Annotated in this window: 117 protein-coding genes, 4 tRNA genes, 1 pseudogene and 1 riboswitch (2 of these 123 cut by a window edge); of the genes and pseudogenes, 54 read left to right on the plus strand and 68 right to left on the minus strand. The window is 67.3% G+C overall.

All coding sequences use genetic code 11. The features are described 5' to 3' along the window. Both FBY28_RS09170 and FBY28_RS09175 read left to right on the plus strand, forming a co-directional pair. Window positions 1-750: the 3' portion of an MFS transporter gene (locus tag FBY28_RS09170; protein ID WP_216847594.1), read on the plus strand. The gene continues 894 nt to the left of window position 1, outside the view; 750 of the gene's 1,644 nt are visible here — the last part of the coding sequence; its start codon lies off the left edge, out of view; the stop codon is at window positions 748-750. Beyond that, window positions 747-1,280: a DUF2771 domain-containing protein gene (locus FBY28_RS09175; protein ID WP_019510262.1), complete on the plus strand. Its 534-nt coding sequence runs from the start codon at window positions 747-749 to the stop codon at window positions 1,278-1,280. Before FBY28_RS09170 ends, FBY28_RS09175 begins: the two co-directional genes overlap by 4 nt. Here the strand turns inward: FBY28_RS09175 and FBY28_RS09180 are convergent. Together FBY28_RS09180 and FBY28_RS09185 are read right to left on the minus strand one after the other, a co-directional pair. Further along, window positions 1,274-2,281 (minus strand): glutathione S-transferase family protein, encoded by a 1,008-nt coding sequence (locus FBY28_RS09180; RefSeq protein WP_141866096.1) that lies wholly within the window; start codon window positions 2,279-2,281, stop codon window positions 1,274-1,276. The two genes, FBY28_RS09175 and FBY28_RS09180, sit on opposite strands and share 7 nt — an antisense overlap. Before the next feature lie 86 nt (window positions 2,282-2,367). After that, complete coding sequence (locus tag FBY28_RS09185) at window positions 2,368-2,787, minus strand: cold-shock protein (protein ID WP_353618510.1); 420 nt, start codon at window positions 2,785-2,787, stop codon at window positions 2,368-2,370. A gap of 101 nt (window positions 2,788-2,888) precedes the next feature. On the opposite strand from FBY28_RS09185, the gene FBY28_RS09190 reads away from it, so the two are divergent. From FBY28_RS09190 to FBY28_RS26400, 4 genes are all read left to right on the plus strand, one after another. Then, window positions 2,889-3,287, plus strand: a complete 399-nt coding sequence (locus tag FBY28_RS09190) for a YccF domain-containing protein (RefSeq protein WP_141866098.1) — start codon at window positions 2,889-2,891, stop codon at window positions 3,285-3,287. Continuing rightward, the gene (gene moaA / locus FBY28_RS09195; protein WP_141866100.1) at window positions 3,284-4,339 is read left to right on the plus strand and encodes a GTP 3',8-cyclase MoaA; all 1,056 of its coding nucleotides are present in this window, start codon (window positions 3,284-3,286) and stop codon (window positions 4,337-4,339) included. Before FBY28_RS09190 ends, moaA begins: the two co-directional genes overlap by 4 nt. Before the next feature lie 23 nt (window positions 4,340-4,362). Beyond that, window positions 4,363-4,605, plus strand: a complete 243-nt coding sequence (locus FBY28_RS09200) for a MoaD/ThiS family protein (protein WP_216848048.1) — start codon at window positions 4,363-4,365, stop codon at window positions 4,603-4,605. 245 nt (window positions 4,606-4,850) lie between these two features. Next, window positions 4,851-5,024: riboswitch (cyclic di-AMP (ydaO/yuaA leader) on the plus strand. Between the two features lie 9 nt (window positions 5,025-5,033). Next, window positions 5,034-6,434, plus strand: coding sequence for a transglycosylase family protein (locus tag FBY28_RS26400; RefSeq protein ID WP_141866104.1), 1,401 nt, complete (start codon window positions 5,034-5,036; stop codon window positions 6,432-6,434). A gap of 68 nt (window positions 6,435-6,502) precedes the next feature. On the opposite strand, the gene FBY28_RS09210 is transcribed toward FBY28_RS26400, so the two are convergent. The 4 genes from FBY28_RS09210 to FBY28_RS09225 are packed head-to-tail and all read right to left on the minus strand — an operon-like array spanning window position 6,503 to window position 8,046. After that, entirely contained in the window at window positions 6,503-6,931 is a 429-nt protein-coding gene (locus tag FBY28_RS09210) for a molybdenum cofactor biosynthesis protein MoaE (RefSeq protein WP_141866106.1), read from the minus strand. After that, window positions 6,921-7,397 carry a MogA/MoaB family molybdenum cofactor biosynthesis protein gene (locus FBY28_RS09215; RefSeq protein WP_141866108.1) on the minus strand — a complete coding sequence of 159 codons (477 nt, stop codon included), beginning with the start codon at window positions 7,395-7,397 and terminating at the stop codon, window positions 6,921-6,923. Before FBY28_RS09215 ends, FBY28_RS09210 begins: the two co-directional genes overlap by 11 nt. Next, on the minus strand, window positions 7,394-7,861 hold the full coding sequence (gene moaC / locus FBY28_RS09220) for a cyclic pyranopterin monophosphate synthase MoaC (protein WP_141866110.1): 468 nt from the start codon (window positions 7,859-7,861) through the stop codon (window positions 7,394-7,396). Before moaC ends, FBY28_RS09215 begins: the two co-directional genes overlap by 4 nt. Before the next feature lie 2 nt (window positions 7,862-7,863). Next, window positions 7,864-8,046 carry a hypothetical protein gene (locus FBY28_RS09225; protein ID WP_216847595.1) on the minus strand — a complete coding sequence of 61 codons (183 nt, stop codon included), beginning with the start codon at window positions 8,044-8,046 and terminating at the stop codon, window positions 7,864-7,866. A 66-nt stretch (window positions 8,047-8,112) separates the two neighbouring features. Between FBY28_RS09225 and FBY28_RS09230 the strand changes: the two genes are divergently transcribed. From FBY28_RS09230 to FBY28_RS09240, 3 genes are read left to right on the plus strand one after another with little or no spacing between them, the layout of a single operon-like run. Continuing rightward, entirely contained in the window at window positions 8,113-10,386 is a 2,274-nt protein-coding gene (locus FBY28_RS09230) for a helicase-associated domain-containing protein (protein ID WP_141866112.1), read from the plus strand. A gap of 55 nt (window positions 10,387-10,441) precedes the next feature. Beyond that, complete coding sequence (locus FBY28_RS09235) at window positions 10,442-12,094, plus strand: DNA repair helicase XPB (protein WP_141866114.1); 1,653 nt, start codon at window positions 10,442-10,444, stop codon at window positions 12,092-12,094. After that, window positions 12,091-12,441 (plus strand): VOC family protein, encoded by a 351-nt coding sequence (locus FBY28_RS09240; RefSeq protein ID WP_141866116.1) that lies wholly within the window; start codon window positions 12,091-12,093, stop codon window positions 12,439-12,441. The genes FBY28_RS09235 and FBY28_RS09240 overlap by 4 nt, the downstream gene beginning before the upstream one ends. Here FBY28_RS09240 and FBY28_RS09245 read toward each other — a convergent pair. Further along, window positions 12,438-12,920 (minus strand): MarR family winged helix-turn-helix transcriptional regulator, encoded by a 483-nt coding sequence (locus tag FBY28_RS09245; RefSeq protein WP_141866118.1) that lies wholly within the window; start codon window positions 12,918-12,920, stop codon window positions 12,438-12,440. The two genes, FBY28_RS09240 and FBY28_RS09245, sit on opposite strands and share 4 nt — an antisense overlap. 51 nt (window positions 12,921-12,971) lie before the next feature. Between FBY28_RS09245 and FBY28_RS09250 the strand changes: the two genes are divergently transcribed. Beyond that, a complete protein-coding gene (locus FBY28_RS09250) occupies window positions 12,972-13,385 on the plus strand; it encodes a DUF5313 domain-containing protein (protein ID WP_019511172.1) in 414 nt (137 codons plus the stop codon). Here the strand turns inward: FBY28_RS09250 and FBY28_RS09255 are convergent. Then, window positions 13,382-13,726, minus strand: coding sequence for a cupin domain-containing protein (locus FBY28_RS09255; protein WP_019511171.1), 345 nt, complete (start codon window positions 13,724-13,726; stop codon window positions 13,382-13,384). The two genes, FBY28_RS09250 and FBY28_RS09255, sit on opposite strands and share 4 nt — an antisense overlap. A 106-nt stretch (window positions 13,727-13,832) precedes the next feature. Further along, window positions 13,833-14,831, minus strand: a complete 999-nt coding sequence (locus FBY28_RS09260) for an LLM class F420-dependent oxidoreductase (RefSeq protein ID WP_141866120.1) — start codon at window positions 14,829-14,831, stop codon at window positions 13,833-13,835. 104 nt (window positions 14,832-14,935) lie between these two features. Between FBY28_RS09260 and FBY28_RS25745 the strand changes: the two genes are divergently transcribed. Next, entirely contained in the window at window positions 14,936-15,664 is a 729-nt protein-coding gene (locus tag FBY28_RS25745) for a hypothetical protein (RefSeq protein ID WP_160145470.1), read from the plus strand. Window positions 15,665-15,730: 66 nt separating this feature from the next. Here the strand turns inward: FBY28_RS25745 and FBY28_RS09270 are convergent, their stop codons facing one another. From FBY28_RS09270 to FBY28_RS09295, 6 genes are all read right to left on the minus strand, one after another. After that, a complete protein-coding gene (locus FBY28_RS09270) occupies window positions 15,731-16,708 on the minus strand; it encodes a GGDEF domain-containing protein (protein WP_141866124.1) in 978 nt (325 codons plus the stop codon). A 43-nt stretch (window positions 16,709-16,751) separates the two neighbouring features. Further along, window positions 16,752-17,714, minus strand: coding sequence for a helix-turn-helix domain-containing protein (locus FBY28_RS09275; RefSeq protein ID WP_141866125.1), 963 nt, complete (start codon window positions 17,712-17,714; stop codon window positions 16,752-16,754). A gap of 275 nt (window positions 17,715-17,989) precedes the next feature. Next, entirely contained in the window at window positions 17,990-20,137 is a 2,148-nt protein-coding gene (locus FBY28_RS09280; RefSeq protein WP_141866127.1) for a 3-hydroxyacyl-CoA dehydrogenase NAD-binding domain-containing protein, read from the minus strand. A 15-nt stretch (window positions 20,138-20,152) separates the two neighbouring features. Continuing rightward, window positions 20,153-21,364 (minus strand): acetyl-CoA C-acetyltransferase, encoded by a 1,212-nt coding sequence (locus FBY28_RS09285; RefSeq protein ID WP_019511165.1) that lies wholly within the window; start codon window positions 21,362-21,364, stop codon window positions 20,153-20,155. A 164-nt stretch (window positions 21,365-21,528) separates the two neighbouring features. Continuing rightward, window positions 21,529-22,641: an alkene reductase gene (locus FBY28_RS09290; protein ID WP_141866129.1), complete on the minus strand. Its 1,113-nt coding sequence runs from the start codon at window positions 22,639-22,641 to the stop codon at window positions 21,529-21,531. Between the two features lie 6 nt (window positions 22,642-22,647). Next, window positions 22,648-23,658, minus strand: a complete 1,011-nt coding sequence (locus FBY28_RS09295; RefSeq protein ID WP_141866131.1) for a helix-turn-helix transcriptional regulator — start codon at window positions 23,656-23,658, stop codon at window positions 22,648-22,650. A 180-nt stretch (window positions 23,659-23,838) separates the two neighbouring features. Here FBY28_RS09295 and urtA point away from each other — a divergent pair, with 180 nt between their 5' ends. Genes urtA through FBY28_RS09330 form a run of 7 tightly spaced genes read left to right on the plus strand, consistent with a single transcriptional unit; the run spans window position 23,839 to window position 30,096 of the window. After that, window positions 23,839-25,077 (plus strand): urea ABC transporter substrate-binding protein, encoded by a 1,239-nt coding sequence (gene urtA, locus FBY28_RS09300; RefSeq protein ID WP_141866133.1) that lies wholly within the window; start codon window positions 23,839-23,841, stop codon window positions 25,075-25,077. A gap of 3 nt (window positions 25,078-25,080) precedes the next feature. After that, window positions 25,081-25,800: an urease subunit beta gene (locus FBY28_RS09305; protein WP_141866135.1), complete on the plus strand. Its 720-nt coding sequence runs from the start codon at window positions 25,081-25,083 to the stop codon at window positions 25,798-25,800. Then, entirely contained in the window at window positions 25,797-27,512 is a 1,716-nt protein-coding gene (gene ureC / locus FBY28_RS09310) for an urease subunit alpha (RefSeq protein WP_141866137.1), read from the plus strand. The genes FBY28_RS09305 and ureC overlap by 4 nt, the downstream gene beginning before the upstream one ends. Window positions 27,513-27,523: 11 nt before the next feature. Then, window positions 27,524-28,141 carry an urease accessory protein UreG gene (gene ureG, locus FBY28_RS09315; RefSeq protein WP_141866139.1) on the plus strand — a complete coding sequence of 206 codons (618 nt, stop codon included), beginning with the start codon at window positions 27,524-27,526 and terminating at the stop codon, window positions 28,139-28,141. Continuing rightward, window positions 28,138-28,944 carry an urease accessory protein UreD gene (locus FBY28_RS09320; protein ID WP_141866140.1) on the plus strand — a complete coding sequence of 269 codons (807 nt, stop codon included), beginning with the start codon at window positions 28,138-28,140 and terminating at the stop codon, window positions 28,942-28,944. Before ureG ends, FBY28_RS09320 begins: the two co-directional genes overlap by 4 nt. Beyond that, on the plus strand, window positions 28,941-29,420 hold the full coding sequence (locus FBY28_RS09325; protein ID WP_141866143.1) for an urease accessory protein UreE: 480 nt from the start codon (window positions 28,941-28,943) through the stop codon (window positions 29,418-29,420). The genes FBY28_RS09320 and FBY28_RS09325 overlap by 4 nt, the downstream gene beginning before the upstream one ends. Beyond that, the gene (locus FBY28_RS09330; RefSeq protein ID WP_216847596.1) at window positions 29,395-30,096 is read left to right on the plus strand and encodes an urease accessory protein UreF; all 702 of its coding nucleotides are present in this window, start codon (window positions 29,395-29,397) and stop codon (window positions 30,094-30,096) included. Before FBY28_RS09325 ends, FBY28_RS09330 begins: the two co-directional genes overlap by 26 nt. An 8-nt stretch (window positions 30,097-30,104) precedes the next feature. Here FBY28_RS09330 and FBY28_RS09335 read toward each other — a convergent pair whose 3' ends face one another. Both FBY28_RS09335 and FBY28_RS09340 read right to left on the minus strand, forming a co-directional pair. Then, window positions 30,105-30,509, minus strand: coding sequence for a RidA family protein (locus FBY28_RS09335; protein ID WP_141866145.1), 405 nt, complete (start codon window positions 30,507-30,509; stop codon window positions 30,105-30,107). A gap of 72 nt (window positions 30,510-30,581) precedes the next feature. After that, window positions 30,582-32,036 carry a PucR family transcriptional regulator gene (locus FBY28_RS09340; protein WP_141866147.1) on the minus strand — a complete coding sequence of 485 codons (1,455 nt, stop codon included), beginning with the start codon at window positions 32,034-32,036 and terminating at the stop codon, window positions 30,582-30,584. A gap of 114 nt (window positions 32,037-32,150) precedes the next feature. On the opposite strand from FBY28_RS09340, the gene FBY28_RS09345 reads away from it, so the two are divergent. Genes FBY28_RS09345 through FBY28_RS09360 form a run of 4 tightly spaced genes read left to right on the plus strand, consistent with a single transcriptional unit; the run spans window position 32,151 to window position 36,789 of the window. Next, window positions 32,151-33,248 (plus strand): alcohol dehydrogenase catalytic domain-containing protein, encoded by a 1,098-nt coding sequence (locus tag FBY28_RS09345; RefSeq protein ID WP_141866149.1) that lies wholly within the window; start codon window positions 32,151-32,153, stop codon window positions 33,246-33,248. A 40-nt stretch (window positions 33,249-33,288) separates the two neighbouring features. Then, window positions 33,289-34,710, plus strand: a complete 1,422-nt coding sequence (locus FBY28_RS09350; RefSeq protein WP_141866151.1) for an APC family permease — start codon at window positions 33,289-33,291, stop codon at window positions 34,708-34,710. Window positions 34,711-34,726: 16 nt separating this feature from the next. Continuing rightward, window positions 34,727-35,578, plus strand: a complete 852-nt coding sequence (locus tag FBY28_RS09355; protein WP_141866153.1) for an NmrA/HSCARG family protein — start codon at window positions 34,727-34,729, stop codon at window positions 35,576-35,578. Between the two features lie 38 nt (window positions 35,579-35,616). Next, on the plus strand, window positions 35,617-36,789 hold the full coding sequence (locus FBY28_RS09360) for a pyridoxal phosphate-dependent aminotransferase (RefSeq protein ID WP_141866155.1): 1,173 nt from the start codon (window positions 35,617-35,619) through the stop codon (window positions 36,787-36,789). Window positions 36,790-36,840: 51 nt separating this feature from the next. Here the strand turns inward: FBY28_RS09360 and FBY28_RS09365 are convergent, their stop codons facing one another. From FBY28_RS09365 to FBY28_RS09430, 14 genes are all read right to left on the minus strand, one after another. After that, window positions 36,841-38,388: an NCS1 family nucleobase:cation symporter-1 gene (locus tag FBY28_RS09365; RefSeq protein WP_141866157.1), complete on the minus strand. Its 1,548-nt coding sequence runs from the start codon at window positions 38,386-38,388 to the stop codon at window positions 36,841-36,843. A gap of 79 nt (window positions 38,389-38,467) precedes the next feature. Further along, on the minus strand, window positions 38,468-39,169 hold the full coding sequence (locus FBY28_RS09370) for a GntR family transcriptional regulator (protein WP_141866159.1): 702 nt from the start codon (window positions 39,167-39,169) through the stop codon (window positions 38,468-38,470). A 49-nt stretch (window positions 39,170-39,218) separates the two neighbouring features. Then, complete coding sequence (locus FBY28_RS09375) at window positions 39,219-40,133, minus strand: LLM class F420-dependent oxidoreductase (protein ID WP_141866161.1); 915 nt, start codon at window positions 40,131-40,133, stop codon at window positions 39,219-39,221. Between the two features lie 54 nt (window positions 40,134-40,187). Further along, the gene (locus tag FBY28_RS09380; RefSeq protein ID WP_019511147.1) at window positions 40,188-40,625 is read right to left on the minus strand and encodes an SRPBCC family protein; all 438 of its coding nucleotides are present in this window, start codon (window positions 40,623-40,625) and stop codon (window positions 40,188-40,190) included. An 89-nt stretch (window positions 40,626-40,714) separates the two neighbouring features. Then, a complete protein-coding gene (locus tag FBY28_RS09385) occupies window positions 40,715-41,830 on the minus strand; it encodes a CaiB/BaiF CoA transferase family protein (protein WP_141866163.1) in 1,116 nt (371 codons plus the stop codon). Next, window positions 41,827-42,267 carry an SRPBCC family protein gene (locus FBY28_RS09390; RefSeq protein WP_141866165.1) on the minus strand — a complete coding sequence of 147 codons (441 nt, stop codon included), beginning with the start codon at window positions 42,265-42,267 and terminating at the stop codon, window positions 41,827-41,829. Before FBY28_RS09390 ends, FBY28_RS09385 begins: the two co-directional genes overlap by 4 nt. 38 nt (window positions 42,268-42,305) lie before the next feature. After that, window positions 42,306-43,835, minus strand: a complete 1,530-nt coding sequence (locus FBY28_RS09395) for an MCE family protein (protein WP_141866167.1) — start codon at window positions 43,833-43,835, stop codon at window positions 42,306-42,308. 1 nt (window position 43,836) lies between these two features. After that, window positions 43,837-44,967, minus strand: a complete 1,131-nt coding sequence (locus FBY28_RS09400) for a virulence factor Mce family protein (RefSeq protein WP_141866170.1) — start codon at window positions 44,965-44,967, stop codon at window positions 43,837-43,839. Next, window positions 44,964-46,250: a virulence factor Mce family protein gene (locus FBY28_RS09405; protein WP_141866172.1), complete on the minus strand. Its 1,287-nt coding sequence runs from the start codon at window positions 46,248-46,250 to the stop codon at window positions 44,964-44,966. Before FBY28_RS09405 ends, FBY28_RS09400 begins: the two co-directional genes overlap by 4 nt. Further along, on the minus strand, window positions 46,247-47,554 hold the full coding sequence (locus FBY28_RS09410; RefSeq protein ID WP_216847597.1) for an MCE family protein: 1,308 nt from the start codon (window positions 47,552-47,554) through the stop codon (window positions 46,247-46,249). Before FBY28_RS09410 ends, FBY28_RS09405 begins: the two co-directional genes overlap by 4 nt. Then, window positions 47,536-48,570 carry an MCE family protein gene (locus tag FBY28_RS09415; protein ID WP_141866174.1) on the minus strand — a complete coding sequence of 345 codons (1,035 nt, stop codon included), beginning with the start codon at window positions 48,568-48,570 and terminating at the stop codon, window positions 47,536-47,538. Before FBY28_RS09415 ends, FBY28_RS09410 begins: the two co-directional genes overlap by 19 nt. Window positions 48,571-48,582: 12 nt before the next feature. After that, window positions 48,583-49,908, minus strand: a complete 1,326-nt coding sequence (locus FBY28_RS09420; protein WP_141866176.1) for an MCE family protein — start codon at window positions 49,906-49,908, stop codon at window positions 48,583-48,585. 3 nt (window positions 49,909-49,911) lie between these two features. After that, the gene (locus FBY28_RS09425) at window positions 49,912-50,730 is read right to left on the minus strand and encodes an ABC transporter permease (protein WP_019511138.1); all 819 of its coding nucleotides are present in this window, start codon (window positions 50,728-50,730) and stop codon (window positions 49,912-49,914) included. Continuing rightward, complete coding sequence (locus FBY28_RS09430; RefSeq protein ID WP_141866179.1) at window positions 50,730-51,497, minus strand: MlaE family ABC transporter permease; 768 nt, start codon at window positions 51,495-51,497, stop codon at window positions 50,730-50,732. Before FBY28_RS09430 ends, FBY28_RS09425 begins: the two co-directional genes overlap by 1 nt. 163 nt (window positions 51,498-51,660) lie before the next feature. On the opposite strand from FBY28_RS09430, the gene FBY28_RS09435 reads away from it, so the two are divergent. Beyond that, window positions 51,661-52,008, plus strand: a complete 348-nt coding sequence (locus tag FBY28_RS09435) for a UBP-type zinc finger domain-containing protein (protein WP_141866181.1) — start codon at window positions 51,661-51,663, stop codon at window positions 52,006-52,008. 40 nt (window positions 52,009-52,048) lie between these two features. After that, the gene (locus FBY28_RS25870) at window positions 52,049-52,195 is read left to right on the plus strand and encodes a hypothetical protein (protein WP_019511135.1); all 147 of its coding nucleotides are present in this window, start codon (window positions 52,049-52,051) and stop codon (window positions 52,193-52,195) included. Here the strand turns inward: FBY28_RS25870 and FBY28_RS09440 are convergent. Together FBY28_RS09440 and FBY28_RS09445 are read right to left on the minus strand one after the other, a co-directional pair. Beyond that, window positions 52,192-53,760: a phytoene desaturase family protein gene (locus FBY28_RS09440; RefSeq protein ID WP_141866183.1), complete on the minus strand. Its 1,569-nt coding sequence runs from the start codon at window positions 53,758-53,760 to the stop codon at window positions 52,192-52,194. The genes FBY28_RS25870 and FBY28_RS09440 overlap by 4 nt on opposite strands. A gap of 49 nt (window positions 53,761-53,809) precedes the next feature. After that, on the minus strand, window positions 53,810-54,415 hold the full coding sequence (locus FBY28_RS09445) for a TetR/AcrR family transcriptional regulator (RefSeq protein ID WP_141866185.1): 606 nt from the start codon (window positions 54,413-54,415) through the stop codon (window positions 53,810-53,812). 123 nt (window positions 54,416-54,538) lie between these two features. Between FBY28_RS09445 and FBY28_RS09450 the strand changes: the two genes are divergently transcribed. Then, window positions 54,539-55,279 (plus strand): MBL fold metallo-hydrolase, encoded by a 741-nt coding sequence (locus tag FBY28_RS09450; protein WP_216847598.1) that lies wholly within the window; start codon window positions 54,539-54,541, stop codon window positions 55,277-55,279. Here the strand turns inward: FBY28_RS09450 and FBY28_RS09455 are convergent, their stop codons facing one another. The 6 genes from FBY28_RS09455 to FBY28_RS09480 form a co-directional block, all read right to left on the minus strand. Next, window positions 55,280-55,864 carry a TetR/AcrR family transcriptional regulator gene (locus tag FBY28_RS09455; protein ID WP_141866189.1) on the minus strand — a complete coding sequence of 195 codons (585 nt, stop codon included), beginning with the start codon at window positions 55,862-55,864 and terminating at the stop codon, window positions 55,280-55,282. 4 nt (window positions 55,865-55,868) lie between these two features. After that, complete coding sequence (locus FBY28_RS09460; RefSeq protein ID WP_141866192.1) at window positions 55,869-56,222, minus strand: Fe-S protein; 354 nt, start codon at window positions 56,220-56,222, stop codon at window positions 55,869-55,871. 18 nt (window positions 56,223-56,240) lie between these two features. After that, complete coding sequence (locus FBY28_RS09465) at window positions 56,241-56,837, minus strand: YdcF family protein (RefSeq protein WP_141866194.1); 597 nt, start codon at window positions 56,835-56,837, stop codon at window positions 56,241-56,243. Between the two features lie 57 nt (window positions 56,838-56,894). Beyond that, a tRNA-Phe gene (locus FBY28_RS09470) sits at window positions 56,895-56,968 on the minus strand. A 39-nt stretch (window positions 56,969-57,007) separates the two neighbouring features. After that, window positions 57,008-57,084, minus strand: a tRNA-Asp gene (locus FBY28_RS09475). Window positions 57,085-57,129: 45 nt separating this feature from the next. Beyond that, window positions 57,130-57,202 (minus strand) — tRNA-Glu (locus tag FBY28_RS09480). Window positions 57,203-57,340: 138 nt separating this feature from the next. On the opposite strand from FBY28_RS09480, the gene FBY28_RS09485 reads away from it, so the two are divergent. Next, window positions 57,341-57,413 (plus strand) — tRNA-Lys (locus FBY28_RS09485). Between the two features lie 239 nt (window positions 57,414-57,652). Here the strand turns inward: FBY28_RS09485 and FBY28_RS09490 are convergent. Further along, complete coding sequence (locus FBY28_RS09490; protein WP_141866196.1) at window positions 57,653-58,774, minus strand: serine/threonine-protein kinase; 1,122 nt, start codon at window positions 58,772-58,774, stop codon at window positions 57,653-57,655. Between the two features lie 26 nt (window positions 58,775-58,800). Then, a complete protein-coding gene (locus FBY28_RS09495; RefSeq protein WP_216847599.1) occupies window positions 58,801-59,730 on the minus strand; it encodes an oxygenase MpaB family protein in 930 nt (309 codons plus the stop codon). Window positions 59,731-59,868: 138 nt separating this feature from the next. On the opposite strand from FBY28_RS09495, the gene FBY28_RS09500 reads away from it, so the two are divergent. From FBY28_RS09500 to phoU, 5 genes are all read left to right on the plus strand, one after another. Further along, complete coding sequence (locus FBY28_RS09500) at window positions 59,869-60,456, plus strand: TetR/AcrR family transcriptional regulator (RefSeq protein ID WP_141866200.1); 588 nt, start codon at window positions 59,869-59,871, stop codon at window positions 60,454-60,456. A 121-nt stretch (window positions 60,457-60,577) separates the two neighbouring features. Further along, window positions 60,578-61,588, plus strand: a complete 1,011-nt coding sequence (locus FBY28_RS09505; RefSeq protein WP_019511125.1) for an acyl-ACP desaturase — start codon at window positions 60,578-60,580, stop codon at window positions 61,586-61,588. Further along, complete coding sequence (gene dusB, locus FBY28_RS09510) at window positions 61,585-62,757, plus strand: tRNA dihydrouridine synthase DusB (protein ID WP_141866202.1); 1,173 nt, start codon at window positions 61,585-61,587, stop codon at window positions 62,755-62,757. The genes FBY28_RS09505 and dusB overlap by 4 nt, the downstream gene beginning before the upstream one ends. Before the next feature lie 221 nt (window positions 62,758-62,978). After that, a complete protein-coding gene (locus FBY28_RS09515) occupies window positions 62,979-65,054 on the plus strand; it encodes an LCP family protein (protein ID WP_141866204.1) in 2,076 nt (691 codons plus the stop codon). A gap of 96 nt (window positions 65,055-65,150) precedes the next feature. Continuing rightward, window positions 65,151-65,816 carry a phosphate signaling complex protein PhoU gene (gene phoU / locus FBY28_RS09520; protein ID WP_141866206.1) on the plus strand — a complete coding sequence of 222 codons (666 nt, stop codon included), beginning with the start codon at window positions 65,151-65,153 and terminating at the stop codon, window positions 65,814-65,816. A gap of 10 nt (window positions 65,817-65,826) precedes the next feature. On the opposite strand, the gene FBY28_RS09525 is transcribed toward phoU, so the two are convergent. After that, window positions 65,827-66,339, minus strand: a complete 513-nt coding sequence (locus FBY28_RS09525; RefSeq protein ID WP_141866208.1) for a MarR family winged helix-turn-helix transcriptional regulator — start codon at window positions 66,337-66,339, stop codon at window positions 65,827-65,829. Between the two features lie 80 nt (window positions 66,340-66,419). Between FBY28_RS09525 and FBY28_RS09530 the strand changes: the two genes are divergently transcribed. Then, complete coding sequence (locus FBY28_RS09530) at window positions 66,420-67,391, plus strand: quinone oxidoreductase family protein (protein ID WP_141866210.1); 972 nt, start codon at window positions 66,420-66,422, stop codon at window positions 67,389-67,391. Between the two features lie 9 nt (window positions 67,392-67,400). Here the strand turns inward: FBY28_RS09530 and pstB are convergent, their stop codons facing one another. From pstB to FBY28_RS09560, 6 genes are all read right to left on the minus strand, one after another. Continuing rightward, window positions 67,401-68,177, minus strand: a complete 777-nt coding sequence (gene pstB / locus FBY28_RS09535) for a phosphate ABC transporter ATP-binding protein PstB (protein WP_141866212.1) — start codon at window positions 68,175-68,177, stop codon at window positions 67,401-67,403. Between the two features lie 11 nt (window positions 68,178-68,188). Beyond that, complete coding sequence (gene pstA, locus FBY28_RS09540; protein WP_141866214.1) at window positions 68,189-69,103, minus strand: phosphate ABC transporter permease PstA; 915 nt, start codon at window positions 69,101-69,103, stop codon at window positions 68,189-68,191. Beyond that, window positions 69,100-70,131 carry a phosphate ABC transporter permease subunit PstC gene (pstC, locus tag FBY28_RS09545; RefSeq protein WP_286177889.1) on the minus strand — a complete coding sequence of 344 codons (1,032 nt, stop codon included), beginning with the start codon at window positions 70,129-70,131 and terminating at the stop codon, window positions 69,100-69,102. Before pstC ends, pstA begins: the two co-directional genes overlap by 4 nt. A gap of 92 nt (window positions 70,132-70,223) precedes the next feature. After that, entirely contained in the window at window positions 70,224-71,345 is a 1,122-nt protein-coding gene (pstS, locus tag FBY28_RS09550) for a phosphate ABC transporter substrate-binding protein PstS (protein ID WP_286177891.1), read from the minus strand. A 105-nt stretch (window positions 71,346-71,450) separates the two neighbouring features. After that, on the minus strand, window positions 71,451-72,326 hold the full coding sequence (mshD, locus tag FBY28_RS09555) for a mycothiol synthase (protein ID WP_141866218.1): 876 nt from the start codon (window positions 72,324-72,326) through the stop codon (window positions 71,451-71,453). Then, window positions 72,323-73,120: a winged helix-turn-helix transcriptional regulator gene (locus FBY28_RS09560; RefSeq protein WP_141866220.1), complete on the minus strand. Its 798-nt coding sequence runs from the start codon at window positions 73,118-73,120 to the stop codon at window positions 72,323-72,325. The genes mshD and FBY28_RS09560 overlap by 4 nt, the downstream gene beginning before the upstream one ends. Before the next feature lie 206 nt (window positions 73,121-73,326). On the opposite strand from FBY28_RS09560, the gene lmeA reads away from it, so the two are divergent. From lmeA to FBY28_RS09595, 7 genes are all read left to right on the plus strand, one after another. Next, entirely contained in the window at window positions 73,327-74,109 is a 783-nt protein-coding gene (lmeA, locus tag FBY28_RS09565) for a mannan chain length control protein LmeA (RefSeq protein ID WP_286178490.1), read from the plus strand. After that, window positions 74,106-74,540, plus strand: coding sequence for a thioredoxin family protein (locus tag FBY28_RS09570; protein ID WP_141866225.1), 435 nt, complete (start codon window positions 74,106-74,108; stop codon window positions 74,538-74,540). The genes lmeA and FBY28_RS09570 overlap by 4 nt, the downstream gene beginning before the upstream one ends. Window positions 74,541-74,560: 20 nt before the next feature. After that, entirely contained in the window at window positions 74,561-74,662 is a 102-nt protein-coding gene (locus tag FBY28_RS26405) for an Ms5788A family Cys-rich leader peptide (RefSeq protein WP_353618511.1), read from the plus strand. Between the two features lie 92 nt (window positions 74,663-74,754). After that, window positions 74,755-75,213, plus strand: coding sequence for a DUF4395 domain-containing protein (locus FBY28_RS09575; protein ID WP_141866227.1), 459 nt, complete (start codon window positions 74,755-74,757; stop codon window positions 75,211-75,213). Between the two features lie 41 nt (window positions 75,214-75,254). Further along, on the plus strand, window positions 75,255-76,088 hold the full coding sequence (locus FBY28_RS09580) for a sulfurtransferase (RefSeq protein WP_141866229.1): 834 nt from the start codon (window positions 75,255-75,257) through the stop codon (window positions 76,086-76,088). Between the two features lies 1 nt (window position 76,089). Further along, entirely contained in the window at window positions 76,090-76,392 is a 303-nt protein-coding gene (locus tag FBY28_RS09585) for a DUF1416 domain-containing protein (protein WP_023986283.1), read from the plus strand. Window positions 76,393-76,572: 180 nt separating this feature from the next. Then, on the plus strand, window positions 76,573-77,241 hold the full coding sequence (locus FBY28_RS09595) for a heme-binding beta-barrel domain-containing protein (RefSeq protein WP_141866231.1): 669 nt from the start codon (window positions 76,573-76,575) through the stop codon (window positions 77,239-77,241). Window positions 77,242-77,530: 289 nt separating this feature from the next. On the opposite strand, the gene FBY28_RS09600 is transcribed toward FBY28_RS09595, so the two are convergent. Beyond that, complete coding sequence (locus FBY28_RS09600; protein ID WP_141866233.1) at window positions 77,531-78,325, minus strand: aminodeoxychorismate lyase; 795 nt, start codon at window positions 78,323-78,325, stop codon at window positions 77,531-77,533. A 31-nt stretch (window positions 78,326-78,356) separates the two neighbouring features. Here FBY28_RS09600 and ygfZ point away from each other — a divergent pair, with 31 nt between their 5' ends. Next, on the plus strand, window positions 78,357-79,427 hold the full coding sequence (gene ygfZ / locus FBY28_RS09605; RefSeq protein ID WP_141866235.1) for a CAF17-like 4Fe-4S cluster assembly/insertion protein YgfZ: 1,071 nt from the start codon (window positions 78,357-78,359) through the stop codon (window positions 79,425-79,427). 142 nt (window positions 79,428-79,569) lie between these two features. Further along, window positions 79,570-79,776 (plus strand): DUF3073 domain-containing protein, encoded by a 207-nt coding sequence (locus tag FBY28_RS09610; RefSeq protein WP_141866237.1) that lies wholly within the window; start codon window positions 79,570-79,572, stop codon window positions 79,774-79,776. A 42-nt stretch (window positions 79,777-79,818) separates the two neighbouring features. Here FBY28_RS09610 and purM read toward each other — a convergent pair whose 3' ends face one another. Next, window positions 79,819-80,895 carry a phosphoribosylformylglycinamidine cyclo-ligase gene (gene purM / locus FBY28_RS09615; RefSeq protein WP_019511103.1) on the minus strand — a complete coding sequence of 359 codons (1,077 nt, stop codon included), beginning with the start codon at window positions 80,893-80,895 and terminating at the stop codon, window positions 79,819-79,821. A gap of 119 nt (window positions 80,896-81,014) precedes the next feature. Between purM and FBY28_RS09620 the strand changes: the two genes are divergently transcribed. Then, entirely contained in the window at window positions 81,015-81,437 is a 423-nt protein-coding gene (locus tag FBY28_RS09620; protein WP_216847601.1) for a cupin domain-containing protein, read from the plus strand. Between the two features lie 21 nt (window positions 81,438-81,458). Here FBY28_RS09620 and purF read toward each other — a convergent pair whose 3' ends face one another. After that, window positions 81,459-83,009 carry an amidophosphoribosyltransferase gene (gene purF, locus FBY28_RS09625; protein WP_141866239.1) on the minus strand — a complete coding sequence of 517 codons (1,551 nt, stop codon included), beginning with the start codon at window positions 83,007-83,009 and terminating at the stop codon, window positions 81,459-81,461. A gap of 159 nt (window positions 83,010-83,168) precedes the next feature. On the opposite strand from purF, the gene FBY28_RS09630 reads away from it, so the two are divergent. Next, the gene (locus FBY28_RS09630) at window positions 83,169-84,473 is read left to right on the plus strand and encodes a DoxX family protein (RefSeq protein ID WP_141870143.1); all 1,305 of its coding nucleotides are present in this window, start codon (window positions 83,169-83,171) and stop codon (window positions 84,471-84,473) included. Here the strand turns inward: FBY28_RS09630 and FBY28_RS09635 are convergent. Further along, a complete protein-coding gene (locus FBY28_RS09635; RefSeq protein WP_019511099.1) occupies window positions 84,470-84,850 on the minus strand; it encodes a sterol carrier family protein in 381 nt (126 codons plus the stop codon). The two genes, FBY28_RS09630 and FBY28_RS09635, sit on opposite strands and share 4 nt — an antisense overlap. Before the next feature lie 17 nt (window positions 84,851-84,867). Between FBY28_RS09635 and FBY28_RS09640 the strand changes: the two genes are divergently transcribed. Next, window positions 84,868-86,076, plus strand: a complete 1,209-nt coding sequence (locus FBY28_RS09640; RefSeq protein WP_141866241.1) for an MCE family protein — start codon at window positions 84,868-84,870, stop codon at window positions 86,074-86,076. Here FBY28_RS09640 and FBY28_RS09645 read toward each other — a convergent pair. From FBY28_RS09645 to FBY28_RS09655, 3 genes are all read right to left on the minus strand, one after another. Then, entirely contained in the window at window positions 86,066-87,799 is a 1,734-nt protein-coding gene (locus FBY28_RS09645; protein WP_141866243.1) for an alpha/beta hydrolase, read from the minus strand. The genes FBY28_RS09640 and FBY28_RS09645 overlap by 11 nt on opposite strands. Continuing rightward, a complete protein-coding gene (purL, locus tag FBY28_RS09650; RefSeq protein WP_141866244.1) occupies window positions 87,796-90,093 on the minus strand; it encodes a phosphoribosylformylglycinamidine synthase subunit PurL in 2,298 nt (765 codons plus the stop codon). Before purL ends, FBY28_RS09645 begins: the two co-directional genes overlap by 4 nt. A 70-nt stretch (window positions 90,094-90,163) precedes the next feature. Next, window positions 90,164-90,514, minus strand: a complete 351-nt coding sequence (locus FBY28_RS09655) for a VOC family protein (RefSeq protein ID WP_141866246.1) — start codon at window positions 90,512-90,514, stop codon at window positions 90,164-90,166. 300 nt (window positions 90,515-90,814) lie between these two features. Between FBY28_RS09655 and FBY28_RS26180 the strand changes: the two genes are divergently transcribed. Together FBY28_RS26180 and FBY28_RS26185 are read left to right on the plus strand one after the other, a co-directional pair. Next, window positions 90,815-91,081 (plus strand): hypothetical protein, encoded by a 267-nt coding sequence (locus FBY28_RS26180; protein ID WP_286177894.1) that lies wholly within the window; start codon window positions 90,815-90,817, stop codon window positions 91,079-91,081. Between the two features lie 158 nt (window positions 91,082-91,239). Continuing rightward, a pseudogene (locus FBY28_RS26185) lies at window positions 91,240-91,602 on the plus strand (transposase family protein); the annotation flags it as partial. A gap of 325 nt (window positions 91,603-91,927) precedes the next feature. Here the strand turns inward: FBY28_RS26185 and FBY28_RS09665 are convergent. Together FBY28_RS09665 and FBY28_RS09670 are read right to left on the minus strand one after the other, a co-directional pair. Further along, complete coding sequence (locus FBY28_RS09665; RefSeq protein WP_141866248.1) at window positions 91,928-94,474, minus strand: P-loop NTPase; 2,547 nt, start codon at window positions 94,472-94,474, stop codon at window positions 91,928-91,930. Between the two features lie 147 nt (window positions 94,475-94,621). Continuing rightward, the gene (locus FBY28_RS09670; RefSeq protein ID WP_141866250.1) at window positions 94,622-95,872 is read right to left on the minus strand and encodes a M18 family aminopeptidase; all 1,251 of its coding nucleotides are present in this window, start codon (window positions 95,870-95,872) and stop codon (window positions 94,622-94,624) included. 51 nt (window positions 95,873-95,923) lie between these two features. Between FBY28_RS09670 and FBY28_RS09675 the strand changes: the two genes are divergently transcribed. Both FBY28_RS09675 and FBY28_RS09680 read left to right on the plus strand, forming a co-directional pair. Then, the gene (locus FBY28_RS09675; protein WP_141866252.1) at window positions 95,924-96,949 is read left to right on the plus strand and encodes a Dyp-type peroxidase; all 1,026 of its coding nucleotides are present in this window, start codon (window positions 95,924-95,926) and stop codon (window positions 96,947-96,949) included. Then, complete coding sequence (locus tag FBY28_RS09680; RefSeq protein ID WP_141866254.1) at window positions 96,946-97,743, plus strand: family 1 encapsulin nanocompartment shell protein; 798 nt, start codon at window positions 96,946-96,948, stop codon at window positions 97,741-97,743. The genes FBY28_RS09675 and FBY28_RS09680 overlap by 4 nt, the downstream gene beginning before the upstream one ends. Window positions 97,744-97,758: 15 nt before the next feature. Here the strand turns inward: FBY28_RS09680 and FBY28_RS09685 are convergent, their stop codons facing one another. From FBY28_RS09685 to purS, 3 genes are read right to left on the minus strand one after another with little or no spacing between them, the layout of a single operon-like run. Then, a complete protein-coding gene (locus FBY28_RS09685; protein ID WP_141866256.1) occupies window positions 97,759-98,607 on the minus strand; it encodes a DUF4436 domain-containing protein in 849 nt (282 codons plus the stop codon). Window positions 98,608-98,633: 26 nt separating this feature from the next. Further along, complete coding sequence (gene purQ / locus FBY28_RS09690) at window positions 98,634-99,320, minus strand: phosphoribosylformylglycinamidine synthase subunit PurQ (protein ID WP_141866258.1); 687 nt, start codon at window positions 99,318-99,320, stop codon at window positions 98,634-98,636. Further along, on the minus strand, window positions 99,317-99,556 hold the full coding sequence (purS, locus tag FBY28_RS09695) for a phosphoribosylformylglycinamidine synthase subunit PurS (protein WP_174241582.1): 240 nt from the start codon (window positions 99,554-99,556) through the stop codon (window positions 99,317-99,319). Before purS ends, purQ begins: the two co-directional genes overlap by 4 nt. Before the next feature lie 78 nt (window positions 99,557-99,634). On the opposite strand from purS, the gene FBY28_RS09700 reads away from it, so the two are divergent. Together FBY28_RS09700 and FBY28_RS09705 are read left to right on the plus strand one after the other, a co-directional pair. Further along, complete coding sequence (locus FBY28_RS09700; protein ID WP_141866261.1) at window positions 99,635-100,288, plus strand: MBL fold metallo-hydrolase; 654 nt, start codon at window positions 99,635-99,637, stop codon at window positions 100,286-100,288. A 32-nt stretch (window positions 100,289-100,320) separates the two neighbouring features. Next, entirely contained in the window at window positions 100,321-100,917 is a 597-nt protein-coding gene (locus FBY28_RS09705; RefSeq protein ID WP_216847602.1) for a phosphatase PAP2 family protein, read from the plus strand. Here FBY28_RS09705 and FBY28_RS09710 read toward each other — a convergent pair. From FBY28_RS09710 to FBY28_RS09730, 5 genes are read right to left on the minus strand one after another with little or no spacing between them, the layout of a single operon-like run. Next, entirely contained in the window at window positions 100,830-102,473 is a 1,644-nt protein-coding gene (locus tag FBY28_RS09710) for an FAD-binding dehydrogenase (RefSeq protein ID WP_141866262.1), read from the minus strand. The genes FBY28_RS09705 and FBY28_RS09710 overlap by 88 nt on opposite strands. Window positions 102,474-102,489: 16 nt before the next feature. After that, window positions 102,490-103,194: a DUF2334 domain-containing protein gene (locus FBY28_RS09715; RefSeq protein ID WP_141866264.1), complete on the minus strand. Its 705-nt coding sequence runs from the start codon at window positions 103,192-103,194 to the stop codon at window positions 102,490-102,492. Window positions 103,195-103,253: 59 nt separating this feature from the next. Beyond that, the gene (locus FBY28_RS09720) at window positions 103,254-103,745 is read right to left on the minus strand and encodes a glutathione peroxidase (RefSeq protein WP_216847603.1); all 492 of its coding nucleotides are present in this window, start codon (window positions 103,743-103,745) and stop codon (window positions 103,254-103,256) included. A gap of 30 nt (window positions 103,746-103,775) precedes the next feature. Further along, on the minus strand, window positions 103,776-105,980 hold the full coding sequence (locus tag FBY28_RS09725) for a S9 family peptidase (protein ID WP_216847604.1): 2,205 nt from the start codon (window positions 105,978-105,980) through the stop codon (window positions 103,776-103,778). A gap of 29 nt (window positions 105,981-106,009) precedes the next feature. Continuing rightward, entirely contained in the window at window positions 106,010-106,909 is a 900-nt protein-coding gene (locus tag FBY28_RS09730) for a phosphoribosylaminoimidazolesuccinocarboxamide synthase (RefSeq protein ID WP_141866267.1), read from the minus strand. A gap of 30 nt (window positions 106,910-106,939) precedes the next feature. Here FBY28_RS09730 and FBY28_RS09735 point away from each other — a divergent pair, with 30 nt between their 5' ends. The 4 genes from FBY28_RS09735 to FBY28_RS09750 are packed head-to-tail and all read left to right on the plus strand — an operon-like array spanning window position 106,940 to window position 110,468. After that, a complete protein-coding gene (locus FBY28_RS09735; protein WP_141866269.1) occupies window positions 106,940-107,551 on the plus strand; it encodes a hypothetical protein in 612 nt (203 codons plus the stop codon). 46 nt (window positions 107,552-107,597) lie between these two features. Then, window positions 107,598-108,617: an iron chelate uptake ABC transporter family permease subunit gene (locus FBY28_RS09740; RefSeq protein WP_141866271.1), complete on the plus strand. Its 1,020-nt coding sequence runs from the start codon at window positions 107,598-107,600 to the stop codon at window positions 108,615-108,617. Then, a complete protein-coding gene (locus FBY28_RS09745) occupies window positions 108,614-109,657 on the plus strand; it encodes a FecCD family ABC transporter permease (protein ID WP_141866274.1) in 1,044 nt (347 codons plus the stop codon). Before FBY28_RS09740 ends, FBY28_RS09745 begins: the two co-directional genes overlap by 4 nt. Window positions 109,658-109,664: 7 nt before the next feature. Beyond that, complete coding sequence (locus tag FBY28_RS09750; RefSeq protein ID WP_141866275.1) at window positions 109,665-110,468, plus strand: ABC transporter ATP-binding protein; 804 nt, start codon at window positions 109,665-109,667, stop codon at window positions 110,466-110,468. Here the strand turns inward: FBY28_RS09750 and FBY28_RS09755 are convergent. The 3 genes in view from FBY28_RS09755 to FBY28_RS09765 are tightly spaced (at most 23 nt apart) and all read right to left on the minus strand, a layout consistent with a single transcriptional unit that may run on beyond the window. Further along, complete coding sequence (locus tag FBY28_RS09755; RefSeq protein ID WP_141866277.1) at window positions 110,465-111,430, minus strand: ABC transporter substrate-binding protein; 966 nt, start codon at window positions 111,428-111,430, stop codon at window positions 110,465-110,467. The genes FBY28_RS09750 and FBY28_RS09755 overlap by 4 nt on opposite strands. 23 nt (window positions 111,431-111,453) lie before the next feature. Beyond that, window positions 111,454-112,044, minus strand: a complete 591-nt coding sequence (locus FBY28_RS09760) for a DUF1707 SHOCT-like domain-containing protein (protein ID WP_141866279.1) — start codon at window positions 112,042-112,044, stop codon at window positions 111,454-111,456. 17 nt (window positions 112,045-112,061) lie between these two features. Beyond that, a protein-coding gene (locus FBY28_RS09765; protein ID WP_174241583.1) for a cytochrome P450 crosses the window boundary here: on the minus strand, window positions 112,062-112,413 show its end. The gene runs 866 nt beyond the window's last position; only the last 352 of its 1,218 coding nucleotides appear in the window; its start codon lies off the right edge, out of view; the stop codon is at window positions 112,062-112,064.

Consider the following 112,413-nt stretch of genomic DNA (forward strand, 5'->3'; position numbering starts at 1 on the left):
AAGTGGGTGGAGGTCACCACCGGTGAGGTGCCCGCCACACTGAGCTATCACGGCGGCACCGACCAGCTGCGCAGGCGCCCGGATCGCAGCGCCGCCCGGCAACCGCTGGGCCGCAACATCATCACCAGCCTCTGGGGAAACTGCACGATCAAGGTGATGGTCGGGTTCCTGTTCCTGTATCCGGCCTTCGTGGCCAAGGCCCACGGCGCCGGCGGTTGGGAACAGCTGCGCATCCTCGGCCTCATCGGCGCCGCCGCGGCCATCGGCAACTTCGCCGGAAACTTCACCGCCGCGCGGCTCAAGCTCGGCAGGCCTGCCCTGCTGGTGGTCCGCGCGGCCATCATCGTGACGGCGGCGGCGTTGGCGGCGGCGGTCACCGGCAACCTGCTGGTCGCTGCCGCGGCGACGCTGATCACCTCCGGCTCCAGCGCCATCGCGAAGGCATCGCTGGACGCATCGCTGCAGGACGACCTGCCCGAGGAATCGCGGGCCTCCGCATTCGGCCGCTCCGAATCGGTGTTGCAGCTGGCCTGGGTGCTCGGCGGGGCGACCGGCGTTCTCATCTACACCGAACTGTGGGCGGGCTTCACGACCGTCACCGCGATACTGATTCTGGGCCTGGCGCAGACCTTGGTCAGTTACAACGGCGCATCACTCATCCCGGGATTGGGCGGCAACCGTCCCGTCCTGGCCGAAACCGAAGGCGGCATCCTGAACTCCCCCGATCCCACCGTCCGGACCCACCGATGAAGCGCGGCCTGGCAGCGCTGGCCATCGTCGCCCTGTTGGCCACCGCGGGCACCGTCGCGTTGGTGATGCAGCTGCGCAAGCAGCCGCACAGCCCCTTCCCGCAGATCAGCGCCTACTCACACGGGGAAACCGTCCGCATCGGACCGTACTTCTACTGCAGTGTGGAAAATCTCGATGATTGCGAGAACCCGGAGACGACGGGCGAGCTCACCCTCACCTCGCGTAGTGCGCTGCAGCTTTCCGTCGAGCCTGCGATCGCCAGGGCGCCCTGGTGGCTGGCACGCACCTACGAGGGCGCCGACGCCGCGATCGTGCAGGAGTTCCGCCCGAATACCAGGACGGCGGTGACGATCCCGCCGATCGACGCGCGGTACGGCAGGCTGACCGGAGTGGTGGTACAGCTGCCGACCCTGGTACGTGACGAGTTCGGCAACGAGTTCCCGCTACCGCACGCCGAATGGTCGGTGCGCACCGTCTGGGAGCCCTCCGCGCAGTACCCGGAGTCGGTGTCGGACTACCCCGGTCACTGACCGGCGGTGTGCCCGGCCGGTACCCGCTCGCCCTCGCGCGTGGGCCCGGGCGGCGTGCCGTCGCCGAATGGCCTGCCGCCCAGGGATTCCCGACCGTGCGGTGTCAGCCAGCCGGCCAGCTCCGGCCCCTTCGGGACGACCCGGGTGGGGTTGATGTCGGTGTGCACGATGTAGTAGTGCTGCTTGATCTGCACGAAGTCGGTCGTGTCGCCGAAGCCCGGGGTCTGGAACAGATCACGCGCATAGGCCCACAGCACCGGCATCTCGGAGAGCTTTGACCGGTTGCACTTGAAGTGTCCGTGGTAGACGGGGTCGAACCGCGCCAGGGTGGTGAACAGCCGCACATCGGCCTCGGTGATGGTGTCGCCGACCAGATACCTTTGCGCGGAGAGCCTTTCGGTCAGCCAGTCCAGCGCGGTGAACAGCCGGTCGTAGGCGGCGTCGTAGGCGTCCTGGGATCCGGCGAATCCGCAGCGGTAGACCCCGTTGTTGACCTCGGTGTAGATGCGCTGGGCCACCTCGTCGATCTCATCGCGCAGCGGTTCGGGATAGAGCTGCGGGGCGCCGTCGCGGTGATACTGCGTCCACTCGGTGGAGAAGTCCAAGGTGATCTGGGCGAAGTCGTTGGTGACCACCTGCCCGGTGGGCACGTCGACGATGGCGGGCACCGTGACGCCCTTGGGATAGTCCGGGATGCGCTTGTTGTAGGCATCGCGCAGGTAGTGGATGCCCAGCACCGGATCGACCCCGTCGGGATCGAGGTCGAAGGTCCAGCTGCGCTCGTCGTGGGTGGGTCCGCAGAATCCGATGGACATCGCGTCCTCCAGGCCCAGCAGCCGGCGCACGATGATCGCGCGGTTGGCCCATGGGCACGCCCGTGCCACCACCAACCGGTAGCGGCCGGGCTCGACGGGATAACCGTCGGCACCGTCGGCGGTGATGCGGGTGTCGATGTACTTGGTGTCGCGGCTGAACTCACCCTCGGGGTTCACATAGCTCATGACACCAGTGTTCCCACCGAACGTCGCAAAGATGTCGACAAAGACCGGAAATCTCGAACACGAGCCGACACTCGGCGCCTACGGTCTCAGGCGTCGAGCTCGCGCGCCACTGCCTTGACCACCTCGGATACCCGCCGGGCGACCTTGCGGTCGGGGTACTTTCCGTTGCGCAGCTCGGGCTGGATCGTGCTCTCCAGCAGCGTGATCAGGTCACCGATCATGCCGTGCAGCTCATCGGGGGTGTGCTTGCGCTCGACGGTGGCCGCCTCGCGGCGCGTACGCGACAGGCTCGGCGGCGGATCGATCAGCTTGACCTGCAGCGCCTGCGGGCCGCGGCGGCCGGCGGCAATGCCGAACTCGACCCTCTGGCCGGCCTTGAGCCCCTCGACACCCGAGGGCAGCGCCGAGGAGCGCACGTAGACGTCCTCGCCCTCCTCCTGGGAGAGAAAGCCGAAGCCCTTCTCGGAGTCGTACCACTTCACCTTGCCGGTCGGCACTGCTGTCACCCGTTCACTCGGTAGATCACACAATTAATGCGTCCCGCCTGCGCAGGACGCAATGGCGTTGATCCTAACAAGTAGGCTGGGCGGACAGCCCGGAGGAGACCATGCGCCTGATCCTGAACGTCATCTGGTTGATCTTCGGCGGGCTCTGGCTGGCACTCGGCTACTTCCTCGCCGGGATCATCTGCTTCATCTTGATCGTCACCATCCCGTTCGGGTTTGCCGCCTTCCGCATCGGCGTCTACGCCCTGTGGCCGTTCGGCTACAAGGTCGTCGACAAGCCCGGGGTGCGGCCCGGCGCGGCGATCGGCAACGTCATCTGGTTGATCGTCGCCGGGATCTGGCTGGCAATCGGTCATGTGCTGTCCGCAATCGCCTTCGCCATCACCATCATCGGCCTCCCGCTGGCCATCGCGACGCTCAAGCTGATCCCGGTCTCGCTGATGCCGCTTGGCAAGGAGATCGTGCCGACCGACGAACCGTTCGCCGGAGTCGCGCGGTGACGGTGACCAATCTCGGGCTGCCCGTGCCGACGCGACCGAACACCACCGGCATGCCCACCAGCGGACCGTTGGTGGACACTTTCGGCCGCGTCGCCACCGATCTGCGCGTCTCGTTGACCGACCGCTGCAATCTGCGCTGCACCTACTGCATGCCCGCCGAGGGACTGGACTGGTTGCCGGACAACGAGCTGCTGCGCGCCGACGAACTGGCCAGACTGCTGTGTATCGCCGTGACGCGGCTCGGCATCACCAGCATCCGGTTCACCGGCGGGGAGCCACTGGTGTCCCGCAATCTCGAAGCCACCATCGCCGCTGCGGCGGCATTACATCCCCGTCCCGAGATCGCCGTGACCACAAACGGCCTCGGTCTCAAGCGGCGCGCCAAGGGACTCAAGGAAGCCGGCCTGAACCGGGTGAACGTCTCACTGGACACCGTCAACGCCGAACATTTCGCCCAGATCACCCGTCGCGACCGGCTCGATGACGTGTTGGAAGGTCTGGCGGCGGCCGCCGACGCCGGCCTGGGACCGGTCAAGGTCAATGCGGTCCTGGATCCGCGCACCGGCCTCGATGACGTGGTGCCGCTGCTGCGCTTCTGCCTGGACCACGGCTACCAACTCCGGGTGATCGAACAGATGCCGCTGGACGCCGGCCACGAATGGTCGCGCGCCAAGACCGTCGACGGCCAGACGGTCCTTGACACCCTGCGCCGACACTTCGACCTGCGGCCCGACCCCGGCCCGCGGGGTTCGGCACCGGCCCAGTTGTGGCGGGTGGACGGTGGCACCGGGACCGTCGGCGTCATCGCCTCGGTCTCGGAGTCGTTCTGCGGGGCGTGTGACCGGACCCGGCTGACCGCCGACGGCCAGATCCGCAACTGCCTGTTCGCGACGACGGAGACCGACCTGCGCCGGCTGCTGCGCGACGGCGCCGGCGACGACGACATCGAGACCGCCTGGCGGTCGGCGATGTGGGCGAAGGCGGCCGGACACGGCATCAACGATCCCGACTTCATCCAGCCCGCACGACCGATGAGCGCCATCGGGGGCTAGCTGTGAGCGAGATAGAGATAGAGATAGAGGTCCGGTACTTCGCGGCCGCACGGGCGGCGGCGGGGGCCGAGACCGAGACGTTGCGACTACCGGGCGGGACCACCGTGCTCGCCGTCATCGACGAACTGGCCGGGCGCGGGCCCGAGTTGGCGAAAGTGCTCGCACGCTGCTCGTACCTGGTCGACGGAGTGGCGGTACGCGATAAAAACGTCCCGCTCTCAACGTCCGAGACGCTCGACGTGTTACCCCCTTTCGCCGGCGGATAGCCGTGATTTGCGTCACATAGCGAACCGGCCACCAGCCGTATACCTGCGGTTTGCGCCCGGAAAACACCTGCGGAAACGCCCGAGCTCCCTGCGCCTTTAATGTCCTCTCATAGTTCTTAAGCACGGGAAACGCCGAGAGTCGCCGGAGATGACGCTCCAAGGTTCACGGGCTACCGTCTTGCCAAGCCTTTCGACCCAAATCGGTTGGCCCGCCTTGACTGATTGCGCCGAGCTCCATCCATCAGCCAAGGGACACACCAACAAATTGGATGGAGGCGGGGGACCCACCGGTCCGCCGAACAAGCAGACCAGGGACCGCAAGGTTCCTTGGGGTGAAGCTCTGGTCACGACGACAGAGCCGGGCAACCTCTCCAGCCCGAACCCGACAGCTGACCTCGTGGGCGCTGATGAGAGGACCTTTTAGCTACATGAGTGGACGGCACCGTAAGCCCACGTCATCGTCAATAAGCGTCGCGAAAATCGCCTTCACGGGTGCAGTGATCGGCGGCGGCAGCATCGCACTCGCCGGGCACGCCGGCGCCGCCACCGACGCCGAGTGGGACACCGTCGCGAACTGCGAGTCCAGCGGTAACTGGGCGATCAACACCGGTAACGGCTACCACGGTGGCTTGCAGTTCTCGCCGAGCACGTGGGCCGGTCACGGTGGTGGCGAGTTCGCCCCGGCCGCCTATCTGGCCACCAAGGAAGAGCAGATCGCCGTCGCCGAACGGGTGCTCGCCAGCCAGGGCAAGGGCGCCTGGCCCACCTGCGGTCGTGGCCTGTCGGGCCCGACGCCGCGCAACGTGCTGCCCGAGCCTGCTCCGCTGGACAACCCGCTGGTGAATCCGCAGCTGCCACCCCCGCCGCCCGCTCCCCTTCCGCCGGCCCCCCTGCCCCCGGCCCCGGTCGATGCGCTTGCCGCTCCCCTGCCGCCGGCCCCGCTGCCGCCCCCGCCCGCTCCGCTGCCCCCGGCACCTGTGGACGCCGTCCCGCTGGCCGCCCCGGCACCCCTGCCGCCGGCACCTGCTCCGGCTCCCGCCCCGGCACCTGTGGACGCCGTCGCCCTCGGCGCCCCGGCTCCCCTGCCGCCCGCACCGATCGACCCCGCTGCGCCGCTGCCACCGGCTCCCGTAGACGCCGTCCCGCTGGCCGCCCCGGCACCCCTGCCGCCCGCACCGGCACCTCTGCCTCCGGCCCCGGCCCCGGTGGACGCCGTCGCACTCTCCGCTCCTGCCCCGCAGGCTCCGGTGGACCCCGCCGTGCCGCTGCCCGGCGCCCCGGTCGACGCCCTGCCACTGGATGCGCCGCTGCCGCCGGCCCCGGCCGTCAACGCCGCGAACTGGGATACCGCCGAGTCCGCGCCCAACCAGCCGCAGCTGTGGTCGCTGGAGGCCCCGCTGCCGATGGAGCCCGCCCCGGTGATCCCGGCACCCGTGCCTGCCCCGGCGCCGGTGCCCGGCGCGCCTGTCGCACCGCCCGCCTCGGATCCGGCCGCCCAGCCCGTCTCCGCTGATCAAGCCGTCCCGGCCGAGGGTGTGCCGCACCTGGTCAGCCCGGAGAACCTGCCGCCGGGAACCACCCTCAATCCGACTGCGCTTCCCAACGAGGGCCCCAACGTCAGCTACCTGCGCCAGATCTGGAACGCGGTGCAGCAGCAGCAGATCACCGGCCGCGACGCCCTGCTCGCGATCACCACGCAGCGCTCGCTGGCCGGCGAGGCCCCCGGACCGCAGGTGCCGATGGCTCCGCCCGCGCCCGGCGCTCCGCTGCCGCCGCCGGCCCCCGGCGCACCGGTCCTCACGCCGGTCCCGCCCGCGCCGCTGCCCTGACACAGCACGTCGAGAAGCCCGCATCCGAAAGGATGCGGGCTTCTTCGGTTCTGGGTGTCGGGCCGAGCCTAGGCCGAATTGACCCATTCATCGGTGCCGTCGCCGAAGTGCTGGTGCTTCCAGACCGGCAACCGCTCCTTGACGATGTCGACCATCCGCGCGCACGTCGCGAATGCCGCGCCGCGATGATCGGCGGCCACCGCCACCACCAGGGCGGCATCGCCGATGCTCAGATTGCCGATGCGGTGACTCACGGCCACGGCACGCACGCCCTCTGCGCCCCCCGCGACCTCGTGCACGACATCGGCGAGGGTCTCCAGGGCCGACGGGTGCGCCGAGTACTCCAGCCGCGTGACCGGGCGCCCGCCGTCGTGGTCGCGGACGACGCCGGCGAACCCGACCACCGCGCCCGCTGCGGCGTGCGCCACCAGGTTTTCGTGTTCGGTCAGTGAGATCGGTTCCTCGGACAGTCCGACCCGCAGGACGTCAGCGCCCATGGTCACCCCCGGCCAGTTGATCGAGTGCGTGCTCCAGCACATCGGCAAGGACGCCGAGACCGTCCTTCACCCCGCCCGACGATCCGGGCAGGTTGACGATCAGCGTCGACCCGCTGACCCCGCAGACGCCGCGGGACAGCACCGATGTCGGCACCGCGGGCAGTCCCGAGCGGCGGATCGCATCGGCAAGCCCGGGAATCTGATGATCCACGACGGCGGCGGTGATATCGGCGGTGCGGTCCGTCGGCGAGATACCGGTACCGCCCGAGGTGATGATGACCGACACCCGTTCGGCGACGGCCCGGCGCAGTGCGGTCTCGACGTCGTCGCCGTCGGCCACCACGATCGGCGCGGGAACGTCGAATCCACGCTCACCGAGCCAGTCCACGATCACCGGGCCGGTCCGGTCGGCATAGATGCCGGCAGCTGCCCGGGTGGAAGCGATGATGACCCGCGCGGTCCTCATGGGGTCCAGGTGCCCGTTTTGCCGCCCTCTTTGCGCAGCACGTGGACGTCGTCGATGCGGGCGGCAGGATCGACGGCCTTGATCATGTCGTAGACGGTGAGCGCCGCGATGCTGACCGCCGTGAGCGCCTCCATCTCCACGCCGGTGCGGTCAGTGGTGCGGACGGTCGCGGTGATGGTCACTTCCGTTGCCTCGATGCCGAATTCGACATCGACGCCGGTCAGCGCCAATTGATGACAGAGCGGGATGAGATCGCTGGTGCGTTTGGCCGCCATGATCCCGGCGACCCGCGCGGTGGGCAGCGCATCACCCTTGGGCAGCCCGCCCGTGGCGATCAATTCGATGACATCGGCCCGGGTGCGCACGCTGCCCCGAGCGACGGCGATGCGCTTGGTGGCGGACTTGGCCGTCACGTCGACCATGTGGGCCGCGCCGGCCTCGTCGAGGTGCGAAAGGCCGCTCACCGCTACTTGTTGACGACGGTGACCGGGTGCACGTACGGCAGTTCCTCGGCCGGCAGCGGGAAGGTGACGTCACCGAACGGGGACAATGATCCGGTGCGGTCGCTGACGAGCTCGCTGACCGCGTGGTCACCCTCGGCAACCTCGGGCCAGCCGTTGTCTACGTATTGGTTCTTCTTGTCTGCCACACCCGACATTGTGGCAGGTACTACGCGCGGTGGCGAGACCGGGACGCTGCTTTACGCTGGTCAGCAATGACCCGGGGAATCAAGAGCGTGCCGCTGGGCGTCTGGCTGGCAGACCTGCCCGATGAGCGCCTGGTACGGCTGCTCGAGCTGCGGCCCGACCTCACCGCGCCGCCGCCGAGCACGATCGCGGCCTTGGCCGCGCGGGCGCAGGCCCGCCAGTCGGTGAAGGCTGCCACGGATGCACTGACCTTCCTGCACCTGGCCGTCCTGGACACGCTGTTGGTGTTGCACGCCGACGCCGCCGCGGTGCCCCGGGACGCGGTCGCCGAATTCATCGGCGCGCGCGCCGACCGCGCGGACGTGGAGGAAGCCCTCCAGGATCTGCAGGACCGGGCGCTGGTGTGGGGTGACGAGAGCCTGCGCGTGGTCGCCGAGGCGAGCGCGGGCGTGCCCTGGTACCCGGGGCAGGCCGTGCCCGACGGGCCCACGCCGACCGCCGACGAAATCCGCCGACTGATCGACGCGCTCGACGAACCCAGCAGGGAGCTGCTGACCAGGCTGGTCGAGGGCTCCCCGGTCGGGCGCACCCGGGACGCCATCCCCGGGGCGCCTGCCGACCGGCCCGCCCAGCGACTGCTCGCCGAGGGGCTGCTGCACCGCATCCCCAGCGATACCGACGACACCGTGATCCTGCCGAGGGTGGTGGGCCAGGTGTTGCGCGGTGACCTGCCGGGGCCGACCGGTCTGCGCAAACCCGATCCCGCGGTGCACACCACCACCCAGGCCGAGGTGGATTCGGTGGCCGCCGGCGCCGCCATCGACCTGCTGCGCGAGATCGACCTGGTGATCCAGACACTGTCCGATGCTCCGGTCTCGGAGCTGCGCAGCGGCGGTCTCGGCGTTCGCGATGTCAAGAAATTGACCAAGCTCACCGGTATCGACGAACAGCGCCTGGCGCTGATCCTGGAGTTGTCCGCGGCGGCGGGCCTGCTCGCACCGGGAACCCCCGACCCGGAGCCCGCGGCGGGCAACTCGCCGTACTGGGCACCGACCGTCGGTGCGGACCGATTCATCGAGATCTCGACCGCCGCGCGCTGGCAGCTGATCGCATGGACCTGGTTGAATCTGCCGGCCCGACCCAGCCTGGTCGGCCAGCGCGGCCCCGATGGCAAGCCCTACGGCGTGCTGTCCGATGCGCTGTATTCGACGGCGGCCCCCCTTGATCGCCGGCTGCTGTTGACGGTGCTGGCCGGATTGCCCGCCGGCGCCGGGGTCGATGCGGAGTCGGCGGCACTGGCGATGATCTGGCAGCGCCCCCGTTGGGCGGCTCGCCTGCAACTGGGCCCGGTGACCGATCTGCTGCGCGAGGCCCATGCCGTCGGATTGGTGGGACGCGGCGCCATCGCGACACCGGCGCGGGCCACGCTGGCCCAGCAGTCCGATGACGCCGCGGACGCCACCGTCGCCGCGATGGACAAGGTGCTGCCCGCTCCGCTGGATCATTTCCTGCTGCAGGGCGACCTGACCGTGGTCGTGCCCGGCCCGCTGTTGCGCGAGCTCGCCGAACAGCTCGACGTCGTCGCGACCGTCGAGTCGGCGGGGGCGGCGATGGTCTACCGCATCAGCGAGGCATCCATCCGCCGCGCCCTCGATGCCGGTCGTACCGCGGGCGGGTTGCACGCGTTTTTCGAGAAGCACTCGAAAACGCCTGTCCCGCAAGGTCTGACCTACCTCATCGATGATGTGGCACGACGGCACGGCCAGCTGCGGGTCGGGATGGCGGCGTCATTCGTGCGCTGTGAGGACCCGGCGCTCTTGGCCCAGGCCGTGGCGACCCCGGCGGCCGAACCGCTGGAGCTGCGCATCCTGGCGCCCACCGTCGCGGTGTCGCAGGCCCAGATCGGCGACGTGCTGGCAGCACTGCGCGCAGGCGGGTTCGTCCCGGCCGCCGAGGATGCTTCCGGGGCGGTGGTGGACATCCGCGCGCGGGGGGCCAGGGTGCCCACCCTGAGCCGGCGGCGGGTCTTCCGGCCGCTGACGGCGCCGACGAACCAGACCCTCGGCGCAATCGTCGCGGTGATGCGCAGCGTGGCCGCCACGCCGCGGTCGCACGAGCGGCTGGATCCGGCGGTGCTGATCGCACTGTTGCAACAGGCGGCGGTCGAGCAGACCACGGTGGTGATGGGTTACGTCGATCCGGCGGGGGTGGCCACCCAGCGGGTGGTGGCCCCGATCAACATCCGCGGCGGCCAGTTGACGGCGTTCGATCCCGCCGCCGGACGGGTCCGGGAGTTCGCGATCCACCGCGTGACATCCGTGGTGTCGGCCGACTCTGGATAATGGATGGGATGAGTAGTCGAGCGCGTAGCGCGTTGCAGACCGAGGAGCATCGCGCATGAGCACCGAGGGCCCGCTGATCGTCCAGTCCGATAAGACCGTGCTGCTCGAAACCGATCACGAACTCGCCGGCGCCGCGCGCGCCGCGATAGCGCCGTTCGCCGAACTGGAACGCGCACCCGAACACATCCACACCTATCGGATCACCCCGCTGGCGCTCTGGAACGCCCGCGCCGCCGGGCATGACGCCGAGCAGGTCGTCGATGCGCTGGTCAGCTTCTCCCGCTACGCGGTCCCGCAGCCGCTGCTGGTCGACATCGTCGACACCATGGCGCGCTACGGGCGCCTGCAGCTGGTCAAGCACCCCGCGCACGGGCTGACGTTGGTCAGCCTGGATCGCGCGGTGCTCGAAGAGGTGCTGCGCAACAAGAAGATCACCCCGATGCTCGGTGCCCGCATCGACGACGACACCGTCATTGTGCACGGCAGCGAGCGTGGGCGGATCAAACAGATGTTGCTCAAGATCGGCTGGCCCGCCGAGGATCTGGCCGGTTACGTCGACGGTGAGGCGCACCGGATCGACCTCGCCCAGGACGGCTGGGCGCTGCGCGACTACCAGGAGCTGGCGGCCGAATCGTTCTGGGCGGGCGGCTCGGGTGTGGTCGTGCTGCCGTGCGGCGCCGGGAAGACGATCGTCGGCGCTGCCGCCATGGCCAAGGCCGGCGCCACCACCCTGATCCTCGTCACCAACACGGTGGCGGGCAGGCAGTGGAAGCGCGAGCTGATCGCACGGACCTCGCTCACCGAGGAGGAGATCGGTGAGTACTCGGGCGAACGCAAGGAGATCCGCCCGGTCACCATCGCGACCTATCAGGTGATCACCCGGCGCACCAAGGGCGAATACAAGCATCTCGAGCTCTTCGACAGCCGCGACTGGGGCCTGATCATCTACGACGAGGTGCATCTGCTGCCCGCGCCGGTGTTCCGGATGACCGCCGATCTGCAGTCGCGCCGCCGGCTCGGGTTGACCGCCACCCTCATTCGCGAGGACGGTCGCGAGGGTGATGTGTTCTCACTGATCGGGCCGAAGCGCTACGACGCGCCGTGGAAGGACATCGAGGCCCAGGGCTGGATCGCACCGGCCGAGTGCATCGAGGTCCGGGTCACCATGACCGACAACGAGCGGATGATCTACGCGACCGCCGAACCGGAGGAACGCTACAAGCTGTGCTCGACGGCGCACACCAAGATCGCGGTGGTGAAGTCGATCCTGGAGAAGCACAAGAACGAGCCGACACTGGTGATCGGCGCCTACCTCGACCAGCTCGACGAACTCGGTCAGGAGCTCGGTGCGCCGGTGATCCAGGGGTCGACCAAGAACGCCGAGCGCGAGGAGCTCTTCGACCAGTTCCGGCGCGGCGAGATCCGCACGCTGGTGGTCTCCAAGGTCGCCAACTTCTCCATCGACCTGCCCGAAGCCTCGGTCGCCGTCCAGGTTTCGGGAACCTTCGGGTCACGTCAGGAGGAGGCGCAGCGGTTGGGCCGGTTGCTGCGGCCCAAGGCCGACGGCGGTGGCGCGATCTTCTATTCGGTGGTCAGCCGCGACAGCCTGGATGCGGAGTACGCCGCCCACCGGCAGCGGTTCCTCGCCGAGCAGGGCTACGGCTACCTCATCAAGGACGCCGACGACCTGCTGGGCCCGGCGATATGACCGTCGGCCGAGTGGTGCCGATCTTGACCGTGCCCGATATCGACGCCGCCCGCGCCGCCTACATCGCGACGCTCGGGCTGACCGAGGTGATGAATCACGGTTGGATCGTCACACTCGCCGATGCCGAACACCGTCATCAGCTGAGCCTGATGACAAGGGATCAGACCGCGCCGGTCAATCCCACCGTGTCGGTCGAGGTCGACGATGTCGATGCCGCGTACCGGGCAGCGATCGCGGCGGGACTGACCATCGTGCACCCGCTCTCCGATGAGCCGTGGGGTGTGCGGAGATTCTTCTTCGCCGACGGTGCGGGCAACACCGTCAACGTGTTGTCACACCGCGGCTAGGAATCGAGCGCACCGGCCGCCACCGCGGCCAGGTTGATCCGGGTGAGCACGGAGTGCAGCTGCTCCAGTTCGGCCATGTCGACCCCGAGCCGGGCCACCACAGCCGGCGGGATGGCCAGCGCCTGCCGTCGCAGTGCGGAACCCCCCTTGGTCAGGGTGATCAGTGTGGTGCGCTCGTCGGAGACGCTGCGGGTGCGGCTGATGAATCCGAGCGCCTCGAGGCGTTTGAGCATCGGTGAGACGGTCGCCGAGTCCATCTGCAGCAACCCGGCGATCTGCTTGACCGACAGCGCATCACCGCCCGCCTTGTCGTTGTCCCACAGCGCCAGCATCACGAGGTACTGGGGATGGGTCAGGCCCAGCGGTTCCAGGAGTGGGCGGTACACCGCCAGCACTGCGCGGTTGGTGACCGCCAGCGCGAAACACACCTGACGTTCCAGGGCGAGGGGGTCGAGGTCTTCGGTCACAGCGGCCACCATCACACTGTACTACTTGCTTTGCCTACTAATGATTAGGGTACTATCTAAAACATGGCCGCAACACCGAGCTTCTTCCAGCGGGTGCTCTACGCATACGGACGCCGCCTGCCCGACTCCATGCGCGATTGGGTGACGGCCGACCTGACGGGCAAGGGCGCGGTGCGCAGGCACATGCTGCGCTACGCGATCCCGCCGGCCGTCATCCTTGCTCCGCTGTGGCTGTTGCCGGCATCACTGTACGTCCACCTGGAGATGACCGTGCCCATTTACACCTGGGCGTTGATCATGGCCTTCGTGCTGAACAAGGTGTGGCGTCGGCACCGGCTTTCCCAGCACGGGCTGGACCCCAAACTGATCGACACCATGAACCGGGAGAAGAACGCCCGCCTGCACGAGGACTACGCCCGCCGCTACGGCGCCCGGCCACAGGATGCCGAGTGGCAGTCCAACCCGAGCCCGTTCTAGACGTGCGGGCCGACGGCCTTCACGACGGTCAACAGCACCACCGAGTCCTCTAGCGCCGACAGCCCGTGCCGAACCTTCGGCACCACCAGATGATCGCCGGCCGAGCCCTCCCAATTCGCCTCGGCCGTCGTGAGCCGGACCCGGCCCTGCAGCACCTGCAGCGTCGCCTCCCCCGGGCTCTCGTGATCGTCGAGCCCGTTTCCCGCCGACAGCGCCAACAGCGTCTGCCGCAAGCTGTGTTCGTGTCCGCCGTAGACGGTGTGCGCACTGCGACCACTGCTGGCCGAACGTGCGGTCTCCAGATGCTCGCGAGCCAGCGCGGTCAATGAGATCTTTTCCATACCTGCCACTATCGCAGCAACCGCAAGGCCGGCGATCGGCGTCAGACGCTGACCCCGTCCACCAAAAAAGTTTCACCATGGCATTTCGGCTCAGGGCGCCACGCCACTAGCTCAGCGCGGGAATGACCTCACGCTCGAAGAGTTCGATCCCGGAGCGGTCGTAGGCCGCCTCGGGGAAGTACATGATGGCGTACTCGCACCCGAGATCGCGCAGCCGCGAGAGGCGTTCGATGACCTGCTCGGGGGTACCGGTGGCCGAGTCCGGCGAGGCGACGTTGGCGAGCATGGCATCGATGGCGGGTGCGGCATCCTCGCCGACGGCGCCGACCTGGCGGTCCCGGATGCGCTGCAGGCGCCGGCTCACCTCGTCTTCGGAACTTGCCAGGACGCAGTTGAAGTTCGCCGAGCGGACGATGGCGTCGAAGTCGGTGCCCACCGCGCGACAGTGCTCGGCCAGCACATCGGACTTGTGCCGGAAATCCTCCGGCGCGCTGCTGAAGTTCGTGTAGCGGGCGTACTTGGCCGCGATCTTCAGTGTCACCTTCTCGCCGCCGCCTGCGATCCACAGCGGCGGCCCGCCCTCCTGCAGCGGCTTGGGCGCGACGATGGCGTCGTTCACCTGATAATGCTTGCCCTCGAGGGTGACCCGGCCGTCGCGCCAGGCGTCCAGCATGATCTGCACACCCTCGTCGAGACGACCCAGCCGCTCGCCCGCCGAGGGGAAGCCGTAGCCGTAGGCGCGCCACTCGTGTTCGTACCAGCCGCCCCCGATACCCATCTGGACGCGGCCGCCGGAGATGATGTCGGTGGTGGCGGCAACCTTTGCCAGGTAGGCCGGGTTGCGATAGCTCATGGCGGTGCACATCTGGCCCAATTTCACCCGTTCGGTGACCGCTGCGAGTGCCGCCATCAGCGACCAGGCCTCATGGGTGGCCTCGTCGGTGGGCAGCGGAACCGTGTGGAAGTGGTCGTACACCCACACCGAGTCCCACGTGCTGTTATCGGCGTGACGAGCCAGTTCATTCATCACTGACCAGTGGTTTTCGGTGGGGATGTCGACGAGATCGAGTCGCCAACCCTGCGGGATGAACAGTCCGAAGCGCATAGCCATCGACTTTAGGCCCACGCGCCACTTTCTCACATCGTCTACACTGTGACGGGATCGTTGCTGTACCTAAATCGTTGCTGCACCAAATGAAGGACATGGTCATGACTGCCACCCGACGTCGCATCGCGAATGCCGCGCTGGCGGCCGCGCTGCCGCTGACCGCCATGACCGTGGCCTTCGCACCCCCGGCGCTCGCCGAGCAGTGCTCGCGCGGTCAGGTCTCCTACAACGGCAACTGCGTCGACACCTGCAATGACTCGCAGGTCCGCAACTCCGACACCGGCGAATGCCAGTCGTTGATCTCGGCCGCGGTCCAGAAGGCCCGGACGCCTGCTGTCGCCAAACTGACCCCGGATCAGCTCGGTGGCGTGGTCCAGTTGGCCCGCAACGTGGGCGCTCTGCCCGAGATCAACTCGACCATCGGTACGTCCTTCGGCATCGCCAACACCATCGTCGGCTGGCCCGCGGTGCTCGCCGGCGCCGCCGCCGACACCGCCGCCACCCTGGCGCTGTTCGGTCTGCTGCCCGGCCAGGTCAGCCCGTTGGGCGGCACCTTGGGCGCCGTGCAGGCGACCGGGCAGACGTTCTCGGCGGTCTCCGACGTGGCGCGGATGTCGACTGCGCTTCCTGCGCTGGGTCTGCCGAGCCTTCCCCCGCCGCCCGCCGGACTGCCGGGCTTGCCGCCGCCCCCGCCGATCGGTCTGCCCGGTCCCCCGCAGCTCCCGCCGCCGCCGCCGATCGGTCTGCCGGGACTGCCGCCGCCTCCGGGATTGCCGGGGCCGCTGCTCGGTTGTGGCCCGCGCCTGCTGTTCTTCACCCCCTGCATCTGATCGATAACCCTGGGCCGTCGGCCGCGTGAAGAGCGTGCGGCATTCCGCGCCGTCGCCCCTCGCCGGCTAGCCGGGGTCGGACACCTCGCGCAACGGCCGGCCGCGTCCGCGGTACAGATCGGCGTCCGCGCGGGCATAGAGCTCACCGATACCGTCGGGTGCCACCGCATCGGTGGCGGTGCCAATACTGACCCCCGGTGTCCTCGATCGGATGGCATCGATCAAACGCTCGCGATCAGCGGCGTCCGCACCGGCGAGACAGATCGCGAACTCGTCGCCACCCAAGCGCGCCAGGACCGCCCCGCGCGGTATCAACCTCGACCACAACTGTGCGCAGTCGGTGATGCGCCGGTCACCCGCCGAATGGCCCTGGGTGTCGTTGATCGCCTTGAGCCCGTCGATATCCAGCGCGATCACCGTGACCGGTCGCGCACCCGACCGGCCGATCAGATCCGCGGTAGCCATCTCCCAGCCCGCGCGGTTCGCCAGTCCGGTGAGCGGATCGGTGCACGCGGCGGTGAACATCGCACGCATCAGCAGTCCGAAGGATTCCGCCGCACCGGTGATCGCGACCGCGATGATGAGGAAGGTGATCACCCCGACATGCGGTGCCGGGGCCACCGCGACCGCGCCGACACAGCACATGACCAGTATCGCGATCCACGTCCACGCGCGGCGGGCCGGATAGAAGGCGCGTAGGTACATCGCCAGGAACATCGGCGCGATGAGGCACATGTATTCGGCGGTCAGGGTGACGTGGAAGGCCATCACCGTCGGGGTGGCGGCGACCGCGGCAACGGTGGCGGGCAGCGTGTGGTCCGGGCGGACGGCCAGCTGGATCAGCGCCGCTGCGCTGAGTGCAACCGCGATGATGCCGCCGACGGGATTGGCGAACTCAAGGTCGGTACGCACCGGAAAGATCGTGAACACGACACCATAGGTGTAGAGAAACCCGGTGGCGCACAGGTAGATGCGCAGTAGCCGGACCGACTGGTCGGCGATGGCCGGGAACTTCGCTGCCGAACGCGAGGCGAAGTGGGTCATCCGGTCAGCCTGCTCTACCGGGTCGGCAGATACAACGTGACCACTATCCCGAGAAGCACCCGCGGTACTCGCGCGGTGTGGTGCGCATCTGCCGAACGAAGTGATGGCGGAAGGTCACCGGTGACTCGAAGCCGACCCGCGTGGCGATCTGTTCGACGCCGAGGTCCGAGGATTCCAGCAGCGCCAGGCTGGCCTGGATGCGTTGCTCGATAAGCCATTTGATCGGCGTGGTCCCGGTGGCCTTGGCGAACTGGCGCAGGTAGCTGCGCCGGGACAGCGACGACCGCTCGGCGAGCTCGTCGAGGGTGATGGGTCGGTCCAGATGTTCCAGGGCCCACGCCATCCCGGCGGCGATCCGGCCGTCGACCGTCGGTTCGGGGACCGGCGTTTCGATGTACTGTGCCTGCCCGCCTGCGCGGTGCGGTGCGATGACGAGGCGACGCGCAACATCATTGGCCACCCGCACGCCGTGGTCGGCACGCACGATGTGCAGGCACAGATCCAGCCCGGCCGCGCAGCCCGCGCTGGTGAACACCCGCCCGTTGTCGACGTAGAGCGGCGTCGGATCCACATCGATCGCCGGATAGCGCTGCGCCAACAGGTCGGCGTAGATCCAGTGTGTCGTCGCGGTGCGCCCGTCGAGCACGCCGGCCGCAGCCAGCGCGAAGGCACCGGAGCAGATGGAGACCAACCGGGCACCCCGGGCATCGGCCGCGCGGATGGCGTCGAGCAGATCAGCCGAGGGTGCCTGCTCGACATCGCGCACGCTGGGTATCAGCACCGTATCGGCGCTCGCCAGATCCTCGATGCCGTAGGAGGTGCGCACCACGGCCCCGCCCAGCATGCGGATCTCGGGTTGTTCGGAGCACAGCTTGACCGCGTATCCGGCGGGGGCGACCCCGGCGGAGAACCGTCCTGGCAGCTCGGCCATTCCGAAGATCTCGGCGGCCAGACCGGATTCGAATCCGGTCATCCCGTCATAGGCCAGGATGGCGACAGCGTGCATGTCACTATGTTATCGCTAGTCGGCATCAGTGACAGTGTGCTCACGGTGCCGGAGCCGGCATCGTCGTCGATATGACGCCTCGACGCCCCGTTTTCCGCTTCTGGTCCGCTGTGGCGGCCTTCGCCGCCGGGATCCACGCCGCCAACGGGCTGGCCCATGGCGTCACACCCGCCGAGGGATCGGCGGCGCGCACGAGAAACCCCCGGGCTCGCCGTTTCGAGGACAGCGGGCCCGGGGGCTTCTGGTCTTAACGCGCACCCAGAGGCGCGCCGATATCAGCCCTCCAGCGAGGCGGGCGGGTTGAAGCGGTCACCGTAGCGGGCGGCCAGTTCCTTGGCGCGGGCCACGAAAGCGGCCTTGCCGACACCGTGCGGTCCTTCGTAGCCGACGATGAACTGCGCCGACCCACCGGTGTACGGCGGGTAGCCAATACCCATGATCGAGCCGATGTTGGCATCGGCGGTCGAGGTCAGCACACCCTCGTCGAGGCACTTCTGGGTCTCCAGAGCCTCGGCGAACAGCATGCGGTCGATCGCATCCTGCAGCTCGATGGTGGCGCTACCGGAGTTGAAGGTCTCCTTGAGCCCCGACCACAGACCGACCCGCTTGCCATCGGCATACTCGTAGAACCCGGCACCCTTCAGACGCGACGGGCGACCGATCTCGATCATCTTCTCCACGACGGCCTCGGCCGGGTGCGGCACGTAGGTCTCACCTGTCGCCTCGGCCGCCTTGCGGGTCTCGCCGGCGATCTTGTGCATCAGCTCCAGGTTCAACTCATCGGAGAGCTGCAGCGGCGCGGCCGGGTAACCGGCCTGGGCTCCGGCCTGCTCGATGGTGGCAGCCTCGATACCCTCGCCGAGCATCGCCAGCGCCTCGTTGACGAAGGTGCCGATGACACGGCTGGTGAAGAAGCCACGGCTGTCGTTGACCACGATCGGCGTCTTCTTGATGGCCAGGGTGTAGTCGAACACCCGGGCCAGCGCCTCGTCGGAGGTCTTCTCGCCCTTGATGATCTCGACCAGCGGCATCTTGTCCACGGGGCTGAAGAAGTGGATCCCGATGAAGTCCTCCTGGCGCTTCACACCGGTGGCCAGACCGGTGATCGGCAGGGTGGAGGTGTTCGAGCCCAGCAGCGCGTTGGGCTCGACGATGTCCTCGATCTCCTGGAACACCTTGTGCTTGAGTTCCTGGTTCTCGAAGACGGCCTCGACCACGAAGTCCACACCCGCCAGATCGGCCGGGTCGGCGGTCGGGGTGATCTTGGCCAACAGTGCGTCGGAGCGCTCCTGCGTGGTCTTGCCACGCTTGAGTGCCTTGGCTTCCAGCCCCTCGGAGTAGGCCTTACCCTTCTGCGCCGCCTCGATGGTGACGTCCTTGAGCACCACGTCGTACCCGGCCTTGGCCGACACGTAGGCGATACCGGCGCCCATCATGCCCGCGCCCAGCACACCGATCTTCTTGATCGGCACCGGCGCGATGCCCTCGGGACGCGAAGCGCCGCCGTTGATGGCCTGCAGGTCCAGGAAGAACGCCTGGATCATGTTCTTGGCGACCTGGCCGGTGACCAGCTGGGTGAAGTAGCGGCTCTCGATGCGGGTGGCACCCTCGAAGTCCACCTGGGCGCCCTCGACGGCCGCACTCAGGATCGCCCGCGGGGCCGGCATGGGCGCGCCCTTGAGCTGCTTCTTGAGCAGCGCCGGGAACGACGGCAGGATCGCGGCGAGGCCAGGGCTGCTCGGGGTGCCCCCGGGCATCTTGTAGCCCTTGACATCCCACGGCTGCACGCCGCCCTCGGGGTTGTCCTTGATCCACTTCTTGGCCGCCGGGATCAGCTCGTCCACGCTGCCGACCAGCTCGTCGACCAGACCGATCTCCTTGGCCTTGGTCGGGTTGAACCGGGTGCCCTGGCTCAGCACCTCCATGAAGGCCTTCTGGATGCCGAACATCCGCACGGTGCGGGCAACGCCGCCACCGCCGGGCAGCAGGCCCAGGGTCACCTCGGGCAGACCGATGACGACACCCTTGACGTCGGCGGCGATGCGGTGATGGGTGGCCAGCGCGATCTCAAGACCGCCACCGAGCGCGGCGCCGTTGATGGCGGTCACGACGGGCTTGCCCAGGGTCTCCAGCTTGCGCAGGTCGGACTTGATGAACTCGACCTCGTCGAATGCCTGCTGGGCATCGTCTGGGCCGATGTTGATCATGCCCTTGAGGTCACCGCCGGCGAAGAAGGTCTTCTTCGCGCTGGCGATCACCACACCGGTGATCGAATCCTTCTCGGCGACAAGGCGTTCCACCGCGTCGTGCATGGATTGCTTGTAGTGCTCGTTCATCACGTTGGCCGAACCGGTCGGGTCGTCCAGCGTCAGGGTGACGATGCCGTCGGCATCCTGTTCCCACTTGATGGTGTTCTCAGCCATGGTTGTTCAGTCTCCCTAGACGCGCTCGATGATGGTGGCCACGCCCATGCCGCCGCCGACGCACAGCGTGATCAGTGCACGCTTGGCACCGCGACGCTCGAGCTCGTCGACCATGGTTCCGGTGATCATGGCGCCGGTGGCACCAAGGGGGTGGCCCATCGCGATGGCGCCGCCGTTGACGTTGAGCTTCTCGTCCGGGATGTTCAGATCCTTCTGGAACTTCATCACCACCGAGGCGAACGCCTCGTTGAGCTCGAACAGGTCGATATCGTCGACGGTCAGTCCGGCGCGGTCGAGCACCTTCTTGGTCGCCGGGGTGGGGCCGGTGAGCATGATCACCGGGTCGGCGCCGCTGGTGGCGGTGGCCACCACGCGCGCCCGCGGGGTCAGCCCCTGGGCCTTGCCGGCCGCCTCGGAACCGATGAGCACCAGCGCGGCGCCGTCGACGATGCCCGAGCTGTTACCGCCGGTGTGGACGTGGTTGATCTTCTCCACGTAGTGGTACTTCTGCAGCGCCACATCGTCGAAGCCGCCCATTGCACCCAGGTCCGCGAAGGCGGGCTTGAGCTTGCCCAGGCTCTCCACGGTGGTGCCGGGACGCATGTGCTCGTCGTGATCGAGCACGACGAGGCCATTCTGATCCTTCACCGGCACCACGGACTTCGCGAAGTAGCCGCCCGACCATGCCGCCGCGGCCCGGTCCTGCGAGCGCGCGGCGTACGCGTCGACATCCTCGCGCGAGAAGCCCTCGATGGTGGCGATCAGATCGGCGCCGATGCCCTGCGGGACGAAACCGACGCGGTAGTTGGTCTCGGGGTCGCCGGCCCAGGCGCCACCGTCGGAGCCCATCGGTACGCGGCTCATCGACTCGACACCGCCGACGAGGACCAGGTCGTCCCAGCCCGAGGACACCTTCTGGGCGCCGAGGTTGACGGCCTCCAGGCCCGAGGCGCAGAACCGGTTGAGCTGGAAGCCACCGGTGGTCTCGGGCAGACCCGACACCAGCACCGCGGTACGGGCGATATCGCCGCCCTGATCGCCGACCGGGGACACGACACCCAGGATGACGTCGCTGATCAGGTTCTCGTCGAGGTCGGGGTAGCGCGCCCGGATCTCGTCGATCAGGCCGACGACGAGGTTGACCGGCTTGATCTCGTTGAGGGCGCCACCGCGCTGCTTACCGCGCGGGGTGCGGATGGCCTCATAGATGAAGGCACCTTCGGACATATGTTGTTCCCTTTCGGGTGGGTGACAGGGCACTGATCGCGCACCCTAACAAAATCGTAAACCAACCTGTTGGTTGGTCCAATTTCCACCCATCCGCCAGTGGCCACTTGTCGCACGCCATCGGGGGAAAAGCGTGCGACAAGTGGCCACTGGGCCTGCCGGGATCAGGCCGACTGCGGTTCGGCCTCCGCGAGCGTCGGATAGTCGACGTACCCGGCGGGGCCGGAGGCGTAGAAGGTCGCCACGTCGGGCTCGTTGAGCTCGGCGCCGAGCAGCAGCCGGTCGATCAGGTCCGGGTTGGCCAGCCAGCTGCGACCCACCGCGACCGCGCTCGCCGCACCCCAGTCCACCAGGGACTCCAGCTGGCAGAAATCGGTTCCGGTGTCGCGGCCGGTGTTGAGCACCAGGGTGTCCGGCCACAGCGCCCGCAGCGCCCCGAACGTCTGGGTGCTGGGATCGATCAGGACGTGCAGATAGGCCATGCCCAGCGGACGGATGCGGTTCAGCAACGCCTCGTAGGCGCCGATCAGGTCGTTCTCGCGCATATCGCCCGCCCCGTTTCCCGGGGATATCCGCAACCCGACGCGGTCCGCACCGATCTCGTCGGCGACCGCCTCCACGACCTCGGCGGTCAGCCGGGCGCGATTCTCCGCAGATCCGCCGTAGGCGTCGGTGCGCAGGTTCACCACATCGGAAAGGAACTCGTGCAACAGGTAGCCGTTGGCCGAGTGGATCTCCACCCCGTCCATACCGGCGTCGACGGCGCGGCGGGCGGCGCCGCGGAACTGGCCGATGATGGTGCCGATCTCACGCTCGGTGAGCTCACGCGGCACCGGCAACGGCTGCTTGCCCGACGGGGTGTGGGTGAGCATGTCCGCGGCGACCGCCGAGGGACCCACCGTCTCGAATCCGCTGATGTCCGGATGGGCCATCCGCCCCACATGCCAGAGCTGCACGAACATCTTTCCGCCCCTGGCGTGCACGGCACCGGCGATATCGGACCAGGCCTGCTGGTGCCGGTCGGTGTAGATGCCGGGGGTGTTCATGTAGGCGCCGTTGGCCTGCTCGCAGATCGCGGTGGCCTCACTGATGATCAGCCCGGCCCCCGCCCGCTGGGAGTAATACAGCGCCGCGAGATCCGACGGCGTGGCATCGGACTGGGCGCGCGAGCGCGTCAGGGGTGCCATGAACACCCGGTTGGCCGCCTCAATGGCTCCGACCCGCACCGGCGTGAGCAGGGTGGCATCGGGAGCGAGACGGAAGGTCTGGTCGGTCATGCCCGTCTAAGCGCTGTCGGCGGCCCAAACATTCCCCGCCAGCAGCCGCCCCGACAGCAGACCCCAGGTCACCGCGTGCGAGACACACGCCGCCCGGTTACTCGCGCCGAGCTTGACCATCGCACTCTCCAGGTGGTGGCCCGCGGTCCGGACGCTGATGAACAGGCGAGCGGCAATCTGATTGTTCGTCAGACCCTGCGCCGCCAGGGTCAGAGCATCGAGCTCACGGGCGGTGATACCGAACGGCAGCGGGTCGCGGGTCACCAACAGCACACCGGAAAGACTGTCCCGCTCGAAGCGGCGGGCGGTGTCGATGATCCTGCTGTGCAACCAGGTGGCGCCGTCGAACCACCGGGTGGCCTCGGGTCGCAATCCCAAACCCGTTGTGCGGGAGGCCATCACCATTTCGGCCACCAGCATGCGATCCAGCGGGGCGGCGAAGGTGTCACCGTGGATAAGCAGATGCGCCTGTCCGTCACCGTCGATCGCCCAGGCCTGCGCCTCGGGCGCCATCAGCTCGGCGACCATGCGCGGTCGCGCGGAGAAGTCGAGCTGCGCGGCCATCTGTGCGCGCAGCGAATTGATCTCGGCCACATCGTCATCGGTGGGATGGCGGGCGTCGTCACAGTTGACGTGGATGGTTCCGGCATAGCTGCCGTCCGCGGTCACCAGGCGCGCGGAAAGCCCCTCGTCGAAACCCGCCGGGGCGAAAACGCCCTGCACGGAGTAGGTATCGCGATATTCGGGGAAGTCGCGCCAACGCAACGCGCCGAGGCCGCGTACCCGCATCGAGTCGAACAGCGGGTCGTGGTCGATGAACCAGGTGTTCAGGTGCTCCATCACATGATCGGGGTAACCGTGGTTGGCGACGGCCACATGGCGGCGACGGATCGGATCCCAGAGGCTGATCGCGGATGCCGACGAGGCCGCCCGCGCGCTCAGCGCCTCGAGCATCTCGTGGGCGCGCGTTTCGATACTCGCGCTGCTACCCAGCACCTCCGCGTATGCGCCTGCCATCAGTTCCTTCTTGTCACGTCCCCGAAAGCATGATGGGCAGGCCATGTTTCGCCGATGTTTCGCCTGCGCGGCGGACAGGCAACACCCACCACAGAAATGGGAGATTCCTCCCATAGCCCCGCAAATCCGGTCGTTCCTACGCTGATCGCCAACGATCCATGACCAGCGAAGGCGACTCACATGAACAGAATCAGCGCGGGAGTGGCACTGCTCGCCACCACGACCATGCTCGCGGTCGGTTGCGGCAGTCGGGCCGGCGACGACGCCGGCGCGGCGGCGCAGGGCTGCGCGGACACATCGGGCTCCGAGGTCACCATCGGTTCGATCAACTCACTGTCCGGCGGTCTGGCCGTCAGCGAGTCGGTCATCCATGACGCGATCGCGATGGCCGTCGACGAGATCAACGCCGGCGGCGGGGTGCTGGGCAAGCAACTCGACCTCTTGTCCGAGGACGGCGCCTCGGATCCCACCGTGTTCGCCGAGAAGGCCAACAAGCTGGTCAACAGTGACTGTGTCGCAGCGGTGTTCGGTGGATACACCTCGGCAAGCCGTAAGGCGATGCTGCCGGTGTTCGAGGATTCCAACGCGCTGCTCTACTACGGCCAGCAGTACGAGGGTCTGGAATCGTCGAAGAACATCTTCTACTCGGGCGCCACCACCAACCAGCAGATCATCCCGGCCCTGGACTACCTCAAGCAGCAGGGCGTCACCTCGCTCTACCTGGTGGGCAGTGATTATGTCTTCCCGCGCACCTCCAATGCCATCGTCAAGGCCTACGCCGCGGCCAACGGTATCGAAATCAAGGGCGAAGACTATGTGCCACTGGACAGTACGAACTTCGCGACGATCGTCAACAAGATCCGCAGCGCGGATGCCGACGCCATCTTCAACGTCGTGGTGGGCGGTTCGCTGACGGCATTCTTCCGGGAATACAACAGCGCCGGGCTGACCGCCCAGACCATGCCGGTGATGTCGATGTGCGTCGGCGAGGAGGAGGTCAAGAGCATCGGCGCCGACACCCTGGTCGGACAGCTGTCGTCGTGGAACTACTACGAGACCCTCGACACTCCGGCCAACAAGAAGTTTGTCGCCGACTTCAAGGCCAAGTACGGCCCCGGCCGGGTCACCTCGGATCCCATGGAATCGGCCTACACCGCGGTGTATCTGTGGAAGGCCACCGTGGAGAAGGCCGACTCGTTCGCGGTGGCAGACATCCAGTCCGTGGCCGGCGGCGTCACCGTCGACGCCCCGGAAGGGGCGGTCACCATCGACGGCGAGAACCACCACGTCACCAAGACCGCACGCGTCGGCAAGGTCGTCCCCAGCGGTCTGATCGACCAGGTCTGGCAGTCACCGGAACCCATCACCCCCGACCCGTTCCTCAAGAACTATCCGTGGGCCGAGGGAATCACGGGCTGACACATGCATCTGACACCCAAGGATGAAGACCGACTGTTGGTGTTCCTCGCCGCCGAACTGGCCCGCAAGCACCGGGCGGCGGGCCTGGCGTTGACCTACGCCGAAGCCCGGGCACTGATCGCCGACGAGGTCATCGAGGCCGCCCGATCCGGCGCCGGGGTGGCCGAGGCCGCCGCCATCGGCGCCGATCTGCTCACCGATGACGATGTCATGCCCGGTGTGCGCACCCTGTTGGGTTCGGTTCAGGTCGAGGCATTCTTCGACGACGGACAGAAGCTCGTCACCGTGCACGATGCGATCGGACCCGGCACCCGCACCGCCGACGAGATCACCTTCACGCCGGGTGAGATCCTGGCCGCCGACGGCGAGCTCGAGTTGAACGCCGGCCGAGCGACCGTCTCGGTGAGCGTGCAGAACACCGGGGACCGTCCCATCCAGGTCGGTTCGCACTTTCACTTCTTCGAATGCAACCGGGCGCTGCGGTTCGACCGGCGATCGGCATTCGGCATGCGGTTGGACATACCGTCCGGGCTGGCGGTGCGCTTCGAACCCGGTGAGACGCAGGAGGTATCGCTGACCAGCTACGGGGGTGACCGCGTGGTGATCGGTCAGAACGATGTCACCAACGGACCCACCGACATCCCGGCCGATGCGACGCTGATGAGCGATGTGCGCGCCCGCGGATTCCTCGACACCGTTCCGGAATCGAAAGAGCCGAGATGACATACCGCATCAGCCGTGCCCGCTACGCCGAACTGTACGGACCGACCACCGGGGACCGGGTGCGCCTCGCCGACACCGAGCTGCTGGCCCGCGTCGAGGCCGATGCATGCGTCTACGGTGACGAGGCCGTCTTCGGTGGCGGCAAGACCATGCGCGAGGGCATGGCGGTGCACGGTGACATGACCAATGCCGAAGGGGCGCTGGACTTCGTCATCACCAACGCCCTCATCATCGACGCCGTGTCGGGGATCCGCAAAGCCGATATCGGCATCCGGGACGGACGCATCGTCGGGATCGGCAAGGCGGGTAACCCGCGGACCATGGACGGTGTGGACCCCGATCTGATCATCGGCGCGGGCACCGATATCCGTTCGGGTGAGGGCATGATCGCCACCGCGGGCGCCATCGACGTTCACGTGCACTTCGACAGCGCCGGCCTCGTCGAGGAGGCCATCTCCAGCGGCATCACCACCATGATCGGTGGCGGCCTCGGCCCGGTGACCGTCGGCATCACCTCGTCGGGGCCGACGAACCTGGCACGCATGCTGCGGGCCGCCGAGGCCTTCCCGATGAACTTCGGCTTCATCGGCAACGGCAGCGCCTCGAGCACCGCACCGCTGATCGAGCAGGGACTGGCCGGCGCCATCGGATTCAAGATCCACGAGGACTGGGGCGCCACCCCGGCGGCCATCCGGGCCTCACTGGACGCCGGCGACGAACTGGACCTGCAGGTGCAGATCCACACCGACACCCTCAACGAGTCCGGCTTCTACGAGGACACCATGGCCGCGATCGGTGGCCGGGTGATCCATACCTATCATGCCGAGGGGGCCGGCGGCGGTCACGCGCCGGACATCATGCAGGTCGTCGGCCAACCGTACTGCCTGCCGTCCTCGACCAATCCGACGAACCCGTACACGCTCAACACCTTCGACGAGCACCTCGACATGGTGATGGTGTGCCACCATCTCAACCCCCGTATCCCCGAAGATGTGGCCTTCGCCGAATCGCGCATCCGGCGCGAGACGATCGCCGCCGAGGATGTGTTGCACGACATGGGCGCCATCTCGGCCATGGGTTCGGACTCCCAGGGGATGGGGCGCATCGGGGAGACCATCGCCCGCACATGGCAATTGGCCTCACACATGCGAGCTACCCGCGGCCCCCTGCCCGCCGACGAGGGCACCGGCGCCGACAATGCCCGGATCCTACGTTACATCGCCAAGCTGACCATCAACCCGGCCCGCCTCTTCGGGATCGATCACGAGGTCGGCTCGCTGGAACCGGGCAAGCTCGCCGATATCGTGCTGTGGGAACCGAAGTTCTTCGGGATCCGGCCCGAGGTCGTGTTCAAGGGCGGTTTCCCGGCATGGTCGGTGATGGGCGAGGCCAATGCCTCGCTGATGACGTGCGAGCCGTTGAAGTACCGCCCACAGTGGGCGGCCTACGGGCAGGCACCGGCCGATGTGTCGGTGAATTTCGTGGCAGCCGCGGCGATCGACGCCGGACTGGGTGCGCGGCTCGGATTGCAGACCCGGCTGGTGGCCTGTCGGGGCTCCCGCGGACTCACCAAAGCCGATCTGCTGCATAACGATTACCTGCCCGATATCCGGATCGAACCCGACACCTACCGGGTGATCGTGGACGGCCAGTTGTGCCAGAGCGTGCCGATGACGACGGTGCCGCTCGGCCGTCGGTACACGTTGAAGTAGAGGAGAACGCGATGGGCGAGGTACTTCGCATCGGTATCGGCGGTCCGGTCGGATCGGGTAAGACCCGGCTGGTGGAGACGCTGGTGCCCGAACTGATCGGCAGGGGTCTCGGCGTTGCGGTGATCACCAACGACCTGGTGACCGACGAGGATGCCCAACGGGTGCGCCGCAGCGGGGTCATCGACCCGAACCGGGTGCTGGCCGTCGAGACCGGCGCCTGCCCGCACACCGCCATCCGTGAGGACCCGTCGGCGAATCTGGCCGCCGCCCGCCGGCTGGCGGCCGAATTCGACGACCTGGACCTGATTCTCATCGAGTCCGGTGGCGACAACCTGGCCGCCACCTTCACCTCCGACCTGGTGGACTACTGGATCTTCGTCATCGACACCGCCGGTGGGGACGATATCCCGCGCAAGAAGGGCATCGGGCTGCTGCAGGCGGATCTGCTGGTGGTCAACAAGATCGACCTGGCCGATCTGGTGGGTGCCGATCTGGACGGGATGCGCCGCGACTGCGCGGTGGCTCGCCCCACCAAGCCGACCGTGTTCACCGATCTGCGCTCCGGTTCCGGCGTGGACGCCCTGACCGAGGAGTTGCTGCGCGGTGTGATGCTCACGGCGCGAGCATGATCGCCCCCGGTGTGCTGAGCCTGCACACCCGCTCCGATGCCAGCGGCGCGACGCGGATCACCGGGCTGCGGCAGCGATACCCGCAGCGGGTGACCACCGCACTGCACAGCGATCCGGCCTATCCCCACGCAGCCAACCTCTGTGTGCAGAGTCCCAGCGGCGGAACGTTCTCCGATGACGATCTGCACACCACCGTACGGTGCGCGTCCGGCACACATCTGCACCTGACCTCCCAGGCCGCCACCCAGGTGTTCGCCGGCGGCGGACCCGGCGCCCGGCACCGGCTGTCATTCGGTGTGGAGTCCGGGGCGATACTGGAATACCTGCCCAAAACGATCATCCCGCAGGCTGATTCGACTCTTGTCCAGCAGTTGGAGGTCGACGTCGCACCCGGCGGGGTGTACATCGGCTGGGATGCGATCGCCGCCGGACGGATCGCGCACGGCGAGCGATTCCGGTACGCCGCCGTCGATACCGCTTTCACCGTGCGTGTACAGGGCCGTGTGGTGGCACGGGACCGACAACTGGTCACCGCGGACGCCGCCATCGGGGCCGACTATCTGGCCACCCTGCTGATCATCGCGCCGGGTCGGTGCGTCAAAGGCGCGCTGTCCGCGGTGCGCGCGGCGCTGGCCCGTCACCAGGACGCTGAGGGCGGAGCCGGCGAACTTCCGTCTGCTGCCGGCATTTTCGCACGGATCCGCGCGGACAGCGCACCGGCGCTGCTCGCCGTGCAACAAGCACTGCACACCGCGGCTCGCACCATGTTGACCACCGCACCGATCGTCAGGAGCACCCCGTGATAGTCGATACCGTACTCGGACACGTCGATGATCCGGCATTCGCCGGCCGTCGGCACCACCATGTCGACATCGGCTGGGGTGACGCGGGCAAGCACCGGCAGCTGGTCACCACCGACACCGGTATCGAGGTGCGGATCATGTTGCCGCGCGGCACTTTCCTGCACCAGGATGCCGTGATCGCCGATGACGGCCACGCCATCGTGGTGGTCCGCCGACCGGCCGAACCCGCCATCCGGGTCCGGTTCGATGACAACACCGCGCGTGTCATGCTGATGTTCGGGCACCTGCTCGGCAACCAGCACGCCCCCATCGACGTCGATGATGACGGCGTGACCGTTCCGCTGTTCACCAGCGCCGATGCCGCCAGGGACATGCTCGCCACGATGGGTGTCATCGGTGAGGTGACCGATCTGGCGCTGGCCGGCCACGGCTGGGCGCGGACATCCGCGGATGACCATGCCGGCCACCACCACTGACCTCACCACCGCACTGGCGCTGTGGCTGCAGCTACACGACAGTGCGTTTCCCGCCGGACGGATGGTGCACAGCCACGGTCTGGAGGAGTGGTTGCATCGTCGCCCGGACGCCGGTGCCGACGCCGTCGAATCGGTGGTGTGCGGATACCTGCGGCACGGTGTCGCGACGCTCGACGCCACCATCACCGCGCATGCCTGGCTCGCCGATGATCTCGACACCCTCACCGACCTGGACGATCTTGCCGCGACGTACAAGCTGTTCGGCAATAGCCGCACCGCCTCGGTGTCCGCGGGCGGGCAACTGGCGGCCACCGCTGTCGACATCGGGATCGGGGAACGGCATCCCTACCTGCTGGCGGTGTCGACCGGTTCGGTGCCCGGTCATGCCGCCGTGGTCGACGGGGTGGTGCAGGCGCTGTTGGGCATCCCCCGGCAGGTCGCCGTCATCGGCGTGCTGCGATCGATGATGGCCTCGTTGCTCAGCGCGGCGGTACGGCTCGGCAGGTTGGGCCCGCTACAGAGCCAGCGCATCCAACTACGCAACGCCGAAGCGATGGCGGTGCTGGCGCACGCGGCCTGCGAACGGCCGCTGAGTGAGTTGAGCAGCGTGTCACCGGCATTGGAGATCAGCGGGATGTGCCACGAGGTGCGGACATCCCGGTTGTTCGCGACCTGATCGACCGGTCATTCGATGACTGCGGTGAACTCCGCTTCGACGAGGAGATCCGGAGTCCACAGTGCGCTCACGCCGATCGCCGTCGCCGGCGGCGTGGAGATGTCGAGCTCGGTGCCCGCCTGGGCTAGTCCGGCAAGGAAGGCCTCGGCCTTGGACGGCCGCCAGTCGACCAGGTACCAGGTCACCCGGACCACATCGGCGAGCGACGCCCCGGCGGCGGCCAGCGACTTGTGCGCGTTGCGGTAGACCTGAACGACCTGGCCGGTGAGGTCGCCGGGCGCGACCACATTGCCGTTCTCGTCCCAGGACACCTGGCCGGCGACGTGGATCTGCCGGGATCCGGAGGCCACGGCCACATGGTGGTACGCCGGGACCTGGACGTGGTTGTCGGGGTTTATCAACGAGATGGGCATTCCCGGTTCAACCGGGCAGACGTTCGGATATTCCGCTCGAACAGGTCCGCGGTGTGCAGCAGCACCGCGTCATCACCCTCGGGCGCCGGTCGCCGGGCTCTTGAGAGCCCGGATGGCCAACCACGCGGCCGTCCGGTCGTCGGGGCTGGCCATCGACAGCCCGGTCAGCTCCTCGATACGGCGGATCCGCGCCGCCAGCGTCTGGCGGTGCACCTGAAGCCGGCTCGCCGAGGAGCCCCAGGCTCCGTGCTCGGCCAGGTAGATCTCCAGGGTGCGGGTCAGCTCGCCGTGCCGGCCACCGTCGTCGCGCAGCGGGTCCAGTATCGCCGCGACGCGCGTCATCGCGCTGTCATCGAGGTGATCCAGCACGAAGGAGACTGTGGCCAGGGAGCGGTACCAGACAACCGGGCGCGCATCGACCACCGCGATCTCGAGCGCCTGCCGTGCCTCTGCGGCGGTGCGGGCCAACAACTCCGGCGTTGCAGCCGATCCCAGCCCCATCCGCAGCGGCATACCGGCCTCGGTCAGTCGTTCTGCCATCGCGGCGAGTTCCGGGGCCCGGTCCGCACCGATGAATCCCAGCACCCGACCCCGCTCGGCGGACACCATGTGGACGGCTCCCAGTTCATCGAGCCACCGGATGGACTGGCGTTCCGGGTCGATCGCGCTCGATCGGGATGCCACCGCGAAGGCCGTCAGTGACTGTTCGTGAACACCCCAGCGCCGCAACAGTGTTGCGGCCTCCACACCGCCACGCAACAGTGTCGACAACAGCACCTCACGCCCCAGCCGCTCGGTGGCCGGATGATTGGCGGTGTGCAGTAACAGATCCAACAGGGCGGCCACCTGGGACGCGAGATCCCTGCTGCGGCTGGTGGATCCGCGTGCCCCGATCACCAGGTAGGCGCTGACATCCGCACCCTGGCCCACCGGATGCACCTGCAGGCCCGGATGCCGGATCCGCACCCGGCGCCCGAACGCGGCCGAACCCGCGTCACGCACGTGCAGGCTGCCCGCGCCGGCAGTGGTGATCACCTCGCCGTGGGCATCGAGAAGCACTGCCCAGCCGTCGATCCGGTGTGCCAGCTCGGCCACCACCGCGACCACACCGCCGCGGCGCGCCACCTGCGTGAGCACCTTGGTGCCCGTGGTGACCCTGCGGTCCTCGGCGGCCTGGTCGGCGGCGATCAGTGCCGTCAGCCGCGCATGCACGACATCGGCGGACAGCTGCGGCACGACGACCGCGGTTCTCGCCCCATCGCCGAGGGCATCGCGGAGTCCGCCCTCCATGGATCCGCCGGCGATGATCGCCACGCATCCGGCCAGCGTTGCCTTCCCCGGGGCGGAGCCCAGCGCCGCCGTCCAGTCCCCGGGGGAGGCAACCACGAGCGTCGCGTATCCCGGTGAACTGGGCAGCACCAGATCGGCCAGCGCCACGCTGCCCTCGACCGGCGTCGCCCCGTCGACGGCACCGGCGACCAGCTCGGCGCCGAAATGCTCGGCGATCGCCCGCACGTCGTAGGCCACCTCGGGAGTGTACAAAATGATGGTTTGATCTCAGCTGATCACACTTTTTGCGGCTGTCCTCGTACTGATGCGCTCCCTACGATTCGGAGCATTCCCGCAATCAGAGGAGCCCGAGTGAAAGCGATCGTCTTCAGTGATCCCGCCACGCCCATCGAGTACGTGGACGTCGACCTGGCCGGCCCCAAGCCCGGCGAGGTGCGGGTGAAGATCGCCGCCGCCGGGGTCTGCCATTCGGATCTACACGTCAAGCGCGGCGAATGGGATGCGAAGGCCCCGCTGGTCATGGGCCATGAGGGCTCCGGCGTGGTCACCGAACTCGGCGAGGGTGTGACCACGCTGGCAGTCGGCGACCATGTGGTGCTCTCCTGGGTACCGCCGTGCGGCGAGTGCCGCTACTGCCGCTCCGGCCACGAGGCGCGCTGCCAGAAGGTCGCCACGGTCGTCGCACCCCTGGGCACCCTGTTCGACGGCACATCGCGGCTGTCGCTGGGCGGCGAGACGGTGCACCACTATCTCGGGGTCTCCTCGTTCGCCGAGGAGGTCATCGTCCCGGCCTCGGGTGCGGTGAAGGTGCGCGAGGATGCGCCGCTGGACGTCATCGCCGTTGTCGGCTGCGCGGTGGCGACCGGCGTCGGCGCCGTGCTCAACACCGCCGCGGTCGAGCCGGGCGCCTCCGTCGCGGTGATCGGATGCGGCGGCGTGGGCCTCAACGTCATCCAAGGCGCGAAGCTGGCCGGCGCGAGCCGGATCATCGCCATCGACGTCCGCGACGACAAGACCAAGATGGCCGTGCAGTTCGGCGCCACCGACCGGATCAACGCATCCACCGGCGACGCCGAGGAACAGCTTCGCGAGCTGATCCCCGACGGCGTCGACTACGCCTTCGATGCGTTCGGCCACACCGGCACCACCGAGCAGGCCATCCGGATGCTCGGGCTGGGCGGGGCGGCCGTCGTGGTCGGTCTGCCGCCCACCGGCGCCAAGGCCTCCTTCGAACCGCTGGTGCTCGCCGAAGCCGACCAGCGCATCCTGGGCTCCAACTACGGATCGGTCCGCCCCTCGATCGACATCCCCGCACTCGTGGATCGCTATATGGACGGTCAGCTCAAACTCGATGCCCTGATCTGGGCCAGCAGGCCGCTGAACGAGGCGGCGGCCGCGTTCGAGGACCTGGAATCCGGCGAAGCGCTGCGCACCCTTCTCATTCCCTGACTTCACCGTCGTACAACGACTTTCGATACAAAGGAACCGAATGGCCACCACGAACCCACCCGTCGACGCCGGTCTGCGTCACGGGGCGATGTCCGGTCCGGAACTGGCCGCACAGGCCATCGCCAACATCGCGCCCAGCGCCGTCATCGCCTTCACCGCAGCGGCCATCTATCTGAGCGCGGGCACCGGAACAATCCTGTCGTTCGCGCTGGCGACGGTGGTCATCCTGTCGGTCGGGTACTGCGTGGTGGTGTTCGCCCGCCGCAATGCCTCGGCCGGCTCGCTGTACACCTATGTGTCCAAGGGCCTCGGCCCATTCGGGGCCTACCTGGCCGGTGTCGCGCTGCTGGTCGGCTGCTGGGGCATCGCCGCCGGATCCCTTGGCGGCGCGATCTCCTACACCAGTGACTTCCTCATCTCCCTGGGCATCCCGGCCGGCGGCACCATCGCCACGATCGCGCTAGCGGTCGTATTGGGCGGGCTGGCAACGCTTTTCACCATCCGAGGAATCCGACTCTCGGCCCGGGTCTCGTTGACCCTGGAACTGATCTCGGTCACCATCATCATGATCCTGCTGGTGCTGGCGCTGGTGTGGGCCGGACCGGCCGCCTGGGATCCGTCACAGTTCTCGTTCAGCGATGTCCCGGGGCAGGGTGTCGCCGCGGGCATGGTGCTCGGCATCCTCGGATTCGTCGGATTCTCGTCCGCCGACGCGCTGGGCCGTGAGGCGCGGAACCCCTACACGGCGATACCGCGGGCCATCATGTGGAGCGCACTGGTGGTGGGTGTGCTCTATGTGTTCGCCGCCTACACCCAGATCGCGGTGCTGCAGCAGGGACTGGCCGACAGTGCGAATCCGTTGCAGGACATCGCCATCCTGATCGGCATGCCGACCTGGTTCAATCCGATCCTGCTGTTCGGGGTGGGCGCCTCGTTCTTCGCCGTCGTGGTCGCCCCGCTGAACGTCGTCGGCCGCATCGTGTACGTGATGGGCAAGGAGGGCGTCGTCGCCGACCGCTTCGGCCGCACCCATGACGGTCACCTGACCCCACACCGGGTGCTGCTGATCGCCGGGCCCGCCGCGATAATCCTGGACATCATCCTGCTGGCCGCCGGTGTGCATCCGATGGACATCGTGGTGTGGGTCGACACCTACGCCACCTACGGCTACATGGTCGCGTACTCGCTGGTCGCCGCCGCCTGCGTGGTCTACACCCGGCGCACCGGGCTACCGAACCGGCTGGTCTGGATCACCGCGGTGATCGCGATCCTGGCCATGGCCTACACCTTCTTCGCCAATGTCTATCCGGTGCCGACGTTCCCGCTGAACATCCTGCCGTACCTGTTCCTGGCCACGATCGCCGTCGCGCTGGGCTGGTACTACCACCTGGTGCGCAACCGCCCCGAGGTGATCGCCCGGATCGGCCAGACCGAGACGGACACGCTGGAGGGCGTCGGCTGAGCACTACCCTGTGGTGATGACCGGACATTTCGCGGTACTGGGAGCCACCGGCGCGCAGGGTGGCGCGGTGGTCAGGGCGCTACTGGAAGCCGGGGCGACGGTGCGCGGCATCACCCGCCGCACCGATTCACGTGCGGCACTGCGACTGGCCGAGGCCGGTGTCGAGGTGGTGGCCGCCGACCTGTCCGATGAGGCGTCCGTCGCGCAGGCCTTCTCCGGCGTGACCGGGGCGTACGCGCTGACCACCCCGTTCGAGGAGGGACCGGAGGCCGAGATCGCGCAGGGGCGGACCATCCTGGCCGCCGCCCGGTCGGCGCGGGTGCCGCACCTGGTGTTCTCGTCGGTCGCCGATGCCGATCAGCACACCGGCATACCGCATTTCGACAGCAAGGCCGTCGTCGAGACCGAGCTGGCCGGATCCGGCCTGTCCTACACCATCGTCGGGCCGTCCTACTTCTACGACAACATGCTCGGCGGTCTCGACGACATCAAGGCCGGCGTGTTCGAACTTCCGCTGCCGGCCGACGCGCCGCTGCAGCAATTGTCCCGGCGCGATCTCGGGCGGTTCGTGGCCGCAGTGCTCACCGATCCCGATCCGCTGCGCGGCGCGCGCATCGACCTCGCCTCCGATGAGCCGTCCGGTCGGCAGATGGCGGCCGCCCTGTCCGAAACCCTGGGCCGTCCGGTCGAATTGGTGACCCGCGATCCGGCGGAGATCGCCTCGCCGGACATGCGGGCCATGTTCACCTTCCTGGCCGCGGGTGGGTACACCGTGGATATTGCCGCGCTGCACGCGCAGTATCCGCAGATCGGCTGGCAGAGCTTCACCGACTGGATCGACACCGACCTGCGGCCGCTACTGGGCTGACGGCACGGGGCGGCCGGGCGGGCAACTAGTCTTGGCCCATGACCGTCTCCCGCCTGCAGCCCTACGCGGTGACGATCTTCGCGGAGATGTCGGCGCTGGCCGCCAAGATCGGCGCCGTGAATCTCGGACAGGGCTTCCCCGACGAGGACGGCCCCGCCCAGATGCTGAAGGTGGCTCAGGACGCCATCGCCGGCGGCGTCAACCAGTACCCGCCGGGGTTGGGCATTCCGGAGCTGCGCAACGCGATCGCCGCTCAGCGCCGCCGACGGTACGGCATCGAGTACGACCCGGATACCGAGGTGCTGGTGACCGTCGGCGCCACCGAGGCGATCGCGGCGGCGCTACTGGGCCTGGTCGAGCCGGGGTCCGAGGTGCTGGTCATCGAGCCGTTCTACGACTCCTACTCCCCCGTCATCGCGATGGCGGGATGCCACCGTGTCACGGTCCCCCTGGTACCCGCCGGCCGCGGTTTCGCCCTCGATGTCGAGGCGCTGCGCGCCGAGGTCACCCCGCGCACCCGGGCGCTGCTTCTCAACTCGCCGCACAACCCGACCGGCATGGTGCTCAGCGACGCCGAGCTGTCGGCGGTTGCCGCGCTGGCGACCGAGCACGATCTGCTGGTGATCACCGACGAGGTCTACGAGACCCTGGTCTTCGGGGTGGAGCATCGCCCGCTGGCCGGCTACCCGGGTATGCGGGGGCGCACCGTCACGATTTCCAGCGCGGCCAAGATGTTCAACGCCACCGGTTGGAAGATCGGCTGGGCGTGCGCGGCGCCCGAGTTGATCGCCGGGGTACGGGCGGCCAAGCAGTACCTGACGTATGTGGGCGGGGCTCCGTTTCAGCCCGCCGTCGCGTACGCACTCGATCACGAGGACGAGTGGGTGGCCGGCTTGCGAGCGGATCTGCAGGCCAAGCGCGACCGCCTCGGCGAAGCATTGGCCGATCTGGGCTTCGCGGTGCACGACAGTGCCGGCACCTACTTCCTGTGCGTGGACCCGCGCCCCCTCGGTTACACCGACAGCACGGCGTTCTGCGCCGAACTGCCGCACCGGGCCGGGGTCGCGGCAATCCCGATGTCCGCGTTCACCCGCGCCGACCCGCACAACCCCGCACACGGCTGGAATCATCTGGTGCGCTTCGCCTTCTGCAAGCGCGATGACACCATGGACGAGGCGATTCGCCGGCTCCAGGTGTTGCGGGGGCGCTGAACGGGCTTATCCCCTCGCACCGACCACGTCACCCTCGGCCCTGACCGAGGTTCAGGACAGCGATGCGGCAACCAACTTATCGCGGGTACCCAGCAGGTAGTACACCGCGAACCCGACACCGCAGCCGATGAACCAGCTGTACTGGGCGGCGGTGTACATGCCCGTGACGCTGCCGCCGAGCAGCACCGGAATCACCGCAAGGCCCGCGCCCAGCACCGTGGCGATCACCGCGATCCGGTTGTATCCCTTTGTGTACCAGTACTTTCCGGATTCTGCCATGGTGAACAGATCATCGATCACGACCTTCTGCTTGCGCACCAGGTAGTAGTCGGCGATCAAAACACCGAACAGCGGGCCGATGAACGCGCCCAATGTCTCCAGCGTGTAGTGGATGACCTCGGGGTTGGCGTACAGATTCCACGGGGTGATCAACACCGAACCGACCGCGGCGATCATGCCGCCCGCGCGCCAGCTGATGCGTTGCGGGCTGACGTTGGAGAAGTCGAAGGCCGGTGAGATGAAGTTGGCGACGATGTTGATGCCGATGGTGGCGATGGTGAACGTCAACGCGCCCAACACGATGGCGAAGGTACTGTCGATGCGCGCCACCGTCTCCACCGGATCGGTGAGCAACTCACCGAAGACCGGCAGCGTCAGTGACGCCGTGACCACCACCAGCACCGAGAACACCAGGAAGTTCACCGGCAGGCCCAGGAAGTTGCCCCGCTTCACCGCCTCGAAGGACTTGCCGTAGCGGGAGAAGTCACCGAAGTTGAGCATCGGGCCCGAGAAGTAGGACACCACCAGGGCGATGGCACCCAACATGACCGGCACCGCCGACCAACCGGTGTGGGTGACCGCACCGAGGTTCAGGTCGATGGCTCCCCAACCGGCCTTGTAGATCAGGTAGCCGCACAGCATGAACATCACCACATAGACTGCCGGACCGCAGAAGTCGATGAATTTGCGGATCGACTCCATGCCGCGCCAGAACACGCAGGCCTGCAGCACCCAGAGCAGCAGGAAACTGCACCAACCCAGCAACGAGAGCCCGGCAAAGCCATAGTCCTCGACCACCGCGTAGGGCATCAATGCGGGAAAGAGCTTGAGCAGCACGACATCCAGCGCCGCCGATGCGAGGTAGGTCTGGATTCCGTACCAGGCCACCGCGATCAACCCGCGGATGATGGCCGGGATGTTGGCACCGAGCACACCGAACACGGTCCGGCAGATCACCGGATACGGGACGCCGGTGGCCTGGCTGGGCTTGGCCACCAGATTGCAGAAGAAGTAGACGATGGTGATGCCGACGAGCAGCGCCACCAACACCTGCCAACTGGCCAGGCCGAGCGCGAACAGACTGCCCGCGGTGACATAACCGCCGACACTGTGCACATCCGACATCCAGAACGCGAAGATGTTGTAGGAGGTCCAAGACTGCTTGCCCAGCGGTGCGAGGTCCTCATTGGTCAGCCGCGGGTCGTAACCGGGCTTGATCACGCCGCCGCCGACGGGGTGGCCGGCGGCTTCGACGATGTCACCGGCGCCGACGGCGGCTCCCGGTGGCGCGCTATTGGGTGGGACGACGGTTTCGGTCATGGTTGCCGACTATGCGACCGGTTTGTTTCCCCGCCGTTTCACCGGACTTATCTTCTCGGTTGCGGGCGAAATATATTCCTCAGGCCAACAGGCCGGTATCGCGCGGCAGCGTCGCGATGACGGCATTGAGCCGCCCGGCATGGTGTTCGGCGACCGCCAGCAGACCGGCCACGTCGCCGGCGAGGAACGCCTCCAGCATGGCGCGGTGATCGGCGTGCAACTCGGCCCGATCCGCAGGACTGACGTGAACCATCGATTGCACCGGCTCGGTGACATTCCATGCCGCCTCGAGCATGTGCAGCAGGCGGTGCGTGCGTGACGGCGCGGTCAACGCGGCATGAAACTGTCGGCTACCCCGGTGATATGCCGCGGCGTCACCATCACTGATGGCCTGTTCGAGGCGTTGATTGGCCAGCACCGCGGCGGCACGGTCGGCATCGGTGGCGTTGTACACCGCGGCGGTAAGCGACGCCGACTCCAACGTCTCTCGCACGATGTACATCTCCCTGAGCTCCTGCGCGGTGAGCAGGGCGATGGTGTATCCCCCGTTGCGTCGGTGCGTCACCAATCCCTCGGCCACCAGGGTCTTGAGCGCCTCGCGGATGGGAATGGGGCTGACCCCGAACAGGTCGGCCACCTCGGCCGGTGGGATCGGAGTGCCCGGTGGCACGCCACCGTCGAGGATGGCGCGGCGCAACTCGACGAGGATCTCGTGCTGCGATGTCCTGGTCCGGTCGGCGACCAGGCGGTCGAGCAGCGCCGAACGTCGCACCGGCATCATCGGTTCACGGTAAGCCGCGGATGTTGCCGCGGTGTTGCCCAGTTCCTACCTACAGCGAAGATGTGACGTCCCAGAGCCGCTCCAGCGTCGGCAATGAATGATCCAGCGGGCTCAGCGCCACGTCGGTGGCCCCCGCGTCCAGATAGCGACGCAGCTGTGCGCGCACCGTCGCGGCGTCACCGACAGCGGCCAGGTCGGCGATCGAGTCGAGCTGTTCGCGTTCGATCACCCGCTGATAGGAGGGAATGGTCGCGTAGAAGGCCAAGGTGTCGGCGGCGAGCGCGCGTCCGGCGTCGACGTCATCGGTGACCAATGCGGGCACCATCGCGATGACCTTCGGGGCGGGCCTGCCCGCGGCGGCGGCAGCCGCGGTGATCTGCGGGACGATGAACTCCCCGACCGTGCGGGGTCCGGCGAGATACGGCAGCGTGCCATCGGCCAGTTCACCGGTGACCCGCAATGCCTTGGGCCCCATCGCCGCCACGTAGACCGGGACCGGGGTCCCGCCGGCCACCGATACCGGCCACTCGGGGCCCGCGCTGAACTCCGCACCGTGGAAATCGACTGCGCCGTCGTCGAATACCGCGCGCAACACCTGCAGGTGCTCGCGCAGCCGCGCCACCGGATTCGGCCATGATCGACCGAAGGCATCCTCCTCGGGCTTGTGTGCGCCCAGCCCGATCCCGAGGCTGAAGTTGCCGTGTGCGGCGGCCTGCGCGGTCTGGGCCTGCGCGGCGACGATCAGCGGGTGCCGTGGATTCAGCGGGACGACGGAGGTGCCGACACCCAGTCCGGGCACGGCGGCGCCGATCAGGCCGGCCAACCCGATGGCGTCATGATCGAACTGCTGGGCCAGCCAGATCTGGCGGACCCCAGCGTCGTAGGCGCTGCGGGCCTGGGCGATGGCGTCGTCGACATGGTTGGCCGACTGTCGGTTGGGAACGAGAACGATTCCGGTGGGCATGTACCGGACAGCGACACGGTTGCCCGAGGAATTCCGTTCCGCTCGCGCTGATTTCTAGCCGTAGAACCGGCAGACCCGGGCGCGCAGTCGGTCGACGGCCGCGTCGAGGACGAGCTTCTTGGCGCGCCGGATCAGGAACTCCGGGATGGGCGCGGCCAGATCGATGATCAGATCGAAACGGACCCGGGTGCGGTCACCCTCGCGGATCAACTTGTACTCACCGTGCTGACCGCGCTGCTGGAAGGTGTCCTGGGCGTCCCAGACCATCCAGTCCTCACCCCAGTGATATTCGAGCATCTCCTTGTCGGTGATGCCCATGATCTTCACGGTCGCCTTGACGTGATGGGGCCTGCCATCCGGATGACGATCCACCACCTCGGTGGCCCTGTGCAGGGTTGACCAAGTCGGCACCTCGTCGATGTCGGCGAGCGCATCCAGGATCGCCTCCGGCGAGGCGTCGAAGAGAACTTCTCTCGACGCTCTGACAGCCATCAGGCAAATATAAGACTGTCCTTATTTTGCCGCAAGGATTTTGTCGAACTGGTTTTAACTAATTGACGTCAAGTTCTTCAGCAAAGCCGTCACCATCCGAGGTCGGCGAGCTCGGTGGCGCCCTGCGGCGGGACACCGACCCGCCCGGCCGGCGTGCGGGAGAACCGCGGCGCCGGCGCGGCCTGCCGCACACCCCCGACGTCGATCAGGGTGTCGCGCGCCCGCAGGTGCGCGCTGTCGGCGGCCTCGGCCCAGCTCAACACCGGCGTGACGCAGGCGTCGGCGCCGGCGAACACCGCCACCCACTCGTCACGCGTGCGCGTGGCAATTCTGGCCTCGAACGCGGCGCGCAGCTGCGGCCAGCGGTCGCGTTCGAACTGCCCGGGTACCTCGTCGGCCCGCAACTCCAGGCCGGCGAGCAACCCCGCGAAGAACTGTGGCTCGATCGCCCCGACCGCCAGGTGACCGCCGTCGGCCGTCTCATAGGTTCGGTAGAACGGGGCGCCGCCGTCGAGCAGGAATGACTCGCGTTGATCGGCAAGCGATCCCGTCGCCTTCATGGTCCACATCATCTGAGCCAGCATGCTGACCCCGTCGACCATCGCCGCGTCGATCACCTGCCCCGCTCCGGACCGCTCACGCTCGTAGAGCGCGGCGAGGATCCCGGCCAGCGCCAGCATGGAACCGCCGCCGAAATCGGCGACCAGGTTCAGCGGTGCGACCGGAGGGCGATCCCGATATCCGATGGCGCTCAGCACCCCGGTCTGGGAAAGATAGTTGATGTCGTGCCCGGCGGTCTGCGCCAACGGCCCGTCCTGCCCCCACCCGGTGATGCGCGCATAGATCAGCCGCGGGTTCACCGCGGTGCACTCGTCGGGTCCGATGCCGAGCCGCTCGCAGGTGCCGGGGCGGAAACAATCCAGCAGCACATCGGCTTTCGCGACCAGATCGAGTAACACCTGCGGTTCGCGCTTCACATCGACGTCAACGACGCGCTTGCCGCGGTGCAGCAGGTCGACGTTCTCGGCGGGCATCTGCAATGAACCGGGCCGACGGACGCGCACCACGTCGGCGCCGAGATCGGACAGCATCATCGCCGCATGCGGCCCGGGCCCGATCCCGCCGAGTTCGACGATCCGGACGCCGGCCAGCGGACCGGTGCCGTTCCTTGATCCCCGGTCGCTTCGCTCCTGCCCGCCGGTCACCCCTTCTTGACCTTGAGCACCTGCTTGCGCAACCCGTCGGTGGCCACATCGATGGCACCGGACATGACCTTCTTGAGTAGAAAGCCGGGCAACGGGATCGCCAGATCGATGGTCATATCGAAGCGGACGCGGGTCTTGTCCCCCTCGGGTGTCAGCGTGTAGCTGCACTCCTGGGACTTCAACTGACTGGCCTCGACCAGCACCCAGCTGACCTTGTTCTCCTCCCACGTGTAGTCGATGGTCAGCTGATCGCTGATACCGACGGTCTTGATGGTCTGGACAACACGGTGCGGGCGGCCCTCCGCGTCCCGGTCGACCACCTCAGCCTTCTGATACTGGGGAGACCACGACGGGGTGGATTCGACGTCGGCGACGACGGCGAGGATCTCCTCCGGGGTCGCCTCGATGACCACTTCACGGGAAACGCTGGTTGCCATGGGCTGACAGTAGCGACCCCCGGACCACCTCGGGTGCACTATGCCGACGGCACCAGCAGGGACTCCCAAGTGCGCTCGCCCGACTGTGCCAGGTCGCCCTGTGTGTAGCGCCTGCCGTCGGGTCCGATGTACGAACCGGTGGCCGGGTCGTACACCGCGACCGCGACATTCTGCGGTGCACCGCCGACCGGCGCCCCGGCGACCGGAGCGGCGGGCGCCGGCGCACCGGCAGGCTCCGTCGCGTTCGAGGTACCACCCCCGATCGGCGGTGGCGGTTCGCCGGGTGCGGACACCCCGGGCGGGTACTGCGGCACACCCTGCCCACTGAGCGTCGCGTTCGGGTCGCCCTTCCAGTTGTAGCCGTCGTTGAGTGGGACGTACTCCTCGTCGCTCTCGCAGATCTCCACGGTGGGGGCGCGTTTCCACGGTTTCGTCTCACACGGGATGTTGCGTACCCCACGGACGTTGAGATCGGAGTTCTGCGGCACCCGGCAGTACAACTCCCCCGATGGACGGTCCGGGGCGTCGACATCGGAGGGGATGCGCTGCTGGCGGACGGGCAGGAAACCGGTGTTGCACGGCGGTGGCCAGTTCAGGTTCAGGTTGAAGTCCAGATAGATCCCGCGGTACGCCTGTTTGGTGTTCGCATTGGCCGTGGTGATCGCGGACATGACGGCCGTTCCTTGCGGGTACAACACCAGCAGTTGTTCCAGATCCGCGCGGTAGGTCACCGCGATATCACCCAGGCTGACCATGTTCGCCAGCAGGACCGGTAGCGCGGGGGCGAACCGGTCGAACAGCGCCTGGCCCTCCTGCAGGGCCGGTCCGCCCTGATCGAGCAGATCCCCGAAAGCGGCGTCCTGGGCCGCGAACTGGCCGGTCACCGAGGCCATCCGCGACGCCCATGTCTGGATCGAATCGGCGGTCCGCGCTTGGGAGTCCAGCACTGCCGGTGACTGGTCGATCAATGTGGTCAGCTGATCGGTGACGGCACCGGCATCGGTGGCGACAGCGGTCGAACCGTCGACGATCTGGGCGAGTTCACGCCCGAGACCACCGACCGCGGTGTCGGCCTCGTCGACCAGGGTGCGCAGATTCTCCCGCGGAATGGCTTGCAGCGCAGTATTGGTCGCATCGAGCAGACCGGCGATATCGGCGGGCACCGATACCCTGCCGGCTGCGATGGCATCGCCGTCGCGCAGGTTCGGGCCATCCGCCCCGTTCGGGGTCAGCTCGACGAACTGTTCACCGATCGCCGACCGGCTGTGCACCGCGGCGGAGACATCGGCGGGCACCGGGGTGTCCGATTCCAGTGTGAGGACGGCCCGAACCCCGACGTCGGTCACATCGACGGAGGTGACGCGACCGATTTCGTCACCGCGGTAGGTCACCACCGATGTCGGATAGAGCCCGCCGGAACGGGGCAGCTCAAGGGTGACCTCATAGCGCCCGACACCCAGCAGTGCCGGTGCCTGGACGAACCCGAAAAGCATGACGGCGCCGGCGATCACGGTGATCGATCCGAGGACGGCCAGTTGGATCCAGACCTTGCGGTGCAGACGTATCACGTCAGTACGCCCCCCACCGGTACGGTGCGACCAGCGGGTTGCCCGCCGTGTACGGGCTCGGCATGGTGCCGATGGTGCGGCCCCACTGCATCTCCAGTTCGGTCAGGTCGCCCTCCCACCGGGTGCCGGTGAAGATGCTGCTGTCCAGCCGGCTCAAGGTGAGATCGACGATGAGGCTGATATTGGCGAAGTCACCGCGGAACCAGTTCGGGATGGTGCTCTTCACCCATGGGTAGGTGGACAGGAAGTCCAGACCCCTGGTGAGGGCGGGTCCGGCGTCGGCGAGTTCGCGGAATACCGGCGCGATCTGACGCAGATTGTTCACCAACGACTCACGGCTCTGCTGCACCGTCGAGTTCGCGATCGCGCTGAACTTGCCGAGCGCATCGATCGCATCGATCGCATCGGCCAGTGTGGTTCGCGAGTCGGCGAGAACCTTCAGCGCCTGCGGCATGGTGGTCAGCGCCCGGTCGACGACGGCGTCGTTGGCCGCCACCTTCCCGGCGAGATCGTTGAGGTGTTCGGTGGCGGTGATGATGTCATCGGTTTGTGCGTTCAGCGCGCTGATAAAGGTGTCGAGTTGGGTGAGCAGACTGCGCATCTCGTCTTCACGCCCGGCCAGTGCTGTCGCGAAGCTCTGGTTGATCTCCTGCAACTGAGCCAGCCCGCCGCCGTTGAGCAGGACCGACACCGAGGCCAGTGTCTGCTCGGTAGTGGGGTAAGTCGCGGCCGAAGACAGCGGTATCACCGACCCGTCGGTCAATCGGCCCTGCGGGACCGCGTCGGTGGGTGGAGCGAGTTCGATGTGCATGGAGCCCAGCAAGCTGGTCTGGCCCACCTTCACCGTGGCATTTGCGGGCAGCACGACGTCTCCGTCGATGCGCATGGTGACCAGGGCATGCCAGTCCTGAACCTCGATCTTGGTGACGTTTCCGACGTTGACGTCGGCAACCCGCACGCGGGTGTTCTGCTGGATCACCACCACATCCGGTAGCTGCGCCTGGATGGTGTAGGCGCCGTCGCCGGTGCCCGCGGTGCCGGGCAGGCTCAACGAGTTCAGGCCTCGCCACTGGCATCCCGGTACCAGTGCGAGCACCGCAACGAGGATCCCGACCACCGCGCTGCGGCTCACGGGGTGCCACCCGGCACCATCAGACCGGGCAGGCCGGCGGCGGGGTCGGTCGGAACCGCAGGGCCCTCGGCGGCCAACATGCCGATCGGGTCCGGCGGCGGTGGCGCAGCCGGGACGAAGTCGGGCCGGAGGTGGTTCTCGCTGTAGGTGATCTCGTTGGGGCGTGCGGTGGCCCCGACGAACGGATTACCGCCGATCGGCAGGAAGTTGTACTGCCGATTCTTGACGATGGGCGCCAGATACTGCGTGCAGAGTTTGGCGGACTGCTCACTGTTCAATCGGGAGGCGGCCTGCACTGCGCCGCAGATGAATCCGACGGTGTTGGCGAAATTGCCCAGTGCCATGATGCCGGTGACGGCGGCCTGCGCGGGCTGATAGATGTTCATGAAGTTCTGGAACACCGTCGGTGCGACGTGCAGGACCTGTTTGACGTCACCTCGGCGCTCGTTGAGCGCGGTGGTGACGGCGGTGAACCGGTCGACGGTGGTGCCCAGTGATTCCCGATTGTCGGCAATGAATCCGCGCAGATCGGTGACGGCGGCGTCGAGACCCGAGGTGGCGTCGGCGATCTCGTCGGGGGTGTTCGACAGCACGGTCGACACGTCGGCGAGGTTCACGTTGAACCTGGCCATCAGGTCACTGCTGGCAGACAGCGCCGACACCAGCATTTGCAGGTTGCGGACGGTGCTGAAGATATCGGTGCTGTGGTCACCGAGCACCGACATCGCCTGTGAGAGTTTGAGGACGGTGTCACGGGCGGTGCCGCCCTGGCCGCGCAGGTTCTCCGCTGCGCTGTTGATGAATTCACCGACGGCGTTCGGGCCTCCGGGCGTCGTCGGCTGCAGGGCTTCGGTGAGCTTCTGCAATTGCGCGCGGAAGTCGTCCCATTCCACCGGAACGGCCGTGCGCTCCAGCGGGATCGCGGCGCCGGCGGCGAGTTTCGGTCCACCGTCATAGGCGGGCACCAGTTGGATGGCCCGGGCGCTCACCAGGGACGGTGAGAGCACGGCGGCCCGGACGTCGGCGGGCACCGGGTAGCGGGCATCCACCGAGAAGGTGACCTTGATGTTCTGCGGTTGCGGCTCGATCGATTCGATATCTCCGACGGCGACGCCGAGAATCCGGACCTCGTCACCGACATACAGGCCGTTGGTGTTGGCGAAGTAGCCGACGTAGGTGTTGGTGACGACCCGGTCCCACCACGAGGTGCCCACGACCGAGATGCCGACGACCAGCAGCACCGACAGCACGGCGGCCAGCGCGATCCGCAACTTCGCCGTCATGGTGCGACCTCACCGGGCGCGGGAACATACACCGCGGTCGGGCCGACCGGCGCAGGACCGGCGAACCCGGGCGGGGGTGCTGCCGGCGGACCCGGCGGTGGGCCACCCGGTGGCGGGCCGGGTAGCGGCTGCCGGTAAGGGTACCGCGGATCGCCTGGATGTCCGGTGATGGCATCGGGCAGAGTGAGATTCGGCTCGCCACCCTGGCCGGTGCGCGGGAACGGCACCGGCAGCGCCGGGGTACCGGGTTGGCCCACGCCGGGATCGACCAGCTGCGAGGGCACCCGCACGTTCGGGTCCAGACCCAGATCCGAGAAGGCCGCATCGACGAACGGTTGGACGAATTGGCCGGGCAGCAGGTTCACCAGCGAGGCCTTGAAGAACGGGCCGGAGCCGAGCACCTCACCAAAGGACATCGCGTAGCGGCGCAACAGGTACAGCGTGCGCTGCAGTTCCTGTTTACGGTTGTCCAGGATCGACAGCACTCCGTTGAGCTTGTCCAGGGCGGGTTGCAGTTGTTCGCGGTTGTCGGCCACCAGGCCGGACAGCTGGGCCGATGCCGCTGCCAGATTGCCCATGAACGCGTCCACCGAATCTCGTTGTGACAGTAGCTCGGCCAGCAGGGCGTTGGCGTTGACCACGAGCGAGGCGATCTGGTCGCTGCGCTTGGCCAGCACTCCGGTCACCTTGTCGGCATCGGCGAGCAGGGTGCGCAGCTGGGCGTCGCGAGTGTTGAGGGTGTCGGAGAACTGCGCGACACCTTCGAGGGCGAGCTTCAGGTCGGCCGGGGTGTTCTGGAAGGTCTCGGCCAGGGTCGACAATGCGGTGGACAGTTGGGTGGTGTCCAGCCCGCTGATGGTGGTGGTGAGATCCCCAAGGGCGGTGGGCAGATCGTAGGGTGAGGTGGTCCGTTCCAGCGGGATGGTCCCGTCGAGTTCGCCGTCGCCCTGCGGGATGAGTTCGAGCATCTTGGTGCCCAGCACCGTCTCGGTCTTGATGGCCGCCTCGGTGCGGTCACCGAGTTCGACGTCGTCATCGACGGTGAACTCGACGAGAACCTTGGTGCCCTCCAACGTCACGCTCGACACGCGACCGACACCGTATCCGGAGACCCGGACATCGCTGCCCGGTTTGATACCACCGGCCTCGGCGAAATACGCGGTGTAGTCCGAAGTCCCCTTGATGACGGGCAATTTGTCGTAGGAGAAGGCGGCTGCCACGACCGCGACCAGCACAAGGGTGCCCACGGCTCCGACGGCCGCGCGGTTGCGTTCGGCGATGGGTTTCATTTCTTCGGTGTGCACCTTCCGGTGTCCTGGCCGGCCAGCTTGATGTACACGGGTTGACCACCCTTCCCGTTGACCTTGAGCGCGGCATCGCAGAGGTAGAAGCCGAAGTAGTCGCCGTAGAGGCCCTGCCGGGCAAGGATCTGGTAGGTATCGGGCAGGGTCCGCACCAGCTCGTCGACGTAGTCATGGTCGGCCATGATCTGTCCGGCGACCCGGTCCGTCTGCGCCACGGCCTCTTTCACCGGTTCCCGCGCCTGCACCAACAGGTCGGCGACGGTACCGGCCGCGGCGCTGATATGCGCCACGCCGGTGGCGATATCGTTGCGACGGTCGGCTAGACCCTGCACCAGGCTCGACAGGTCACCCAGCCCCGCGGAGAACTGGTCATCGCGTGCGGCGAACGTACTCAGCACGGTGTTGAGGTTGGTGATCACCTGCCCGATCAGTTCGTCGCGTCCGGCCAGCGTCTTGGTCAGCGCCGAGGTCTGGGCCAGCACCGAGGACACCGTGCCGCCCTGGCCCTGGAACACCGTGAGTAGTTGCCCGGACAACGCGTTCACCTGGTCGGGATCCAGCGCTCGGAACAGCGGTCGGAAGCCGCCGATCAACGCGTCGACATCGAGGGCGGGGTGGGTGCGCTCCAGCGGGATGGTCTGGCCGGGCTGTAGCGGTCGCACCGAACCGGGTCCCTCCTCCAGCGCGAGGTAGCGGTCGCCGATCAGGTTTTCGTAGCGCACCGCGGCCGTGGTGCCCTCGGTGAGGGACAAACCCCTGTCGACGGCGAATTCGACGGTGACGGTGCCGTCCTTGTGCAGGGTCAAGTTGGTCACCTTGCCCACCTCGACGCCGGCGATGCGGACGAAGTTGCCGCCCTTGAGACCGGAGATGTTGGTGAACACGGCGCTGTAGGAGACCCGCGAGTCGAAGCGGAACTGCCCGAAGACGGTGACGAGGGCGAAAAGGAACACCAGGCACATGGCCGTGAACCCCGTGACCCGCACCACGGTGCCGGTGATGCTCTTGCGGCGCATGACAGGTCCTTCCTACGGGGTGGGTGGGCCGGGTGGCGGGAACGTCGCCGGGGTCGGCGGGAGCGGGAACGGTGGTGCCGGCGCTCCGAACGGGCCCGGCCCCGGGGCGGGGCCACCGGGATGGCGGATGCTCGGCTGTTCGGGAACCGCGCGGGTGACCGGAAGGTAGTCGGCCCAGCCGGGGAAGCCGATACCGGGGTTGGTGCGGATCTCGTTGGGCAGGGCGCCCCAACCGGTGTCGGTGACCAGCGCCTTGACCGGGAAGTTCTGGCTGACATCGGGCAGTGAACCGCAGCTCGGCTTCCCACCGGGGCCGCCGGTGGCATTGGTCTTGGGCAGGTTCTGCGGGAATCGGTAGGCGTCGTCACCGGCGAGCATCGCCGCGTCCATGATGACCGATTTCCCGTTGCCGCCGAGGGCATCACGGCCACCGTGTTCCAGGAACCAGACCGCGCCCTGGAACAGGCACGTGTACGTCGGTGAGTACTTCATCAGCAGGGCAGTGGTCGGGTCGAGCAGATTCATGGCGCGAACCAGTGCAGTTTGGTTACCGCCGATCACGTCGATACCCGATCGGGAGAAGCCGACCGCCGAGAGCAGCAGGGTGTCCAGCGACTGCGCATGACTTGCGATGGTCGAAGAGGTGGTCGAGAACGAATCGAGGATCGATACGATATCCTGCGCCGCAGCGGAATACGCGGCAGCGGTCTGTCCGAACAACTGCCAGTCGCGTTGCACGGTGGGCATCCGCGGATTGACCGCCAGCAACACCTTGTTCGCGTCGGTGATCGCCCGGCCTATCCGATCACCCTTGCCGCGCAGCGATTCCGACACCGCAGCCAGCACAGCGTTGAGCTTTGCCGGGTCGACGGCCTGCACGACGGCTTGCAGGTTCTCGAACACGGTGTTGACCTCGACGGTGACGTTACGACTGCGCAGCACCGCACCGGGTGTCAGCCGGCCCGCGCTGGGCCCGGAGTCGGGCACGATGAGATCCACATACTTGGCTCCGAAGGCCGTGGTGGACTTGATCTCGGCCTCGACGTTGGCGGGCAGATGCTCGAACGGCCCGGGGTACATGTTGAGATGCAGTGCAGCGAAGCCTGATTCGGTGCCGATCGATCCGACCTCACCGACCTGCACGCCATGCAGTTTGACCTTCGCACCATTCTCCATCACCAGGCCGGCCCGGTCGGATATCAACGTGACGGGCACGAACGTGCGCAGCGTCCCGAAGAACAACAGCGCGGTCATCACCGTCAGCGCGATGATGACGATCAGCAGGACGGGCGCATACCAGATCGGGTCGATCTTCTCGCGGCGCGGTGCATTGTTCACGCGCTACCCCGAGAGATGGAAGTTGCCGGACTGCCCGTACACCGACAGCGTGATGGTCAACAGGACGAACACCGTTGCGGTGACGGAGGTCCGCACGGCACGGCCGACCGCTTCCCCCACCCCGGCCGGACCGCCGGTCGCGGTGAATCCGTAGTAGGTGTGCACCACCATCACCGCGGCGGCCATCGACAGCGCCGCCACGAAAGACCACAACAGGTCCGAGGGCCGCAGGAACGTGGAGAAGTAATGGTCGTAAACGCCGGCGGACTGACCGTAGACGACGGTGGTGCCCAACCGTGTTGCCAGGAAGGACATCAGGACGGCGACGGTGTAGAGCGGAATCACCACCACCACACCGGCCACGATGCGGGTGGACACCAGATAGGTGATGGCCCGGATTCCCATCACCTCGAGGGCGTCGATCTCCTCGTTGATCCGCATGGCGCCGAGCTGCGCGGTGGCACCCGCACCGATGGTCGCGGCCAGCGCCACCCCGGCGGTGGCGGGTGCGATGAACCGGACGTTGAGGAAGGCCGACAGGAATCCGGTGAGCGCCTCGATGCCGACATTGGACAGCGTGTTGTACCCCTGCACGGCGATCAGCGCACCGGTGGACAGCGTCAGGAAACCGATGATGACGACGGTGCCACCGATCACGGCCAGAGCGCCGGTGCCCATGCCCATCACGGCGATGAGCCGCAGCACCTCGCCCGGGTAGCGGCGGACCGCGTCTCCGATATGGGCCAGGGACTGGCCGTAGAAGGCGGTCTGCTCGCCGAGCAGGCGGGTCCGGTCGACCAACCCTTGCCCGAAAGTGGTCATCAGGGCGCCACTTTCACGCCGAGCGCAGTGGCCAGGATGTTGATCAGGAACAGCGCCATGAACGCGAAGACCACGGTCTCGTTGACCGCGTTACCCACGCCGGTCGGTCCGCCGCCCACCGACAATCCCTTGTAGCAGGCGATCAACCCGGCGGAGAGCCCGAAGAGCAGCGCCTTGACCAGCGAGACGATGACCTGCGGCAGACCGGTGAGCAGTGTCAAGCCCGCGACGAAGGCTCCCGGGGTGACGTTCTGGACGTAGACGACGAACAGGTAGCTGCCGGTCAGCCCCACCACGGCCACCACCGAGTAGAGCATCAGGGCGACGAAGGTGGCCGCGATGACGCGGGGCACCACCAGCGCCTGCACCGGGTTGACGCCGATGACCTTCATCGCGTCGATCTCTTCGCGGATGGTGCGGGCACCGAGGTCGGCGCACATGGCGGTGGCGCCGGCGCCTGCGACGACGATGGCCGTGACGACGGGTCCCACCTGCGTCACCGAGGCCAGCGCGGCACCTGCTCCGGACAGGTCGCCGGCACCTATTTCGAGCAACACGATGTTGAGCGTGAAGACGATCAGCACCGTGTAGGGAATGGACAGCATGATGGTCGGGAAGATCGATACCCGGGCCACGAAGGCGATCTGGTCGAAGAGCTCCCGCCATGCGAACGGGCGCCGGAACATGGCACCGAACGATTCCGCGCTGAGCACCATGAAGCCACCCACGGCATCCATGGACTTCGTCAACTGACCGGAGGTGCTCATCGCGGCGGACGTTATGACCGGTGGAATTTGCTGTCAAAGGCAACTGTCAGCTGTATGCCGACGTCAATAACCAATTTGGCTGGTGGCCATTCCTCGCACGATTCAGCTCAACGTGATTCGATCACGGTGATGCATAGTGCCCGCACTGCGTAGACTCGCCCGCGTGGATGTCGACCCCTCGGTTCCCCCATCAGGTAGCGGCTGCGTGGAGTGCGACGCCGACGGCGGGTGGTGGGTCCACCTGCGTCGCTGCACCGCGTGCGGGCATATCGGCTGCTGTGACGATTCGCTGGCGCGGCACGCCTCACAACACTGGCGCAGCAGCGGCCACCCGATCATCCGCAGTTTCGAGCCGGGTGAGGACTGGTTCTGGAACTACGACACCGACCAGTATTACGACGGCCCGGAACTGTGTGCACCCCAGGCACACCCCGCCGACCAGTCGGTTCCCGGACCCCGCTCGCGGGTGCCCGCGGACTGGATGCAGCAGCTGCAGAACCGGGATCGCTGAGCACCGTTTTCGACCCGCAGGAAACGGGTATCGAATCCGCGTGAGCGCAGATCCCAAGACCACCGAGTCAGATGCAGGTAAACCGGGCGCCGAGGATGATGTCCTGAGCGACCCGGCCAAGGGTGCCGAGGACCGTTCGGACTGGTCCGACGAGGGCGGCGCGCCGGCCGGCGAAGAACACGCCTAGCCCGCGTCGGCGAACACCGCCTGCGCAGCGTTGTAGCCCGGTATGAACGTGATACCCGGTCCGCCGTGGCATCCGGCGCTGCCGAGGTAGAGGCCGTCGATGGGGATCGGCTGGTCGACAAAGCCTTTCGGCCCGGGACGATTCGGACCCATCTGCTCGGGGTGGATCAATCCATGGCAGTAGTCGCCACCGGGCGCGCCGAACATGGTGCCCATGTGCTTGGGCGTGAAGGTGGTGTGCCGGATGATCCGCTGCTCGAAATCCGGTGCAAGCCGGGTGATCTTGTCGATCACCCGACGCCCCATCTCGACCTTGAGATCACCGTAGGACGCCCGCGCGTTGCCCTCTACGGGGAACCACAACGAGAAGGCCGACACGGCATGCTTGCCCGGCGGGGCGAGGTCCGGATCCTGCACCGAGGGCATCTGCATGGCAATCGCCGGGTCGGCGGGCACGATGCCGCGCCGACTCTGCTCCCACTGCTCCTGTAATTCCTCCGGAGTGTTGAAAAGCCCTATTGCCGACTGCATCTCGGGATCATTGAGCATCGCGTACGGGTCGGCAAAGGTGGGTAGACCGTCGAGCGCGAAATGCATCTGCAAGTAACTGCCACGGTGGTCGGTGCGGGCGAAGCGGTCACGCACGTCGCCGGGCAGCGCGACGGGGTCGAGCAGTTGGGTGATGGTGATATCGGGCGACAATGCGGAGACGACGACGGGCGCGCTCACTTCGCTGCCGTCCTCGAGTCGGACCCCGGTGACCCGGCCCGCTTCGGTGCGGATCCGTTCGACCTTGGATCGCAGACGCACCTCACCGCCGCCGTCGACGAGCATCTCGCGCAGGTGGGCGGTCAGTGCGCCGATGCCGCCGCGGAGTTTCTTCATCAGCACCGCATTCTCGTCGGGCACCGCCAGACCGAATGCCAGCGCCGCGGCACTGCCCGGTGTCGAGGGACCACGATAGGTGGTGTTGACCGCAAGGAACGACAGCATCCCGCGGAGCGCACCATGCTTCTCGGCATCGGGCAGATAGCGGTCCAGCACATCGGTGACCGACCCGAACAGCATGTCGGTGATGGCCGCGTGCTCGAACTCGTTTGTCGCGCTGGCATACATCTCGTCGAGCGTCTTGGGCGGTAAACCCGCCTCGAATCGTCCGAGAGCGCGGGTCGGGGCCTGACTCCACGCCATCAGCCCCGCCATGCCGGTGACCGCCTCGGCGCCGTGTACCTCGTTGAGGTGAGTGAGCAGCTTCATCGGGTCGGTGTAGTAGACGACCGGATCGTCGCCGATACCGCGCAGCGATACCGACATGACGTCGACCTCGACACACGGCAAGGTGTCCAGCCGGAGCTCGCGGCTCACCACCGCCGAGGTCGGGAACTGCAGCGACCCGGCGATCTCGAAGTGATAGCCATCGAAAAGCTCGACGGTGGAGGCCATTCCGCCGGCATAAAGCTTGGCGTCCAGGCAAAGGGTGCGACGTCCCGCCCGCTGCAGGAGGGCGGCGGCGGCCAGGCCGTTGTGACCCGCGCCGACGACGATGGCATCAAAGCTGTCCGACATCACCCGAGGCTGACATCGGTCCGATGTTTTGTCAATAATGACAAAACATCTAGCGCTGCGGAACCACGCCCGCTTCCAACGAGTCCAGCGCCGTACGGCACAGCCGGGCCAGCTCGGGTAGAGACCGGTCCTCGGCGAGCATCCACACCTCCATGGCGCCGAACACCGCGGCGGCGATGCACCGCGCTGTGACGGTGATCTGCAACCGCGTGTCGATATCGGTCGCCGGTGGTTGATCGTCGCGCAGGTGCTCCTCGACGACCTCGGCGAAGGATGCCTCGACCTGTCTGATGTGCCGAACGATGCGCCCGGGATCCAGCTCGTCGGAGCGCAACTCGGCGATCCGCGCGACGGCGTCGACGTCATAGGGGGATTCCAGGATGGCGGCGTGCACGGCCTCGACGATGGATTCGTCGGCGGACCGGTTGGCCAGCGCGGCGCGAAACCATTCCAGTCCGGCGTCGTAGTCGACGAACAGCAGGTCGTGTTTGGAGGAAAAGTGCCGGTAGAAGGTGCGCAGCGAGACGCCGGCATCGGCGGCGATCTGTTCGGCGGACGTCTCCTCCACGCCCTGGGCCAAGAAGCGCACCATGGCGGCCTTTCGCAGCGCGTCCCTGGTGCGCTCGCTGCGAGCCGTTTGCGCGGGGCGGACCATCGGCTCAACGTACCGCAGGCCGAACCACCCCCGACGCACCCACTTGCGCGCAGCCCATAAGCTCGCAGCAAAGGTCTACAGGGGGGTCAGATCTTGCGCGTCCATCATCTCAATTGCGGCAGCATGCCCGTTCCGAGCGCACCGCTGGTGTGCCACGTCCTGCTCATCGAATCCAACGACGGTCTGGTCCTGGTCGACAGCGGCTACGGTCTGCTCGACTGCGCCGAGCCCGCCCGACGCCTCGGACCTTTCCGGTTCGCCTCCCGGCCGGTGCTCGATCCTGCCGAGACGGCGGCGCGGCAGATCGCGGCCCTGGGGTTCGCGCGCGAGGACGTCCGGCACATCGTCGTCACGCATTTCGACTTCGACCACATCGGCGGGATCGCCGACTTCCCCGCCGCGCAGGTGCACGTCACCGCCGCGGAGGCCGCCGGTGCGGTGCACGCACCGTCGTGGCGGGAACGAGTGCGCTACCGCAGCATTCAGTGGTCGCACGGTCCGACGCTGGTCGAGCACGAACCGGACGGTGAGCACTGGCGTGGATTCGGGGCAGCCAAGGAGATATTGGACGGCGTCGTGCTGATACCGCTGCCCGGACACACGCGAGGTCACGCCTGTGTGGCCGTGGACGCCGGGCACCGCTGGGTGCTGCACACCGGCGATGCCTTCTACCACCGCGGCCGGATCGACGGCCGGCCCATACCGAAGATCCTGGCGATGGAGATGGTGCTGGCCTTCGACCGCAAGCAGGTGCGCGACAACCACATCCGGCTCGCCGAGCTGGCTGCGCGCAATGAGCCCGACCTGCTGATGGTCAACGCCCACGACCCGATCCTGTTGCAGCAGGCCCGCGCGACCGCCTGACTATTCGGCGGCGACCAGCGCGATGGTGGCCTCGACGGCTTCCTCGGTGATATCGCTCATCGTCCCGCCGTTCTCCACGGTGACCGCGGTGAGTTCGCGCAGACCTCCGAGCAACATGATGATGCGCGGACGAGAGACCGGCCCGATGCCCGCCTCGCGGAACCGCGGGCTGTCGATCAAGGCGTTCACCATCTCGATGAACTGCTCCATCGAATCGCGGGTCAGCGCGCGTCCGGCGGCACCCAGCGACGGGCCGTCGCGGATCCAGCTCAGCGTCACATCGGGGCGGGACTCACCCGAGGCGATCCACGCCTCGATGGCCTGGCGGGCCTGATCGCGCCACGGCGCATCGGGGTCCACGGCGGCTGAGATCTGGCGTATCTGATCGGCATTCGCATCGGCCAGCAGCGCCATGAAGCACTCCTCCTTGCTGGAGAAGTACTCGTAGAAGGTGCGCCGTGATGTCCTGGCCCGCCGGACGATATCGGCGATCGTCATCTTGGCGTAGCCGTCCTCGGCGATCGAGGCCTCACACGCGGCCAGCAACCGGGTGCGGAAGTCGGCCCCGGCGGCGTCCGTCGTCACCTGCTCACCATATGACGGCGATGCCCGCCGCAGTCAGCGAGAGCGCCCCGGCGAGGTAGAACAACGGCGGCGCGACGGGTTGACCGGTGCGCCGCTGCCGGGCGCTGCCCATGCCCAGCACGCCGCCCAGGATGATCAGCAGCACCAGCTTGACCCCGATCTTGGGGTAGTTGAGCACCACGTCCGACGGCCACGGCGCGGCCAGCGCCAGTCCGGTGATCAGCGAGATCAGCAACCCGTAGTCCATGACCCGGGTGAACCGGGGTTGCGCCGAGAGCGCCGCCGACGCCCAGGCACCGAAGGTGACGGCGAAACCGACGATGTGCAGCAGCACAACTACGCTGCGTAGTAGCTCCATGGCCGGAGCGTACCGCCCTCACCGGATGGCCATCACCGGACTGAGGACATCTTTGACGAACTGGCCGATGTTCGTCGCCGGGTCGCCGTCGGGGAAGCTGACGGTGGCCAGCACATTGGCCCCGGCGTCGACGAAGTTGGTGTCGGCACGGTCCTGATGGGTCGACGAGGTCACCAGGATGATGCCGGAGGTGTCGGCCTTCTTCGCCAGCGGGACCGAGAAGCGCGCATTCTGCACGGTGCTGTTGGCCTTGTCCTCCAGGATGATCCGGTTGGCCGGGAAACCCAGCATCTGCAACAGGTTGCGCATCTCGCCCGCCTCGGTGCGACCCTGGCGCGGATTACCGCCGGTGACGATGATCGGCGATTGCGGGAACGCCTGCGCGACGGCCAGCCCGGTCAGCACCCGGGTGAACAGGATGGGTCGCATCCAGCCATCGGGGGTCAGGCCGTAGCCAAGGATCACGATGGCCGGCTTGGAGAAGTCCTTGCCCGCTGGTTGGGCCTGGGCCGCCGGAGCGCCGGCGAGCGCGAACACCGCGAGCAGGGCGCCGACCAGAGCGACCGCTGCGGCGGTCAGGCGAGTACGTGTTTCATCCCCGAATGATTGCGACACGACTGTTGATCGTGATCGGTGGGAAGGATGTTACGAAGACGACAATTTCGATCTGAGTGGCCAGGGCCGGGATCGAACCGGCGACCTTCCGCTTTTCAGGCGGACGCTCGTACCAACTGAGCTACCTGGCCGGAAGGCCCCGGCCTTTCGACCGGGATACCTCGCCGAGATGGCGACCCTGACGGGACTCGAACCCGCGACCTCCGCCGTGACAGGGCGGCGCGCTAACCAACTGCGCCACAGGGCCTTGCTCTGTACTGCTGCACTCCGGTGTGTCACCACCGTCGTGCCGTACCCCCAACGGGATTCGAACCCGTGCTACCGCCGTGAAAGGGCGGCGTCCTAGGCCGCTAAACGATGGGGGCCTATCCGGATTTCTCCGGGCCGCTCTCAACGCCGGTGACGTTGGAAGCTTCGATAGCTTAGGACACAGCTGCTCGAAATCCCAAACCGGATGCCCCCACCCGTCTGATCAGCGGGCCAAGTATCCTTTTCGAGCACACGCCCCTATAGCTCAGTCGGTAGAGCTACGGACTTTTAATCCGCAGGTCCCAGGTTCGAGCCCTGGTGGGGGCACAACATATTCCGCGTCGGAAGCCGCCCCGGTGTCTACCTGGCTTCCGCCCGCCCGCCTCATGCGCTTCGCGACTGAAGCCAGGTAGCTCTCGGCGTCGAAACGTCTACATCAGTTCAGTCACGAGGGCCGCTCGCCCGGGGCGGCTGACGTGGTGGACGGGTCGCCGGGGCACCACGCCAAACCCGGCCCACGAGAGCGACGTTTCTGCACTCGAACGGCCGCTGGGACCGCAAGAACGTCACTCTCGCGCGGGCGGGCCCGCGACCCAGCGGTCCGGCTTGGGCTTCGGCCCCTTGTCACCCTTTCCGTTCCCACCGTTGCCGCGCCCGGGACCCCCAGGCGGACCTGGCGCGGGTGCAGGCGCAGGCGCTGCCGTGGTCGTCGGCGGTATCGACACCGAGGACACCGGAGCCGACGAGGTCGCGCTCGGTGTCGACACCGGCGTGGGCGTCCCGTTGCGGGAGGCGGTATCGACCAGGAACGCGGCGAGCAGCACGAGCAACGCCACCGCGCCGCCCGCCATGGCAAGCACAAGGCGCCGACGGCTGCGCGGCCGCGGCACCGCCACCCGCACCGTCGCGGGATCGGGCAGCGGCTGGTCGAGCACCAGGGTGCCCGGCCGCGCCGAGAGCGCCGCGAGCATCTGCTCGGCACTGGCGAAGCGCACCCGCTCGTCGGCGGCCAGGGCACGCTGGATCACCGTCACCAACGCCGCGTCGGCATCGGGGCGTAGCACAGCCAGGTTCTCGTGTGGCAGCGGTATGCGACCGACGAGACCCTCGGCAGCCACCATCGCGGCGGCGTAGAGATCATCGGCGACCGTCGCGGGATGCCCGGCCAACCGTTGCGGGCTCAGATAGCCCAGCGTCCCGACGACCTGACCGGTCATGGTGTGCGCGGAGGTCGGACTCTTCGCGATCCCGAAATCGGCGATCTTGATACCGCCGGCCGCCGTGACCAGGATGTTGGCCGGCTTGATGTCACGGTGCAGGATCCCGGCGGCATGGGCGGCGGCCAGACCGGAAAGCAACTGCGACAACGTCGCCCGCACCTGTTCTGCGGGCACCGGACCGGCGGCGAACACATCGGCCAGCGTGCGCCCGGGAAGCCGTTCCATCACCAGGTAGGGCAGGCCGGCGTGTTCACCGCTGTCATGCACGGCAACGATGTTCGGGTGGTTCAGGGTGGCGACCGCGCGCGCCTCGGACTCGAAGCGCCGCCGGTCACCTGCCGTCGGGTCCATCAGCTTGATCGCGACCGGGCGTCCCAGCCGGGTGTCCCAGCCGTCGTGCACCGCGGCCATCCCGCCGCGGCCGAGCAGTCCGCGCAGTTCGTAGCGACCGCTGAGGGGCTGCTGCATGCGGTCCACCGTAGACCGCGCGGTGACTACACCTGTGGGCAGTAGAAGTTCGGGTTGCCCCGGTACTCCACGGGCGGGAGATTGCGGGCCGGGGTCTGCACCAGCGGCGAGTCGGCGGGTAACCGGCCGCTGGCCCGATCCACCGCGGAGCGCTTGCGCGGGTGCATCAACGAACGCTTGGGCAGCACCTTGCCCGCGAACGTGATGACCTCGCACAGCCGGTCGTGCAGGAACTGCTGCCGCGGTGTCCAGGTGTAACCCATCAGCTCGCGTACCGGCTCGTCATAGAGGGCCACGGTCATGAACGTCAGGAACCGCTGCATCACCTTCAGGTTCAGCTTCCACAACGGGTCCGGAATCCATTGCAGGGAGGGATGTTTGGGCATAGTGGACAAATCCATCACGGTGACCGCGGCCCAGTTGCGCTCCAGCACCTCGGTGCACATGTGATCCCAGTAGGTCTCGAACTCCTCCCAGGACTTCGGCACCGGCCGCATGCTCATGCCGTACATCCGGTACCACTGCACGTGTTCGTCGAACAGTTGACGCTTGTCGGCCAGCGAGATACCGCCGCCGAACTTCTCGGCCGCCAGCAGCGTCGACTTGAAGAACGTCGCGTGCGCCCAGTAGAAGACGTCCGGGTTCAGCGCGCTGTAGCGCCGCCCCTGCTTGTCCACACCCTTGATGCCGATGTGATAGTCGCGGACCTCGGCCCCGGTCTGCGGCGCCCGGTCGCCGTCGAAGACCACGCCGCCGATCGGGTAGATCGACCGCAGCAGTCTCGGAATGCGCTCGATGAAGAAGATCGAATGCTCCTCGACCGCGGCCCCGAGCTGCGGGTGCATGTTCTGCATCGACCCGGCCCAGGTTCCCTGGAACAGCCCCGTCCACTGCCCGAAGTACTTCCAGGTGAGCGAGTCGGGCCCGAGCGGGATGTCGTCGTACCCGGCGCTCACGGGGCAACCGGCAGCACCGGCGGAATCGCTGGTCACCGGGCATGTCTCGGACGTATCTTGAGTCACTGACGACCTTCCGTTCTGGTCGGGGAAGCAATTCTGACTACACCCGTTGTCACCAAGCAGCTTAGGAGTGATGTGCCGTCCGGTCAACGACGCGGTCGATGGTCCGGCGTTCCCCTGCGGGACCGCCAGGCGCTGCGCCGCAACGAGCTGATCAGCGCGGGCATAGCGCTGCTCGGCGGCGCCGACGGACCGGCACTGACGGTCCGCGCGGTCTGCCGGGCGGCCGGCCTGACCGAGCGGTACTTCTACGAGAGCTTCACCGACCGCGATGTTTTCGTGCGCGCCGTCTACGACGAGGTGTGCCAGGCGGCGATGACCGCACTGCTGGCGGCGCAGACACCGCGCGCCGCGGTGGAACAGTTCGTCGAGCTGATGGTCGACGACCCGACTCGCGGCCGGGTACTGCTCCTGGCGCCCGAACGCGAGCCGGTACTGGTGGCCTCCGGCGCGGAGTGGATGCCCGACTTCATCGCCCTCATCCAGGGCAAGCTGACCCAGATCGCCGATCCGGCGGTGCAGGAAATGGTGGCCACCGGACTGGTCGGCGCGCTCACCGCACTGTTCACCGCCTACCTGAACGGCCGCCTGACGGCCGGCCGCGAACAATTCGTCGACTACTGCAGCACGTTGCTGCTCAGCCGGGCCGCCGCCCATCGATAACGGTGCGCATACCCAAAAGACGGGTAACCGTTACGCGACTCACGTTTACAGAACTTGAATGTCACCGCGAGACACAGATATATTGACTGCAACCAACAGGTACAGATACATCGGAGGGTCCATGACCGAGGAACTGAGCGATCTGCAGCTCCTGCACGAGCTCGAGCCCGTGGTGGAAAAGCAGATCAACCGGCACCTGAGCATGCGCAAGGACTGGAACCCCCACGACTACATCCCGTGGTCGGACGGCAAGAACTTCTACGCCCTCGGCGGCCAGGAGTGGGATCCCGAGCAGTCCAAGCTCTCCGAGGTCGCGCGTATCGCGATGATCACCAACCTGTTGACCGAGGACAATCTGCCCTCGTATCACCGCGAGATCGCGATGAACTTCAGCATGGACGGCCCGTGGGGTTTCTGGGTCAACCGCTGGACCGCCGAGGAGAACCGGCACGGTATCGCCCTGCGCGACTACCTGTTGGTCACCCGCGCCATCGATCCGATCGAACTCGAAGAACTGCGCGTTGAGCAGGTCACCCGCGGCTTCTCCCCCGGCCAGAACCTCCAGGGCGGCGACGAACTGTTCGCCCAGAGCCTGTTCGACTCCGTCATCTACGTGACGTTCCAGGAGCTGGCCACCCGCGTAAGCCACCGCAACACCGGTCGAGCCTGCAATGACACCGTCGCCGACCAGCTGCTCGGCCGCATCTCCGCCGACGAGAACCTGCACATGATCTTCTACCGCGACGTGTCGGCCGCCGGTATGGAGATCGCACCCAACCAGGCGATGAAGTCGCTGCACAAGATCCTCACCAACTTCAAGATGCCCGGCTACACCATCCCCGATTTCCGCCGCAAGGCCGTCGTCATCGCCACCGGCGGCGTCTACGACCCGCGCATCCACCTCGACGACATCGTCATGCCGGTGCTCAAGAAGTGGCGCATCTTCGAACGCGAGGATTTCACCGGTGAGGGCGCCAAGCTGCGCGACGAGCTGGCCAAGCACGTCGAAGAGCTCGAGGAGACCTGCGAGAAGTTCGAGATCGCCAAGGAACGCCGCCTGGAGCGGGAACGCAAGGTCGCCGAGAAGAAGGCGATGAAGAACCTGCTGGTGAGCTCCTCCGCGGCCGGATGACGCTGCTCGACAACCCGCCGACGGCCCGATCTGCCCTGCAGATCGGGCCGATCGCATTGCGTTCACCCGTCGTTCTGGCCCCGATGGCCGGCGTCACCAACGTCGCGTTTCGCACGCTGTGCCGCGAGCTGGAAATGGCCCGCGCCGGCACCATCAGCGGCCTGTACGTCTGCGAGATGGTGACCGCACGCGCCCTTGTGGAACGTCATCCGGTCACCATGCACATGACCACCTTCGCCCTGGATGAGACGCCGCGCTCACTGCAGCTCTACACCGTCGACCCCGAGACCACCTATCGCGCGGCCAAGATGATCGCCGACGAGGGCCTGGCCGATCACATCGACATGAACTTCGGCTGCCCGGTGCCCAAGGTCACCAAGCGTGGCGGTGGCGCGGCCATCCCGTTCAAGAGGCGGCTGTTCGGTCAGATCATCGGGGCGGCCGTCCGCGGTGTCGAGGGCACTGCGATCCCCGTCACGGCGAAATTCCGGGTCGGCATCGACGATGAGCACACCACGCATCTGGATGCCGGGCGGATCGCCGAGCAGGAGGGTGCGGCCGCCGTCGCGCTGCACGCCCGCACCGCCGCCCAGCGGTACTCCGGCGCGGCCGACTGGTCACGCATCGCCGAACTCAAACAACACGTGACCGGCATCCCGGTGCTGGGCAACGGTGACATCTTCGACGCCCGTGACGCGTTGGCGATGATGTCGCAGACCGGATGTGACGGAGTCGTCATCGGACGCGGGTGCCTCGGCAGGCCCTGGCTCTTCGCCGAACTGTCCGCCGTCTTCAACGACCGCCCGATTCCCACCCCGCCCACCCTCGGCGAGGTCACCGATATCGTGCGACGCCACGGTGAGCTGCTCGCCGAGCACTTCGGGGTGGACAAGGGCATGCGTGACATCCGCAAGCACGTCGCCTGGTACCTGCACGGTTTCCCGGTCGGCGGCGATTCCAGGCGGGCATTGGCGCTGGTCAAGACCGTCGAGGAGCTCGACGAACTGCTGGCCGAGCTGGACCAGGACGCACCGTTCCCCGAGGTGGGCGACGGCCCGCGCGGCCGACAGGGTTCGCCGGGGACGGTGTCGCTGCCCGCGGGCTGGCTCGACGATCCCGACGACGACACCGTGCCCGAGGCCGCCGATGTGATGCACTCCGGCGGCTGAGCCGAGATGGTCCCGAGACCGCTCCGTCACTGCACTGCGCTGGCCGACGCTCAGGTTGTCTCAGTACGATGAGTGGCCACGTACCCGGACTCCGGTGGCGCGGCCGGGCATTGGCCTGCTACAAGAAGTAGTGCGCCGCGTCCGAACGCAGTATCCGGGCAGCCCATACGACATCCGTGCGCAACGGCGCGCACGCCCCACGAGCCGAAGGTCGGTAGGACATGAGTGACGGCGACAACGCCACTCCTGGCCGGCCCGACCGTGCCCGCGGTGACAACGATTGGCTTACCCGATCGGAGCGACCCGCACCAGGCGCCGCGCCGTGGGAGCGCGCCGGCACGCCCGACACGAATGACCGGGACACGAGTACGCCGCAGCCCAATCCTCAGGACACCGGTAATCACACCGATGGCGTCACCGTCGCCGATCTGATCGCCAAGCTGGCCGCCGACAACCCGAACAGCACCGGGCGCAGGCGGCGCCGGGCGACCGAAGAGGCGGCCGCGGAGTCCGGCTCCGTCATACCCGAGACCGACGCCGAGATCACCGACCCGGTGGCCCCGGTCGAGGCCGTCATCTTCGAACCCGAGGCGTCCCACGCCGATGCGCTGGAGCCGCCGACCGAGGTGATGTACGTCCCGTCGGCGTACGCCCCCGAACTTCCCGACCTCGCCGCCGCCCGGCCGCCCGTGCACGCCGCGCGCCCCCGCCACCACGCCGGTCGCACCGCGCGCAATGCCGGCCGGGTCGCCGCCGCGCTGGCCGCGATCTGTGCCCTGCTGGTGACCGGCGGGGCCTGGCAGTGGCAGTCGATGAAGAACAACAGCCTCAATCAGGTGTCCGCGCTGGACCTCAACTCGCGCGACATCCTCGACCCCAACAAGCAGTTCGGCGACGAGAACTTCCTCATCGTGGGCACCGACAGCCGCCTGGGCGCCAATTCCGAGGTCGGCGCGGGCACCACCGATGATGCCGCCGGCGCGCGGTCGGACACCATCATGCTGGTCAACATCCCGGCCGACCGTAAGCGCGTGGTCGCGGTCTCGTTCCCACGCGATCTGGCCATCACACCGATGAAGTGCGAGCCGTGGGACCCCGAGACCCGCGCCTACGGCCCGATCACCGACCCGGAATCCCCGATGTACGGGATGGACGAGGCGTACACCGAGACCAAGCTGAACTCCGCCTACGCCGTCGGCGGGCCCAAGTGCCTGGTGAAGGTGATCCAGAAGCTCTCGGGACTGTCGGTGAACCGGTTCATGGCCATCGACTTCACCGGATTCTCGAAGATGGTCGACGCGCTCGGCGGCGTCGAGGTGTGCAGCACCACCCCGCTGGAGGACTACGAGCTGGGCACCGTGCTGGCCACCCCGGGCCGCCAGATCGTCGACGGTCACACCGCGCTGAACTATGTGCGGGCCCGGCAGGTCACCACCGAGTTCAACGGCGACTACGGTCGCATCAAGCGTCAGCAGCTGTTCCTGTCCTCGCTGCTGCGCTCGATGATCTCCAAAGAGGTGTTCTTCAGTCTGTCCAAGCTCAACAACGTGGTGAACATGTTCATCGAGGACAGCTACGTGGACAACATCAAGACCAAGGACCTGGTCGATCTCGGCCAGTCGGTGCAGGGTGTCAACGCCGGGCGCATCACCTTCGTCACGGTGCCCACCACCGGTTACGCCGACGACTACGGCAACGAGCAGCCCCGCGTCGACGATATGGCCGCGCTGTTCGCCGCGATCATCGACGACGATCCGCTGCCCGAAGAGCACAACGACGACAGCAGCCCGGTCCCGCCGGCACCCGAAAACCACGGCGGCTCAAGCACCCCCACCACCGACGCGGACGGTGCCGAAACCGTCGATGCGGTCGCCACCGATCCCGGTGCGGTGACCGTGCGGGTGTCCAACTCCACCGGCCAGTCCGGACTGGCGGCCAATGCCGCCTCCGTTCTGCAGCAGCACGGTTTCCAGGTGGACACCCCCGACGACTACCCCGGTCCGCTGCATTCCACGACGGTGTTCTTCTCCGCGGGCAATGAGCAGGCCGCGGCGACCGTCGCATCGTCGTTCCACAACGCGACCATCGAGCGCACCACCGGGATGGGCGATGTGGTGCGGGTGGTGCTCGGCACGGACTTCACCTCCGTGACGCCGCCGTCGCCCAGCGGTTCGACCGTCCAGGTCCAGATGGTCCGCGGCACCGCCTCTTCGTCGTCGTCCTCCTCCGGAGCCACGACCACCGAGCTGCCGGAGGATCTCACCGTCACCAACGCGGCGGACACCACCTGCGAGTAGGGCGGTAGGACCGCTACCCGGGCCATCCATGGTCATTCACCTTTAGTTCACCTGTGGCGCCGTGACCTGCAGGCTCGCTGAACGTAAGGTATTGACATGCGTACCGCGTACCAGGAACAACTGTCGTCCTTGACCGTTCAGCTCAGCGAGATGTGCGGGCTGGCCGGTGTGGCGATGGAGCGCGCAACCCAGGCCCTGCTGCAGGCCGATCTGGCGCTGGCCGAGCAGGTGATCTCCGAACAGGATCGGCTCGGTGAGATCCGGGTGCGCGCCGAAGAGGCCGCGTTCATGCTGCTCGCGCTGCAGGGTCCGGTCGCCGGTGATCTGCGCGCCATCGTCAGCGGCATCCAGATCATCGCCGATATCGACCGGATGGGCGCACTGGCCCTGCATGTGGCCAAGATCGCGCGGCGACGCCACCCCCAGCACGCGCTGCCCGAGGAGGTCGACGGGTACTTCGCCGAAATGGGGCGGGTGGCAGTCGACCTGGCCCACAGCGCGCGCGAGGTGCTCGACACCCTCGACCCGGAGAAGGCTCGCCAGATCCGCGACGAGGACGACGCGATGGACGATCTGCACCGGCATCTTTTCTCGGTGCTGATGGACAAGGACTGGAAGCACGGTGTCACCGCCGCCGTCGATGTCACGCTGCTGAGCCGTTTCTACGAGCGGTTCGCCGACCACGCGGTAGAGATCTCCCGCCGGGTCATCTTCACCGCCACCGGCGAGCTGCCCGAGGACAACCTGGCCGAACCGCAGTAACCGGCAGCGCTCACGAACCGTCGGCGACGATTCGTACCCCGTCGCGGCCCGCCGCCAGCAGGTCGGCCAGCACCTTCTCCACGATCTGGAGTTCGGCACTGGTGTAGCGGTTCAGGAACGCCCGCCTGCCCAGGTCCATCTCCTCGTGCAGCCGGCGGTGCGCGGCAGCGACCAGCTCGCCGTCCGCGGTGAGCGTCAGCTGGGTCTCCTTGCGATTGCCGGGGACCGGACCGCGGTGCACCAGTCCGGCCTCGACCAGCCGGTGGACGTGCTTGCTGACGGTGCCCTTGAGCTGTCGTGACCGAGCTGCCAGTCCGACCAGGCTCGACGGTCCGTCGGCCAGCTCGGCAAGCAGGTGCACCGACAGCTGAGGGAGCTCACGGATCGGCCCCGCCAGCCGCTGCGGGCAGCGCGCCACCATGAAATCGCGCTCCGGGTCACCGTCGGAGTCGGCGTCGAACTTGTCCCCCACCGCGTCGATCAGCTGGTTGATGTCCTCGATCAGCCGCGACTTGGTTTTCACGGAAACCATATTGCCATCCGCGACCCGTCGCCGTACATTGTTTCTAACGAAACCATTTCCAAGGAAACACAGGAGTCGCCATGAAGGCCGCCGTGATCGACCAATGGGGCCAACCGCCCCGCTACACCGACTTCCCGGATCCAGAGCCCGGCGACGGCAGGCTGACCGCCACCGTCGAGGCCAGCGCGCTGACGAATCTGACAAAGGGCATCGGGAACGGAACCCACTACGCCAGCAGGGAATTGCGCTTACCGATGATCCCCGGCGTGGACGGTGTCGCTCGCCTCGACGACGGCCGGCGGGTCTACACCGGCGCGGTGCCGCCGTACGGAATGCTGGCCGAACGCACCCTGCTCGATGCGCGCGACATGGTGGAGCTGCCCGACGGGATCGACGCCGTCACCGCGGCCGCCGTCCCCAATCCGGGCATATCGTCCTGGCTGGCACTCGAACACGCGGCGGCACAACGACCCGGTGAACACGTGCTGATCCTCGGGGCCACCGGTGTCACCGGTGCGCTCGCCACACAGCTGGCGGCATCGGTTTTTGGTGCGGCGCGGGTGGTCGTCGCCGGCCGTGACACCGCCCGGCTGGACTGGTTACGCACCGTCGGGGCCGACGAGACCATCGACCTACGCAATGACGATGTGCGCGCCAGGGTCCATGCCCTGCACGCCGCGCAGCCCTTCGACGTCGTGCTGGACTACCTGTGGGGTGACCCCGCGGCGCAGGTGCTCGCCGCGCTGGCCGACGGCCCGACCGGCAGCTATCACCGCACCCGGTTCGTCCAGGTCGGCGCGATGGCCGATCCGACGATGCCGCTGCCCGCCGCTCTGCTGCGCAGTACCGGTATCCAGCTCCGCGGGGTCGGCATCGGCAGTGTCCCGCCCGCGGTGCTGGCCTCGGCGCGCGCCGAGGCGCTGCCCCGGCTGTTCGACATGGTCGGCAACGGCAGCCTCGAACTGCGCACGGCCGCACGACCGCTGGCCGATATCGCCGACGCGTGGACCACGACCGACCCGTCCGGCACCCGGGTGGTGCTCACGCCCTGACGGCGCGGGCTAGCCGAACCGACCGGAGATGTAGTCCTCGGTGGCTTTCTGGGTCGGGTTGGAGAAGATCTTCTCGGTGTCGTCGATCTCGATGAGCTGACCGGGCTTACCGGTGGCCTCGAGGTTGAAGAACGCCGTCTGATCCGAGACGCGGGCGGCCTGCTGCATGTTGTGCGTGACGATCACGATGGTGAAGTCCTGCTTCAGTTCCGAGATCAGATCCTCGATCGCCAGCGTCGAGATCGGGTCGAGCGCCGAGCAGGGCTCGTCCATCAGCAACACGTCAGGCTGCACGGCAATGGCGCGGGCGATGCAGAGCCGCTGCTGCTGACCACCCGAGAGACCGCCACCGGGCTTGTCGAGGCGATCCTTGACCTCGTTCCACAGGTTGGCACCCTTGAGCGAACGCTCGGTCACCTCCTCGAGGGTCTTCTTGCTGCGCACACCCTGCAGCTTCAGCCCCGCCACCACGTTGTCGCGGATGGACATGGTGGGGAACGGGTTCGGGCGCTGGAACACCATGCCGATGGTCTTGCGCACACCCACCGGATCGACACCCGAGCCATAGATGTCGTCACCGTCGAGCAGCACCGAGCCCTTGACGTAGGCGCCCGGGATCACCTCGTGCATGCGGTTGAGCGTGCGCAGCACCGTCGACTTACCGCAGCCCGAGGGGCCGATGAATGCGGTCACGCTGCGCGGCTCCACCGACAACGAGACGTTCTGCACGGCGTGGAAGGTGCCGTAATAGATGTTGACGTCTTTCAGATCCAGGCGTTTGGCCATCTCGGATACTCCTAAACCTTTTTCGGGGCAAAGAATTTGGCGATGAATCGCGCACCCACGTTGAGCACCGCGATCAGGACGACGAGGGTGAGAGCGGCGCCCCAGAGCCGGTCGGTGGGGACCGGGTTGGCCCCGGCGCCCGCCGAGGTCTGGTCGAACATCATGCCGGGCAGCGAACCCATGAACCCGCTGAACATGTCGAAGTTCATCGCCTGGGCGTAGCCGACCAGGATCAGCAGCGGTGCGGTCTCGCCCATCACGCGGGCCAGTGACAGCAGCACACCGGTGACGATGCCCGACAGCGCGGTGGGCACCACGATGGCCGAGATGGTCTTCCACTTCGGCACGCCCAGTGCGTAACTGGCCTCGCGCAGATCCATCGGCACGATGCGCAGCATCTCCTCGGTGGAGCGCACGATCACCGGGATCATCAGCAACACCAGTGCCAGCGATACCGCGAAGCCCGAACGCTGGAAACCCAGAGTGGCCACCCAGAGTGCGTAGATGAACAGCGCCGCCACGATCGAGGGCACCCCGGTAAGGATGTCGACCATGAAGGTGGTGATCTTGCCCAGCCGGGTGCCACCGCCGTACTCCACCAGGTAGATGGCGACGAAGATGCCGATGGGGATGGAGATGACCGCGCAGACCAACGCCTGCAGCAGCGATCCGACGATGGCGTGATAGGCACCGCCGCCCGCGGCGAACGCCGTCATACCGGCCTGCGAGTTCATCCACCAGGTGCTCGAGGTGACGACCCCGATGCCCTTGGAGACCACCGTGTAGAGCACCCACAGCAGCGGGACGATGGCCACCACGACCGAGGCGGTGACCAGGACGGTGGCCAGCTTGTCGACCACTTTCCGGCGACCGCTGACGCCCTGGAAGGTCGGGGCCTTGACCGGCTTCTCCAGCGCTGCGGTCATGATGCGGACCTGTCCTTTCCGGAGACCGCGGCACGCGCCAGCGAGTTCACCACGAACGTGAGGATGAACAGCACCAAACCGGCCGCGATATAGGCGCCCGCCTTGTACTGGTCGTTGAATTCCGATGCCGCCGAAGCGATCTTGCTGGCAAAGGTGAAGCCACCGTCGAACAGCGACCAGCCGAACGCGGTCTGGGTGCCGCGCAGGATGATCAGCAGCGCGATCGTCTCACCGAGTGCGCGGCCCAGCCCCAGCATCGCCCCGGAGATGTAGCCGGACATCCCGAACGGCAGCACCGTGGTGCGCACGACCTCCCAGCGGGTGGCGCCGAGGGCCAACGCCGCCTCGATCTGGCCGCGTGGGGTCTGGACGAACACCTCGCGGGTGACCGCGGTGATGATCGGCAGGATCATCACCGCGAGCACGATGCCCGCGGTGAAGATGGTGCCGCCGCCGGCCACCGAGGCGTTGCCGGTGGAGAACAGGAACAGCCAGCTCATGTTCTCGTTGAGCCACACCGCGAACGGCTTGATCGCCGGTGCGAGGACATACAGGCCCCACACGCCGTAGATGATCGAGGGCACCGCGGCCAGCAGATCGACCATGTAGGCCAGCGGGCCCTTGACCCGCTTGTGCGCGTAATTGGTCAGATAGATCGCGATACCCAGCGCGATGGGCATCGCCAGCACCAGCGCGAACACCGAGACGAACACCGTCACCTGGAGCAGGTCCAGGATGCCGAAGCTCATTGCCGAGGTGTCCGTGGTGACCCAGTTGCCGCCGAACAGGAAGAAGTTCTGCTCGTTGCGCTGCAGCGCCGGGATGGCGCGCCACAGCAGGAAGAAACCGATGGCGGCGATGATCGCGATGACGAGTACACCCGAACCGGTGGCCAGACCGCTGAAGATGCGGTCGCCGGGGCGGACCTTCGCGTTCCTCGACGGGTTCGTCGAGATGGGTGAAGGCTCGGGGAACGGTGCGGCCAATGCCTCACCCGACCCCGAGTCGGCTGGATTCGGAATAGTCACTGAGTTCCCGTCTGAACCCTTGTCGATACCTTTGTACGTCATTCGGTCCCCGCACCCATCCTCGCGTCGACTTCGCCGATGTGCCAGTGCAACTAGGAGGCGGGTCCGATTGCCTCGATGGAGGTCAGCAGACGCTCCTTGAACTTCTCGGGCAGCGGGACGTAGCCGGCGGAGGACAGCCCCTGCTGGCCGTCATTGGCGGCCACCGTCAGGAAGGACTTGACGGCCGCGGCGGTATCGGCGTCGTAGCCGTTGGAGCAGACGACCTCGTAGGTGGCCAGCACCAGCGGGTACGCGCCGGCTTCGGAGGTCCCGTACAGCGAGGCGAGATCCAGGGTCAGGTCGTTGCCCTCGGCGGCGAACTTGGCGGCGTCGATGGCCTTGCCCGCGGACTCGTCGGTCAGTTCGACCGCGCCGCTGCCGTTGTCGATCTGGGCGTAGGGGATGCCGGCCTGGTCGGCGAAGCCCTTCTCGACATAGCCGATGGCACCAGGGGTGGCCTGCACGGCCTGCGCGACGCCTGCCGACTTCTGGGCGCCCTCACCGGCGCCGCCCTGGAACTCGCTGCCGTCACCCTTGGTCCAGACACCACCCGAGGAGGCCCCCAGGTACTTCTGGAAGTTGTCGGTGGTGCCCGAGGAGTCGGAACGGAAGATCGGCGTGATGGCGGTGTCGGGCAGGGTCTTGCCCGCGTTCAGCGCGGTGATCGCGGGGTCGTTCCACTTGGTGACCTGGCCCTGGAAGATCTTGGCAAGGACGTCGCCGTTGAGCACCAGGCCGTCGACGCCTTCGACGTTGTAGGCCATCGCGATGGGACCGAAGACCAGCGGCAGGTTCCACACCGGGTTGCCACCGCAGCGCTCGGCGGCCTGCTGCGCCTGATCGCCCTTGATGGCCGAATCGGACCCGGCGAAGTCCACGTTCTTGGCGACGAACTGCTCGCGGCCTGCGCCGGAACCGGTCGGGTTGTAGGACAGGTTCTTACCCTGACACTTCTGACCCCACACCTGGTTGAACAGCGCGATGGCGTTCTGCTGGGCGGTCGACCCCTCCGCGGTGATCGAGTTCTTGCCGCCGCAGTCGGCAGCCGAAGCGGATCCGGTCTCCGAACCGCCGCCGGCGGAGGTGCCCACGTTGTTGTCGCTGCCACACGCTGTCAGCGTGAGGGCGGCGATCGCAGTCGCCGACAGGGCCATGCCGATGTTGAGCTTCACGAATCCCACTTTCCGAGTTTTGACGGCTTCAGACTCGGTGGCAACGTATTCGGCTGCCATGGCCGGTCCGGGGACGGAAAGTGAACGCGAGGTGAACAGGTACAGCTAGTTCACAGTTGGGCGGGCATAGGCGATATCGGCGCTGAAAACCTCGAACCCCAGGCGGCGGTAGGTTTTGACCGCCGCGGTGTTGTCGCCCTCGACGTACAGGGTGACATCGGCCTCGCCGCCGAGCCGGTCTGCCAGATGATGCAGGCCCAGCAAAGTCAGTTCGGCCCCGAGACCGCGGCCCTGCGCGGCCGGGTCCACACCGACGACATACACCTCGCCCAGCGACGGGCTGTGCACCTTGGTCCAGTGGAAGCCCAGCAGCCGGGCGCCCTCGAAGGCCAGGAACAGCCCCTGCGGGTCGAACCAGGGTTCGGCGCGCCGTTCGGCGATATCGGCCTCGGTCCAGCCGCCCTGTTCCGGATGCCAGGAGAACGCGGCGTTGTTGACGCGCAACAGCTCCTGATCGTCGGTCGGCCCGGCATAGGTGCGGGCCTCATGCCGGGATTGCAGCGGCGGCAGATCGGCCAGCGGGCGCCGCATCTGGAGCAGCTCACGCACGGGGTGCAGCCCCAGCGCGGCGGCGGTGGCGCGCGCCGACGGGAGGTCGCCGTGCGCCCAGATGCGGGTGTCGGCACTCCCTGCGCCGAGACCGGTGCGGATCAGTTGCGACCCGATACCGCGACGACGGAAATCCGGATGCACCACCGCCTCGGCCATCCCGGGGTCATTCTCGTCCCGGCCGGTCAGGTTCAGGTAACCGACAACGTCGTCGCCCTCGACGGCCAGCAGGTGCCGGGTCTCGTCGCGGCCGAGTTCCCGCAACACCTGGTCCCCCACCGGAGCCACGCCGTCACCGGCCGTGGCGGCAGCGATCAGCTCGGTGATGCGGGAGCGGTCGTCGACGGACAGGCCGCTGCGCCATTCGATCACTGGCCACGCAGGGGTCCGAACGACCCTGCCGTGGAACCGAATTCGGACTCTCCGAGGTCGGCGTCGAGTTCACCGCCGAACTCCTCGTCCAGATCGTCCTCGGCCGCAGGCGCCGAGGCGCGGCCGCGGGCCGGCCGGACCGCCTTGTACCCGACGTTGCGCACGGTACCGATCAGCGCCTCGTACTCGGGACCGAGCTTGGCGCGCAGTCGACGGACATGGACGTCGACGGTGCGGGTGCCACCGAAGAAGTCGTATCCCCACACCTCCTGGAGCAACTGCGCGCGGGTGAAGACCCGACCGGCGTGCTGGGCCAGATACTTCAGCAGCTCGAATTCCTTGTAGGTGAGGTCCAGCGGCCGCCCGCGCAACCGCGCGGTGTAGGTGCCCTCGTCGATGACCAACTCCCCGAGGGTGACCTTGCCCACGCTCTCCTGGTCGGCGACACCGCCGCGGCGGCCGATCAGCAGCCGCAACCGGGCATCGATCTCGGCGGGGCCGGTACCGGGCAGCAGGATCTCGTCCAGCCCCCACTCCACATTGACCGCGACCAGCCCGCCCTCGTTGACCACGGCCACGACGGGGATGGAGGTGCCGGTGGTACCGAGCAGCCGGCACAACCCGCGGGCGGCCGCCAGATCGCTGCGCGCATCGACGATCGCGATATCGGCGGTTCCGGCCTCCAGCAGCGAGGAGACCTCGGTGGGAGCGGTGCGCACGTTGTGGGCCAACAGCGACAGTGACGGCAACACGGTATCGGGATGCGGATCCACGGTCAGTAGTAAGAGTTCCACGGTGCCCTCCCGTCATCGCCTTGCGGTGTCGTGGACTTCCCCTGGACAACGGTGTCGGAGGTCATCTTCCAGATTCATGACTGACACGTGGCCGTTACGACCGACGATCGCCCCACAATACCGTGCCACCTGGCAGTTAGCAGACCGGAACCGGCGGGTGCCCGCCCCGGCGTACCGGTGTGCGCCAGAATGTGGCGGTGCGCAAGATGCTGATCGGGGCCATCTCGACCGTCGTGGCGGTGGTTGTCGGGGCTGTCGGCACCGATTTCGGAGCCGCCATCTATGCCGAATACCGCCTCGCCCGCAGCGTGCGGACGGCCAATCATCTGGACTTCGATCCGTGGGTCAGCATCCTGGGCTTCCCGTTCGCGACCCAGGCCCGCGCACACCGATACCAGGAGTTGGAGATCCGGGCCGCCGGCGTCGACCACCCGGTCACCGGGAAGGTGTCGCTGGAGGCCACGCTGCACGACATCGACATCACCGACACCGGATGGCTGATCGGGCCCGACGCGCGCCTGCCCGTCGGCAAGGTCGAAAGCCGGATCATCCTGGACTCCACCCATATCGGCCGGTACATCGGCATGAAGGACCTGTTGGTGGAGGCACCCACCCGCGAGACCGAGGACGGATCCCCCGGGGTGACCGAGTCCGGCATCTCCAGCGGGCAGGATCTGGTGTTCACCGGTACGCCCGACGGTCTGGACAAACGCGTCAGCGTCGCGGTGGACCTGTCGCTGGCCGATCCCGGCGACACCACCCTTGTCATGACGCCCACCGGGGTGCTGACCGGCCCCGGCACGGCCGACGAGGCGGTGCCCGATGACAAGACCGCCGATGTGCTCGACGCGTTCGCCGGGCGCATCCCCGGCCAGCGATTACCGTTCGGTCTGCAGCCCACCACCGCGGGGGCACGCGGCTCCGATCTGATCATCGAGGGCATCGCCGAAGGACTAACCATCGACCTGGACGGGTTCAGACAGTCATGAACACTTCGATGGCGATCGTGATCGTCGTGGTGATCGCCGTGCTCGGGCTCGGTTACATCGTCGGCAAGCTGATCTCGTTGCGGTCGGGGATGTTGCGCGCCGCCGACGAGGCCGCCTCGATCGACACCGCCGGCCTGGGCCTGTCCACCGAAGGGCCGACAATCCTGCATTTCACCGCGACCTGGTGCGGTCCGTGCGCGGCCGTGCGGCGGGTGGTCGACCAGGTGGTCGCAGACCTGGCCGGTCAGGGAAACACGGTCGCCCACGTGGAGATCGACATGGACGACAATCCCGAGGCGGCGCGGCGGCTTTCGGTGCTGTCGCTGCCGACCACGATCATCTTCGACGCCGGCGGGCATCCGCGCTACCGCACGACCGGTGTCCCCAAGGCCGCTGACCTGCGCTCGGCCCTGCAGCCTCTATTGGCCTGACGGCCGTGCGAACGGGTACCATGTCGGTCGTGACCGCCCGTCTTGAGCTGCTGCTCACGAAACGCCGCGCAGTTGATCTGTGCCGCACGGCGGGTTGTTGCTGTTGTTGTCGTAGCTGCTGAGTAGCCGCGCCCCCTTTCTTGGTGCGCATGCTCGCGGAGGCGCCCTCATGGTGTGCCCCAGCCCAGTCCAGCCAAGCAACAGGAGCACTCACATGCCAACAGACCACATCGATCAGGTCGACGTCCGCGGCCCCCGGTTCGTCGCCTGGGTGACCACCGCCGTGCTGATCACCACGCTGCTCGTCTCGGCGGTCAGCGTGCCCGCGGCAGCGGTCATCCTCGGCCTGCAGACCGTCGTGTTCGCCATCGGCGCCACCGCGGGACCGCGTCGTCATCCCTACGGCCGGATCTACGCCGCACTGATCGCGCCCCGGCGCGGACCGGTCACCGAACGCGAACCGGTCCCGCCGCTGAAGTTCGCCCAGCTCGTCGGGTTCGCCTTCGGGTTGGCCGGCGCGCTCGGCTTCGCCGCGGGATTGCCGACGGTCGGCCTGGTGGCCACCGCGTTCGCCCTCTTCGCCGCGTTCCTCAACGCCGCCTTCGGCATCTGCCTGGGCTGCCAGATCTATCCGCTCGTCGCGCGGTTCCGCCGCGTTCCCGCTCGCCCCTGACTCACCAACGACACGCTTCACCAACCGAAAGGAACCACTTCATGGCACGCTCCGACGTCCTGGTCTCCACCGACTGGGCCGAGAGCAATCTCGACGCACCGAACACGGTGTTCGTCGAGGTCGACGAGGACACCTCCGCCTACGAGGGCGGGCACATCGCCGGCGCCGTCCGCATCGACTGGAAGACCGAGCTGCAGGACCAGGTCAAGCGCGACTTCGTCGACCAGCAGCAGTTCTCGAAGCTGCTGTCGGACAAGGGCATCGCCAACGACGACACCGTCATCCTCTACGGCGGTAACAACAACTGGTTCGCCGCCTACGCCTACTGGTACTTCAAGCTCTACGGCCACGAGAACGTCAAGCTGCTCGACGGTGGACGCAAGAAGTGGGAGCTCGACGGACGCCCGCTGGTCACCGAGGTGCCGAACCGTCCGGCTACGTCGTACACCGCCAAGGCGCCCAACAACGACATCCGCGCGTTCCGCGACGAGGTGATCGCCGCCATCGGTGAGAAGAACCTGGTCGACGTGCGCTCCCCCGACGAGTTCTCCGGCAAGATCCTCGCCCCGGCGCACCTCCCCCAGGAGCAGAGCCAGCGCGCCGGCCACATCCCGACCGCCATCAGCGTGCCGTGGAGCAAGGCGGCCAACGAGGACGGCACGTTCAAGTCGGATGAAGACCTGGCCAAGCTGTACGCCGACGCCGGCCTGGACGGCGACAAGCTGACGATCGCCTACTGCCGCATCGGCGAGCGGTCCTCGCACACCTGGTTCGTGCTGCAGGAGCTGCTCGGCCACAAGAACGTCAAGAACTACGACGGTAGTTGGACGGAATACGGCTCCCTGGTGGGTGCCCCGATCGAGTTGGGAAGTTGATATGTGCTCTGCCCCTAAACAAGGACTGACGTTGCCCGCCGGCGTCGACCTGGAGAAGGAAACCGTGATCACCGGTCGTGTGGTCGACGGTTCCGGCCAGGCCGTGGGCGGTGCCTTCGTCCGGCTGCTCGACGGCTCCGACGAGTTCACCGCCGAGGTCGTCGCGTCGGCCACCGGTGACTTCCGCTTCTTCGCGGCGCCGGGCAGCTGGACGCTGCGTGCTCTCTCGCCGGCCGGAAACGGCGATGCCAGCATCAGCCCGACCGGTGCCGGCATCCACGAAATCGACGTCAAGGTCGCTTAGTCAAAGTTCGCTCAGTCGATGAGCGATGGCACCGCGCCCGGGCCTCGGCTCGTGCGCGGTGCCCATCGGCGGTTAGGATCATCCCGTGGTGCTGTTCTTCGAATTCCTGCTCGTGGTGGCCGTCGTCGTCATCACGTGGTTCGCGCTCTACGCCGTCTACCGGCTCGTCACCGACGAGGGGTGAGCGACCCGAGGCCGTCGGACGGCGAGTCCGTTGCCCCCGGGTCGGGTGACCGGGCGGTCGCTGCTGCGGCCGAACGGGCCAAGATCACCGCGGCCCGCAACATCCCTTCCTTCGACGACCTCCCGATTCCCGCGGACACCGCGAATCTGCGCGAGGGCGCCGATCTCCACGACGGTTTGTTGGCGCTGCTTCCCCTGGTCGGGGTGTGGCGCGGCACCGGCGAGGGCCGTGACGGCGCGGGTGACTACCACTTCGGTCAGCAGATCATCGTCTCGCACGACGGTGGCGACTATCTGAACTGGGACTCCCGCTCGTGGCGACTGTCCGAGACCGGTGAGTACGTCGGCCCCGCGCTGCGCGAGACCGGTTACTGGCGGTTCGTCAGCGACCCCGCCGATCCCGACGAAACCCAGGCCATCGAGCTGCTGCTGGCCCACGCGTCGGGTTATATCGAACTCTTCTACGGCACTCCCCTGAACCAGGCGTCCTGGGAGCTGGCCACCGACGCATTGGCCCGCAGCAAATCCGGGCAACTGGTCGGCGGCGCCAAGCGGCTCTACGGCATCGTCGAGGGTGGCGACCTGGCCTATGTCGAGGAACGCGTCGACGCCGACGGCGGGCTGGTACCGCATCTGTCGGCGCGGCTCACCCGCTTCATCGGCTGAGCGCCGTCACTCCACCGCTCATCCGGCTGCCCGTGAAACGGAGCAGCCCCCGAGCCGTTTGATCTCGGTTGGACCAACCAAGGGCTCGGGGGCCGGGTGGCTACTTGGTATTCGCCAGCGCTCGCAGGGTGCGCGAAACGCGTGTGCGAAGAGCCAAGACGCTCATCACACTCCTGGTGCTGCTAGCTAGCAGCCACCTCACTTGTCCGTATGTCACTCAATTTCTCGGACCACCTCCCTTCCTGTGTACGAGCGACCGTACTCCCAGAAGCCGGGTCCGACAACCGATTTAGCCGGTGATCGCGCTCTCTACCAATCGGGCCAGGCCGTCGGCTCCGGGAGCGGGCGCCAGCGCCACCCCGTCCAGGGTGTGCACCCTGGCGGCGAGCGTCACCGCCGAGAGCAGCCAAACACCCTGAGCCGCAACAAGATCGGCGACCGTCAACGAGCGGTAGGCGCAGCGTGGGGCGATATCGAACAACGCGGCCACCGTGGTGCCCGCCAGGATCGGCAGAGCGGGCGGCGGACTGAGCAGAGTTTCGCCCACAGCGATCACGACCGACGACCGCGGCCCCTCCAGCACGGTGCCCGCCGCATCGACGTAGACGACATCGTCGGCACCATGGGCCTGGGCATACCGCAGCGCCGCCGAGTTCACGGCGTAGGACAGCGATTTCGCACCGGAGATCCGTCCCCGCGACCCGGGATCCAGGGTCAGTGCGGCCACCCCGTCGCGGCGCGCCCGCAGGGCACGCTCCGGCACATCGGAGACCGTCACGAAGGAGACCCGCGGTCCGTGCACCAGCCGAAGGACGCCGTCGCCCGGCCGGTGCGCCAGGGCCACCCCGATGGTGTCCCGCCAGCGCCGCAGGTCGGGCGCGGGCAGCCCGACCAGCGCGGCGGACACCGCGAGCCTGCCGAGATGGGCATCCAGCAGACAGGGGGTACCGGCGCGCAGCAGCACCGTCTCGAAGACCCCGGCGCCACGGACCAACATGGGGTCGGTGGCATCGACCAGCGGGGCGGACGGGGACCGCACCACCCCGTCCAGGGTCACCACCACGTCGGCGGATCGAGGGGGCATCCGGGCAGCGTAGCGGTCGTAGCATGGACGCATGTCTGCCGTACCAGCCCCCGAATCAGGTCCCGACGCCGGCGCGGTCTGGCATTACGGTGATCCACTCGGCGAGCAGCGGGCCGCGGCCACCGCCGCGGTCGTGGTGGACCGTTCCCACCGGGCCACGCTGCAACTCACCGGTGGCGAGCGTAAGAGCTGGTTGCACACCATCTCCAGCCAGCACGTCAGCGATCTACCCGACGGTGCGGTGACCGAGAACCTGAGCCTCGACGGCCAGGGACGTGTCGAAGACCACTGGCTGCAGACCCAGCTCGACGGGGTCACCGTGCTGGACACCGAACCCTGGCGCGGACAACCGTTGCTGGACTTCCTGCGCAAGATGATCTTCTGGGCCGATGTCGTCGTCGAGCCCGCCGACCTGGCGGTGCTCTCGCTCATCGGTCCCGCCGCGCCGAAAGCGCTGGCCGATCTCGGCCTGGTGGTCCCTGCCGCGCCGTGGACGGCGACGCCGTTGCCCGGTGCAGGATTCCTGCGCGCGGTGTTCGCCGACGAGTTCGACCTGGTGGTTCCCCGCGCCGACAAGGACGCTTGGCTGTCCCGGCTCGACGGCGCGGGTGTCCCGCCGGCTGGGGTCTGGGCCTATGAGGCGCACCGGGCGAGCGCGCGGCGCCCGCGCCTCGGTGTGGACACCGACGAGCGCACCATCCCCCACGAGGTGGGCTGGATCGGTGGCCCCGGTCAGGGTGCGGTGCACCTGGAGAAGGGTTGCTACCGCGGCCAGGAGACCGTCGCCCGGGTGCACAACCTCGGCAAGCCGCCGCGAATGCTGGTGCTCGTGCAGCTCGACGGTTCCGCCGACCGACCGGCCACCGGTGATCCGCTGCTGGCCGGCGGCCGCGCGGTGGGCCGCCTCGGCACCGTCGTCGACCATGTCGACGACGGCCCGATCGCGTTGGCGCTGGTCAAACGAGGTATCCCGGCCGATACGGCGCTCGTCACCGGGGGTGAGGTCGAGGTGGCCGCCGCCATCGAAGCCGAGTCGATGCCGCATACCGAGCATGTCGGCGCGGGCAGACTGGCGGTCGAAAAGCTGCGCGGTAGCCGCTGATGGAGCGCTGACACCGCTGGTACGTAGGGCCTACCAGCGGTCCGCCCCGAGGCACGGTAAGGTATCGGCAGGACAATAAACACACTCAGATCGGAGCCGCCTGCACGTTGGGCCGCTCCGTTATTGCGCGAGGGGGTCCCCTATGGGCCGCGGCCGGGCTAAGGCAAAGCAGACCAAGGTTGCTCGAGACCTGAAATACAACACGCCAGAGACTGATTTCGAGCGGCTTCAGCGCGAACTGTCCAACGGCGGTCGCAGCAGCGGCAGTGCCGACGACTTCAACGGCAGCGCCGATGATTTCGGTGGACCCGCCGATCGCTATGTCGACGAGGACGACTGGCGTCGCTGACGCCGGCCGGCGTCCCCGCGGCCGGCGACCCTCGACGGGTCTCTAGAACCGCGGGTGACGCCCGACGAGCTGAGCTCGAACCCCATCCTTTGCGCCCTTGGCCACTGTCCCCACCGGCCAGCACGCGAGGTGGCGAGCGGTGAGAATCGCCAACGCGCGGTCGGTGTCCTCCGGCGCGACGATGGCGACCATACCGACGCCCATGTTGAACGTCCGTTCCATTTCGGCACGCTCGATGCGCCCGCGCTGGGCGATCATGCCGAAGACGGGCGCCGGGGTCCAGGTGCCACGATCCAGCTCGGCCACCAGGCCGGGTGGGATGATGCGCTCCAGGTTGCCTGCGAACCCGCCACCGGTGATGTGGCAGAACGTGCGCACCTGCGTCTCGGCCGCCAGCGCCAGGCAGTCCTTGGCGTAGATGTAGGTGGGCTCCAGCAGCTCCTCACCGAGGGTGCGGCCGAACTCCTCCACGTGGCCCGAGAGATCCATCCGATCGATCTCCAGGAGGACCTTGCGTGCCAGCGAATAGCCGTTGGAGTGCAGGCCGGTGGATGCCATCGCGATGATCACATCGCCGGGCTTGACCCGGTCCGGCCCGAGCACGTTGTCGGCCTCCACGACGCCCACACCGGTGGCGGAGATGTCGTAGTGGTCGGGCTCCATCAGACCGGGATGTTCGGCCGTCTCACCGCCCAGCAGCGCGCAGCCGGCCAGAACGCAGCCGTCGGCGATACCCGAGACGATCGCGGCGACCCGCTCCGGGACGGTCCGTCCCACCGCGATGTAGTCCTGTAGGAACAGCGGCTCGGCACCGCACACGACGAGATCGTCGACCACCATCGCGACCAGGTCCAGACCGACGGTGTCGTGCTTGTCCATCGCCTGGGCGATGGCCAGCTTGGTGCCCACCCCGTCGGTCGAGGACGCCAGCAGCGGCTCGCGGTACCCGTCGCGCAGCGCGAACAGTCCGGCGAACCCGCCGAGACCGCCGCGTACCTCCGGCCGGGTCGCACGCTTGGCAAGGGGTTTGAACAGCTCGACGGCGCGATCGCCCGCCTCGATGTCCACGCCGGCCGTTGCATAGGAAATACCGTGTTGTTCGTCGTGTCCCTGACCCATGTCAGCGACCCGCCCGTTGAAGCTCGCTCATCGGGCCCAAGGCTACCCGGTCTGCGTCCACCGATCGCATCCTGCAGACCGGTCCCGCTCACGCCGCTGCTGTGAGACCGTGAGCAGTCATGACCAGATTGTGTGGGGCGCTGCTCGTCGCGATGGTGTCGTTGGGCTGGCCGGCTCCCGCGGCAGCCACCCCCGGGGAGGGCGTGCAGGGGACCATCCTGGTGCAATCCACCGGTGACGGCCAGGACTATGTCACCAAGGAGCTCACCATCGCCCCCGGCGGCAGCACCGGCTGGCACTGGCATCCCGGCCAGGTGTACGGCGTGATCCGCTCCGGCACGCTGACCCATTACTCGGCCGACTGCTCCGTCGACGGGACCTACCCGGCGGGCAGCGCCATCACCGAGACCGTCGGGCCGGGTTATGTGCACGAGGGACGCAACCTGGGACCCGACCCGCTGGTGATGTGGGTGGGCTACATCGTGCCCGCAGGCTCCCCGCTGGCCAATTCGGTGGACAACCCGGGCTGCCCGTTCCAGTGATCCGCCCCGCGGGGCCGGAAGTCACGGCCGCCGGACGGCGTCCGCGTTGTCCCCGCCGGCGTTCGTCGACTCCAGCGGAAGGCCGTTGCGTGCGGCACTGGCCAGCATGTGCTCGATGACGTTCTTGCCCAGCGCGGATTCGCCGGGAAGTTCGATCGGGTAGTCACCGTCGAAACATGCCGAGCACAGCCGCGATGCGGGCTGTTCGGTCGCGGCCACCATGCCCTGGTGGCTGATGTAGCCCAGCGTGTCGGCGCCGATCGCCCGCCGGACCCCTTCGAGCATCTCCGACTCATCGGCGGAGTTGCTGGCGGCGTTGGCGATCAGTTCGGCAGGCGTGGCGAAGTCGATCCCGTAGAAACACGGCCACTTCACCGGCGGCGAGGCGATCCGTACGTGGACCTCCACCGCCCCCGCCTCACGCAGCATCCTGATCAGTGCCCGCTGCGTGTTACCGCGCACGATCGAATCGTCGACGACGATCAGACGCTTTCCGCGGATGACCTCTTTGAGCGGGTTGAGCTTGAGCCGGATACCCAGCTGACGAATGGTCTGCGACGGCTGGATGAAGGTACGGCCCACATAGGCGTTCTTCATCAGGCCCTGGCCGTAGGGAATGCCGGAGCCCTGTGCGTAACCGACGGCGGCCGGGATGCCCGATTCGGGGACGCCGATCACCAGGTCGGCGTCGACGGGATTCTCGGCGGCCAGCCGACGGCCGATGTCGACGCGGGTGGCGTGGACGGAGCGTCCACCGATGATGCTGTCGGGCCGGGCCAGGTAGACGTACTCGAAGACGCAGCCCTTGGGGGTCGGGTTGGCGAATCGGGTGGACCGCACGCCGTCGGCGTCGATCGCCAGGAGTTCACCGGGCTCGATATCGCGGACGAAGGAGGCGCCGACGATATCGAGGGCGGCGGTCTCCGAGGCCACGACCCAGCCGCGGTCGAGGCGGCCCAGCGACAGCGGGCGCACACCGTGCGGGTCGCGGGCGGCGTAGAGGGTGTTCTCGTCCATGAACGTCAGGCAGAACGCACCGCGCACGGTGGGCAGCAGCGCCAGCGCCGCCTGTTCCAGGGTGGAGTCGGCGGCACCGTGCGCCAGCAGCGCGCCGAGGATGTCGGAGTCGGTGGTGGCGGCCGGGGCGCCGCGGGTGTCGATCAGGCCCGCCGCCCGCGCGCGGGTCGCCAGTTCGGCGGTGTTGACCAGGTTGCCGTTGTGCCCGAGGGCCACGCCGGTGCCCGCGGCGGTGTTGCGGAAGACCGGCTGGGCGTTCTCCCACGTCGTGGAGCCGGTGGTCGAGTACCGGCAGTGCCCGACGGCGACGTGTCCGTGCATGGCGGCCAGGGTCTGCTCGTCGAACACCTGGCTGACCAGACCCAGATCCTTGAAGACCAGGACCTGAGCACCGTCGGCGACCGCGATACCGGCCGCCTCCTGGCCACGGTGCTGCAACGCGTACAGGCCGTAGTACGTGAGCTTGGCCACGTCCTCACCGGGAGCCCAGACGCCGAAGACGCCGCACTCCTCTTTGGGGTCGGTCTCGTCAGGCTCTACCGGCGCGGAGGTCACGATGGCTGCTCCCTGGGGGCTGGGGGTGACGCCGCCAGTCTACGGTCATCGGTGCCGAAAAACTCAACAGCAAGATGGTTTTCACCACATCCGGGTGGGGGTTGGCCCCATTCCGCCGCGCGTATCCGGCAACTACCGTCAGCTGATGTGTGGAATTTAGTGACGAAGGTCGCATTCCGTTTCTGCGTCCTCTACTTCGGATTGTTCTGTTTGTGGTTCGCGCAGATCACCTACGCGTTCGCCGGCGTCATCGCGCTGTGGCTGCCGCCCGGTGCGGTGATGTGGCAGATGCTGTTGACCGATCCGGTCAACAGCTGGGTGGGCCGCACGGTCTTCGGTATCGATGCCGCGATCCGCCGGGACTCGGGCAGTGGAGACCAGGCCGCGATCTGGGTATCGATCCTCTGCCTGCTGATCATCGCCATGCTCGGCACCGCTCTGTGGTCGGTCCTGGACCGGCGGCGGACCGATTACGCCCGGCAGGCGGTCTGGTTCACGGTCTTCCTGCGGCTGTGTCTCGGCGGGCAGATGCTGTTCTACGGGTTCGCCAAGCTGATCCCCACCCAGATGCCGACCCCGCCGCTGGCGGCCCTGGTGCAACCTCTCGGCGAGTTCAGCCCGATGTCGATGCTGTGGCTGCAGGTCGGCACCTCTCATCCCTACGAAATGGCCCTCGGCGCGGTGGAGGTGACGGCGGGCCTGCTGCTGTTCTGGCCGCGCACCGCCGTGCTGGGGGCATTGTTGAGCCTGCTCAGCATGGGCCAGGTGTTCCTGCTGAACATGGCCTTCGACGTCCCCGTGAAGATCCTCTCGTTCCACCTGCTGCTGATCAGCATCGTGCTTCTCGCCCCGCATCTGCGGCGTCTTGTCGATGTGTTCGTGGGTCACCGTGCTGTGCAACCGGCGCCGGCGCCGCGGCTGTTCGCATCGGATCGCTCGAACCGCATCGCCACCGCCGTGCAGATCGGGCTCGGGGTATGGATCAGCATCGGGCTGGCCGTCATGGGATGGCAGGCGTGGCACCAATACGGTGACGGGCGGGCAAAACCCGAACTCTACGGAATCTGGACGGTGACCGACTTCCGCGTCGACGATCGGCAGGCTCCGCCGCTGACCACCGACGGATTCCGATGGCAGCGAGTCATTTTCGACATGGAGGGGATGGTCACGATCCAGTGGATGGACGGCGATCTGCGTGACGCACCACTGCAGTTCGATGCCGAGCAGCGGCACCTTGAGATCAGCACCCCGCTCCCGAAACCGGACGGCCAGACCGCTCCGGCCGCGGATCCGGCGGAGTTCGCCGAGTTCGATGTCGCCAGACCCGCGCCGGATCGCCTGGAGCTGACCGGCACGCTGCAGGGTCGCCCGGTCACCATGGAGCTGGAATCGGTTGTTCTGGAGAGCTTTCCGCTGCGCAGCCGCGGCTTCCACTGGGTGCAGGAGTATCCCTACATGCGCTAGCCGGGCAGGGTGACCAGGGGCAGCGCGTCAGCGATCTCGGCGGCCCGGGAACCCGACAGGTGCAGGCGGGGGTCGGTCATCGCGGTCAGTCCGGTGACCAGACGCAACCAGGTGTGGGCGTCGGTCTCCACCACATTGGGCGGTGTGCCACGGGTGTGCCGGGGCCCGGCGATGCACTGCACCGCGACGAACGGCGGTACCCGCACCTCGACGCTGGCGCCGGGTGCGGCCGCGGCGAGGGTGCGGGCGGTCAACCGCACCGCGGCGGCGATATCGGCCCGGGCCGGCGCGGGTTGGGTGTCATCACGTAACCAGTGCGCCACGGCCAGTACCGCGGCACGTGTCTCTGCCGGATCGGCAGTGCGGCGGGCCACCATCGGAATAGTCTCGCAAAGTGGCTTTCGTCGACCGGTCGGCACCGCCGTACCGGGTGGCGGGTGCGGTGGCCCTGGCACTACTGGCCGCCGCCGGTGTGCTGCTCTATCAGCAGTTCCGCGGTGAGTTCCGCTCACGCGTGGAGCTGACGTTGCTCTCGCCGCGCGCCGGTCTGGTGGTGGATCCGGGCACCAAGGTCACGCTCAACGGTGTCGAGATCGGTCGGGTCAGCCGGATCGCGCCGACGCCGACCGGCCAGGCCCGACTGACCCTGCTGGTCGATCCCCGGTACCTGGCGTTGCTACCGGCCAATATCGGGGCAGAGATCAAGGCCACCACGGTGTTCGGCAACAAGTACGTCGCGCTGGCCGCACCGGGGCATCCGGTGGGACCGCACGCCCGCGCGCACGACGAGATCACCGCGACCTGGGTCAGTACCGAATTCAATTCCCTGTTCGAAACGGTGCTCGCCATCGCCGAGCGGGTGGATCCGGTGCAGTTGAACCAGACCCTGACCGCGACCGCCCAGGCGCTGGGCGGCCGCGGGGGCACCTTCGGTGCGTCCCTGTCCGACGGCAACGCGATCCTGGCCTCACTCGACGAGCAACTGCCCCGGTTCCGCCGCGACGTCCGGGCGGTGACGGCGCTGGCCGACCGCTACACCCAGGACGCACCGGATCTGTTCGACGGCCTGGCCGCAGCGGCCACCACGGCGGACACCCTCGATGACGAACGCGGCGCCCTGGACGCGGCCCTGTTGGCCGCCGTCGGGGTCGGCGGTACCGGCACCGACATCATGGAGCGCGCCGGACCGTATCTGGTGCGCGGGGCCCAGGATCTCCTCCCCACCTCGACACTGTTCGACTACTACAGTCCGCAACTGTTGTGCACCCTGCGCAACTATCACGATGCGGCACCGCTGATGGCCCAGGTGTTCGGTGGGGACAACGGTTTCTCATTGGATTCGGCAGGCACCATCTTCGGCCTCGGCGGGGTCGGCAATGCCTACGTGTTCCCGGACAACCTGCCGAGGGTGAACGCCCGCGGCGGTCCTGGTGGCCGTCCCGGCTGTTGGCAGAAGATCACCCGGGAGCTGTGGCCCGCACCGTATCTGGTGATGGATACCGGGTTGTCCATCGCGCCGTACAACCATGTCGAGCTGGGATCCCCGATGTTCACCGAATATGTGTGGGGCCGTCAGATCGGCGCGCCGACCATCAACCCCTGACCCGTTCGCCTAACGCCCGATCCCAGCCGCGTTCCAGCCCGGCCCTGACCCGCTCGGTGTCCGCGGCCGTCCAGCCCGGTGGCGGTGCCACCGCGGCCCAGCCGTCGAGCACGGTCTCGCCGTAGTTGTGCCCGTGCCCGTCGGGCACGCCGGACGCATTCGTCATATCGGCGCTCACCTGCCAGAACGTCACGATCGGGTACCAGCGCATCGAGGCCGTGCGGTCGGCGCCACGCGGTTCTGTCAACCAATCAGGCCGGGAGAAAACAAGATTCGGCGACCACCAGACCACCGGATCGGAGGCGTGCTGCAGGAACAGCACCCGGGTCCCCTCCCAGCGCGGTGCGGCGGTCCTGGCCACCTCGGCCGGATCGTAGGCCGGGGAGAAACGCACCGTCCGGCCGCTGTCGTAGCGGGGCTCGACCTCGGTGGTCCCCGGATCCCGGCGCTGCACCAGACCGCTCCACAACGAACTCTCGTGCGGCGGGCCGACCCACAGCACGGCGGAGAAACCCATCTCCGCGATATCGGGTAACCAACCGAACGCACCCTGCCCGCCGTAGGAACCCAGACTCTCGCCGTAGAGAAGCAGTTTGGGGCGACGGTCTTCGGGCAGCGCGGCCCAGCGGCCGTGCACACCGTCGATCATGGCGCGCGCCGAGTCGACGGACTTCTCCCGGTCACCGAGGAACGAGATCCAGCTCGGCAGATACGAATACTGCATCGCCACGAGCACGGTGTCACCGTTGTACATGGCCTCGATGGCGTCGGCTGCCACCGGATTCACCCAGCCCGTGCCCGTGGTGGGGATCAGGACCAGCACCGCGCGGTCGAAGGCATCGGTGCGTTCGAGCTCGCTGAGCAGCACCGCCACCCGCTGCTCATCGGTGTCCGCGGTCTGCAACCCGGCGTACACCCGGATCGGTTCGCGGGCCGGGCGTCCGTTCAGAGCGGTCAGGTCGGCCGCGTCGGGACCGCCTGCGACGAAGCTGCGGCCCTGGTATCCCAGGGAGTCCCAGGACGCGAATGAGGCTGGGCTGCCGGATCGCTGGCTCGCCGATGGTTGGCTGACCCCGGGGGCGGTGGTCGCGTTCTGCGGTTGGAACACCTGGCCGGCGCCGACCAGGAAACCCCGGTAGAGCACACCGTTGGCGAGCATGATGCACAGCACCACGACAATGGCGGTGCCGATGAAGAACGCCACCTCGCTGTGCAGGTGCCAGCGCCGGATCAACACGCGGGCAATGAGTTTGACCAGATCGACCAGCACCCGCCAGGTCGCGATGCACGCTGCGGCGACCAGCACCGCCGGGAGCAGCGTGCGCATGTAACCCGGGGTTGCGGGTCCCTCTATACCCATCAGCGCCGATACCTGGCGCTGCCAGCGCGCCGCGGGCACCAGCATGGCCACCGGGGCGATCAGCGCACCGGCGACCATCGCGATCTTCATGGCGCGCAGGACCGGGGTGCGCGGTGGCCACCATGCGCGGCCCCGAAGGACGAAGCGCCGCAGCAGCATTGCCAGCAGGACACCGATGCCGTAGCCGATGGCGGCGTTGATACCGCCGATCAGTCCGGCGAACAGCCAGTCCCTCGGCAGCAATGACGGTGTCAGCGAGATGCAGAAGAACAATGCACCGACGGCGACGCCGACGAAATCGAGTCGGACCAAGCTCCAGCCCCATACCAGTACGGGGTGCCGGACCGAGGTCCGCTCGATCACCCGAACAACCCGGGCAGCACGCCCTCGGAGGTTTCTCGCAGTTCGTCGAGCGTGATGCTGAACTGGCCCTGGACGTCCAGTGAGTCGCTGCCCTCGTCCGAGACGCCCACCCGGTCCACCGGCAGTCCGCGCGCCTCGCACATGGACCGGAACCGGCTCTCCTCGGTGCGCGGCACCGCAACCAGGACCCGGCCCGCCGATTCGGAGAACAGGAAGACGAAGGGATCCACACCCTCGGGCAGCACCACCCGAGCGCCGGTCTCGCCGGCCAGGGCGGCCTCGACGATCGCCTGGATCAGGCCGCCTTCGCTCAGATCGTGTGCCGCCGAAACCAATCCGTCCCGCGACGCCGCGGTGAGCACCTCGGCAAGCAGCTTCTCCCGCGCCAGATCGACCCTCGGCGGCACGCCGCCGAGGTGATCGCCGGTGACCTGCGCCCAGATCGACCCGTCGAACTCATCGCGGGTGTCACCGAGCAGCAGCAATGTCTCACCGGGCTCGTTACCCAGTCCGGTGGGGATACGCCGGGCCACATCGTCGATCACGCCGAGCACTCCGACCACCGGGGTCGGCAGGATCGCGGTGCTCCCGGTCTGGTTGTAGAAGCTCACGTTGCCGCCGGTGACCGGGATGCCAAGGGCGGCGCAGCCGTCGGCGAGTCCACGGACGGCCTGGGAGAACTGCCACATCACACCGGGATCCTCCGGCGAGCCGAAGTTCAGGCAGTTGGTCACCGCGACCGGGGTGGCCCCGGTGACCGCCACGTTGCGGTAGGCCTCGGCGAGCGCCAGCTGCGCGCCGGTGTACGGGTCGAGCTGGGTGTAACGGCCCGAGGCGTCGGTCGAGATGGCGACACCGCGGCCGGTCTGCTCGTCGATACGCAGCACACCACCGTCGGCATGCTCGGCCAACACGGTGTTACCGCGCACATAGCGGTCGTACTGCTCGGTGATGAACGCACGGCTGCACAGGTGCGGGCTACCCAGCAACGCCAGCAGGGTCGCCTTGAGCTCCTCGCCGGTGACCGGACGGGCCAGCTTGGCCGAGGTGTCGGCGATCAGGGCGTCCTGGGTGTCCGGGCGTGCGACGGGACGCTGGTACACCGGGCCCTCGTGGGCGACGGTGCGCGGCGGCACGTCCACGACGGTCTCACCGTGCCAGGTGATCTCGAGGCGATCAGCATCGGTGACCTCGCCGATGACGCTGGCCAGCACATCCCATTTGCGGCAGACGGCCAGGAATTTCTCGACGTTCTCCGGTGTGACGACCGCACACATCCGTTCCTGCGATTCACTGGAGAGGATCTCCGCCGGGGTCATATCGGCGGCGCGCTGCGGGACGGCTTCCAGCTCCACCCGCATGCCACCGTCGCCCGCCGAGGCCAATTCTGAAGTCGCGCAGGACAATCCGGCCCCACCGAGATCCTGGATGCCGACCACCAGATCGGCGGCGTAGAGCTCCAGGCAGCACTCGATGAGCACCTTCTCCATGAAGGGATCGCCGACCTGCACGGCGGGCAGCTTCTTGCGCCCCGGGCCGGAGCCCTCGTCGCCACCGAAGGTCTCACTGGCCAGCACCGACACGCCACCGATACCGTCCAGACCGGTGCGGGCACCGAACAGGATGATCTTGTTCCCGGTGCCGGAGGCGAAGGCCAGGTGCAGATCCTCCTTGCGCAGCACGCCCACACACAGCGCGTTCACCAGGGGGTTGCCGGCGTAGGACGGATCGAAGACCGTCTCGCCGCCGATATTGGGCAGACCCAGGGAGTTGCCGTAACCGCCGATGCCGCGCACCACGCCGTCGAGCACGCGGCGGGTATCGGGCGCATCGGCGGCACCGAAGCGCAACTGGTCCATCACCGCGACCGGGCGGGCGCCCATCGCCATGATGTCGCGGACGATGCCGCCGACGCCGGTGGCCGCGCCCTGGTAGGGCTCCACATAGGACGGGTGGTTGTGCGATTCGACCTTGAAGGTGACCGCCCAGCCGTCGCCGATGTCGACCACGCCGGCGTTCTCGCCGATCCCGGCCAGCATGCCTGCGCGCATCTCGTCGGTGGTGGTCTCACCGAAATAGCGCAGATGCACCTTGGAGGACTTGTAGGAGCAGTGTTCGCTCCACATCACCGAGTACATGGCCAACTCGGCGTCGGTGGGGCGGCGGCCGAGAATCTCGCGTATCCGCTGGTACTCGTCGTCCTTGAGGCCCAGTTCCCGGAACGGCTGGGGTTGGTCGGGCGACGCTGCGGCGCGCTCGACGGTATCGATTTCCTGCGGGTGCGCGGATGTCACCAGGACAGTTTATTCGCTCCGCGACACCGGCGGACGCCGCGCCGCCACCGAGCACCTCAACCGCCGGGTATCAGTGCCCGCCGGAGACGCAGAATGCGTTGCCGTCCGGATCGGCCAGCACGACCCAGCGGAACGCGTCGCCGATATCGTGCCTGCCGGTCTCGGTGGCACCGAGCTCGATCAGCCGCGTCACCTCGGCCTCCAGATCGGGTGCCGAGAAATCCACATGCACCCGGTTCTTGCCCGCCGTCGGGTCCGGCACGCGCTGGAATCCCAGCCGGGGGCCGCTCGGCAGTGCCACCATGACGAATTCGCCGGGCATCTCGGCATTGAGGGTGCCGCCCGTGGCCTCGGTCCACCACTGGGCGAGGCGGTCCGGATCGGTGCAGTCGAACGTGATCATTTCTGGGCTGAGCGTCATGCGCGCACCATAGAGCAGTGCTCCGACATTTCCGGTGGCATTTCCGCCCGCCGCGGCATGACGGCGCGACCGGCACAATCGTCATATGCAGCGGCTGGTCTTCAGTGGTCACATCGCGGGCTTCGGCACCGACGCCGGGGTCCGGTTCGTCGTCGGAGTCTGGCACCGTTCACCGTTCGGCCGCTTCGCCGATGTGATGGTGCAGACCCGCGATGACACCCGCATCCTGCTGGCACCCAGCGCGAGATCGCCGAGTTCGTCTCGGCCACATACACCTTCGACGAGATCAGGATCGCCCCGGTGGCCGCCGACCTGGACGAGGACCGGTTGCGGGTGCACACCGACGACCTCGACGTCACGGTGCGCCTCGGCGGCGCCGCCCGGTTCGACGGGCTGCTGCGGCTGGTGCCCGCACCGCTGGCGCGGGCACCGTGGGTGTCGGGGACATTCGGGGGCGTCGCCCTCGGCGGGCCCGCCGACCTGCACCCGCCGGTGCGGTTCGGGTTCTCCTCGGCACCGACCGACCCCCAACTGGTGACGGTCACCACCACCATCGACCTGCCGTGACGGGTTGTGAGCCAGGTGTGCTGACCATAGACGTTGGTTACGGCGTGGTGAGGCGACAAGACGGAGTCCTCCCAGCAATTGCGAGCTGCCAAGTAACGCACTTCTGAATCTCGGCGACGTTGGCGCACCTTCGTAATGGCCGTTATTGAAACGGTTATCTGTGCTCGACTCGTTGCCTCGTTGACGACGGCTCCTCGCTACGCCGAGCCCCTGAACGCTTCCAGTTGTCGGTATCTACCGCATCGCGACGCGGGCCGATACCGCGAGCAGGGCGAAGTTGGCATGGCGACCGAATCACAGTCCAACCCGCACGTCCACGCGCACCGACAGGCACATCATCGGAGTTTGGGTTACGCGAGGCGGGGACCCGAACGAATGGCTAACTCCTCGGGCTTCACCCCTCGACGGTGTATCGGGCGTCGGCCCGCTACGACATCGCAAGACTTCGATGGCTCGACCGCGCCACCGGCCGCGTCGTGCATCGACTGGGATCTGCCCGCAGCGGCGATCTGGTCCACGCCAGGAAAGCCAGCAGGGCTTTCGAGTAATCGGCCGCATCGTGGACGCGCTTGATCTTAGGGCCGAACAGCCGGTCAGCTTCGCCGCTCCGATGTGAAGGGCGAAGCGACCTACACGCATACTGACAATTGCGGCGCCACCATACCCGCTTCGATTGCCTGCAGGTCACAGCCGGCTTGAACTAGTTCGACGCGAGTTCCAGTCACCTTAGAAGCCATTCCAGATGCCGGCCTATTGCGTTATCTCTTGGACTTTACAAATAGGCACATAACAGACAATCTCAAGTCAAGCGAAAGTGTGCAATATCTGTGTGCGACCTACTTATCCTTAAGCATAATCGTCAAACTCCATGTCTTCGGTGATGTTCGGCAGTGGTCTATCGATTATTTGTTGCGCCTCCTGGGCCGTAAATTCGCCATGCCTAATCAGCCGCAACTGAAGGAACAGACCGTACATCTCGGCCACGATTTTCTGCTCGGCGGTATGGCGCAGACTGGAATCGTCGATGCATTCTCGATGGACATCTGCCAGATCGGATTCGAGGGCCTCGTAATCATCAAGGACTGAACCACCTTTTACGATCTCTCTATAGAGGGCCAGCGTTTGCCTAAAGCGGTTAAGGAGGACCACGCCCGCCCTCGGAGAGAGCGTGGCCGCATGGATTAGTTCGCTTCGCCCTTGTCCGTACAGATCCCAAGACTCCGGCCCCCCAGGCTCTACGTCCACGTAACTACGCAAGATCAAGAGCCGTCCCAGCGTCGTTCGGCGACGAACCTCCTCGGGCGCAAGATCGACAGCCTTCGCCGCGTATGAGGTTGCAGGAACGAACTGTCTTGCTAGCTGAGAAGCGATGGACCGTTGCTCCCAAAAAGCTGCCTGATCACCAAATAACCCCTCAAGTTTCCCATATAGCGAATCCAGAGCATAAGTCGGCAAAACGATCCGCAGCCCTCTCGCCCTCATAACTGCCCTAAGGATTCTGTACTCGTAATTTCTACTCTTCCTCGTGGTGCTATTCATGTAGGGAGCTAAGCGAGTCATAAAAGCTTCAAGTGACTCGGCAATTGAGTTTGGGGGGAAGGCTGATTTGATAGCACTTATTGCGACAGACCGATACCTACAGGTAAGCCGACCATTCTCCTCAACTAACAGGTCCGAGTATGCCCGAGTGCTAAGAAGACCCCGAAGGGCAGCGACCTTCAAGCCAGTTGCTTCAACAAGAAATATCGGCATCGAGTAACCGAAGCTATTGACAAAGGAAGTTAGAAACACCACCATTCGTGATTCGAAATCGGGCAAGGCGTCGAAGCGCGGTCGGATTCTGTCCCTGTAGCCTTGACCGAACTCCAGTTCACTCATAGCGTCGAAGATATTTCTTCGCTCGAACAATCGTATTCGATCGGACTCATTCATTCTTTGCAGTCGAGCATATCTGCCCTGCTGCACGACATGACCTATTAACTCTCTTGCGTCAACGCGGCTCAGTGTTTCAGTATGCAAACCCGAACTCTGATCATGTATCTCAAGAAAACGACCCGAGATATCTTGAAGCACAATTTGTCTTCGCGTTGACCGCTCAAAAGCGAGAACGACCACTTTCATACCGCCATCTACGGCACCCTGCATTAACTTTTGCAGGTCGAGCGTGAAGTCGGCGATACCGTCATAAATAAGTACAGCTTCTCCACGGCCTGCTAGAACACGCAGCGTCGCCTTGATATCAATTGTTCGGTCGGACCTAAAATAGAAAACCGGGATTGACTGCTCTAACAGCAGCTTGGCTACCACAAATGAAGCACAAGTTTTTCCCGAAAACCGAGGCGCGAAAGCAACGTGGAGCTTTTGCACTATCCCACTCGCGAGCTCCTCAATTACGCTGTCAGCCAGTTTTCGATGCCAGCCAAAAGTCGCAGCTTTGCCGGTAACAATATCATCCCAGCATGGTTCAAATCCTAGAAAGAAGTCGTGACCGATCGGGCGGACACTTTCACGCAGGCTCAGTGGATCAAATTGCGATGCAAAGCGTGCTACATCTGCAGGCGGAGCAGCAATTGACTGCCATTGGTAATAAGCGGTTGCTCGACTTTCAGAGGTTAATTCGACAAGCTCAGCAGAGGCACTTGCTGCGGTCAATTCAACGGCAACCAGATTGCGCAAGTCCAGTTGCTCACGCATTTCATCGGGAATACTTTGAGAAATATACAGCGAAGGCGAGGAGCTCGAAGGCTGCTTAATGCGAGTTGCTTGCGCTAGGTCATACTCGCCGAAAAGCGTCGAGCCGATCGTTATAAAGGGCGAACCCACCCAGGAATTGAAAAAAAGCGGAAACCATGCAAACTTCTTCTCGATTGCATCGACATACTCCGTTATAGAAAAGATCAGGTCCAGTGGACCGGTCTCGAACACGCGACCATGGAGATGGACAGCTTGCACTCCAAAATCATCTCGAATCGGATTTCGCCACGTATAGGACGCACTGAGCAGAGGACCTTCCCTACCCGGCATTGAGTACGCTCGCTCGACGACGTCATCTACATTCAATGTCCAGATGCGTTTCCACACGACGCTGGTGAGGTCGACCATCCACTCACACGGTATGCAGTTCACGAAACGCCGTTTGAAATGATCTTCGACTAGGCTGGGTTGCCGCATTCTTGCAATCTCATACGCGTCAGCTAGCACCGTCTGGCTGGTACCAACGAGCGCATTAAGTTCGGCGATTAATTCGCCACCCAGGGGAAGGTGGTTTCCCTGGCTATCTGTTGAGTCACGACTGGCACCAGCTCCGAGTAACAGATTGTAGCGCCCCGCTCTCAGCTCTTGTACAAAACCGTCCCTCATGTTCTCTGGAATCTGATCGATTATTCCCGACAAAGCTTCACCTTTCGGGTCACAGGCCCTGAACTTATGTAAAGCCAGTAGGCCATGACTGCTTGGATGGCACGAAAATTCACTTTTGACGCTTGATTCTCTACGAATTGCAACACGCCCACTATCCAACGAACGGCCTACGCAGCACGACTATGGCGCCAGGAACGCCTGCAGTGCGGCCGCGTAGTCGGCAACGTCATGGGCGCCCATGATCTCGCGGGCCGAGTGCATGGCCAGCTGGGCGGCTCCGACGTCGACCGTGGGGATACCGGTGCCCGCCGAGGTCATCGGCCCGATCGTCGACCCGCACGGCAGATCGGCGCGGTGCTCGTAGCGCTGCAACGGGACCCCGGCTTGGGCACAGGCCAGCGCGAACGCCGCCGCGGTGCGCCCGTCGGTGGCATAGCGCAGGTTGGGGTGCACCTTGAGCACCGGGCCGCCGTTGACCTCGATCAGGTGACCGGGCTCATGCCGCTCCGGATAGTTCGGATGGGTGGCGTGCGCCATATCGCCGGACGCCACCATGGACTGCGAGAGTCGGCGCAAGAAGTCCTGCCGGTCACCGCCGGCGGCCAGGGTGATGCGTTCCAACACCGTGAGCAGCAGATCGGACTGGGCGCCGTGATCGGACTGCGAGCCGACCTCCTCGTGATCGAAGAGCGCCAGCACCGGCACCTGCCCGGTGGGCCGCGCGGCCAGCAGCGCCTGCACGCCGGCATGGCAGGTGACCTGATTGTCCAGCCGTGGTGCGCTGACGAAATCCCCGTCCACCCCGGTCACCGCGGACGGGGTCAGGTCATGGGTCATGAGGTCGAAACCGAGCACATCGGCCTCGCGTACCCCGGCCTGCTCGGCGACGTAGCCCACGAAGGAGCGTCGCTCACCGGTGCCCCAGACGGCATTGACATGCCGCTGCGGGTCCGGGCTGACACCCTTGCGGTCCTCGGAGAGGTGGATGGCCAGCTGCGGGACCCGCAGGATCGGATCGTCGATCCGCACCAGCCGATGCGCCACCTGGCCGCCGTCCACGACGGACAGCCGGCCGCTGATGCCGAGATCGCGGTCCAGCCAGGAATTCAGCCAGGCCCCGCCGTAGGGCGCCAGGGCGACCACCTGCCAGCCGGCCACGGCCCGGTCCGGGTGCTGCTTGACGCGCAGATTGGGGCTGTCGGTGTGCCCCCCGACGATTCGGAACGGCATATCGCCGGGCGTCGAGTCCCAGGCCACCAGCGAACCGGCCCGCACGACGAAGAACGTGCCGCCCGAGGCGGGCCAGACATCGGATTCGGAGAGTTCGGTGTACCCGGCGGCCTCCAGCTGCCGCGCGGCCGTCGCGCACACGTGGAACGGGGACGGCGAGGCGTCGATGAACTCACACAGGCTCTGGGGGGTAGCAGGCATCTTTTCATCTTGACCGGTGCGACGCCGTCCGGCCGCGCTAGGGTCTGCGATGTGTCCGATCTTGTTCCGCAGGCGGTGCTCGCGCCCCTGACCCCGGCGGCCATCTTCATGGTGGCCACGATCGACGACGGCGGCGAACAGACCGTCCACGATGCCCTCGGCGACATCTCGGGTCTGGTCCGCGCCATAGGGTTCCGTGATCCGACCAAGCATCTGTCGGTGATCACGTCGATCGGATCGCAGGCCTGGGACCGGTTGTTCAGCGGACCCCGCCCGGCCGAACTGCATCCGTTCATCGCGTTGGAGGGGCCGCGGCACACCGCCCCGTCGACGCCGGGTGATCTGTTGTTCCACCTGCGCGCCGAATCACTGGACGTGTGTTTCGAGTTGGCCGGCAAGATCGTCGCCGCGATGGACGGCGCAATCACCATCGTCGACGAGGTGCACGGCTTCAAGTTCTTCGACAACCGCGACCTGCTCGGCTTCGTCGACGGTACGGAGAACCCGGACGGTCCGGTGGCCGTGAGCGCCAGTCAGATCGGCGACGAGGATCCTGATTTCGCCGGCGGGTGTTACGTGCACGTGCAGCGCTACCTGCATGACATGTCGAGTTGGAACGCGCTGCCGGTGCAGGAGCAGGAGCGGGTGGTCGGGCGCACCAAGCTCGACGACATCGAGCTCGACGACGCCGTGAAACCGGCCAATTCGCATGTGGCGCTGAACGTCATCACCGACGAGCAGGGCAACGAGCTGAAGATCCTGCGCCACAACATGCCCTTCGGCGAGATCGGCAAGGGCGAGTACGGGACCTACTACATCGGATATTCGCGCACCGCCGCGGTCACCGAACGGATGCTGCGCAACATGTTCATCGGCGATCCGCCCGGCAACACCGATCGGATCCTGGATTTCTCCACCGCGGTGACCGGTTGCCTGTTCTTCACCCCGACGGCCGATTTCCTCGATGATCCGCCGCCCATGCCGGGTGCGGCCGAACCCGCCCCCACAGCAGCCCCCAGCACGCCCACGTATTCCGGTTCACTGTCGATCGGCAGCCTGAAAGGACAACCCCAATGAACAACCTGTACCGCGAGCTGGCGCCGGTCACCGACGAGGCGTGGGGCGAGATCGAGCAGGAGGCCACCCGCACCTTCAAGCGGCATATCGCCGGACGCCGGGTGGTCGACTGCACCGGCCCGACCGGTGCCACCACGGCTGCGGTGTCCACCGGCCATCTGCTGGACGTGACCTCCCCTGGCGACGGTGTGATCGCCCACCTACGCGACAGCCGCCCGCTCGTGCGGCTCCGGGTTCCGTTCACCATCACCCGCGATGCCATCGACGACGTGGAACGCGGCTCGCAGGACTCGGACTGGGATCCGGTCAAGGACGCCGCCAAGAAGCTGGCGTTCGCCGAGGATCGGGCGATCTTCGAGGGTTATGCGGCGGCCAACATCCAGGGCATCCGGGCGGGCAGTTCGAATCCCGGCCTGGCGCTGCCCGATGATCCGCGCGGCTATCCCGACGTGATCGCCCAGGCGCTCTCGGAGCTGCGCCTGGCCGGTGTCGACGGCCCCTACTCGGTGCTGCTGTCAGCCGACGCGTACACCAAGGTCAGCGAGACGACCGAGCATGGCTATCCGCTGCGTGAGCACCTCAACCGGGTGGTCGACGGTGACATCATCTGGGCCCCGGCCATCGATGGCGCCTTCGTGTTGTCCACCCGCGGGGGCGATTTCGATCTACAGCTGGGCACCGACGTGTCGATCGGCTATTCGAGCCACGATGCCGACACCGTGCAGCTGTACCTGCAGGAGACGTTCACGTTCCTGAACTACACCGCAGAGGCGTCGGTCGCGCTGTCCGCCTGATCCCGGCTCCGCCCGTCATCGCCTGTCGTCGGGCTCGGGTTTGAGGTGCCGCCACCAACAGGCGATGTAGATGCTCATGGAGGTGACCAGGGCCACCACCACCCAGAGCACCACGGTGACGTCCACCCACGCCCCCATGGGTGGCCCGTCGGGCAGCGCGTTGCGCAGCGGCACGACGGCGAACAGCATCGCCGCGAACCACGTCGTCATCGGCGGCTGGAATTTGCGCCGGTTGCGCAAGGTCTGCACCGCGACGACCACACCGAGCACGGCAATGGTGATCAGTGCGCCCACGATGATCGCGGCGAACGCGGCGGTGCTCGGCGAACGGTGCAGGTTCACCCGGTACACCGACGATGCGTCTGACTCGCCGCGCGCCGGAATGCTGAACATCCATCCGGGCACCCGGTCGACGAATGTGGCCCAGGTCGACTCCGGGATCCGGTCGTCGCCGCTCACCACCGAGACGGTGATGGGTCCGGATCGATAACGGTCGAACGGGTACGCACCGGGGTCACCGCCGATGGTCAGCGCGACGGGGAAGACACCTGGCACGGTGCCCGCGGGCCAGCTGCGGGTGGTCGGCGTGACGGCCGAATAGATCGTGACGCTGAGGTCTTCGGTCAGGCCCTGCGTATCGGGATCGATCAGCCCCGGCCCGGGGGTGACGGTCACATTGGCGACCATCTCGCCCTTGACCGCGTGTACCTCCTCCAGGTCGAAGGTGACCGAGGTCTGGTCCGCCACGGGCTGATCGACGGGTATCTCCGCAGGACCACCGAGGCCGGTGACCGCGTACAGGACGATCGTCGTGACGTATGCCGCGATGATCGCGAGGATCCCGAGCACGACACGAAACTTCATATGGGCCTTCCCGATGGAGCGACAGTTCAGGCCGTGAGCACCGCATCCAGGGCGGAGTAGAAAAGGCCGAGACCGTCATCGGAGGGGCCCGTCAACGGCTCGGTGGCGTGCTCGGGATGTGGCATCAATCCGACGACGCGGCCGTTGGCCGAGCTGATCCCGGCGATACCGCGCATCGAGCCGTTGAGGTTCTCGCGGTACCGGAAGACCACCCGGCCCTCCCCCTCGAGCTCGTCGAGCACCTCCGCCGACGCCACGTAACGGCCCTCGCCGGACTTCAACGGCACCAACAGATCTGCGTCCTGCTCGTAGCGGGTGGTCCACGCCGTCGAGTTCGACGCCACCTGCAGCCACACGTCGCGGCAGATGAAGTGCAGTCCCTCGTTGCGGGTCAGCGCCCCCGGCAGCAGCCCGGATTCGCACAGCACCTGGAAACCGTTGCAGATCCCCAGCACCGGCAGCCCCTTGGCCGCCGCATCGACGACCGACCGCATCACCGGCGCGAAGCTGGCGATGGCACCGGCGCGCAGATAGTCACCGTAGGAGAAGCCGCCGGGCACCACGACCGCGTCGACGCCCTTGAGATCGGCGTCGGCATGCCACAGGCTGACCGCTTCCCCACCGGCCAGCCGGACCGCGCGGGCGGCATCGACATCATCGAGCGTGCCAGGGAACGTGATGACGCCGATCTTGCCGACTGGCCCGACGGTCACACGTCCTCCCGGCTCACCGAGAACTCCTCGATGACGGTGTTCGCCAGCAGCGACTCGGCGATCTCGTTGAGCGCCTCATCGGACACCGAATCGTCGACCTCGAGCTCGAATCGCTTGCCTTGGCGCACATCGGACACGCCGCTGTGGCCGAGCCGGCCCAGCGCGCCGACGATGGCCTGTCCCTGCGGGTCGAGGATCTCGGCCTTGGGCATCACGTGCACTACGACGCGGGCCACGGGCGCTCCTTCTCGGGTTCGGTACGGGTCGTGAACGGTCATCACTGTACCGGCGCGCCGTCGGGCCACAATGGAGCCATGCAACTGACGCACTTCGGCCACTCGTGCCTGCTCGCGAGCTTCCCGGATGGCACCGGAAAACAGACCACGGTGCTGTTCGATCCGGGCACCTTCTCGCATGGTTTCGAGGGCATCACCGGACTCGACGCGATCATGATCACCCATCAGCATCCCGACCACGCCGATCCCGCCCGGCTACCGGCACTGGTGGAGGCAAACCCGCAGGCCGCGCTGTACGCCGACCCGCAGACCGCGGCGCAGCTCGGCGGCGGCTGGCAGGCCGTGCACGCCGGGGACAGCTTCACCCTGGGGCACCTGTCGGTGCGCGGGGTCGGGGGTACCCATGCGGTCATCCACCCCGAGCTGCCGACGATCGACAACACGTCCTATCTCATCGGCGATGCCGATCACCCGGCCCGGTTGATGCATCCCGGCGATGCGTTGTTCGTGCCAGGCGAACCGGTCGACGTGTTGGCCACGCCGGCGGCCGCACCCTGGATGAAGGTGTCCGAGGCGGTCGACTATCTGCGCGCCGTCGCGCCGACCCGGGCGGTGCCCATCCATCAGGGCATCATCGAGCCGTCCGCGCGCGGAATCTTCTACGGCAGGCTCTCGGAGATGACAGACACCGACTTCCAGGTGCTCGATCCCGAGAACGGGACCCAGTTCTGATCCCGCGCCCGATTCTGCTGTGGTGGCCGCCGGTGGGCATCACGGCGATGGTCGTGCTCGGGGTGGTCGTCGGCCACGGGCCGACGACCTTCGACGATTCGGCACTGACGGTGCTGCAGCGCATCTTCGGTCGCGAGCCGATCTGGATGCTCTACTTCAGCTGGTCGCTGACGATGATGGTGACGCTGGCCGTCGCGGTGCTGATCGCGCTGATCCGACGGCGGTGGCGGCTGGCGGTGGTGGTGGCACTCTGCCCGCTGGTGTCGGTGTTCATCACCCGGCTGCTCAAACCGCTGTTCGGCCGCTACAAGGGCGATGCGTTGGCCTATCCGAGCGGGCACACCACGGTCGCGATCACCGTGACGGCGATGCTCGTGGTGGCCACCGGTTATGTGCTGTGGGTGACGGTGCTGGCCGGGGTGGTCGGGGTGATCGGTGCCCTGAGCATGGCGACCACCGATCTGCACTACCTGACCGACAACATCGGTTCGGTGTTCTTCGCCACCGCGATGGTGTGCCTGGCCATCCTGGCCGCCGGGCCTCAGGCCGTGGCGTCCGCGGCGGCGCGGCCCGCCGCCCGGCCGGAGAACACGCAACCGCCGAGGAACGTGCCCTCCAAGGAGCGGTAACCGTGCACGCCGCCACCGCCGAATCCGGCGGCCTCCCCGGCGGCGTAGAGCCCGTCGAACACCGAGCCGTCCTGGCGCAGCGCGCGGGCCTGCAGGTCGGTTTCCAGACCGCCCAACGACTTCCTGGTCAGGATGTGCAGCTTCACCGCGATCAGCGGCCCGGCCTTCGGGTCGGTCAGCCGGTGCGGCGCGACCACCCGAGCGATCCGGTCCGGCAGATACTCGCGGGCGCCGCGGATCGCGGTGATCTGGCTGTCCTTGCTGAACTTGTTGGCCACCTCCCGGTCGCGCGCGGTGACCTCGGCCTCGACGGTGGCGTAGTCCAGCGGTTCGACGTCGGGGACGCCGTTCATCGCGGCCACCAATTCCCGCAACGTGTTCCCGGTGACGAAGTCGACACCCTTGTCGACGAACGCTCGCACCGGCGCCGGTCCGCCGTCGCGTCCGCGGGCGAGCACCGCCCGGACGCTGCGCCCGGTCAGATCGGGGTTCTGTTCCTGGCCGGACAGCCCGAACTCCTTGGCGATGATGCGGGCGTTGAGCACGAACCAGGTGTAGTCCTGGCCGGTGGTGGCGATGTACTCCAGCGTGCCCAGCGTGTCGAATCCCGGGTACAGCGGCACCGGGAGGCGTTTGCCGGTGGCGTCCAGCCACAGCGACGACGGGCCGGGCAGGATGCGGATGCCGTGGTCGGGCCAGATCGGGTCGTAGTTGGTGATGCCCTCGGTGTAGTGCCACATGCGGTCGCTGTTGATGATGCTCGCGCCTGCTGACTCACTGATCTGCAGCATCCGGCCGTCGACGTGGGCGGGCACGCCGGACAGCAGCTGCTTGGGCACCCGGCCCATCCTGGCCGGCCAGTTCTTGCGCACCAGCTCGTGATTACCGCCGATACCGCCGCTGGCCACGATGACGGCCTGGGCGCGCAACGCGAACTCGCCGACGGTGTTGCGTGACGATGGCGCACCGCGGGGTGCGTCGGAGGGCTCCAGTACCGCGCCGCGCACCCCGACCACCGATCCGTCCTCGACGATCAGCTCGTCGACGCGGTGCCGGTGGGCGAACGTGGCCCGCGGCTGTCGATGCAACCGGCGCGCGAAGACATCGACCAGCGCGGGCCCGGTGCCCCAGGTGATGTGGAATCGCGGCACCGAGTTGCCGTGGCCCAGCGCGCCGTAGCCGCCGCGTTCGGCCCAGCCGACCATCGCGAAGGTCTGCAACCCGCGCTCACGCAACCAGCTGCGCTTCTCGCCCGCGGCGAAGTCGACATAGGCGTGTGCCCACTGGCGGGGCCAGTGGTCCTCCTCGCGGTCGAAACCCGCACTGCCCAGCCAGTCCTGCAGCGCCAGTTCGTGGCTGTCGCGGATGCCGAGGCGGCGCTGCTCGGGGCTGTCGACCAGGAAGAGCCCACCGAAGGACCAGTACGCCTGGCCGCCGATGTTGGCGGCATTCTCCTGATCGACGATCAGTACGCGGCGTCCGCGTTCGATCAGCTCCGCGGCAGCGACCAGTCCGGCCAGTCCCGCACCCACCACGATCACATCGGCATCAGCCATGCCGACAAACCTAGTCTCAGGCGGCGTCGGTGAGGGCGGGATCGGCCTCCCACCGATAGGTGTCGGGGCGACAGCCCTGCCCGAGGGCACGGTCGATGGCGTCCAGGACGGCCCGGCGCGGGCCGGTCTCGGCCAGCTGACGGGCCGAGACCACCAGCCGCACGGTGCCACCCCGGCGGGCGGTGCGTTCGGCGGAGAGCACCAGCGTGCGGCACCACCACGGCTCGGTCAGGAAGCCGGCACCGATGCCGAGCACCCGGGTCCGCTCGGTGCGGCCACGGACCAGGTCGGTGACACCGGTGAGACCGGCCAGCAGGCGGAAGCCGTTGCGCGGCAACGCCGCGACGGCGCCGTCGGATACCGTCCACCCGGGCGCGGCGAACAACCGGGTGCGCAGCCCGAGGTGTTCCATCGCCCGGTCGGCGCCCAGCAGGCGCAGATTCGCCTCGTGCGCGGGCAGCGTGGCGAACTCGCTGCGGCGCTTCTTGGTGGCGGCCTCGTCGAACCCGTGCAGGACGATGGCGTCCCCGGCGGCGCGCCGCTCGGCCAGCCAGCCCACCGTGCGCGGGTCGTGTTCCAGCCGGTAGCCGCCCTTCAGGCGCGGGGCGACCAGCAGCGACACCGGGATGCCACGGTTGTCGAGGTCCTCGCAGAACTCATCCGCTGCGGCCAGGGTGCGGTCCCTGATCCCGGAGATCGAGACGATCAGTTCGGCAGTCACACCCGCAGTCTGGCAACGTCAGATGTCGCGACGGTTGCGAACACCCGGACGCCAGTTGGCTATCTGGGGAGTACGGCCTCGATGGCGCTGAGCACCTCCGGGTCGTCAGGTTCGGTGCGCGGCCGGAACCGGTTGACCACCGTGCCGTCCGGCCCGATCAGGAACTTCTCGAAGTTCCACTGGACATCGCCCGCGGCACCCTCGGCATCGGCGGACTTGGTGAGCTCCGCGTAGAGCGGGTGCCGGTCGGCACCGTTGACATCGGTCTTGGCCAGCAGCGGGAAGGTCACCCCGTAGGTCGAGGAGCAGAAGGATTGGATCTCCTCGGCCGTGCCGGGCTCCTGTCCCATGAACTGGTTGCACGGCACGCCGACCACGGTCAGACCGCGCGCGGCATAGTCGCGCGCCAGCCTCTCCAGGGCGGCGTACTGGGGGGTCAGACCACATCTGGAGGCGACGTTGACCACCAGCGTTGCGCCGTCGGACAATTCGCTCAGCGTCGCGGTACCGCCGTCGAGCATGGTCAGCGGGATGTTGTGCAAGCTCACCATCTCGACGCTAGCGGCCGATCCTGCCCGACGCTAGAGTTTGGGTCCGCCGAACAGGCTGTGCACCTGTCCCTGCCCGTGATTCTGCGGGTCGGCGGTGGCCAGGATCCAGGCGTACTGGAAGGCCGCTTCCTTCCAGCGCTCGTACCGGCCGCTGATCCCGCCGTGCCCGGCGACCATCTCGGTCTTGAGCAGCACCCTGGCGGTATCGGGAGCCAGTTGCGCGTGACGCAGGGCGGCGACCCACTTGGCCGGTTCGGTGTAGTAGACCCTGGTGTCGTTGAGCGAGGTCATCGCGAGCACAGCCGGGTAGTCCAGGGACGCGACGTTCTCGTACGGCGAGTACGCCTTCATGTACTCGTAGACATCCTTGTCCGCCAGCGGGTTTCCCCATTCGTCCCATTCGGTGACGGTCAGCGGCAGGGACGGATCCAAGATGGTGGTCAGCGGGTCGACGAACGGCACCTGAGCCAGCACCCCGGCGAACAGGTGCGGGGCGATGTTGAGCACCGCACCGACCAGCAGACCACCGGCGCTGCCGCCGAGTGCGACCAGATTGGTGGGCCGGGTCAGGTCGGTGGTGATCAGGTGCTCGGCGACGGCGACGAAGTCGGTGAACGAATTGGTCTTCTTGAGCAGCTTGCCGTCCTCGTACCAGGGCCGCCCCAACTCGCCGCCGCCGCGGACATGCGCGACGGCGAACACCATGCCGCGGTCCAGCAGGGACAGCCGCGCGATGGAAAACCGCGGGTCCTCGCAGGATTCGTAGGCGCCGTACCCGTACAGCAGCGTCGGCGCGGGGAAAGCCAAGCCGGCCCGGTGCACGATCGAGATCGGGATCCGCGCACCGTCGGCGGCGACGGCCCAATCGCGGCGTTCGACGTAATCCTCCGGCCGGTAATCGCCCAGCACGGGTTGCTCGCGCAGCAGCGTCCGCTCGCCGGTGACCAGATCCAGATCGTAGATGCGCACCGGGATCACCCAGGACACCGCGCCGACCCGCAGCTTCGGCGAGGACCAGTTGGGGTTGCCACCCAGCCCCGCCGACATCAGCTCGGACTCGAACGCGATCTCGGTCGGCGTTCCATAGGAGCCGTCGGATCCGATGGGCCACAGCTGAATACGGGGTAGCGCCTCGCGGCGGTAGCTGACCACCAGATGCGTCGCGAACGCGTCGACCCCGTCGAGGCGGACATCGTCGCGGTGCTCGATCAGCGTCCTGAACGCCGTCGGGTCGCTGACCGGTGCGTCGACGAGGGTGAAGTTGACCGCGCCGTCGTTGTGCAGGATCAGGAAGCGATCCTCACCGCCGACCACCGCGTGCTCGACGGAGTACTCCACGCCATCGCGCCGCGGCAGGACGACCGTGAACGGCGCTTCCGGATCGGCGGCATCGGCGTAGCGGATCTCGGTGGTGATCGCACTGCCCGCGGCGATGATGACGTACTTGTCGCTGCGGGTGCGCCCGACGCCGAGCCAATACCGTTCGTCTGCCTCGTGATACACCTTCTGGGCGGGCAACCCGGAGCCGAGGCGGTGCCGCCACACGGTGTCCGGACGCCATGCGTCATCGACGGTGACGTAGTACACCGACTGGTTGTCCGCACCCCAGGTCGCCCCGGAGCCGATACCGACGATGGTGTCCTCATAGAGCTGGTTGGTACGTAAGTCCTTGAACCGCAGGGTATATCGCTCGTCACCCTTGACGTCCACCGAGTAGGCCAGGATGTTGCCGTCGACGCTGACGCTGACCGCGCCGAGGGAGAAGAACTCGTGCCCTTCGGCCTCGACGTTCTCGTCGAGCAGGATCTGCTCACCGGCGACGGCGGTGTTCTCGTCGAGTTCGGGGGGCGTCCAGTCATCCGGATCGCTGATCGGGCAACGGCAGTGCACGCCGTACTGCTTGCCCTCGAAGCTGCGCGCGTAGTACCACCAGTTGCCGCGCCTGGTCGGGATGGAGAGATCGGTCTCCTTGGTGCGCGCCTTGATCTCGTCGAAGATCCGCTGCCGCAGCGGCGCCAGCACAGCGGTGGCCGCCTCGGTGTGTGCGTTCTCGGCCTCCAGGTGCGCGATGACCTCTGGGTTGTCCTTGTCGCGCAACCATTCGTAGGGATCGATGAACACATCCCCGTGGTGCTCGCGGCGGTGCTCGACCCGCTTGGCCACCGGGGCCGGGGCGGCGGAGAGGTCGCGAGCGTCGCTCGCCGGCTGCTGATTCGCTCCGCGAGCGTCGCTCATCGGCTGTTGATTCGCTCCGCGAGCGTCGCTCATGCGCCAATCCAATCGGAGAAACTCAAACCCGAAATCCTCTCGTAGGCCTCGATATAGCGGGCCCGGGTGGCGGCCGCGATCTCGGCGGGCAGCGGCGGCGGTGGCGCGTCACCGCCGCGGTCCCACCCCGAGTCCGGCCCGGTCAGCCAGTTGCGGACGAACTGCTTGTCATAGCTGGGCTGCACCACGCCCTCCTGGTAGGAGTCCGCGGGCCAGTACCGAGACGAGTCCGGGGTCAGCACCTCGTCGGCGAGCACCAGTTCACCGGCGGTGTCCCCACTGGTGGAGATGCCGAACTCGAACTTGGTGTCGGCGAGGATGATACCCTTGCTCAACGCGTGCTCGGCGGCGCGGCTGTAGATGTTCAGTGTCGCCTCACGCAGCCGGTCGGCGCGCTGCGCGCCCACCAGCTCGACGACCGCGTCGAAGGAGACGTTCTCGTCGTGTGCGCCGATCTCGGCCTTGGTCGCCGGGGTGAACAACGGCTCGGCGAACTTGCTGGCCTCGACCAGACCGGTGGGCAGCGCGATCCCGCATACCGACCCCGAGCGCTGGTAGTCCAGCAGCCCCGAACCGGTCAGGTAGCCGCGCGCCACACACTCCACCGGCAGCATCTCCAATGCGCGGACCACCAGGGCGCGGCCCAGCACCTCCTGGGGGATGCGCTCGTCATCCGGCGGTCCGGCCAGGTGATTGGGCACGGCGAGGTGGTCGAAGAAGAAGACGCTCATCGCGGTGAGGATCCGGCCCTTGTCCGGAATCTCGGTGTCCAGGATGTGGTCGAACGCCGAGATGCGGTCAGAGGCGACGAACAGCAGGTGGTCGGCGTCGATGCGGTACAACTCGCGTACCTTGCCGCTGGCCAGGTGCTGGTAGTCGGTCAGAGCTGGGCGCATTGGCCCACCCTATGTGCTGGGATCAATTCCATGAGACTGCGGTACCTGCCCTATGCCACCAAGCCCGGCCGGTTGCTGGCCCAGATCGTCAGCGATGTCGTCGTCATCGGATGGACCGTGATCTGGGTGCTGGTGGGCAGCGCGGTGTACGCCGCCGTGGCCACCATCGCCGAGGTGGGCCGTCAGGTGCACGACGGCGCCGACGGTGTGTCCGGCAGCCTGGACTCCGCCGGCAACAGCGTCGACGGTGTGCCGCTCATCGGCAACGGGTTGAGCGGCCCGCTGCGGGCCGCCGCCGATGCCGCCGCCGAGATTGCCGGTGCCGGTCAGAATCTCGATTCCACGGCAACCTGGCTGGCCTGGGTGCTGGCGGTCGCGGTGGCGGCGACACCGATCCTCGCGGTGGCCATGCCGTGGCTCTACCTGCGGATTCGGTTCTTCCGCCGCAAGTTGACGGTGCTCACGCTGGCCTCCACGCATGCCGGGCAGGAACTGTTGGCCATGCGGGCGCTGGCCAACCGCCCGCTGGCGAAGCTGACGGCGGTGGATCCCGATCCGATCGGTGCGTGGCGTCGTGACGACCGCCCCGCCATCCGTGGTCTGGCGTTGCTCGAACTGCACGCGGCGGGCGTTCGCCTGTAGGGAGGTGGGCCCGCACGGCCACCGGACGGTGAGTTAGCGTGCCCTTATGTCGTCGGCCGTCGCAGTCAGCGTGCGCGACCGCCGGCCCGCCGGTCTGGTCCTGGCCATCGCGATGCTGGGGCTGATGTGCGTGCTCAGCCTGGCGATCGGCACCGAGAGCGTCGCGCTCTCGACGGTATGGCAGGCCGTGACCGATTACACCGACACCGGCAATCAGTGGATCGTGCACGACCTGCGCATCCCGCGGACCGTGCTGGGCATCGTGGTGGGCATCGCGCTCGGTCTGTCCGGGGCCTTGATCCAGGGACTGACGCGTAATCCATTGGCGGACAGCCAGATCCTGGGCATCGATGCCGTCGCCGGATTGTTCGTCGTCGCGGCGATCGCGTTCCTGCACATGAGTTCGCTGCTGACCTACGTCTGGTTCGCCTTCCTCGGCGCGGCGGTCGCCATGGTGCTGGTCTACCTGGTCGGGACCGCCGGTCGCGCCGTCGTGACCCCGGTGCGGATGCTGTTGGCCGGCGTCGCGGTGGGTGCGGTGGCCGACGGCGTCTCCTTCACCATCCGACTGCAGAACCCGCGGGCCTTCGACTCCATGCGATTCTGGGATGCGGGCGCGCTCGACGGCCGCGGACTGGACGCCATCTGGGTGGTGACGCCGTTCATCGTGGTGGGCGCGATGTTGTGCTTCTACGTCAGCCGCGGACTCAATGCGATCGCCCTCGGTGACGATCTGGCCGTCGCCATGGGCGGCAACATCGCGCGGACCCGGGCGCTCGGACTGGTCGCGGTGACGCTGCTGGCCGGGGCGGCGACCGCCGCAGCCGGTCCGATCGGCTTCGTCGGGTTGATGGTCCCCCATGCGGTGCGCTGGTTCACCGGCCCGGACTGGCGGTGGATCTGCGCCTTCTGTGTGGTCGCCGGGCCCGCGCTGCTGCTGGCCGCCGATATCGTCGGGCGCGTGGTGGTGCCACCCGGCGAGCTACCGGCCGGCATCGTCACCGCCTTCCTCGGCGCCCCGGTCCTGATCTGGCTGGTGCGCCGCACCCGGGCGAGCGCCCTGTGAGTATCGATTTCGGCCGCCCGCAGCTGGTGCTGCGGCGCGGCACCGCGGTGGCGTTGCGGGCATCGTGGCGCAGCATCGCGGTGCTGTCCGCGCTGGGCGCCGCCGCGCTGGTGTTGGCGGTGCTGGCCCTCGGCGTCGGTGAGTACCCGGTCTCCCCCGCCGAGGTCGTCGCCGTGCTCACCGGTTCCGATCGCAGCTTCACCAGCGTCGTGGTGCTGCAGTGGCGCATGCCGCGCATCGTCGCGGCCCTGGTCATCGGCGCGGCGCTGGGGGTTTCCGGCGCGATCTTCCAGGCCCTGACGCGCAATCCGCTGGGCAGTCCCGATGTCATCGGATTCGGGTTCGGTTCCTACACCGGCGCGTTGGTCGCGATCGCCGTCTTCGGTGGCGGCTACTACCTCACCGCCGGCGGTGCGGTGATCGGCGGTCTGCTGACCGCGGTGGCGGTCTATCTGCTGGCCTACCGCAACGGCATCGCCGGTTTCCGGCTGATCATCGTCGGTATCGCGGTCAGCGCCGTGCTCAGCTCGCTGAACCAATGGATCATCCTCAAGCTCAAGCTGCACCAGGCGGTGACGGCGGCCATCTGGCAGCAGGGCACGCTCAACGGCCTGCGGTGGGAGCAGGTGGGCCCGGTGCTGGTCTGCGTGGCGATCGCGCTGCTCGGCGTCGTGGCCATCGGCCCGCAACTGCAGGTGCTGCAGATGGGTGACGACGTGGCGGGCGCGCTCGGGATCAGCCCGGAACGCGCCAGGTTGGCCTACTTCGGGGCCGGGGTGGTGTTGATCGCGGTGGCGACGGCGGCCGCCGGGCCGATCTCGTTCGTCGCGCTGGCCGCCCCACAGCTGGTTCGCCGGTTGACCGCGACGCCCGGGGTCGGACTGGTGTCCTCGGCGGTGATGGGCGCCGTCCTGCTGCTCGCCAGCGATCTGATCGCGCTGCGCATCTTCGCCCCCGCCGAGCTTCCGGTGGGGGCGGTCACGGTGGTGGCCGGCGGGTTGTATCTGGTCTGGCTGTTGATCATTCAGGCACGGCGATAGGGAGAACATGGCAACGTTGCGCGCGCAGGACCTGACACTGGGCTACTCGGACACCCCGATCGTGGCCGGTTTGAACGCCGAGATCGCCGAGGGTGCCATCACCGCGATCGTGGGGCCCAACGCCTGCGGGAAGTCGACACTGCTGCGCGGACTGGCCCGGCTGCTGCGCCCCGCCGGGGGGCAGGTGCTCCTCGATGGTGCCGATATCAGCTCGCTGCGCACCAAGGATGTCGCCCGCAAGCTGGGCCTGCTCCCGCAGTCCTCGATCGCGCCGGAGGGCATCACGGTCGCCGATCTGGTTGCCCGGGGCCGATTCCCGCATCAGCGGGCGCTTCGGCAGTTCACCCGCGACGACGAGGTGTCGGTGGCCGAGGCGATGGCGGCCACCGGTGTGACGGCCCTTTCCGGACGGGCCGTCGACGAGTTGTCCGGCGGTCAGCGGCAACGGGTCTGGGTGGCGATGGTGCTGGCCCAGCAGACCCCGCTGATCCTGCTGGACGAGCCGACCACGTTCCTCGACATCGCCCACCAGATCGAATTGCTGGACCTGTTCGCCGAACTCAACGACACCCAGGGCCGCACCATCGTCGCGGTGCTGCACGATCTCAACCATGCGTGCCGCTTCGCCGATCAGATCATCGCGATGAAGGCCGGCCGCATCGTCGCCCAGGGCGAGCCGGCGCGGGTGATCACCGCAGACCTCGTCGAGGATGTCTACGGCATGAAATGCCAGATCATCGACGATCCGGAAACCGGCACACCACTGGTGGTTCCGCGGGCCTCGCCGCGCGACCGCGCCCGCCGTCGCTAGGAGTCCGACAGGTCGGCGACCGGCCTGCCGGCCACGGCGTTGCTCAACTGCGGAACCAGCAGGTCGATGGCGTAGAGCAGGGCGTTGGGCCCGCCGTAGGCCAGGGCGCCGCTGAGGGTCGACTCCGATCCGGCGTAGAGGGTGCGGTCCTCGCGCACCACGGCCAGTCGCTGGAATGCCGGTGACCCCGCCAGCTGCTGCTTGGTGACCCCGTTGACGAACAGCACGTCACCCTCGAGCAGGCTCAGCTTCTCCTGGGAGACCTCACCGACGGTGTCCTGCGCGCCGAACCCGAGCTCGTCGAACAGGGCGCGGCGCGGGTCACCCTTGCCGATCAGGTAGGGCGCGTCGACCTCGGAGCTGAAATCGGCGACCAGGGTCTTGCCCGCGAAGTCCGGATGATCGCTGGTGGCCTGCGCGATCTTGGCGTCGACCTGGTCGACGAGTTCCTTGGCCCGCTGCTCCTTGCCCAGCGCCTTGCCGGTGGTCAGAAGCTGCACGTCCCATGGGGTTTCCTCGTCCGGGTAATCGGCGGACTGGATCACCGTCGGCGCGATCTGGGACAGCTGGTCGTAGGTCTTCTGGTCGATGGTCTCGTAGATGGCGAAGATGACGTCGGGCTTGGCGGCGGCGACGGCCTCGAAGTTGATGGTGTCGCCCTCGATGACCGGCACGCCCTTACCGTCGGTCTCGGCCTTGACCCAGGGGAAGTCGTTGTAGTTGTCGTACCAGGCGCGGGTCCCCACCGGGACGACGCCCAGGGCCAGCACGAAGTCCTGGTCGTTCCAGCCCATCGTGACGATGTTGCGCGGATTGGCAGGCACCGTCGTCTCGCCGAACTTGTGCGAGATGGTGACGGCGTCCCCGGCGGCCCCGGGATCGGCAGGCTCGTTGCTCGCGCATCCTGCGAGGACGCCGACGGCCAGGACGAGGGTGGCCAGCATGGCCGTGACACGCAGCATTAGGCCAGCCTAACCTAGGCGAATCAGCCTCCGCCGCCGAGTCGGCGCAGCCAACTCCCGAACGGATGCCGCACGGTCACCGAGCCCAGTCGGATGCGGCCGCGCACGATGACGTGCAGCTGATCCGAGGGCGGTGTGCCCCGCACCTTGACCGTCGAGCTGCCCATCAACGCGTCGACACCGTTGACATCCGCGGTGGCGCCCGTGGGCAGGATGAGCTCGGTGGAGCTGCAGTAGTCGTCGATGACCACCTGAACCACCGGTCCCGGCAACACCGCCGAGGTGAAGTCCAAGGTGGTGCTGCACATCCGGGTGTGCAGCACGAGCATCGGTGCGACGGTCCAGATCCCCCGACGGTCGATCGATGTCATCCAGCCGCGCAACTGGTCGGGTGGCAACTGCGGGCGGGCGGGCACCCCGAGCTGTTGGGCGGGCAGATCGGCGAGCACGGTGCGTAGTTCCCCGCGCGTGCGGGCGGCCAACACCGAATCCGTCCGGTCGGCGAACTCGTCGAGGGTCAGCATGCCCTCGGACACGGCACGTTCGAGCAGTCCGTTCACCCGGGACCGGTCGGCATCGGAGACGCGGAGGTGATCGTCGGGGCTCGAAACCATATCTGCGAGGGTAACGATCAGCCGAACTCGACGTACATGTGCCGCATCCCGGTGTGCCGGTTGCTGCGGGTCCATTCGACCGGCGCGCCCAAGCGAGCCGCGCCGAACCGGGCAAGCAGTTCCTCGAACAGCACCCGCAGCTCGAGGCGGGCCAGGTTGGCTCCCAGGCAATAGTGGACGCCCTGACCGAAGCCCAAGTGCGGGTTCGGTTTCCGGGTGATGTCGAACCTGTCGGGGTCGACGAACACCGCCGGGTCACGATTGGCCGAACCCTCCCAGATCTGCACCTTCTGCCCGGGTTCGATCCGGCATCCGCCCAGTGTCGCCGCGGTCGTGGCGGTGCGTCGCTTAGACGGCGACGGGGTGGTC

The sequence above is a fragment of the Arthrobacter sp. SLBN-53 genome, from assembly GCF_006715585.1.
GTDB classification, from domain to species: Bacteria; Actinomycetota; Actinomycetes; order Mycobacteriales; family Mycobacteriaceae; genus Mycobacterium; species Mycobacterium neoaurum_A.

Bases quoted from the DNA above. Each gene is read 5' to 3' on its own strand.
- FBY28_RS09450 (WP_216847598.1), top strand. From the start codon at position 54,539: ATGCCCGTTCCGAGCGCACCGCTGGTGTGCCACGTCCTGCTCATCGAA.
- purM (WP_019511103.1), bottom strand. From the start codon at position 80,895: ATGGGTCAGGGACACGACGAACAACACGGTATTTCCTATGCAACGGCC.
- FBY28_RS09725 (WP_216847604.1), bottom strand. From the start codon at position 105,980: ATGAGCGACGCTCGCGGAGCGAATCAGCAGCCGGCGAGCGACGCTCGC.
- FBY28_RS09290 (WP_141866129.1), bottom strand. From the start codon at position 22,641: ATGACCGACCAGACCTTCCGTCTCGCTCCCGATGCCACCCTGCTCACG.
- FBY28_RS09215 (WP_141866108.1), bottom strand. From the start codon at position 7,397: ATGAGGACCGCGCGGGTCATCATCGCTTCCACCCGGGCAGCTGCCGGC.
- FBY28_RS09460 (WP_141866192.1), bottom strand. From the start codon at position 56,222: ATGGAGCTACTACGCAGCGTAGTTGTGCTGCTGCACATCGTCGGTTTC.
- FBY28_RS09190 (WP_141866098.1), top strand. From the start codon at position 2,889: ATGCGCCTGATCCTGAACGTCATCTGGTTGATCTTCGGCGGGCTCTGG.
- FBY28_RS09750 (WP_141866275.1), top strand. From the start codon at position 109,665: ATGGCAACGTTGCGCGCGCAGGACCTGACACTGGGCTACTCGGACACC.
- FBY28_RS09620 (WP_216847601.1), top strand. From the start codon at position 81,015: ATGACCAGATTGTGTGGGGCGCTGCTCGTCGCGATGGTGTCGTTGGGC.
- ygfZ (WP_141866235.1), top strand. From the start codon at position 78,357: ATGTCTGCCGTACCAGCCCCCGAATCAGGTCCCGACGCCGGCGCGGTC.
- FBY28_RS09280 (WP_141866127.1), bottom strand. From the start codon at position 20,137: ATGGCTGAGAACACCATCAAGTGGGAACAGGATGCCGACGGCATCGTC.
- FBY28_RS09680 (WP_141866254.1), top strand. From the start codon at position 96,946: ATGAACAACCTGTACCGCGAGCTGGCGCCGGTCACCGACGAGGCGTGG.
- FBY28_RS09425 (WP_019511138.1), bottom strand. From the start codon at position 50,730: ATGACCACTTTCGGGCAAGGGTTGGTCGACCGGACCCGCCTGCTCGGC.
- FBY28_RS09580 (WP_141866229.1), top strand. From the start codon at position 75,255: ATGGCACGCTCCGACGTCCTGGTCTCCACCGACTGGGCCGAGAGCAAT.
- FBY28_RS09440 (WP_141866183.1), bottom strand. From the start codon at position 53,760: ATGTCGGACAGCTTTGATGCCATCGTCGTCGGCGCGGGTCACAACGGC.
- FBY28_RS09365 (WP_141866157.1), bottom strand. From the start codon at position 38,388: ATGACCGAAACCGTCGTCCCACCCAATAGCGCGCCACCGGGAGCCGCC.
- FBY28_RS09175 (WP_019510262.1), top strand. From the start codon at position 747: ATGAAGCGCGGCCTGGCAGCGCTGGCCATCGTCGCCCTGTTGGCCACC.
- FBY28_RS09350 (WP_141866151.1), top strand. From the start codon at position 33,289: ATGGCCACCACGAACCCACCCGTCGACGCCGGTCTGCGTCACGGGGCG.
- FBY28_RS09760 (WP_141866279.1), bottom strand. From the start codon at position 112,044: ATGGTTTCGAGCCCCGACGATCACCTCCGCGTCTCCGATGCCGACCGG.
- FBY28_RS09735 (WP_141866269.1), top strand. From the start codon at position 106,940: ATGAGACTGCGGTACCTGCCCTATGCCACCAAGCCCGGCCGGTTGCTG.
- FBY28_RS09530 (WP_141866210.1), top strand. From the start codon at position 66,420: ATGAAGGCCGCCGTGATCGACCAATGGGGCCAACCGCCCCGCTACACC.
- FBY28_RS09655 (WP_141866246.1), bottom strand. From the start codon at position 90,514: ATGACGCTCAGCCCAGAAATGATCACGTTCGACTGCACCGATCCGGAC.
- FBY28_RS09430 (WP_141866179.1), bottom strand. From the start codon at position 51,497: ATGAGCACCTCCGGTCAGTTGACGAAGTCCATGGATGCCGTGGGTGGC.
- FBY28_RS09515 (WP_141866204.1), top strand. From the start codon at position 62,979: ATGAGTGACGGCGACAACGCCACTCCTGGCCGGCCCGACCGTGCCCGC.
- FBY28_RS09445 (WP_141866185.1), bottom strand. From the start codon at position 54,415: ATGGTCCGCCCCGCGCAAACGGCTCGCAGCGAGCGCACCAGGGACGCG.
- FBY28_RS09415 (WP_141866174.1), bottom strand. From the start codon at position 48,570: ATGCGCCGCAAGAGCATCACCGGCACCGTGGTGCGGGTCACGGGGTTC.
- FBY28_RS09390 (WP_141866165.1), bottom strand. From the start codon at position 42,267: ATGGCAACCAGCGTTTCCCGTGAAGTGGTCATCGAGGCGACCCCGGAG.
- FBY28_RS09370 (WP_141866159.1), bottom strand. From the start codon at position 39,169: ATGATGCCGGTGCGACGTTCGGCGCTGCTCGACCGCCTGGTCGCCGAC.
- FBY28_RS25745 (WP_160145470.1), top strand. From the start codon at position 14,936: ATGACTGCCACCCGACGTCGCATCGCGAATGCCGCGCTGGCGGCCGCG.
- FBY28_RS26400 (WP_141866104.1), top strand. From the start codon at position 5,034: ATGAGTGGACGGCACCGTAAGCCCACGTCATCGTCAATAAGCGTCGCG.
- FBY28_RS09375 (WP_141866161.1), bottom strand. From the start codon at position 40,133: ATGCCCACCGGAATCGTTCTCGTTCCCAACCGACAGTCGGCCAACCAT.
- FBY28_RS09245 (WP_141866118.1), bottom strand. From the start codon at position 12,920: ATGGTGGCCGCTGTGACCGAAGACCTCGACCCCCTCGCCCTGGAACGT.
- FBY28_RS09275 (WP_141866125.1), bottom strand. From the start codon at position 17,714: ATGCACGCTGTCGCCATCCTGGCCTATGACGGGATGACCGGATTCGAA.
- urtA (WP_141866133.1), top strand. From the start codon at position 23,839: ATGAACAGAATCAGCGCGGGAGTGGCACTGCTCGCCACCACGACCATG.
- FBY28_RS09355 (WP_141866153.1), top strand. From the start codon at position 34,727: ATGACCGGACATTTCGCGGTACTGGGAGCCACCGGCGCGCAGGGTGGC.
- pstA (WP_141866214.1), bottom strand. From the start codon at position 69,103: ATGACCGCAGCGCTGGAGAAGCCGGTCAAGGCCCCGACCTTCCAGGGC.
- FBY28_RS09335 (WP_141866145.1), bottom strand. From the start codon at position 30,509: ATGCCCATCTCGTTGATAAACCCCGACAACCACGTCCAGGTCCCGGCG.
- FBY28_RS09700 (WP_141866261.1), top strand. From the start codon at position 99,635: ATGCAACTGACGCACTTCGGCCACTCGTGCCTGCTCGCGAGCTTCCCG.
- FBY28_RS09285 (WP_019511165.1), bottom strand. From the start codon at position 21,364: ATGTCCGAAGGTGCCTTCATCTATGAGGCCATCCGCACCCCGCGCGGT.
- FBY28_RS09230 (WP_141866112.1), top strand. From the start codon at position 8,113: ATGACCCGGGGAATCAAGAGCGTGCCGCTGGGCGTCTGGCTGGCAGAC.
- FBY28_RS09330 (WP_216847596.1), top strand. From the start codon at position 29,395: ATGACCATGCCGGCCACCACCACTGACCTCACCACCGCACTGGCGCTG.
- FBY28_RS09585 (WP_023986283.1), top strand. From the start codon at position 76,090: ATGTGCTCTGCCCCTAAACAAGGACTGACGTTGCCCGCCGGCGTCGAC.
- FBY28_RS09255 (WP_019511171.1), bottom strand. From the start codon at position 13,726: ATGGAAAAGATCTCATTGACCGCGCTGGCTCGCGAGCATCTGGAGACC.
- FBY28_RS09720 (WP_216847603.1), bottom strand. From the start codon at position 103,745: ATGGTGAGCTTGCACAACATCCCGCTGACCATGCTCGACGGCGGTACC.
- FBY28_RS09610 (WP_141866237.1), top strand. From the start codon at position 79,570: ATGGGCCGCGGCCGGGCTAAGGCAAAGCAGACCAAGGTTGCTCGAGAC.
- FBY28_RS09710 (WP_141866262.1), bottom strand. From the start codon at position 102,473: ATGGCTGATGCCGATGTGATCGTGGTGGGTGCGGGACTGGCCGGACTG.
- FBY28_RS09490 (WP_141866196.1), bottom strand. From the start codon at position 58,774: ATGCAGCAGCCCCTCAGCGGTCGCTACGAACTGCGCGGACTGCTCGGC.
- FBY28_RS09730 (WP_141866267.1), bottom strand. From the start codon at position 106,909: ATGCGCCCAGCTCTGACCGACTACCAGCACCTGGCCAGCGGCAAGGTA.
- FBY28_RS09600 (WP_141866233.1), bottom strand. From the start codon at position 78,325: ATGCCCCCTCGATCCGCCGACGTGGTGGTGACCCTGGACGGGGTGGTG.
- FBY28_RS09235 (WP_141866114.1), top strand. From the start codon at position 10,442: ATGAGCACCGAGGGCCCGCTGATCGTCCAGTCCGATAAGACCGTGCTG.
- phoU (WP_141866206.1), top strand. From the start codon at position 65,151: ATGCGTACCGCGTACCAGGAACAACTGTCGTCCTTGACCGTTCAGCTC.
- FBY28_RS09505 (WP_019511125.1), top strand. From the start codon at position 60,578: ATGACCGAGGAACTGAGCGATCTGCAGCTCCTGCACGAGCTCGAGCCC.
- ureC (WP_141866137.1), top strand. From the start codon at position 25,797: ATGACATACCGCATCAGCCGTGCCCGCTACGCCGAACTGTACGGACCG.
- FBY28_RS09240 (WP_141866116.1), top strand. From the start codon at position 12,091: ATGACCGTCGGCCGAGTGGTGCCGATCTTGACCGTGCCCGATATCGAC.
- FBY28_RS09755 (WP_141866277.1), bottom strand. From the start codon at position 111,430: ATGCTGCGTGTCACGGCCATGCTGGCCACCCTCGTCCTGGCCGTCGGC.
- lmeA (WP_286178490.1), top strand. From the start codon at position 73,327: ATGCTGATCGGGGCCATCTCGACCGTCGTGGCGGTGGTTGTCGGGGCT.
- FBY28_RS09380 (WP_019511147.1), bottom strand. From the start codon at position 40,625: ATGGCTGTCAGAGCGTCGAGAGAAGTTCTCTTCGACGCCTCGCCGGAG.
- FBY28_RS09360 (WP_141866155.1), top strand. From the start codon at position 35,617: ATGACCGTCTCCCGCCTGCAGCCCTACGCGGTGACGATCTTCGCGGAG.
- FBY28_RS09575 (WP_141866227.1), top strand. From the start codon at position 74,755: ATGCCAACAGACCACATCGATCAGGTCGACGTCCGCGGCCCCCGGTTC.
- FBY28_RS09670 (WP_141866250.1), bottom strand. From the start codon at position 95,872: ATGCCTGCTACCCCCCAGAGCCTGTGTGAGTTCATCGACGCCTCGCCG.
- FBY28_RS09180 (WP_141866096.1), bottom strand. From the start codon at position 2,281: ATGAGCTATGTGAACCCCGAGGGTGAGTTCAGCCGCGACACCAAGTAC.
- FBY28_RS09405 (WP_141866172.1), bottom strand. From the start codon at position 46,250: ATGACGGCGAAGTTGCGGATCGCGCTGGCCGCCGTGCTGTCGGTGCTG.
- FBY28_RS09320 (WP_141866140.1), top strand. From the start codon at position 28,138: ATGATCGCCCCCGGTGTGCTGAGCCTGCACACCCGCTCCGATGCCAGC.
- FBY28_RS09685 (WP_141866256.1), bottom strand. From the start codon at position 98,607: ATGAAGTTTCGTGTCGTGCTCGGGATCCTCGCGATCATCGCGGCATAC.
- FBY28_RS09635 (WP_019511099.1), bottom strand. From the start codon at position 84,850: ATGGTGGCCCGCCGCACTGCCGATCCGGCAGAGACACGTGCCGCGGTA.
- ureG (WP_141866139.1), top strand. From the start codon at position 27,524: ATGGGCGAGGTACTTCGCATCGGTATCGGCGGTCCGGTCGGATCGGGT.
- FBY28_RS09740 (WP_141866271.1), top strand. From the start codon at position 107,598: ATGTCGTCGGCCGTCGCAGTCAGCGTGCGCGACCGCCGGCCCGCCGGT.
- FBY28_RS09260 (WP_141866120.1), bottom strand. From the start codon at position 14,831: ATGCGCTTCGGACTGTTCATCCCGCAGGGTTGGCGACTCGATCTCGTC.
- FBY28_RS09295 (WP_141866131.1), bottom strand. From the start codon at position 23,658: ATGGCAGGCGCATACGCGGAGGTGCTGGGTAGCAGCGCGAGTATCGAA.
- FBY28_RS26405 (WP_353618511.1), top strand. From the start codon at position 74,561: ATGTCGGTCGTGACCGCCCGTCTTGAGCTGCTGCTCACGAAACGCCGC.
- FBY28_RS09210 (WP_141866106.1), bottom strand. From the start codon at position 6,931: ATGGGCGCTGACGTCCTGCGGGTCGGACTGTCCGAGGAACCGATCTCA.
- pstB (WP_141866212.1), bottom strand. From the start codon at position 68,177: ATGGCCAAACGCCTGGATCTGAAAGACGTCAACATCTATTACGGCACC.
- FBY28_RS09305 (WP_141866135.1), top strand. From the start codon at position 25,081: ATGCATCTGACACCCAAGGATGAAGACCGACTGTTGGTGTTCCTCGCC.
- FBY28_RS09270 (WP_141866124.1), bottom strand. From the start codon at position 16,708: ATGACCCACTTCGCCTCGCGTTCGGCAGCGAAGTTCCCGGCCATCGCC.
- FBY28_RS09570 (WP_141866225.1), top strand. From the start codon at position 74,106: ATGAACACTTCGATGGCGATCGTGATCGTCGTGGTGATCGCCGTGCTC.
- dusB (WP_141866202.1), top strand. From the start codon at position 61,585: ATGACGCTGCTCGACAACCCGCCGACGGCCCGATCTGCCCTGCAGATC.
- FBY28_RS09250 (WP_019511172.1), top strand. From the start codon at position 12,972: ATGGCCGCAACACCGAGCTTCTTCCAGCGGGTGCTCTACGCATACGGA.